General features: G+C 73.5%; 79 protein-coding genes, 1 pseudogene and 3 riboswitches (1 of these 83 cut by a window edge). Of the genes and pseudogenes, 36 read left to right on the top strand and 44 right to left on the bottom strand.

Going from position 1 to position 83,584, the window contains the following annotated elements:
• Positions 1-122: 122 nt before the first annotated feature.
• From ACZ7RU_RS02885 to ACZ7RU_RS02875, 3 genes are all read right to left on the bottom strand, one after another.
• Positions 123-512, bottom strand: coding sequence for a DUF3040 domain-containing protein (locus ACZ7RU_RS02885; RefSeq protein WP_074000911.1), 390 nt, complete (start codon positions 510-512; stop codon positions 123-125).
• Positions 513-980: 468 nt separating this feature from the next.
• Entirely contained in the window at positions 981-1,733 is a 753-nt protein-coding gene (locus ACZ7RU_RS02880) for a methyltransferase domain-containing protein (RefSeq protein ID WP_470339167.1), read from the bottom strand.
• A 112-nt stretch (positions 1,734-1,845) separates the two neighbouring features.
• Positions 1,846-2,415, bottom strand: a complete 570-nt coding sequence (locus tag ACZ7RU_RS02875) for an SAV_6107 family HEPN domain-containing protein (RefSeq protein ID WP_470339309.1) — start codon at positions 2,413-2,415, stop codon at positions 1,846-1,848.
• 620 nt (positions 2,416-3,035) lie between these two features.
• On the opposite strand from ACZ7RU_RS02875, the gene ACZ7RU_RS02870 reads away from it, so the two are divergent.
• Positions 3,036-3,638 (top strand): DUF4126 domain-containing protein, encoded by a 603-nt coding sequence (locus ACZ7RU_RS02870; protein ID WP_470339166.1) that lies wholly within the window; start codon positions 3,036-3,038, stop codon positions 3,636-3,638.
• 22 nt (positions 3,639-3,660) lie between these two features.
• On the top strand, positions 3,661-5,178 hold the full coding sequence (locus ACZ7RU_RS02865) for a phytoene desaturase family protein (protein WP_470339165.1): 1,518 nt from the start codon (positions 3,661-3,663) through the stop codon (positions 5,176-5,178).
• A gap of 7 nt (positions 5,179-5,185) precedes the next feature.
• Here ACZ7RU_RS02865 and ACZ7RU_RS02860 read toward each other — a convergent pair whose 3' ends face one another.
• Both ACZ7RU_RS02860 and metF read right to left on the bottom strand, forming a co-directional pair.
• Positions 5,186-6,055 (bottom strand): hypothetical protein, encoded by an 870-nt coding sequence (locus ACZ7RU_RS02860; RefSeq protein ID WP_470339164.1) that lies wholly within the window; start codon positions 6,053-6,055, stop codon positions 5,186-5,188.
• 202 nt (positions 6,056-6,257) lie between these two features.
• Positions 6,258-7,172, bottom strand: a complete 915-nt coding sequence (gene metF / locus ACZ7RU_RS02855; RefSeq protein ID WP_470339163.1) for a methylenetetrahydrofolate reductase [NAD(P)H] — start codon at positions 7,170-7,172, stop codon at positions 6,258-6,260.
• Between the two features lie 196 nt (positions 7,173-7,368).
• Here metF and ACZ7RU_RS02850 point away from each other — a divergent pair, with 196 nt between their 5' ends.
• Positions 7,369-8,484: a polyprenyl synthetase family protein gene (locus ACZ7RU_RS02850; protein ID WP_470339162.1), complete on the top strand. Its 1,116-nt coding sequence runs from the start codon at positions 7,369-7,371 to the stop codon at positions 8,482-8,484.
• Between the two features lie 42 nt (positions 8,485-8,526).
• On the opposite strand, the gene thiE is transcribed toward ACZ7RU_RS02850, so the two are convergent.
• From thiE to ACZ7RU_RS02835, 3 genes are read right to left on the bottom strand one after another with little or no spacing between them, the layout of a single operon-like run.
• On the bottom strand, positions 8,527-9,180 hold the full coding sequence (gene thiE / locus ACZ7RU_RS02845) for a thiamine phosphate synthase (protein ID WP_470339161.1): 654 nt from the start codon (positions 9,178-9,180) through the stop codon (positions 8,527-8,529).
• Positions 9,180-9,545 carry an Rv2175c family DNA-binding protein gene (locus ACZ7RU_RS02840; RefSeq protein WP_470339160.1) on the bottom strand — a complete coding sequence of 122 codons (366 nt, stop codon included), beginning with the start codon at positions 9,543-9,545 and terminating at the stop codon, positions 9,180-9,182. The genes thiE and ACZ7RU_RS02840 overlap by 1 nt, the downstream gene beginning before the upstream one ends.
• 42 nt (positions 9,546-9,587) lie before the next feature.
• Positions 9,588-10,796, bottom strand: coding sequence for an NAD(P)/FAD-dependent oxidoreductase (locus ACZ7RU_RS02835; protein WP_470339159.1), 1,209 nt, complete (start codon positions 10,794-10,796; stop codon positions 9,588-9,590).
• A gap of 94 nt (positions 10,797-10,890) precedes the next feature.
• A riboswitch (TPP riboswitch) is annotated at positions 10,891-11,003 on the top strand.
• On the opposite strand from ACZ7RU_RS02835, the gene thiO reads away from it, so the two are divergent.
• From thiO to pknB, 4 genes are all read left to right on the top strand, one after another.
• Positions 10,998-12,182: a glycine oxidase ThiO gene (gene thiO / locus ACZ7RU_RS02830; RefSeq protein ID WP_470339158.1), complete on the top strand. Its 1,185-nt coding sequence runs from the start codon at positions 10,998-11,000 to the stop codon at positions 12,180-12,182. (Overlaps the previous riboswitch by 6 nt.)
• Complete coding sequence (thiS, locus tag ACZ7RU_RS02825) at positions 12,179-12,418, top strand: sulfur carrier protein ThiS (RefSeq protein WP_470339157.1); 240 nt, start codon at positions 12,179-12,181, stop codon at positions 12,416-12,418. The genes thiO and thiS overlap by 4 nt, the downstream gene beginning before the upstream one ends.
• A 3-nt stretch (positions 12,419-12,421) precedes the next feature.
• A complete protein-coding gene (locus ACZ7RU_RS02820; protein ID WP_470339156.1) occupies positions 12,422-13,219 on the top strand; it encodes a thiazole synthase in 798 nt (265 codons plus the stop codon).
• 96 nt (positions 13,220-13,315) lie between these two features.
• The gene (gene pknB / locus ACZ7RU_RS02815; RefSeq protein WP_470339308.1) at positions 13,316-15,094 is read left to right on the top strand and encodes a Stk1 family PASTA domain-containing Ser/Thr kinase; all 1,779 of its coding nucleotides are present in this window, start codon (positions 13,316-13,318) and stop codon (positions 15,092-15,094) included.
• Positions 15,095-15,117: 23 nt separating this feature from the next.
• On the opposite strand, the gene ACZ7RU_RS02810 is transcribed toward pknB, so the two are convergent.
• Complete coding sequence (locus tag ACZ7RU_RS02810; protein ID WP_470339155.1) at positions 15,118-15,747, bottom strand: molybdopterin-dependent oxidoreductase; 630 nt, start codon at positions 15,745-15,747, stop codon at positions 15,118-15,120.
• 265 nt (positions 15,748-16,012) lie between these two features.
• Between ACZ7RU_RS02810 and bfr the strand changes: the two genes are divergently transcribed.
• Positions 16,013-16,492, top strand: coding sequence for a bacterioferritin (gene bfr, locus ACZ7RU_RS02805; protein WP_063347260.1), 480 nt, complete (start codon positions 16,013-16,015; stop codon positions 16,490-16,492).
• Between the two features lie 41 nt (positions 16,493-16,533).
• Here the strand turns inward: bfr and ACZ7RU_RS02800 are convergent, their stop codons facing one another.
• Both ACZ7RU_RS02800 and ACZ7RU_RS02795 read right to left on the bottom strand, forming a co-directional pair.
• Positions 16,534-16,815, bottom strand: coding sequence for a (2Fe-2S)-binding protein (locus tag ACZ7RU_RS02800; RefSeq protein ID WP_470339154.1), 282 nt, complete (start codon positions 16,813-16,815; stop codon positions 16,534-16,536).
• Positions 16,816-16,978: 163 nt separating this feature from the next.
• Positions 16,979-18,328 (bottom strand): class II 3-deoxy-7-phosphoheptulonate synthase, encoded by a 1,350-nt coding sequence (locus ACZ7RU_RS02795; RefSeq protein ID WP_470339153.1) that lies wholly within the window; start codon positions 18,326-18,328, stop codon positions 16,979-16,981.
• Positions 18,329-18,631: 303 nt separating this feature from the next.
• On the opposite strand from ACZ7RU_RS02795, the gene ACZ7RU_RS02790 reads away from it, so the two are divergent.
• Positions 18,632-20,569, top strand: coding sequence for a chorismate-binding protein (locus ACZ7RU_RS02790; protein ID WP_470339152.1), 1,938 nt, complete (start codon positions 18,632-18,634; stop codon positions 20,567-20,569).
• Between the two features lie 94 nt (positions 20,570-20,663).
• Here ACZ7RU_RS02790 and ACZ7RU_RS02785 read toward each other — a convergent pair whose 3' ends face one another.
• Genes ACZ7RU_RS02785 through ACZ7RU_RS02775 form a run of 3 tightly spaced genes read right to left on the bottom strand, consistent with a single transcriptional unit; the run spans position 20,664 to position 23,447 of the window.
• Positions 20,664-21,359: a response regulator gene (locus ACZ7RU_RS02785; RefSeq protein WP_470339151.1), complete on the bottom strand. Its 696-nt coding sequence runs from the start codon at positions 21,357-21,359 to the stop codon at positions 20,664-20,666.
• Positions 21,356-22,582 (bottom strand): MacS family sensor histidine kinase, encoded by a 1,227-nt coding sequence (gene macS / locus ACZ7RU_RS02780; protein WP_470339150.1) that lies wholly within the window; start codon positions 22,580-22,582, stop codon positions 21,356-21,358. Before macS ends, ACZ7RU_RS02785 begins: the two co-directional genes overlap by 4 nt.
• 49 nt (positions 22,583-22,631) lie before the next feature.
• The gene (locus ACZ7RU_RS02775; RefSeq protein WP_470339149.1) at positions 22,632-23,447 is read right to left on the bottom strand and encodes a lysophospholipid acyltransferase family protein; all 816 of its coding nucleotides are present in this window, start codon (positions 23,445-23,447) and stop codon (positions 22,632-22,634) included.
• Between the two features lie 200 nt (positions 23,448-23,647).
• Here ACZ7RU_RS02775 and ACZ7RU_RS02770 point away from each other — a divergent pair, with 200 nt between their 5' ends.
• A complete protein-coding gene (locus tag ACZ7RU_RS02770; RefSeq protein ID WP_470339148.1) occupies positions 23,648-24,442 on the top strand; it encodes an alpha/beta hydrolase in 795 nt (264 codons plus the stop codon).
• Positions 24,443-24,452: 10 nt separating this feature from the next.
• The gene (locus ACZ7RU_RS02765) at positions 24,453-25,223 is read left to right on the top strand and encodes a hypothetical protein (protein ID WP_470339147.1); all 771 of its coding nucleotides are present in this window, start codon (positions 24,453-24,455) and stop codon (positions 25,221-25,223) included.
• Between the two features lie 15 nt (positions 25,224-25,238).
• On the opposite strand, the gene ACZ7RU_RS02760 is transcribed toward ACZ7RU_RS02765, so the two are convergent.
• From ACZ7RU_RS02760 to ACZ7RU_RS02740, 5 genes are all read right to left on the bottom strand, one after another.
• Positions 25,239-26,021 (bottom strand): endonuclease/exonuclease/phosphatase family protein, encoded by a 783-nt coding sequence (locus ACZ7RU_RS02760; RefSeq protein WP_470339146.1) that lies wholly within the window; start codon positions 26,019-26,021, stop codon positions 25,239-25,241.
• 134 nt (positions 26,022-26,155) lie between these two features.
• Complete coding sequence (locus ACZ7RU_RS02755; protein WP_470339145.1) at positions 26,156-27,100, bottom strand: ROK family glucokinase; 945 nt, start codon at positions 27,098-27,100, stop codon at positions 26,156-26,158.
• 192 nt (positions 27,101-27,292) lie between these two features.
• A complete protein-coding gene (locus tag ACZ7RU_RS02750; RefSeq protein ID WP_470339144.1) occupies positions 27,293-27,685 on the bottom strand; it encodes a DUF5304 family protein in 393 nt (130 codons plus the stop codon).
• A 126-nt stretch (positions 27,686-27,811) separates the two neighbouring features.
• Positions 27,812-28,984 (bottom strand): ArsA family ATPase, encoded by a 1,173-nt coding sequence (locus ACZ7RU_RS02745; protein WP_470339143.1) that lies wholly within the window; start codon positions 28,982-28,984, stop codon positions 27,812-27,814.
• A gap of 40 nt (positions 28,985-29,024) precedes the next feature.
• A complete protein-coding gene (locus ACZ7RU_RS02740; protein WP_355265109.1) occupies positions 29,025-29,459 on the bottom strand; it encodes an SRPBCC family protein in 435 nt (144 codons plus the stop codon).
• 680 nt (positions 29,460-30,139) lie between these two features.
• Between ACZ7RU_RS02740 and ACZ7RU_RS02735 the strand changes: the two genes are divergently transcribed.
• Positions 30,140-31,933 (top strand): AMP-dependent synthetase/ligase, encoded by a 1,794-nt coding sequence (locus ACZ7RU_RS02735; RefSeq protein WP_470339142.1) that lies wholly within the window; start codon positions 30,140-30,142, stop codon positions 31,931-31,933.
• 58 nt (positions 31,934-31,991) lie between these two features.
• Here ACZ7RU_RS02735 and ACZ7RU_RS02730 read toward each other — a convergent pair whose 3' ends face one another.
• Positions 31,992-33,128: a glycosyltransferase family 4 protein gene (locus ACZ7RU_RS02730; protein ID WP_470339141.1), complete on the bottom strand. Its 1,137-nt coding sequence runs from the start codon at positions 33,126-33,128 to the stop codon at positions 31,992-31,994.
• Between the two features lie 216 nt (positions 33,129-33,344).
• On the opposite strand from ACZ7RU_RS02730, the gene ACZ7RU_RS02725 reads away from it, so the two are divergent.
• On the top strand, positions 33,345-34,715 hold the full coding sequence (locus ACZ7RU_RS02725) for a glycosyltransferase 87 family protein (protein WP_470339140.1): 1,371 nt from the start codon (positions 33,345-33,347) through the stop codon (positions 34,713-34,715).
• Positions 34,716-34,803: 88 nt separating this feature from the next.
• Here the strand turns inward: ACZ7RU_RS02725 and ACZ7RU_RS02720 are convergent, their stop codons facing one another.
• The 6 genes from ACZ7RU_RS02720 to ACZ7RU_RS02695 all read right to left on the bottom strand — a co-directional run bounded on the left by ACZ7RU_RS02720 (position 34,804) and on the right by ACZ7RU_RS02695 (position 41,992).
• Positions 34,804-35,835, bottom strand: a complete 1,032-nt coding sequence (locus ACZ7RU_RS02720; protein ID WP_470339139.1) for a hypothetical protein — start codon at positions 35,833-35,835, stop codon at positions 34,804-34,806.
• A 179-nt stretch (positions 35,836-36,014) separates the two neighbouring features.
• Entirely contained in the window at positions 36,015-37,061 is a 1,047-nt protein-coding gene (locus ACZ7RU_RS02715) for a C40 family peptidase (protein ID WP_470339138.1), read from the bottom strand.
• A gap of 228 nt (positions 37,062-37,289) precedes the next feature.
• Positions 37,290-38,423, bottom strand: a complete 1,134-nt coding sequence (locus ACZ7RU_RS02710) for a C40 family peptidase (protein WP_470339137.1) — start codon at positions 38,421-38,423, stop codon at positions 37,290-37,292.
• Positions 38,424-38,433: 10 nt separating this feature from the next.
• Positions 38,434-38,583, bottom strand: a riboswitch (cyclic di-AMP (ydaO/yuaA leader).
• Between the two features lie 337 nt (positions 38,584-38,920).
• The gene (locus tag ACZ7RU_RS02705) at positions 38,921-39,958 is read right to left on the bottom strand and encodes a C40 family peptidase (RefSeq protein WP_470339136.1); all 1,038 of its coding nucleotides are present in this window, start codon (positions 39,956-39,958) and stop codon (positions 38,921-38,923) included.
• A gap of 199 nt (positions 39,959-40,157) precedes the next feature.
• Positions 40,158-41,510, bottom strand: a complete 1,353-nt coding sequence (locus tag ACZ7RU_RS02700) for an NYN domain-containing protein (protein WP_470339307.1) — start codon at positions 41,508-41,510, stop codon at positions 40,158-40,160.
• 218 nt (positions 41,511-41,728) lie between these two features.
• Positions 41,729-41,992 (bottom strand): hypothetical protein, encoded by a 264-nt coding sequence (locus ACZ7RU_RS02695; RefSeq protein ID WP_470339135.1) that lies wholly within the window; start codon positions 41,990-41,992, stop codon positions 41,729-41,731.
• Positions 41,993-42,193: 201 nt separating this feature from the next.
• Here ACZ7RU_RS02695 and ACZ7RU_RS02690 point away from each other — a divergent pair, with 201 nt between their 5' ends.
• Positions 42,194-43,024: a rhomboid family intramembrane serine protease gene (locus tag ACZ7RU_RS02690; RefSeq protein WP_470339134.1), complete on the top strand. Its 831-nt coding sequence runs from the start codon at positions 42,194-42,196 to the stop codon at positions 43,022-43,024.
• Positions 43,021-43,302 carry an Lrp/AsnC family transcriptional regulator gene (locus tag ACZ7RU_RS02685; protein ID WP_049651832.1) on the top strand — a complete coding sequence of 94 codons (282 nt, stop codon included), beginning with the start codon at positions 43,021-43,023 and terminating at the stop codon, positions 43,300-43,302. The genes ACZ7RU_RS02690 and ACZ7RU_RS02685 overlap by 4 nt, the downstream gene beginning before the upstream one ends.
• Before the next feature lie 3 nt (positions 43,303-43,305).
• On the opposite strand, the gene ACZ7RU_RS02680 is transcribed toward ACZ7RU_RS02685, so the two are convergent.
• From ACZ7RU_RS02680 to ACZ7RU_RS02670, 3 genes are all read right to left on the bottom strand, one after another.
• On the bottom strand, positions 43,306-44,670 hold the full coding sequence (locus ACZ7RU_RS02680) for an aminotransferase class V-fold PLP-dependent enzyme (protein ID WP_470339133.1): 1,365 nt from the start codon (positions 44,668-44,670) through the stop codon (positions 43,306-43,308).
• A 51-nt stretch (positions 44,671-44,721) separates the two neighbouring features.
• Positions 44,722-44,840: riboswitch (SAM riboswitch) on the bottom strand.
• A gap of 109 nt (positions 44,841-44,949) precedes the next feature.
• Positions 44,950-46,026: an anthranilate phosphoribosyltransferase gene (gene trpD, locus ACZ7RU_RS02675; RefSeq protein ID WP_470339132.1), complete on the bottom strand. Its 1,077-nt coding sequence runs from the start codon at positions 46,024-46,026 to the stop codon at positions 44,950-44,952.
• Positions 46,027-46,143: 117 nt separating this feature from the next.
• Entirely contained in the window at positions 46,144-46,569 is a 426-nt protein-coding gene (locus ACZ7RU_RS02670) for a response regulator (protein WP_387748842.1), read from the bottom strand.
• 397 nt (positions 46,570-46,966) lie between these two features.
• Here ACZ7RU_RS02670 and ctaE point away from each other — a divergent pair, with 397 nt between their 5' ends.
• From ctaE to ACZ7RU_RS02645, 5 genes are all read left to right on the top strand, one after another.
• On the top strand, positions 46,967-47,587 hold the full coding sequence (gene ctaE, locus ACZ7RU_RS02665; protein WP_049651835.1) for an aa3-type cytochrome oxidase subunit III: 621 nt from the start codon (positions 46,967-46,969) through the stop codon (positions 47,585-47,587).
• 187 nt (positions 47,588-47,774) lie between these two features.
• Positions 47,775-48,584, top strand: coding sequence for a cytochrome bc1 complex diheme cytochrome c subunit (gene qcrC / locus ACZ7RU_RS02660; protein WP_470339131.1), 810 nt, complete (start codon positions 47,775-47,777; stop codon positions 48,582-48,584).
• An 8-nt stretch (positions 48,585-48,592) separates the two neighbouring features.
• Positions 48,593-49,645 carry a cytochrome bc1 complex Rieske iron-sulfur subunit gene (qcrA, locus tag ACZ7RU_RS02655; protein WP_470339130.1) on the top strand — a complete coding sequence of 351 codons (1,053 nt, stop codon included), beginning with the start codon at positions 48,593-48,595 and terminating at the stop codon, positions 49,643-49,645.
• Positions 49,642-51,306 carry a cytochrome bc1 complex cytochrome b subunit gene (qcrB, locus tag ACZ7RU_RS02650; RefSeq protein WP_470339129.1) on the top strand — a complete coding sequence of 555 codons (1,665 nt, stop codon included), beginning with the start codon at positions 49,642-49,644 and terminating at the stop codon, positions 51,304-51,306. Before qcrA ends, qcrB begins: the two co-directional genes overlap by 4 nt.
• Before the next feature lie 118 nt (positions 51,307-51,424).
• Positions 51,425-51,796 (top strand): GntR family transcriptional regulator, encoded by a 372-nt coding sequence (locus tag ACZ7RU_RS02645; protein ID WP_355256625.1) that lies wholly within the window; start codon positions 51,425-51,427, stop codon positions 51,794-51,796.
• Between the two features lie 31 nt (positions 51,797-51,827).
• On the opposite strand, the gene ACZ7RU_RS02640 is transcribed toward ACZ7RU_RS02645, so the two are convergent.
• The 4 genes from ACZ7RU_RS02640 to ctaC form a co-directional block, all read right to left on the bottom strand.
• The gene (locus ACZ7RU_RS02640) at positions 51,828-53,084 is read right to left on the bottom strand and encodes a L,D-transpeptidase (protein ID WP_470339128.1); all 1,257 of its coding nucleotides are present in this window, start codon (positions 53,082-53,084) and stop codon (positions 51,828-51,830) included.
• A gap of 190 nt (positions 53,085-53,274) precedes the next feature.
• Positions 53,275-53,691: a cytochrome c oxidase subunit 4 gene (locus ACZ7RU_RS02635; protein WP_470339127.1), complete on the bottom strand. Its 417-nt coding sequence runs from the start codon at positions 53,689-53,691 to the stop codon at positions 53,275-53,277.
• The gene (ctaD, locus tag ACZ7RU_RS02630; RefSeq protein WP_470339126.1) at positions 53,691-55,466 is read right to left on the bottom strand and encodes an aa3-type cytochrome oxidase subunit I; all 1,776 of its coding nucleotides are present in this window, start codon (positions 55,464-55,466) and stop codon (positions 53,691-53,693) included. Before ctaD ends, ACZ7RU_RS02635 begins: the two co-directional genes overlap by 1 nt.
• Positions 55,463-56,317 (bottom strand): aa3-type cytochrome oxidase subunit II, encoded by an 855-nt coding sequence (gene ctaC / locus ACZ7RU_RS02625; protein WP_470339125.1) that lies wholly within the window; start codon positions 56,315-56,317, stop codon positions 55,463-55,465. Before ctaC ends, ctaD begins: the two co-directional genes overlap by 4 nt.
• A gap of 369 nt (positions 56,318-56,686) precedes the next feature.
• On the opposite strand from ctaC, the gene ACZ7RU_RS02620 reads away from it, so the two are divergent.
• On the top strand, positions 56,687-58,240 hold the full coding sequence (locus ACZ7RU_RS02620; RefSeq protein ID WP_470339124.1) for an aminotransferase class V-fold PLP-dependent enzyme: 1,554 nt from the start codon (positions 56,687-56,689) through the stop codon (positions 58,238-58,240).
• Here ACZ7RU_RS02620 and ACZ7RU_RS02615 read toward each other — a convergent pair.
• On the bottom strand, positions 58,233-59,210 hold the full coding sequence (locus ACZ7RU_RS02615; protein WP_470339123.1) for a carbohydrate kinase family protein: 978 nt from the start codon (positions 59,208-59,210) through the stop codon (positions 58,233-58,235). The genes ACZ7RU_RS02620 and ACZ7RU_RS02615 overlap by 8 nt on opposite strands.
• 274 nt (positions 59,211-59,484) lie before the next feature.
• Here ACZ7RU_RS02615 and ACZ7RU_RS02610 point away from each other — a divergent pair, with 274 nt between their 5' ends.
• Both ACZ7RU_RS02610 and ACZ7RU_RS02605 read left to right on the top strand, forming a co-directional pair.
• Positions 59,485-59,691, top strand: coding sequence for a hypothetical protein (locus ACZ7RU_RS02610; protein WP_470339122.1), 207 nt, complete (start codon positions 59,485-59,487; stop codon positions 59,689-59,691).
• Positions 59,692-59,824: 133 nt separating this feature from the next.
• Positions 59,825-60,511: a hypothetical protein gene (locus ACZ7RU_RS02605; RefSeq protein ID WP_470339121.1), complete on the top strand. Its 687-nt coding sequence runs from the start codon at positions 59,825-59,827 to the stop codon at positions 60,509-60,511.
• A 69-nt stretch (positions 60,512-60,580) separates the two neighbouring features.
• Here the strand turns inward: ACZ7RU_RS02605 and erpA are convergent, their stop codons facing one another.
• Positions 60,581-60,934, bottom strand: a complete 354-nt coding sequence (erpA, locus tag ACZ7RU_RS02600) for an iron-sulfur cluster insertion protein ErpA (protein WP_049651846.1) — start codon at positions 60,932-60,934, stop codon at positions 60,581-60,583.
• A gap of 242 nt (positions 60,935-61,176) precedes the next feature.
• Between erpA and ACZ7RU_RS02595 the strand changes: the two genes are divergently transcribed.
• Positions 61,177-62,040 (top strand): GNAT family N-acetyltransferase, encoded by an 864-nt coding sequence (locus ACZ7RU_RS02595; RefSeq protein ID WP_470339120.1) that lies wholly within the window; start codon positions 61,177-61,179, stop codon positions 62,038-62,040.
• A gap of 68 nt (positions 62,041-62,108) precedes the next feature.
• On the opposite strand, the gene ACZ7RU_RS02590 is transcribed toward ACZ7RU_RS02595, so the two are convergent.
• From ACZ7RU_RS02590 to ACZ7RU_RS02580, 3 genes are all read right to left on the bottom strand, one after another.
• Positions 62,109-63,476: a pyridoxal phosphate-dependent decarboxylase family protein gene (locus ACZ7RU_RS02590; protein ID WP_470339119.1), complete on the bottom strand. Its 1,368-nt coding sequence runs from the start codon at positions 63,474-63,476 to the stop codon at positions 62,109-62,111.
• Positions 63,477-63,662: 186 nt separating this feature from the next.
• Positions 63,663-64,127 (bottom strand): Lrp/AsnC family transcriptional regulator, encoded by a 465-nt coding sequence (locus ACZ7RU_RS02585; protein WP_049651848.1) that lies wholly within the window; start codon positions 64,125-64,127, stop codon positions 63,663-63,665.
• Positions 64,128-64,285: 158 nt separating this feature from the next.
• The gene (locus ACZ7RU_RS02580; protein ID WP_470339118.1) at positions 64,286-65,209 is read right to left on the bottom strand and encodes an NADP-dependent oxidoreductase; all 924 of its coding nucleotides are present in this window, start codon (positions 65,207-65,209) and stop codon (positions 64,286-64,288) included.
• 221 nt (positions 65,210-65,430) lie between these two features.
• On the opposite strand from ACZ7RU_RS02580, the gene nadA reads away from it, so the two are divergent.
• Complete coding sequence (gene nadA / locus ACZ7RU_RS02575) at positions 65,431-66,615, top strand: quinolinate synthase NadA (RefSeq protein ID WP_360353792.1); 1,185 nt, start codon at positions 65,431-65,433, stop codon at positions 66,613-66,615.
• Between the two features lie 155 nt (positions 66,616-66,770).
• Here nadA and pspAA read toward each other — a convergent pair whose 3' ends face one another.
• Positions 66,771-67,064, bottom strand: coding sequence for a PspA-associated protein PspAA (gene pspAA / locus ACZ7RU_RS02570; protein WP_470339117.1), 294 nt, complete (start codon positions 67,062-67,064; stop codon positions 66,771-66,773).
• A 37-nt stretch (positions 67,065-67,101) separates the two neighbouring features.
• A complete protein-coding gene (locus ACZ7RU_RS02565; protein WP_470339116.1) occupies positions 67,102-67,908 on the bottom strand; it encodes a PspA/IM30 family protein in 807 nt (268 codons plus the stop codon).
• 301 nt (positions 67,909-68,209) lie between these two features.
• On the opposite strand from ACZ7RU_RS02565, the gene ACZ7RU_RS02560 reads away from it, so the two are divergent.
• Both ACZ7RU_RS02560 and ACZ7RU_RS02555 read left to right on the top strand, forming a co-directional pair.
• Entirely contained in the window at positions 68,210-68,809 is a 600-nt protein-coding gene (locus tag ACZ7RU_RS02560) for a DUF3043 domain-containing protein (protein ID WP_470339115.1), read from the top strand.
• 179 nt (positions 68,810-68,988) lie between these two features.
• Positions 68,989-69,729, top strand: a complete 741-nt coding sequence (locus ACZ7RU_RS02555; protein ID WP_470339306.1) for a methyltransferase domain-containing protein — start codon at positions 68,989-68,991, stop codon at positions 69,727-69,729.
• An 11-nt stretch (positions 69,730-69,740) separates the two neighbouring features.
• Here the strand turns inward: ACZ7RU_RS02555 and ACZ7RU_RS02550 are convergent, their stop codons facing one another.
• Positions 69,741-69,941 (bottom strand): hypothetical protein, encoded by a 201-nt coding sequence (locus tag ACZ7RU_RS02550; protein ID WP_402405412.1) that lies wholly within the window; start codon positions 69,939-69,941, stop codon positions 69,741-69,743.
• A 119-nt stretch (positions 69,942-70,060) separates the two neighbouring features.
• On the opposite strand from ACZ7RU_RS02550, the pseudogene cobU reads away from it, so the two are divergent.
• The 7 genes and pseudogenes from cobU to ACZ7RU_RS02515 all read left to right on the top strand — a co-directional run.
• A pseudogene (gene cobU / locus ACZ7RU_RS02545) lies at positions 70,061-70,621 on the top strand (bifunctional adenosylcobinamide kinase/adenosylcobinamide-phosphate guanylyltransferase); the annotation flags it as partial.
• 28 nt (positions 70,622-70,649) lie between these two features.
• On the top strand, positions 70,650-71,774 hold the full coding sequence (locus ACZ7RU_RS02540) for a nicotinate-nucleotide--dimethylbenzimidazole phosphoribosyltransferase (protein ID WP_470339114.1): 1,125 nt from the start codon (positions 70,650-70,652) through the stop codon (positions 71,772-71,774).
• Positions 71,775-71,849: 75 nt separating this feature from the next.
• Positions 71,850-72,641, top strand: coding sequence for an adenosylcobinamide-GDP ribazoletransferase (locus ACZ7RU_RS02535; RefSeq protein WP_470339113.1), 792 nt, complete (start codon positions 71,850-71,852; stop codon positions 72,639-72,641).
• Positions 72,642-72,898: 257 nt separating this feature from the next.
• Positions 72,899-74,401 carry a leucyl aminopeptidase gene (locus ACZ7RU_RS02530; protein ID WP_470339112.1) on the top strand — a complete coding sequence of 501 codons (1,503 nt, stop codon included), beginning with the start codon at positions 72,899-72,901 and terminating at the stop codon, positions 74,399-74,401.
• Between the two features lie 425 nt (positions 74,402-74,826).
• Entirely contained in the window at positions 74,827-76,233 is a 1,407-nt protein-coding gene (gene lpdA, locus ACZ7RU_RS02525) for a dihydrolipoyl dehydrogenase (protein WP_470339111.1), read from the top strand.
• An 81-nt stretch (positions 76,234-76,314) separates the two neighbouring features.
• Complete coding sequence (gene sucB, locus ACZ7RU_RS02520) at positions 76,315-78,198, top strand: 2-oxoglutarate dehydrogenase, E2 component, dihydrolipoamide succinyltransferase (RefSeq protein ID WP_470339110.1); 1,884 nt, start codon at positions 76,315-76,317, stop codon at positions 78,196-78,198.
• 158 nt (positions 78,199-78,356) lie between these two features.
• Entirely contained in the window at positions 78,357-78,872 is a 516-nt protein-coding gene (locus ACZ7RU_RS02515) for a DUF4240 domain-containing protein (protein WP_470339109.1), read from the top strand.
• A 37-nt stretch (positions 78,873-78,909) separates the two neighbouring features.
• On the opposite strand, the gene ACZ7RU_RS02510 is transcribed toward ACZ7RU_RS02515, so the two are convergent.
• Both ACZ7RU_RS02510 and ACZ7RU_RS02505 read right to left on the bottom strand, forming a co-directional pair.
• The gene (locus ACZ7RU_RS02510; RefSeq protein ID WP_470339108.1) at positions 78,910-80,010 is read right to left on the bottom strand and encodes a DUF2510 domain-containing protein; all 1,101 of its coding nucleotides are present in this window, start codon (positions 80,008-80,010) and stop codon (positions 78,910-78,912) included.
• Positions 80,011-80,116: 106 nt separating this feature from the next.
• Positions 80,117-80,614, bottom strand: coding sequence for a GNAT family N-acetyltransferase (locus tag ACZ7RU_RS02505; RefSeq protein WP_470339107.1), 498 nt, complete (start codon positions 80,612-80,614; stop codon positions 80,117-80,119).
• A gap of 85 nt (positions 80,615-80,699) precedes the next feature.
• Here ACZ7RU_RS02505 and ACZ7RU_RS02500 point away from each other — a divergent pair, with 85 nt between their 5' ends.
• Together ACZ7RU_RS02500 and ACZ7RU_RS02495 are read left to right on the top strand one after the other, a co-directional pair.
• Positions 80,700-81,605 carry a TIGR01777 family oxidoreductase gene (locus ACZ7RU_RS02500; RefSeq protein WP_470339106.1) on the top strand — a complete coding sequence of 302 codons (906 nt, stop codon included), beginning with the start codon at positions 80,700-80,702 and terminating at the stop codon, positions 81,603-81,605.
• 466 nt (positions 81,606-82,071) lie between these two features.
• The gene (locus ACZ7RU_RS02495; protein ID WP_470339105.1) at positions 82,072-83,403 is read left to right on the top strand and encodes an FAD-dependent oxidoreductase; all 1,332 of its coding nucleotides are present in this window, start codon (positions 82,072-82,074) and stop codon (positions 83,401-83,403) included.
• 128 nt (positions 83,404-83,531) lie between these two features.
• Here ACZ7RU_RS02495 and ACZ7RU_RS02490 read toward each other — a convergent pair whose 3' ends face one another.
• A protein-coding gene (locus ACZ7RU_RS02490) for a regulator (protein ID WP_470339104.1) crosses the window boundary here: on the bottom strand, positions 83,532-83,584 show its end. Its footprint extends 1,816 nt past the window's final position; the window shows 53 of its 1,869 coding nt (coding positions 1,817-1,869); its start codon lies off the right edge, out of view — the gene reads right to left on this strand; its stop codon occupies positions 83,532-83,534.

Here is an 83,584-nt window from a genome sequence, read left to right as displayed (position 1 = left end):
TGGCGGTCAAGGCCCTACGTGTCCACAATCTTCCCCCCTCGCCTTCCCCACCGCCCCACGCCCCAGGCACCTGCCCCCTTTTAACCACCAACCCCGGCTCCGTACGTAGGTGGCCGAGCGGCTCAGAAGCCCCCGGTCTGCTCGTCCCTGCGGCGCTGCCAGCGCTGCTCGACGCGGTCCATCATCCCGGCCTTGCGGCGCGGGGCGGCGGCCGGGCGGGCCCCGGCGCCCTGGCCCGCGGGCCCGCGGCGCCAGCCGGTCACGGCGAACACCGCGCAGCCGAGCATCACCAGGAAGCCCACGACGCTGACCCAGATCTGGTCCGGCACGACCATGCCGCCCATCAGCAGGCCGATGCCCACCACGAAGCCGGCGACGGCCAGGTAGACCCGCCGACGGGTGTAGGTGCGCAGCCCGGTCCCCTCAAGCGCAGACGCGAATTTGGGATCTTCGGCATACAGCGCTCGCTCCATCTGGTCGAGCAGTCGCTGCTCGTGCTCCGAGAGCGGCACGGAGTCCTCCTACTCGTCGGTCGCGGTCGCGACCGGTCCGCCCACCCCGGTCGGGGAGGCAAGTCCAATCAGCCGTGGGGCACACGGTCGGACGCCCGTGCGGGGGACCCGGCCCGTGTCGTCCATATGCCCCACGCGTCCGGCTGTCATGCTTTCCGGCTTTACCCAGATCATACGGTCCGTGGGCCCGATACGGGGTGGTCTGCGCCGCGTGGGACAGGCCACTTCGAGCGGGGACGGCCGCATCGGTGTCAACGCGCCACGCCCCGGACAAGTGCCCGGCCGGATGGAATGGTCCTGGACCTGGGCAGGTTCCCGGCCGGGCGGCGCGGCCCGGCCGGGAACCGACCGGCGCGCGGCCCGGGCCCGGAGGGGCTGCGGGGCGCGAACGGCCGCCGTCCGGTGTGCGGGGAATCCGCACGACGGCGGAAGGGTTCGTGAAGGGGCGCGCGGGTCGGGAGGGGCGCCTCAGGCCAGGGTGGCCAGCAGGTGCAGCTGGGTCGCCACGGCGTGGAAGGCGGGCTGCGCGGCGGCGGCCTCCTCCAGCTTCAGCAGCGCCTCCAGCGCGCCCGGCTCGGTGTCCACCAGCACGCCGGGGACGAGGTCGGAGAAGACCCGCACGCCGTGCACCGACTCCACCCGCAGGCCCGCGGCCTCGGCCAGCCGGCCCAGCTCCTCGCCGGTGAAGCGGCGCGGCATCGGGTCCTGCTCGCCCCAGCGGCCGTCGGCGGCGGAGAGCACGGTGCGGGCCTCGGTGAAGTGGCCGGCCAGCGCGCGGGCCAGCACGGCGCCGTTGCGGTTGGCCGCCAGCAGGCTGACCACGCCGCCCTGGCGCAGGGTGCCGGCCAGGTTGCCGAGCGCCTCGGCCGGGTCGTCCACGACCTCCAGCACGCCGTGGCAGAGCACCGCGTCCACGCTGCCGGCCGCGACCAGCTCGGGCAGGGTCTGGGCGTCGCCCTGGACGGCCCGCACCAGGTCCGTCACCCCGGCCTCGGCGGCCCGGCGCTCCAGGGCGAACAGGGCGTCCGGGCTCGGGTCGACCACGGTGACGCGGTGGCCGAGCCTGGCGACCGGCACCGCGAAGTTCCCGGTGCCGCCGCCGGTGTCGACCACGTCGAGCACCGGCCGGTCCAGCTCGGCCGACCGCTTCTCCAGGGCCGCCCGCACCACCTCCCACACCACGGCGGTACGCAGGGCACTGCGGGGACGCGTCGGGTACAAGGTGGGGCTCCTTGGCACGTGCAGTTCGATCAGGATGCCTCCACCTTAGAGCCTGTCTCCCGGATCCCTGCCGGGCCACGGGCCCCGGACCGGCCCGGCGTCAAGCCCGCTCTCACCCGGCGGCGGCCTCCCTCCCGCCCGCCGGCTCGTCGCCGTCCAGCGGCAGCCGGGGCGGGGGCTGCTCGGCGTGCAGGCCGAGCAGCCGCTCGACCAGGCGCAGGAAGAGCGCGGAGTTGCGGATCAGGTCGTCGGCGTCGCGGGCCGAGGCGGCGCCCCTGATCCCGGCCTCGGCGGCGGCCCGGCGGCGGGCGCCGGCCCCGTAGTACAGCGCCCACTCGGAGAGCTCCGGGGCCACCTCGGGCAGCACCTCCCAGGCGCTGCGGATGGCCTTGCGCCGGCGCGGGCTCTTCTCCGGGCGGCCGCGCACCGCCAGGACGGCGGCCACCGTGCGCAGCGCGGCCAGGTGGGCGGTGGCGTAGCGCTCCAGCGGGTCCTCCAGGGCGCGGGCCCGGGCGAGGGTGCGGTGGGCGTCGGCGAGCAGGTCGAGAGCGGCCGGCGGCGCGCCGACCCGGCGCAGCACCGGGTGGACGTCCGATCCGGCAGGGCGTCCGACGGACGGACCCGGCAGGTGCGGCAGGGCGGCGGAGCGGAGGCGGGCGGTGACGGGCTCAGGATGGCTGATGGTCATGGTCTCCCCCTTCCGAGGCAGCGCGCGGACCGGGCGGTCCGTGCCCTTCCATCGTGAGCGGTACCACTGACAATCCGTCGGGCAATTCCGGCCAGGCCGTCCGCGGCTCCGGGAAGGAGCCGGAAACGGCGTAGCGGCGGCGGCGCGGAACTCCCCCGGTTCCGCGCCGCCGCCGTGCCGTCGCTCCGCCGCTCCCCCCACGGTCGGCGGTGGCGAACTCCCCCGTGGCCGGTCCCCCCGGTCCGCTCCGCCGCCCCGTGCCGGCGGTGCGGGGACCGTGACCAGCCCCGTGGCGGTCCGTCCGCCGCCTCCCCCGTCGTTCGCGGCCGGGGGACGGACGGATCCGCCGCCCGGGTGGGCCCGGCGCCCGACGCGCCGCCCTCCCGGGTGCCACCACTCTCCCGTCTCCGCAGGTCGACGGCCATCCGCTGAGGTACTCAACCCCGGATCTGAGTATCCGTACTCAGTCCGCGCCGCCAGGCCCTGTCTTCGCCCGCCGCCGGAACCGGGACGTGCGTCCTCGGCGTCCCGGGTGCCGGTACGGTACGGCGGAGCCGGGCGGAACCGGCCCCGCCGGAGGACGAGGGGGACGCCATGACGAGGAGGGGGACGCGATGACGGTCCTGCCGCTGATCTTCACCAGCGGACTGGCCAGCGGCATCAACGCCTACGCGGTGGTGCTGCTGCTCGGCCTGCTGGGCAGGTTCGCCGACGCGGAGTCGGTGCCGCAGGCGCTGGAGCGCACGGACGTGCTGGTCGTGGCCGGCGTGCTGTTCGCGCTGGAGGCGGTGGCCGACAAGATCCCGTACGTGGACAGCGTCTGGGACGTGGTGCACACGGTGATCCGGCCGGTCGCCGGTGCCACCGTCGGCGTGCTGATCGCGGACAACGACCCCGGCTCGCTCGGCGAGGTCGCGGCCGGCGCGATGGGCGGCGCCTCGGCGCTGGTCAGCCACCTGGTGAAGGCCTCGCTGCGGATGGCCGTCAACACCTCCCCCGAGCCGGCCAGCAACATCGTGGTCAGCATGGCGGAGGACCTCTCGGTGGCCGGCCTGGTCACCCTGGCGATCTTCCACCCCTGGCTGGCCGCCACGGTCTCCGCCGTCGTCCTGGCCGTCGGACTGCTCCTGGTCTGGCTGGCGGTCAGCAGGATCCGCGCCTTCCGGGCCCGCCGCCGCGAACGCCGGGCCGCCCGGGCGGCGACGGGGAGCGCATGAGCCTGGTCTTAGGATCGGGGCCATGGCAGAGATCGTCGTCATCGGCGCAGGAATGAGCGGGCTCGCGGCGGCCTCCCGGCTGGCGACCCTCGGTCACCGGGTGACGGTCTGCGAGGCGAGCGGCACCTACGGGGGCATGGTCGGGCGGTACGAGCGCGACGGCTTCGCCTTCGACACCGGGCCCGGCCTGCTCGCCCTCCCGGCGGTCTACCGCGACCTCGCGCTGAAGACCGGCAAGGAGCCGCTGGAACAGCTGGTCGAGCTGGCCCCGGTCGACCCGGAGAGCCGGCACCTGTTCCCCGACGGCACCGCCGTCACCCTGCCGAACGCCTCCCGCGGCGGCGTCAGCCAGGCGCTGGACGCCGCCTTCGGGGCCGGCTCCGGCGCCCGCTGGAGCGCGGTGATGAACCACGGCCGGACGGTCTGGGAGGCCACCCGCCGCCCGCTGCTGGAGGAGCCGCTGCCGGCCGACCGCGGCGTGCCGTCCCCCGCCGACCGGGCGCTGCTGGGCACCGACCCGTATCCCGTCCCGGCGCGCACCGGCCTGGCCCGGCTGCGCCGCGCGCGGCCGTGGTCCCTGGAGGACGTGGCCGCGCGCGAGCTCGACGGCCACCCCGGTCTGACCGCCCTGCTGTTCGAGCCGGCCGTGCGGTACGGCTTCACCCCGGCCGAGGCACCCGCCGGGGCCACCGTGCTGCCGTACATGGAGCAGTCCTTCGGCGTCTGGTACGTCCGGGGCGGGCTGCGGGCCCTCGCGGACGCGGTGTTCCGGCGGTGCGGACTGCGCGGGGTGGAGTTCCGCTTCGACACCCCGGTCACCCGGGTGGTCGTCGAGGGCGGCCGGGCGTGCGGGGTCGAGACCGCGGACGGCCGGATCGACGCGGACCTGGTGGTCTCCGCGATGGACACCAACGCCCTCCACCGCCACGGCCTCGCCGAGTGGCCGGGGCTGCCGGTCGACCACTGGGAGCCGCAGGAGGTGCCCGGCCGGTTCAGCGTGCTGCTCGCCCTGCGCGGGGCCCGGCCGGAGGGCACCGCGCACCGCACGGTGGTGCACGCGGCGGATCCGGCCGACGAGGCGAACGCGCTGACCCTCGCGGTGCCGCCCTGCGAGCGCCCCACCGTCCAGGTGCTGCGCCCGGACGACCCGGCGCTGCGCCCCGACGACGCCCACGAGGGCGTGGTGCTGACCGCGACCGTCCCGGCCCAGGGCGACGTCGACTGGACCGCCCCGGGCGTCGCCGACCGCTACGCCGACCGGCTGCTCGCCCACGTGGACGCGGCCGGCCTGGGCCTGCGCGAGCGGGTGCTGTGGCGGGTCGTGCGCACCCCGGAGGACACCCGCCGGGAGACCGGCGCCCTCGGCGGCGCCGTCGCCCGCCCGGTCCTGGCCGGCTCGTCGGGCCAGTGGCTGAAGGCCGCCAACGAGTCCCCCGTCCCCGGCCTCTACCTGGTCGGCGGCAACGCCCATCCCGGCGGCGGACTCGCCCGGGTCGGCATGTCGGCCTGCATCACCGCCGGACTGATCGGCCCGGCGTGACGGTCGGTCAGCCCTGGTGCCAGGTGTTCTGCTGCTGGTAGCCGTTCTGGTCGTACACCGGCTGCTGCGGGATGCCCTGGGTGTGCTGGTCGGGCTGGGGCTGCCACTGCTGCTGGGGCTGGGCGTTCGGGTCCCAGGCCTGCTCGTGCGGCTGGTGCTGCTGGTGCTGGGGCTGCTGGTAGGCCGCGTACTGGTCCTGCTGCTGGTAGCCGCCGTACGGGTCCTGCTGGTGCTGGGGGTAGCCGCCGTAGGCCTGCTGCTGGTCGTAGGCGTAGGCGGGCTGCTGCTGGGTCTGCCACTGCTGCTGGTCGTAGCCGGCCTGGTAGGCGGCGGCGTACGGGTCCTGGGGCTGCTGCTGGAGCTGCGGCTGCTGCTGCTCGTAGTACGCGGGGGCGTAGACGCCGTCCTGGGCGAGCTCCTGCATCTCGAAGGCGGCGGTCTGCTCGACCTCGGGCACCTCGTCGGGCACCACCGGCGCGGCGGCCGGGGTCTCCTCGACGGGGCTGACCTCGCCGACCCGCTCGTGGGCGACGGCGGCGGCCGCCACCGCGGCGGTGCCGCCGGTGAGGGCGCCGAGCAGCGGCACCTTGGCGAGCGGGCCGGGCAGGCTGCCGTCGCGCTTCCGCAGCGACCAGCCGGTCCGGTAGCCGCGCTTGACCGAGAGGGTGACGAAGGCCTGGCCGACCGCGAACAGCGCGGCGCCCGCCCCGATCACAACGACGGAGCCGAGGCCCATCCCGGCGGCCACCCCGAGGAAGCCGGCCAGGGCCAGGATCCGCCAGTGCAGCGGCGCCCGGTTCTGCAGCAGCACCTCCGCGACCAGCCAGAGCGCCACCACCGCCAACGCGGCGTACAGCAGCAGGTATCCGATGCCCATCCGCCCGCTACCTCCAGTCGCGTACCCGCGCGTGTGCGCCGCGCGTGTGCGGCGACTGTACCGGTTCAACGGCCCGGGTACCGCATCGCGTTCCCACCGCCTCCGGGCACCGGCCGCACACGACCGAGCCCGCCGCCGTCGGTACGGTGACGGGCTCGTGAACGCCTGCCGGAGAACGTCTGGAGACGGCCCGGAAGCGGGCCTAGCGCTGGTGCAGCCCCAGGTTCTGGTAGATCTCCAGCGTCGCCGTCGAGTGGTTCAGCGTGATGAAGTGCAGACCGGGCGCGCCCTCGGCGAGGAGGCGCTCGGCCATCGCCGTGGCGTGCTCCATGCCGACGGCCCGCAGCGCCGCCGGGTCGTCGATGGCCGCCCGCAGGCGGGCCTCCAGGTCGACGGGGAAGGCCGAGCCGCTGAGCTGCGGGAACCGCTCCAGCTGCTTGGCGTTGGTGACCGGCATGATCTCCGGGATGATCGGCGTCTCGCAGCCGGCGGCCGTCACCCGGTCGCGCAGCCGCAGGTAGTCGTCCACCTCGAAGAACATCTGGGTGATCGCGTAGTCGGCCCCGGAGCGGATCTTCGCCACGAAGTGCCGGATGTCCTCGTCCCAGTCGGTCGAGCGCGGGTGCATGTTCGGCGAGGCCGCGACGCCGACGCAGAAGTCGCCGATGCCCTTGATCAGCTCCACCAGCTCGTACGCGTAGGTGACGCCCTCGGGGTGCTTGACCCACTCGCCCAGCGGGTCGCCGGGCGGGTCGCCGCGGACCGCGAGGACGTTCCGCACGCCCTGGTCGGCGTACTGGCCGATGATGTTGCGCAGCTCGGCGATCGAGTGGTCCACCGCGGTGAGGTGGGCGACCGGGGTCAGGGTGGTCTCGGTGGCGATCCGGCCGACCATGTTGACGGTGCGCTCGCGCGAGGAGCCGCCGGCGCCGTACGTCATGCAGACGAAGTTGGGGTCGAGCGGTTCGAGCCGCCGGATGGCGTCCCAGAGCCTCTGCTCGCCGACCTCGGTGCGCGGCGGCATGAACTCGAAGGAGAAGGAGCGCTTACCGGCCGCCAGGAGTTCGCGCACCGTCAGTGCGCGATCCGTTCTCGTGGAAGCGATTCCTAGTGCCATGCTGGCAGGCTATCGGGCGTTCGAAGGGGCCGGACAGCCGGATTCCATCTATTGAGACAACTGATGGACAATATTCCGCTTCCGTCCGGAACCACTGCGCGGCGCCTCCTCCGCGCCCCGGCGAGGCCGCTCGCACAGCCGTTCCCGGCCGCCCCGCTACGCTTGCTGCACCCCAGAGAACCAGCGGAGCCCCATCGTGACCTCGTCCAGCACCCGGCCGGCCAACCCCATCGACGTGGAGGACGTCCGTACCCGCGTCAACGCGGCGCTCGCCGCGTTCATGGACGGCCAGTCCGTGCTGCTCGCCAAGATCTCGCCCCGGCTGGTCCCCGCCGCCGACGCGCTGCGCGACTTCCTGCTGGACGGCGGCAAGCGGCTGCGCCCGGCCTTCTGCTACTGGGGCTGGCGCGGCGCCGGCGGCCCGGCCGGGGGCGCCACCGGCGAGGCGGTCGCCAACGCGGCCGCCGCGCTGGAACTGCTCCAGGCGAGCGCCCTGGTGCACGACGACCTGATGGACCGCAGCGACACCCGCCGCGGCCTGCCCTCGGTGCACCGCCGCTTCGAGGCGCTGCACCGCGACAACGGCTGGCGCGGCGACCGCGAGCAGTACGGCACCTCGGCCGCGGTGCTGCTCGGCGACCTGCTGCTGATCTGGTGCGACGAGCTGTTCCTGCGCTCCGGCCTGACGCCCGCCGCCGTCCTGTCCGCCAAGCCGGCGTTCGACCTGATGCGCACCGAGGTCATGCTCGGCCAGTACCTGGACGTGCTGGAGCCGGTGGCCGGCGACTCGACGGACGAGGGCGCGCTGGACCGGGCCCGGACCGTACTGCACTACAAGTCCGCAAAGTACACCATCGAGCGGCCGCTCCAGATCGGGGCGCTGCTGGCCGGCGCCGGCCCGGAGCTGGTCGAGGCGCTCGGGGCGTTCGGGCTGCCGCTCGGCGAGGCCTTCCAACTGCGCGACGACCTGCTGGGCGTCTTCGGGGACCCGGCCGTCACCGGCAAGCCCGCCGGGGACGACCTGCGCGAGGGCAAGCGCACCCTGCTGGTCGCGCACGCGATGCGGGGCCTGCCGGCCGCCGACGCCCGGCACCTGGACGGGCGGCTCGGCGCGCCGGACCTGGCCGCCCCGGAGGTCGCCGAGCTGCGCGAGCTGGTCGCCCGCAGCGGCGCGCCGGAGCTGGTGGAGCGCCGGATCGAGGAGCTGATGCGGCAGTCGCTGGCCGCGCTGGAGGCCGCGCCGCTCGCCGACGAGCGGGCCCGTACGGTGCTGCTGGCACTGGCCGAGGCCGCCACCGTCCGCAAGTACTGACGGACGGCGACGGCCTCGGAGGGGGCCTGCGGACCGGGGCGGTCAGAGCGCGGCGCGCACCCGGCGGGACAGCTCGGCGGCGGCCGCCCGCGGGTCCGCCGCGGCCGTGATGGCCCGCACCACGACGATCCGGCGGGCACCGGCCGCCAGCACCTCGTCCAGGTTGCCGAGGTCGATCCCGCCGATCGCGAACCACGGCCGGTCGGTGGCCTGCTTCGCCGCGTACGAGACCAGGCCGAGGCCCGGGGCCGGGCGGCCCGGCTTGGTCGGGGTCGGCCAGACCGGGCCGGTGCAGAAGTAGTCCACGCCGGGCTCGGCGACCGCCGCGTCCACCTCGGACTCGGCGTGGCAGGAACGGCCGATCAGCACGTCCTCGCCGAGGATCGCCCGGGCGGCCGCCACCGGCAGGTCGTCCTGGCCGAGGTGCAGCACGTCCGGCCGGGCCGCGTGGGCGACGTCGGCGCGGTCGTTGACGGCCAGCAGCCTGCCGTGCCGGCGGCAGGCGTCGGCGAAGACCTCCAGGGCCTCCAGCTCCTGCCGGGCCTCCAGGCCCTTGTCGCGCAGCTGGACGATGTCCACCCCGCCCGCCAGCGCCGCGTCCAGGAACTCGGCGAGGTCGCCCTGCTCCCGACGGGCGTCGGTGCACAGGTACAGCCGGGCGTCGGCGAGCCGCCGGCGCCGCGTGTCCGCCGCCATCAGATCAGCATCGCCTGGGCGCGGCGCTTCACCTCGGTGCCACGGTTCTCCCGCAGCGCCTGGATCGGGCTGCCGGGCAGCGACGGGTCCTCGGTGAAGAGCCACTCCAGGATCTCCACGTCGTTGTACCCGCAGTCCCGCAGCACGGTCAGGGTGCCGGACAGGTGCTTGACCAGGCCCGCTCCCTCGATGAACGCCGCCGGGACCTGAAGGGACCTGTTCGGCCCGCGCCGGACGGCGATCAGGCCGCCGTTCTTGACCAGGTCACGCACCTCGGTGACCCGGACCCCCCACTGCTCCGAGATGTCGGGCAGGTACATCCAGTCGGTGACCAGGGCTTCAATCTTGCTTTCGATCTCACTCACGCCACCAGATTGCCACCTCCACAGCCCGCCGCGCACCAGGCACTACTCCGCGACGGCCGACTTCAGGGGCACCGCCGGGTCCGCCGCGCGGGCCGGATCGAGCGCGGTTCCGCGCTCGATCAGCCTGCGCCCCTGGGTGAGGTCACGCGGCCGGTCCACGGTCAGCAGCGCGCTCGGCACCCCGTCGCGCAGCCAGAGCACCGACCAGTCGGCGTCCTGCGGGCCGCCGCGCCGGACCAGCTCGTCGCCCTCGGCGTGCCGGCCGGCGTACTGGACCATCCGCCCGAACTGCTCGGACCAGAAGTACGGCACCGGGTCGTAGGCCGGCGCGTCCGCGCCCAGCACGGCGGCGGCCACCGCCTCGCCGGACCGCAGGGCGTGGTCCCAGTGCTGGACGGCCAGCCGGGCCCCGGCCCGGGCCGAGGGGTAGCTGACGCAGTCGCCCGCCGCGAAGACGCCGGGCACCGAGGTGCGCAGCCGCCCGTCCACCACGACGGCGCCGGTCGGGTCCAGCTCGACTGCGGAGCCGGCCAGCCAGCCGGTCGCCGGGCGGGCCCCGATGCCGACCACCACCTCGTCGGCGGGCAGGTGCGAGCCGTCCGCCAGCACCACCGCGCCGGGCTCGACGGCGGCCACGCCGACCCCGCAGCGCAGGTCGACCCCGGCCTCGGCGTACCAGGCGGCCATCGCCGAACCGATCTCCGTCGGCAGCGCGCCGGGCAGCGGCGCCGGACCGGCCTCGACCACCGTCACCGCGCAGCCCGCCGCGCGGGCCGCGGTGGCCACCTCGGCGCCGATCCAGCCCGCGCCGACCAGCACCAGCCGCAGCCCGGGGCGCAGCAGCGCGCGCAGCGCCAGGGCGTCGTCCAGGGTGTGCAGCAGGTGCGCCCGCTCGGCGCCGGGCAGGGCCCGCGGGACGGCGCCGGTGGCGATCACCAGCGAGCCGTACGGGAGGTCGCCGCCGTCGGTGTGCAGCACACCGGGGGTCAGGCCGGTGGCGCGGCGGCCGGTGAGCAGCTCGATGTCGAGCTGCCCGTAGTCGATGTCCAGGGCGGTGGAGTCGGTCTTGCCGAGCAGCACGTCCTTGGAGAGCGGCGGCCGGTCGTACGGCGCGTGCGGCTCCTCGCCGACCAGCACGATCCGCCCCCGCCGGCCGCCCTGCCGCAGCTTGAGGGCGCACTGCGCCCCGGCCAGCCCGGCTCCGACGACGACCACCTGATCCGTTCCGCTCAGCTCTGCCACGCCCGTCACTGTACTCAGCCGCCGGCCGGCGGCCGCGGGCTGTCCCGCCCCCGTCCACCCCGTGTACGCGCCTTCGGCCGGGCCGACCCCCGGCGTTAAGGTGGGAGCACCACACGGGAGCCCGGCGTACCGGGCTGAGAGGCGGGCTGGCACGGCCCGCGACCGTCCGAACCTGATCCGGGTCATACCGGCGAAGGGAGAAGAGCAGCCTTGTCACGCTTGCCACCGGGCGCCCACGCCGACGTGCTGGTGATCGGCGGGGGGATCATCGGCCTCGCCGTCGCCTGGCGCGCCGCCCAGCGCGGCCTGCGGAACGTGACCGTGGTCGACCCGTCCCCCGGCGGCGGTGCGGCCCGGGTCGCGGCCGGGATGCTCGCCCCGGTCACCGAGCTGCAGTACGGCGAGGAGCCGCTGCTGCGCCTCGGGATGGCCTCGAACGAGCGGTACGCGGCCTTCGCCGCCGAGCTCACCGAGGCGAGCGGCGGCCAGGACACCGGTTACCGCCGGTGCGGCATGCTCGCCGTCGCGCTGGACTCCGACGACCGCGAGGAACTGCGCGAACTGCACGCCTTCCACCAGCGGCTCGGCCTGGACTCGGCCTGGCTGACCGGCCGGGAGGCCCGCCGGCTGGAGCCGATGCTCGCCCCCGGCGTGCGCGGCGGCCTGCACGTGGCCGAGGACCACCAGGTGGACGGACGCCGACTGCTCCGGGCCCTGGTCCTCGCCTGCGAGCGCGCCGGTGTCCTGGTCCACCGGGCCGAGGCGGTCGAGCTGCTGGTCGCTGACGGCCGGGCGACCGGCGCCCGCCTGAGCACCCGGGAGACCGTGACCGCCGACCGGATCGTGCTCGCCGCCGGCCCGCACAGCCACCGGCTGCCCGGCCTGCCCGAGGGTGCGCTGCCCGCGATCCGCCCGGTGAAGGGGCAGGTGCTGCGGCTGCACGTCCCGGACGCCTACCGCCCGTTCCTGTCCCGCAACGTCCGCGCCGTCGTCCGCGGCCGGCACCTCTACCTGGTGCCCCGGGAGAACGGCGAGCTGGTGGTCGGCGCGACCACCGAGGAGCAGGGCTACGACACCACCGTCACCGCCGGCGGGGTGTACGAACTCCTCCGCGACGCCCACGAGTTGGTCCCGGGCATCACCGAACTCCCGCTGCTGGAGACCTCGGCCGGGCTGCGTCCCGGCTCGCCGGACAACGCCCCGCTGCTGGGCCCGACCTCGCTGCCCGGGCTGGTCGCCGCCACCGGCCACTACCGCAACGGCGTGCTGCTCACCCCGGTGACCGCCGACCTGGTCTCCGAGTACCTGGCCACCGGCGAAGTCCCCGAGCTCGCAAGGCCGTTCACTCCCCTTCGCTTCTCCCCCGACCGCTCCACGACGAAGGCCCCCGCATGACCGAGACCACCCGGCACGAGACCGCCCGGAACGAGATCGCCCTGACCGTCAACGGCGAGCCCCGCCGGGTGCCCGCCACAACCACCCTCGCCGAGGTGGTGGCCGCCGTCAGCGCCGCCAACACCGGTGTCGCCGCCGCGCTCAACGAGGCCGTGGTGCCCCGCGGTTCGTGGCCGGGGACGGCGCTGAACACCGGCGACCGGATCGAGATCCTCACCGCCGTCCAGGGAGGCTGAACCATGGCCGACGACCTTCTGACCATCGCCGGGACGACCTTCTCCTCCCGGCTGATCATGGGCACCGGCGGCGCCCCCAGCCTGGAGGTCCTGGAGCGCGCGCTGCTCGCCTCCGGCACCGAGCTGACCACCGTCGCGATGCGCCGGGTCGACGCCTCCACCCAGGGCTCCGTCCTGGACGTGCTGACCCGCAACGGCATCCGGGTGCTGCCCAACACGGCCGGCTGCTTCACCGCCGGCGAGGCCGTGCTGACCGCCCGGCTGGCCCGCGAGGCGCTCGGCACCGACTGGGTCAAGCTGGAGGTGATCGCCGACGAGCGCACCCTGCTGCCCGACCCGATCGAGCTGCTGGACGCCGCCGAGACCCTGGTCGACGACGGCTTCACCGTCCTGCCGTACACCAACGACGACCCCGTGCTGGCCCGAAAGTTGGAGGACGTCGGCTGCGCGGCCGTCATGCCGCTGGGCTCGCCGATCGGTTCGGGCCTGGGCATCCGCAACCCGCACAACTTCCAGCTGATCGTGGAGGGCGCGGGCGTCCCGGTGATCCTGGACGCGGGCGCCGGCACCGCCTCCGACGTGGCGCTGGCGATGGAGCTGGGCTGCGCCGCGGTGATGCTCGCCTCCGCGGTGACCCGGGCTCAGGACCCGGTGCTGATGGCCGAGGCGATGCGGCACGCCGCCGACGCGGGCCGGCTCGCCCACCGGGCCGGCCGGATCCCGCGCCGCTTCCACGCCGAGGCCTCCTCCGCGATGGCCGGCCGGGCCGACCTGGACACCCGCGAGCACCCCGCGTTCTGACGCGTCCCGCGTGTCACAAGCCGGGCACAGCCGGGCCCGGCGGCGGTGTCCTCCGGGTCCGGCCGTCCCCGGCGGCACTAGACTCGCCGGGTGGACATGGCACTGCACGACCCCCTGATCGGTACCCTGCTCGACAACCGGTACCGGGTCGAGCAGCGCATCGCGACCGGCGGGATGTCCACCGTCTACAAGGGCACCGACACCCGGCTGGACCGGGTCGTCGCACTCAAGGTGATGCACCCCTCGCTGGCCGGCGACGAGGGCTTCACCGCCCGCTTCATCCGCGAGGCCAAGGCCGTCGCCAAGCTCACCCACTCCAACGTGGTCAACGTCTTCGACCAGGGCGCGGACGGCGGCCACGTCTTCCTCGCCATGGAGTACGTGCCCGGCCGCACCCTGCGCGACCTGCTGCGCGACCGCGGCGCGCTGTCCGTGCGGGCCGCGCTGGACGTGCTGGAGCCGGTGCTGGCCGCCCTCGGCGCCGCCCACCGGGCCGGCCTGGTCCACCGCGACGTCAAGCCCGAGAACGTGCTGATCACCGAGGACGGCCTGGTCAAGGTCGCCGACTTCGGCCTGGTCCGGGTGCTCGGCACCGCCGACGGCGCGCCCACCTCGACCACCACCGCCACCGGCGGCACGGTCATGGGCACCGTCTCCTACCTGGCCCCCGAGCAGATCCTCCCGGACGCCCCCACCGACCAGCGGGTGGACGTCTACGCGGCCGGCATCCTGCTGTACGAGATGCTCACCGGCCGCCGCCCGCACACCGGCGACAACCCCGTCCAGGTCATGTACAAGCACCTGCACGAGGACGTCCCGGCCCCCTCCCTGGTCGCCCCCGCCGTCGGCCCCGAACTGGACGCGATAGTCGCCGGCGCCTGCGCCCGGTCCGCCGCCGCCCGCCCGTACGACGCGGTCGAGCTGCTCGCCGCGGTCCAGCGGGTCCGCCGCACCCTCGCCCCGGCCGAGCTGGACGCCGAGCCGCCGGCCTCCACCCGGCCCAGCCCGCGCTACCCCACCAGCGAGCCGACCTCGGTGATCCAGCCGCTGCCGCGGCCCGCCGACGCCCCGCCCGCCGAGCGCACCAGCGTGCTGGACATGCCGCCGGAGCTGATGGACGAACTGCTCGCCGAGCCCCGCCCGTACGACGAGCCGACCCCGGTGCAGCAGCGCCGGCCGGGCCTGCTGCGCCGCCTCCCGCGCCGGACGCTGATCTGGACGGCGGCGCTGGCCGCCCTCGTGCTGGCGATCGGCGGCGCCACGTACGGGATCTCCGAGGGGCTGTACGGCTCGGTGCCGGGCGTGCTCGGCAAGGACCGGGCCGAGGCGCAGCGGGTCCTGGACAAGTCGGGCCTGCACGGGAGGTTCGTCGAGGTGTTCAGCGAGTCCGTCCCGTCCGGGCAGGTGATCTCGACCGACCCCGGGGTGGGCGCGCGCACCCGCAAGAGCGACAGCGTCACGGTCACCGTCTCCAAGGGCCCCAAGCGGATCGCGGTGCCGGACCTCGTCGGCAAGAGCTCCGCCGACGCCGCCGCCGCCCTGAGCGGCGCCCAGCTGACCAGGGGCGGCGTGACCGAGACCTACGACGACACCGTGCCCGAGGGCTCGGTGATCAGCAGCTCGCCGGCCGCCGGGCAGCTGCTCCAGGAGAACTCCGCGGTCGCGCTGGTGGTCAGCAAGGGCATGGTGCCGGTCCCGAACGTCACCGGGATGAGCAGGGACGAGGCGCAGAAGGCGCTCCAGGCGGCGGGCTTCACCATGCAGACCAGCGGCTGGGACGTGTTCGGCGCGGTCACCTCGTCCGGCCAGAGTCCGGCGGCGGGCGAGCGGCGCCCGCAGCGCAGCACGGTGACGGTCAAGTTCTCGCTGTTCTAGCGGCTCCTACGGCCGGTGCGGGGTCAGCGCAGCGGCCCGTCGCCGGGCTCCTCCTGGTAGGAGTACCGCTGCTCGCGCCAGGGGTCGGCGAGGTTGTGGTAGCCGCGCTCCTCCCAGAAGCCGCGCCGGTCGGCCCGCATGTACTCCACCGCGCGGACCCACTTGGGGCCCTTCCAGGCGTACAGCCGCGGCACCACCAGCCGGACCGGGAAGCCGTGCTCGGCGGTCAGCGCCTCGCCGTTGCGGTGGGTGGCGAGCAGGGTGCGGGGGTCGGCGAAGTCGGCCAGCCGCAGGTTGGCGCTGTAGCCGTACTCGGCCCAGACCATGACGTGGGTGACGCCGGGCGCGGGGGGCACCAGGTCGAGCACGGCGGCGGCCGACACGCCCGTCCACTCGTTGCCGAGGACCGAGAACTTGGTCACGCAGTGCAGGTCCCCGACGACGGTGGTGCGCGGCAGGGCGTTGAAGGCCTCGAAGTCCCAGCTGTGCTTCTCGGCCGAGGCGGTGGCGCCGAACACCTGGAGGTCCCAGGTCAGCAGCTTGAAGCGGGGCACCGGTCCGTAGTGCAGGGCGGGCCAGCCGCGTTGCGCGCGCTGGCCCGGGGGGAGTCTCGGGTCAGGCGGCGGAGGCGGTTCGTGTTTCGACTGACCCATGGATCCATGGTGACAGACAGCGGACATCCTTCGGCGCGCGCCCCTTTGCACGGCTTCGCGCCCCCGCCCGTACGGACCAGTGGTCGACCGCCCACCAGCACCTTTCGCCATGAATCGGATATTCCGACACATGTCCTAGTGAGTGTGAACTTACTGGAATTTCCTCCCGAAGCGGTGCCAGGATGCCCAGCACAGGACCCAGCACAGGATCACGCAGGACACACGCAGGACTCACGGCAGCAGCACGAGCGCAGGAGGCACCACCATGCAGGGCGATCCCGAGGTCATCGAGTTCCTCAACGAGCAGCTCACCGCCGAGCTGACCGCGATCAACCAGTACTTCCTGCACGCCAAGATGCAGGAGAACTTCGGCTGGACGAAGCTCGCCAAGTACACCCGGCACGAGTCCTTCGACGAGATGAAGCACGCCGAGACGCTCACCGACCGGATCCTGTTCCTGGACGGACTGCCCAACTACCAGCGGCTGTTCCACGTCCGGATCGGCCAGACGGTCAAGGAGATGTTCGAGGCGGACCGCCAGATCGAGGTCGAGGCGATCGACCGGCTCAAGCGCGGGATCGTGGTGATGCGGGCCAAGAACGACGTCACCTCGGCGAACATCTTCGAGGACATCCTGGCCGACGAGGAGCATCACATCGACTACCTCGACACCCAGCTGGAGCTGCTGGAGAAGCTCGGCGAGGCGCTCTACCTCGCCCAGGTCATCGAGCAGCCGGAGTCCTGAGGCCGTACGCCCGGGGCGCTCAGCGGCCGCTCAGGAGCCGCTCAGGCAGCTCGCAGCGGGAACACCGGGGCGGCCTCCCGCGCCTCCCGGGCCGGCTCCGCCGGGGCCTCCGGGTCCGCGAGGCCGAGCTTCGCGGCCAGCCGGGCGGTCGGGCAGGGGCGGGCGCCGTGCTCGCCGAGCAGCGCCTGGATGCGGCGCACGCAGGAACCGCAGTCGGTGCCGGCCCGGCAGCCCTTCGCGATCTGGCGCGGGGTGTTGGCACCGCCGTCGATCGCCTTCTTCACCTGGTCCTCGGTGACCGCATGGCACATGCACACGTACATCGCGGTCTCTCCCGGGGGTGAAGCGGAGTGGATCTTGACTAAGGTCAGCCTTAGTTCGCTGAGGCTTACCTTACCTGGCGAAACGGGTACGAAAAAGCCCCTCCGGGCTCGGGAATCCCGAATCCGGAGGGGCCTTCGTCACATCGGACGGGGCACCGCGGGCCTACTGGCCGCGGTACATCTCCGCCACCAGGAACGCCAGGTCCAGCGACTGGCTGCGGTTGAGGCGCGGGTCGCAGGCCGTCTCGTAGCGCTGGTGCAGGTCGTCCACCATGACCTCGTCGCCGCCGCCGACGCACTCGGTGACGTCGTCGCCGGTCAGCTCCACGTGGATGCCGCCCGGGTGGGTGCCGAGCGCGCGGTGCACCTCGAAGAAGCCCTTGACCTCGTCCAGGACGTCGTCGAAGCGGCGGGTCTTGTGCCCGCTGGAGGCCTCGAAGGTGTTGCCGTGCATCGGGTCGCAGATCCACACCGGCTTGGCGCCGGAGGCGGTGACCTTCTCCACCAGGCCGGGCAGGTGGTCGCGGATCTTGCCCGCGCCCATCCGGGTGATGAAGGTCAGGCGGCCGGGCTCGCGCTCCGGGTCCAGCTTCTCGATCAGGGCGAGCGCCTCGTCCACCGAGGTGGTCGGGCCGAGCTTGACGCCGATCGGGTTGCGGATCTTCGAGGCGAACTCGATGTGGGCGTGGTCCAGCTGCCGGGTGCGCTCGCCGATCCACACCATGTGGCCGGAGACGTCGTACAGCTCGCCGGTGCGCGAGTCCACGCGGGTCAGCGCGGTCTCGTAGTCGAGGATCAGCGCCTCGTGCGAGGAGAAGAACTCGACCGCCTTGAACTCCTCCGGCACCACGCCGCAGGCGCTCATGAAGGCCAGGGCGTTGTCGATCTCCCGGGCGAGCTGCTCGTAGCGCTGGCCGGCCGGCGAGTTGCGGACGAAGTCCTGGTTCCAGGCGTGCACCTGGCGCAGGTCCGCGTAACCACCGGTGGTGAACGCGCGCACCAGGTTGAGCGTCGCTGCGGACGCGTTGTACATCCGCTTCAGGCGCTCCGGGTCCGGAATGCGGGACTCGGGGGTGAACTCGAAGCCGTTCACCGAGTCGCCGCGGTAGACCGGCAGGGTCACGCCGTCGCGGGTCTCGGTCGACTTGGAGCGCGGCTTGGAGTACTGGCCGGCGATGCGGCCGACCTTCACCACCGGCACGGAGGCCGCGTACGTCAGCACGGCGGCCATCTGGAGCAGCGTCTTCAGCTTGTTGCGGATCTGCTCCGCCGAGACGCCGTCGAAGGCCTCGGCACAGTCACCGCCCTGAAGGAGGAAGGCCTCCCCGCGCGCCACGGCTCCGAGCCGGGCGCGCAGCTGGTCGCACTCGCCGGCGAAGACGAGCGGCGGATAGGAGGCGAGCTCGGCAAGGGTCTTGCGCAGAGCCTCTTGGTCCGGCCATTCAGGCTGCTGCGCCGCGGGCAGGGACTCCCAGGAATGGGCAGCCCTCGATGTCTCAGTCGTAGCGGTCACACCGCCAAGGCTACGGGGTGACAGGAGTGACTCGTGACGATTGCCCGAGGGATGAGACGCATCTCGGACAAAGACGTGATCGCCCTCACCCCTCCCGGCGCATCCGCTACGCTCCAACCATGCACGCGCCCCACACCCACTCCTGGTGGTGGACCTCCCCCAAGGGTGGCCCACAGATGGCGCGTTCCTAGACGAACACGACGGCCGCCCCTCGGGGCGGCCGTCGGCGTCTGAGCAGACGGCCCTCCGGGAGCGGACCTCGCACCGCCTCTCAGCAGTCCATCCGGAAGGAAGCCGTTTCCCGTGACCACCGCCGTCGACCTGCTCACCCGTCTCACCGGCCCGGACGCCCCCGCGTTCGCCCTGCTGCACCGCCGCACGCCCCGGCTCAGCCCGGACACCGTCGAGGTGCTGCTGGGCACCGTCGACAGCTACGAGCACCTCGCCGACCTGCCCGTGCGCAGCGGCGCACCGGCCGACGGCGGGCCGGTGCACGACCTGCTCGCGCTCGTCCCGTACCGCCAGATCCGCGAGCGCGGCTTCGAGGCGCACGACGACGGAACCCCCTTGCAGGCCCTCTCGGTGGCCGAGCAGCACGTGCTTCCGTTGGCCGAATTCACCTACGCCCTGCCGAAGTTGCCGGTCTCACTTGCCGGTGGCGGGTTCGACGTGGACGACGACGCGTACGCCGCGATCGTCCGCCGGGTGATCCGCGACGAGATCGGCAACGGGGAGGGCGCCAACTTCGTGATCCGGCGCGACTTCCACGCGACGCTGGACGACTTCTCCCCCCAGCTCGCGCTGACGCTCTTCCGGCGGCTGCTGGAGCAGGAGCGCGGCGCCTACTGGACCTTCCTGGTGCACACCGGCGACCGGGTGCTGGTCGGCGCCTCCCCCGAGGTGCACGTCCGGCAGAGCGGCGGCACCGTCGTGATGAACCCGATCTCCGGCACCTACCGCTACCCGACCGGCGGCTCCGACCTCGACTCGCTGCTCCAGTTCCTGCACGACCCCAAGGAGTTGGAGGAGCTCACCATGGTCGTGGACGAGGAGCTCAAGATGATGTGCACGGTCGGCGACCTCGGCGGCCAGGTGCTCGGGCCCCGGCTCAAGGAGATGGCCCACCTCGCCCACACCGAGTACGAGCTGCGCGGGCGCACCTCGATGGACGTCCGCGAGGTGCTCCGCGAGACGATGTTCGCGGCGACCGTCACCGGCAGCCCGGTCGAGAACGCCACCCGGGTGATCAGGCGCTACGAGCCCTCCGGGCGCGGCTACTACTCCGGCGCGCTCGCCCTGATCGGCCGCTCCGCCAGCGGCGGGCAGCTGCTGGACTCGCCGATCTGCATCCGCACCGCCGACATCGACCCGGCCACCGGCCGGCTGGTCGTCCGGGTCGGCGCCACCCTGGTGCGCCACTCCGTCCCGGAGTCCGAGGTCGCCGAGACCCACGCCAAGGCCGCCGGGGTGCTCACCGCGATCGGCGCCCGGCCCGCGCCCGCCCGGCTGCCCCACCCGGGCGGGCCCCGGCTCGCCGACGACCACCGGGTGCAGGCCGCCCTGGACGCCCGCCGGGCCGACCTCGCGCCGTTCTGGCTGCGGATGCAGCAGCCGGCCGAGATCACCGAGGCCGAGCCGACCCTGGTCGTGGACGGCGAGGACACCTTCACCTCGATGCTCTCCCACCTGCTCGGCTCGCTCGGCCACCGGGTGACGGTGGCCCGCTACGACGAGCCGGGGCTGCGCGAGCGGGTCGCGGCGCACCGGGGCGCGCTGGTGCTCGGCCCCGGCCCGGGCGACCCGGCGCTCGTGGACGACCCCAAGATGGCGGTGCTGCGGCCGATCGTCGCGGACGCGCTGGCCGCCGTCCGCACCGGCGCCCGCACCTCGCCGCTGCTCGCGGTCTGCCTGAGCCACCAGCTGCTGGCCGCCGAACTCGGGCTCGCGCTGGGCCGCAAGGCCGTCCCGTACCAGGGGGCGCAGGAGCGCATCGACCTGTTCGGCGGCAAGCACACGGTCGGCTTCTACAACACCTTCACCGCGCGCTGCTCGGAGGAGGACGCGGCGCGGCTCGCCCTCGAGGGCGTCGAGGTCTCCCGGGACGCCGTCACCGGCGACGTGCACGCGCTGCGCGGGCACGGCTTCGCGGGGCTCCAGTTCCACCCGGAGTCGGTGCTCACCCGCGACGGCGTGGGCATCGTGGCGGGCCTGCTGCGCGAGGCGACGGCCGCGCTGCGCTGAGCCGGCGGCGCGGCCCCGGGCGGATGTGCCCCGCCCGGGGCCGCGCGTCGGGCCGTGCCGCGGGGCCGGGCCTGGAGCCGGGGCCGGGCGCCGCTCAGAACCCGTCGTCCAGGCCCTGCTCGATCGCGTACCGGACCAGCTCCACCCGGTTGTGCAGCTGGAGCTTCCCGAGCGTGTTCTGCACGTGGTTCTGCACCGTCCGGTGCGACAGCACCAGCCGGTCGGCGATCTGCCGGTACGACAGCCCCTTGGCCACCAGCCGCAGCACCTCGGTCTCCCGGGCGGTCAGCTGCGGGGCGGCCGGCGCCGAGGCCGCGGCCGGTTCGGCGGCCAGCCGGCGGAACTCGCCGAGCACCAGGCCGGCCAAGCCCGGGGTGAACACCGCGTCGCCGACGGCCGTACGGCGCACCGCGTCCAGCAGTTCCTCCCGCCCGGCCGACTTCAGCAGGTAGCCGGTCGCACCGGACTTCACCGCCTCCAGCACGTCCTGGTGCTCGCCACTGGCCGACAGCACCAGCACCCGCACCGCCGGGTCGTGCGCGACCACCTGGCGGCACACCTCGGCGCCGGACAGGCCGGGCAGGTTGAGGTCCAGCACGACCACCTGCGGCGTGCAGGCGCGGGCCCGGCGGACGGCCTCCTCGCCGTCGCCCGCGGTGGCGACCACGTCCAGCCCGGCCTCCGCGAGGTCGCGCGAGACGGCGTCCCGCCACATCGGGTGGTCGTCCACCACCATCACCCGCACCGGCCGGTCGGCGGTCGGCTGATCGGTCGTCAACTGGTCGGTCATGGCGTGGCCTTCCTCGGAACGCGCAGTTCTACCTCGACGCCCTCCCCGGGCGCCGAGTACAGCTCGGCCGTGCCGCCGAGGTCCAGCAGCCGGCCGCGGATCGACTGGGAGACGCCGAGCCGGCCGGCCTGCTCCGCCTCGCCGAGCCGGCCCGGGGCGAAGCCGGGGCCGTCGTCGCGGATGCTGACCGTGACGGCCTCCGGCTCGTCCTCCACCAGGATCCAGGCCCGGGCCCGCTCCCCCGCGTGCTTGCGCACGTTGTCCACGGCGGCGCCGACCGCCGCCGCGAGCTCGCCCGCCGCCGGGCCGGGCAGCAGCACCGGGGTGCCGGGGGCGGAGAACGTGATCCGCTCGTCCGCGTACGGGCGCAACAGCGCGGTGAGGTCGCGCGGGGCGTCCGGGTCCGGCGGCTCGGCGGCGTCGGACCGCGACGCGCGCTGGGCCGGCAGCGGACCGCCCGTCATCAGGGTGCGCAGCGCGCGCTCCTGTTCACCGGCCAGCCGGCCGAGCTCGGCGAAGACCGCGCCGGAGCCCGTCCCCTCGCTCAGCTCCGCGCCGCGCCGCTGGACCAGGGCGAGCACCTGGAGCACGCCGTCGTGGATGTCCCGGGAGAGCCGCTCGCGCTCCCGGGTGGCCGCCTCCACCTGGAGCGCCCGGGTGAGGGTGGCCTCGCTGGCCCGGGCCAGCTCGATCACGTAGCCGACCGCGCAGCCGGCCACCATCAGCAGCACGATGTTGTGGATGTTGTCCCCGGTCGGCCCGCCGTGGCCGAGGATGTTGGCGACGCCGATCACCGAGCCCGAGGCCGCCGCCGGGCGCCAGCCGCCCTTCGCGGCGAAGCCGAGGACCGTGCCGGCCGCCCAGATGGTCGGCAGGGTGGGCGCGCCGTGGCTGATCCGGGCCGGGGAGTCGGTCAGCCCGCTCATCACGATGCCGGTGACGGCGAGGGTGAGGTCGGTGCCCAGGACGTACCAGGTGCAGCGCCGCGGGTCGGCGAAGGCCCGGGTGCTGGCCAGGGTCCACAGGGTCAGCGCGCCGAGGAAGATCCAGCCGGCCACCGGGTGCAGGAAGTGCAGGTACGAGTTGAAGTACCGCAGCAGGGCGTAGCACAGGGCCAGCACCCGGAAGTAGGAGATCGCCCGCCACAGCGGGAGCTCGACGGACATGCCGCCGGCCGCCACCGTGCCGCCGACCGCGCCGGCTCTGCCGCCGTCGTCCGTCATCCGCCCCTCCCCTGGGCCCGTCCGGTCGGCCAGGCGGCCGCGCGGACGACTACTCCGGCTTCTCCGAGGTGCCCGGCTCGGCGGACTTCGCGGCCTCGGCCGCGGCCTTCTCCGCCTCGGCGGCCTCCGCCTTCTCCGCCTTGGCCGCGGCCCGGCGCTCGGCGTCGGCCTTCTTCTTGTCGTCGGCGATCTGCCGCTTGGCGGCGGTCGCGTAGATGTCCACGTACTCCTGGCCGGAGAGCCGCATGATCTCGTACATCACCTCGTCCGTCACCGAACGGAGGATGAAGCGGTCGTTCTCCATGCCGTGGTAGCGGGAGAAGTCCAGCGGGCGGCCGATCCGGATGCCGGGGCGGATGCCGAAGTTGGGGACGACCTGGCCGGGCGGCTGCACCTTCTCGGTGTCGATCATCGCGACCGGGATCACCGGGGCGCCGGTGGCCAGCGCGACGCGGGCCAGGCCGCCGACCTTGCCGCGGTACAGCTTGCCGTCGGGCGAACGGGTGCCCTCCGGGTAGACGCCGAACAGCTCGCCGCGGTCCAGCACCGCGATGGCGCTGCGGATCGCGGCCTCACCGGCGCCGCGCACGCCCGACCGGTCCACCGGCAGCTGGCCGACGCCCTTGAAGAACGCCGCGGTCAGCCGGCCCTTGAGGCCCGGGGTGTTGAAGTACTCGGCCTTCGCGATGAAGGTGACCCGGCGCCTGATCAGCGCGGGGAAGAAGAACGAGTCCGAGAAGGACAGGTGGTTGCTCGCGATGATCGCGGCACCCTCGGCGGGGATGTTCTCCTCGCCTTCGATCCACGGCCGGAAGAAGAGCCGAAGCAGTGGCGCGACGATCATCTTCATCAGTCGGTAGAACAACCCGGGCCTCCTGTTATGCGGACCGGTCGATCCTAATGCCCCGCGGCCGTCCGCCGCGCCCGGCCCCGCCGGAGGGGCCGGGCCGAGCACGCTCGAAGGGGGTGTACGACCCGGCGCGGAGCGTGGGACGATGCGGTTTCGCAGCACCTCCCCACCAGCGTCCCCTCCCCCAGCGCCACCCGCCCGCGAAGGAGTCCGCCATGCCGTTGCTGCCCGGTGCCGAGCCCTACCACCACCGCGGCGGACCGGTGGGGGTGCTGCTCTGCCACGGCTTCACCGGGTCGCCGCAGTCGCTGCGGCCGTGGGCCGACGAGCTGGCGGCGGCCGGCTTCACCGTCTCGCTGCCGCTGCTGCCCGGGCACGGCACCCGCTGGCAGGACATGCAGCTCACCCGCTGGGAGGACTGGTACGCCGAGGTCGAGCGCGAGCTGCTGGCGCTCGCCGAGGAGTGCGAGCAGGTCTTCGTCTGCGCGCTGTCGATGGGCGGCGCGCTGGCGCTGCGGCTCGCGGCCCTGCACGGGCCGACGGTCTCCGGCCTGGTGCTGGTCAACCCGTCGGTGCGCTCGGACACCCCCGCGAGTGTGCTGCTGCCGGTGCTGCGCCACCTGGTCCCCAGCCGTCCCGGGGTCGCCAACGACATCGCCCGGGCCGGCGCGGCCGAGGTCGGCTACGACCGCACCCCGCTGCACGCCGCCTGGTCGCTGACCCGGCTGTGGCGGGAGGTCCAGCGGCTGCTGCCGGAGGTGACCCAGCCGGTGCTGCTCTTCCACAGCCCGCAGGACCACGTCGTCTCGCCGGCCAACTCGGAACTGGTGCTGGCCCGGATATCCTCGACGGACGTGACCGAGCGGCTGTGCCAGCGCAGTTTCCACGTCGCCACGCTGGACCACGACGCGGCGGAAATATTCGGGGCCAGCCAGGACTTCATCCGACGGCTGGCTCCCGCGAACGCGGCGGGCGTCACCCGGGTCGAATCCGACGATCACCATGGCTGAAGGGCCGGAAGTGCACGAGAGCAGCACGGCGGGCGGCGGGGACGAGGCTCCCCGCGAGGACGGCGCGACCAGGGACGGCGGGACGAGCGCCGCCGTCCCGGGCGGTACGCCGACGGACCGAGGCGGCCCGGACGGCGCCGCGACGCCCCCGCCAGTCAAGGACACCGCCGAGGACACCGCCCGCTCCGCCGGGAACGCCGGGGACGCCGCCGGGCCGCAGGCCCCCGCCGAGCGCCGTCCGCGCCGCGCCCCCGAGCGCAGCCAGGCCGAACAGGACGAGATCTTCGCCGCCCTGGTGGCCCAGTTCGACGACCCGGTCGACCTCAACAACCCGAACTGGCCGGAGGTCGAGAACCTCCGGGCGCAGAACGAGCTCAAGGGCGGCCACAAGGAGGCCGGCACCGGCGCCCGCGACGACCAGGACGACCTCTCCGACCTCGCCCCGCGGCCCCGCCCCCGCTCCGGCCGTCCGGTGATGCCGGCCGGCGGCGCGGGCCCGCGCGACTTCGAGCTGGCCGAGGAGACCGACGAGGGCCACTTCGTCCCGCCGGAGCCGCCGCCGCTGCCCGCCGCCGACGTGACCGCCAAGTTCGCCTGGCTGGCGGTGCTCGGCGGCCCGGCCCTGCTGCTGGTCGACGCGGTGGTCTGGCGGGAGATCTCCGGCTGGCCCGCCTGGGTGGGGATCACCGCCTTCCTCGGCGGCTTCGTCACCCTGGTCGCGCGGATGAAGGACCGCGACGAGGACGAGCCGGAGGACCCGGACCACGGCGCGGTCGTCTAACCGACGGCCGGGCGGCTAGACGACCGGCAGTTCGAGGACGGCGAGCACCGGCAGGTGGTCGGTGGCGGCCCGCAGGTCGGCCTCCGTGACGCCGGGCAGCCCGTGCGGCACCCCGCAGCCGAGGACGGTGATCCCGGGCGTGGCGAAGACCGCGTCGATCCGCTGGTAGGGGCGCTCCGGTACGGAGGTGAACTCGCCTCCCCAGGGCGCGGTCGGGTACCCGTCCTGGAGCCGGGAGGCCAGCAGCCGCCAACCCGGCCCGTCCGGGTGCTCGTTGAAGTCCCCCGCCACGACGCCGAGTTCGGCGATCCCCAGCTGGTCGAGCAGCAGCTCGAACTGCCCGTACCGCTCCTCCGGGTCCAGGCTGAGGTGGCAGCTGGTGACGGTGAACGGCGCTGTGCCGGGCAGCCGCAGCAGCGCGCCGGCGAAGCCCCGGGCGTGCAGGCCGCGGGTCTTGGGCAGCAGCCGGTCGTGCACCTCCAGCAGTTCCACCGCGCCGGGCCGGCCGAGCAGCAGCGGCCCGGCGGCGGTGCGGCCGCCGCCGGCCAGCACGACCGTCCCGGTGCTCCTGGCCAGCCAGGCGGCCTGCCCCTCGGGCCGCCAGTAGCGCGGGGACTCCTGGACGCAGACCAGGTCCGGCTCGCAGGCCCGGATCACCCGGGCCAGCGCCCGCCGGTCGTCGCGCAGCGAGCGGATGTTGTAGCTGAGCAGGCGCAGCCGGCCCGGGCCGGGCGGCGGCAGCGGTTCGGGGGCCGCGGCGGTCCCGGTCGCGGCGGCGGTCGTGGTCGCGGCGCTCATGGTCCTCCCCTGGGCGGTCACCTGATCGATCCGACCGTACGCGGCCGGGCCGGGACGTGCGACGGCGGCGGTGCGTCCGGGATCGGTCGGGGCCCGGTCGCACCGCCGCCGGCGGGCTCTGAGGGGTGGGGCGGTTACGGGACGCGGGCGAGGTCCGCCGCGCCGACGATGCCGGCGGCGGAGCCCATCGAGGCCAGCACGACCTCGGCGCGCGGGCGGTGCACCCCGCCGGTCAGGTAGTGCTCGAAGGCCTTGGTGACCGGGTCGAGCAGCAGCCGGCCGGAGTCGGAGACGCCGCCGCCGAGCACGAAGACGCCCGGGTCGAACAGCGCGGCGAGGTCGGCCATGCCGCGGCCCAGCCAGTCGGCCAGCTCGGCGTAGCACTCCAGGGCGAGCGGGTCGCCCTCCTCGGCGGCCTGGGTGATGTGGATGCCGCGGATGGTCTCGGCCACGCCGTCGTTGAGCTCCAGCATCCGGCGGCCGCGCTGCGGGTCGGCGGCGGCCTTCTCCCGGCCGTAGCGGCGCAGCGCTCGCCCGGAGCCGTACTGCTCCCAGCAGCCCTTGCCGCCGCAGCCGCAGGTCAGGCCGTCGGGGACCATGTTGAGGTGGCCGATCTCGCCGGCCACGCCGAAGCGGCCGCGGTGCAGCCGACCGTCCAGGACGATGCCGCCGCCGATGCCGGTGCCGACGGTGATCAGCACCATGTCCTGGTGCTCGGCGGCCGCGCCGAAGCGGAACTCGGCCCAGGCCGCGCAGTTGGCGTCGTTCTCGACGACGGTGGACAGGCCGGTGAGCTCCTCGACCCGCCCGCGCAGCGGCTCGTTCTCCCAGTCGATGTTGGGGGCGAAGATCACCGTGGAGCGGTTGCTGTCGACGAAGCCGGGGGCGCCGACGCCCACCGCCGTGACGCCGGGGTGCTGCTCCTTGAGCTCGCGCACGGCCTGCGCGATGGCGTCGACCGCCCACTGCGGGTCGGCCGGGGTGGGCACCCTGGACCGGGCCAGGATCTCGCCCGCCTCGTCGACCACACCTGCCGCGATCTTGGTCCCGCCGACATCGACGCCGATGGTCAGAGCCATGTGTCCCTCAGCTATTCACTCGTTCCGCTGGACGGAAACGCTACCGCCCAACCCGGCCCCCGTACACAGCCTCGCATACATTATCCGAAGACAATCCTGGGGCAGGCGGGCCGGGATGCTTCAAAAGTCTTATCTAATATCCTTCTTCGTGACGTACGAGAGCAGCGCGATCACCCTCCGAAAGTCACGGTTTCACTGCTTGGCGGACGGCCCGTCAGTCTCGTCGAGGTCGATCTTCTCGGTCGGCGCGCTCTGCCCGGCGGTCCAGCGGCTCTCGTGCCCGGCCACGGCGGCGCGGTAGGCGGCCAGCAGTTCGGTACCCGCGGCGGCGAGCCCGGTACCGGCGGCGGCGAGATGGGAGTAGACCTCGGGCTGCTGGGTGCGCAGCCGGTCGGCCAGCCCGGACAGGGTGATCAGGGTGGTGGCGCTCGCCTCCTGGGCCTTCTCGCCGAGCGCACCGGCGAACCGGCGGACCTCGTCCACCAGCGGGCCCAGCTCCGGTCCGAACGGGTTCCCCTGGCCGCCCGGCTCGCCGCCCTGCCGGGCGCCGGGCTCGGTGCGGTCGCGGTCGTCGGTGCTGGTCATCGCGGGCGCCTCCTCAGCCGTGGCCGCACCCCGCGGCCCTCCGGCCCGACGCTACCCGACCGGCCGGGCCGCCCGGAAAGGCGCCGAATCCGCACCGAGCCCCGCCCGACCGGCGTCGAGCCCCCGTCAGCCCCGCGGCCAGAGCGCCGGGTCGGGCGCGAACCGCACCGAGAGCACCCCGTCGTGCAGTCCGGCCCCGGCCACCGTGCAGCGGCGCAGCGCGGACGGCAGGGTGAGCACCCGGCGGTGGGTGCCGAGCCCGACCACCAGCTCGTCGCCCCGGCGGACTAGGTCCAGCTCGGAGCGGTCGGCACCGGGCAGGTCGAGGTGCCAGACCAGCAGGCCCTCGTCGGCGAGCCGGTCCTCGACCGGCCAGGGCTCGGGGGCCAGCCGCTCGGGCCCCTCCCCGTCCCCGTAGAGCCGGTCGGCGACGGCCTCCAGGGTGGCCTCGGCCAGGCCGGTGACCAGCACCGGGGCGTCGGTCTCGGCGGCGAGCCCGGTCAGCTCCTCCTGCCGGCGGCGGGCCAGCGCGGCCAGCCAGGGGTCGGGCGAGGAGACGGCCTCCTCGGGCAGCGCGCCGTGCACCACCACGGCGTCCGGCCGGTGCCCGTGCAGCGCCAGCCCGGCGCGGATCCGGCGCAGCTCCCGGTACGGGTGGCCGTCGGCCGGCACCACCAGCCGGACGCTGGTGCCGGGGGCGGTGACGGCGGCACGGGACTCGGCGAGCGCGGCGGCGGCCTTGGTGCGCCCCTCGTACAGCCAGTCGGAGGGCATCGGGACGCCGGCCAGTCCGGCCAGCAGCGGGCGCAGCGCCCGGGCGGCCTGCCGCTGCTCGGGGACGAGCCGGTCCAGGTAGCGGGCGAGCTGCTCGGGCAGGGCGAGGGTGGCGATCAGCTCGGCGGGCGGCGGGGCGAGCACGACCAGGACGTCGTGGTCGGCGGCGGGCAGGGCGCGCAGCAGGGCGAGCCGGGCGATGCCGGGGAGGGCGGTGAGCTCCTCGGCGTCGAGCTGTTCGGCGCCGAGCAGGTCGAGGGCGGGCTTGAGCCGGCCGGTGAGCTCGCCGACGGCGTAGCGGAAGGCCGCCTGCTCGTCGATCCGGGAGACGGTCAGGCCTGGTGCGTACCGGAGCGGTTCGGGCTCCAGCCGGGTGCCGAGGGCGGAGTCCAGGGCACGGTGCGGGTCGTCGGCCGCCAGCAGCCAGGTGCGGTGGCCCCGCCGGGCGGCGTGCAGGGCGGTGGCGGCGGCCACCACGGGTGCGCCCGCGTCGCCGCTGACCAGGATGGTGCGTGTCGCCGTCATGCCGTCCGGCCCCCGTTCGGTCGTCTCAGCCTTCGACGTGTCAGCCTTCGACGCGCTTCTTCAGACCGGCCAGGGCGCGGTCGATGATGACCTTCTCGGCCTTGCGCTTGATCATGCCGAGCATCGGGATCTTGACGTCCACGGCGAGCTGGTAGGTCACCTCGGTGCGGCCGCCGGCCAGCGGGGCGAGGGCGTAGGAACCGTCCAGCGAGCGGAGCATCTGGCTGCGGACGAGGGTCCAGGAGACCTCGCGGTCGCCGTCCCAGGTGTAGGCGAGGACGTGCTCGTCGCGGATCGCGCCGGCGTCGAGCAGCAGCCGGACCTCGGCCGCGCGGCCGTCCGCGCCGGTCTCCAGGACCTCGATCTCCTTCACCTCGCCGGTCCAGGCCGGGTAGGCGGCGAAGTCGGCGATCACGGCCATGACCGTGGCCGGGGTCGCGTCGATGGTGATGCTCGACCTGGTGTGCTCCGCCATGGAATGGCCCTCCGCCTCGTCCCTCTGCCTGCCGGTCCGGCCGGGGCGCGCTCGGCCCGGTCCGCCCGGAGCAGGCTATCGCGCCCGGCGACCGGCGATCGGCTCTGGGCCGCGCCGGAGGGCGGCGTGATGCACACCCGCCCCGAGCCGAAGGGGTGCGCCGGTGCCGAAAGGGAGAAGCGAGGGAGCGAGGAACGAGCGAGGGAGCGCCGACCGTCGGCACCGGGTCAGAGCGCCCCGGAGGCAAGCGGGCGAGCCCCCGCCCCGAGCCGAAGGGGCGCGCCGGTGCCGAAAGGGAGAAGCGAGGGAGCGAGGGAGCGCCGACCGTCGGCACCGGGTCAGAGCGCCCCGGAGGCGAGCGGGCGAGCCCCCGCCCCGAGCCGAAGGGGTGCGCCGGTGCCGAAAGGGAGAAGCGAGGGAGCGAGGAACGAGCGAGGGAGCGCCGACCGTCGGCACCGGGTCAGAGCGCCCCGGAGGCGAGCGGGCGAGTCACAGCCGGGGGAGGTTACCGACCGGTCGCTCTCCGCTGCCGTAGGGTGCCATTCGAACGACCCGGTCACGGCCAGGTCGGACCCGGCCGGGTGTGACACTTCGAACACCGGAGCCGACCCCCCTGGTCGAAGCTGCCTACCGGGCAGTAACGTCCTGCCGTCCCGCAGCGTCGCGAACGAGGAGCAGTCTTGCTCGACTTCAGCCTTCCGGCCCTCTATCAGGTACCGAGCGGCGGCAACCTCGCCGACCCGGTGCACCGGAACGCCGAGGAGCACCCGGACGTCGCCGTGCTCAGCCGGAAGGTGGACGGCCAGTGGCAGGAGCTGACCTCGGTCCAGTTCCTGGCCGAGGTGCACGCCGCCGCCAAGGGCCTGATCGCCGCGGGCATCGAGCCGGGCGACCGGGTGGGCATCATGTCCCGCACCCGGTACGAGTGGACGCTGCTGGACTTCGCGATCTGGACGGCCGGCGCGATCACCGTGCCGGTGTACGAGACCTCCTCCGCCGAGCAGGTCGAGTGGATCCTCGGCGACTCGGGCGCGGTCGCCGTGATCACCGAGACCGACCAGCACGTCGGGGTGCTCGGCGAGGTCCGCGACCGCCTGCCGGAGCTGAAGCACACCTGGCAGATCGAGGGCGGGGCGCTCGCCGCGCTGGCCGCGGCCGGCCAGGACGTCCCGGACGCCACGGTCCACGAGCGCCGCCGGATCGCCGGCCCGGACTCGGTCGCCACCATCGTCTACACCTCGGGCACCACCGGCCGCCCGAAGGGCTGCCAGCTGACGCACGGCAACTTCCTGGCCGAGTGCGGCAACGTCGTCGAGCGCCTCGCCCCGCTGTTCCGCACCGGCGAGAGCTCGGTCCTGCTCTTCCTGCCGCTGGCCCACGTGCTGGCCCGGATCGCCGAGATCGCCCCGGCGATGGCCCCGATCAAGCTCGGCCACGTCTCCGACATCCGGGACGTCACCGCCGAGCTGGCCGCCTTCAAGCCGACCCTGATCCTGGGCGTGCCCAGAGTGTTCGAGAAGGTCTACAACACCGCCCGCGCCAAGGCCCAGGCCGACGGCAAGGGCAAGATCTTCGACAAGGCCGCCGACACCGCGATCGCCTACAGCCGGGCGCTGGACGCCGGCGGCGCCGGCCTGGTCCTGCGGCTCAAGCACGCGGTCTTCGACAAGCTGGTCTACAGCAAGCTGCGCGCCGCCCTCGGCGGCCGGGCCACCCACGCCATCTCCGGCGGCGCCCCGCTCGGCGAGCGCCTGGGCCACTTCTACCGGGGCATCGGCTTCACCGTCCTGGAGGGCTACGGCCTGACGGAGACCTGCGCGGCCACCGCCTTCAACCCGTGGGACAACCCGAAGATCGGTACGGTCGGCCAGCCGGTGCCCGGCGCCTCCGTCCGGATCGCCGAGGACGGCGAGGTCTTCTTCAAGGGCCCGCACGTCTTCACCGGCTACTGGAACAACCCGCAGGCCACCGCCGACACCCTCAAGGACGGCTGGATCGCCACCGGCGACCTCGGCTCGCTGGACTCCGACGGCTACCTGACCATCACCGGCCGCAAGAAGGAGATCATCGTCACCGCCGGCGGCAAGAACGTCGCCCCGGCCGTGATCGAGGACCGGATCCGGTCCCACGCCCTGGTCGGCGAGGTCATGGTGGTCGGCGACCGCAAGCCCTTCATCGCCTGCCTGCTCACCGTGGACCCGGACTTCTTCCCGAAGTGGAAGGAGCTCAACGGCAAGCCCGCCGACGCCACCGTCGCCGAGCTCGCCGCCGACCCGGACCTGCTGGCCGCCCTCCAGGCCGCGGTGGACGACGGCAACGCGGCCGTCTCGCACGCCGAGGCGGTCAAGAAGTTCCGGCTGCTGGACACCGAGTTCTCCGAGGAGAGCGGCCACCTGACGCCCTCGCTGAAGCTCAAGCGCAACGTCGTGCTGAAGGACTTCGCGGCCGACATCGAGGCGCTCTACAGGAAGTAGCCGCCGCAGGCGCCGGACGGGCCCCGCCTCTCCAGGAAGGAGGCGGGGCCCGTCCGCGTCACCCGGCCAGCAGCGAGGTCAGCCGCCCGGCCAGCAGGTCCCAGCGCCAGGAGCGCTCCACCCAGCGCCGCCCGGCCTCGCCCATCCGCCGCCGCAGCTCCTCGTCGCGCAGCAGCCGGACGATCCGCTCGGCCGCCGCCGAGGCCGAGCCGCCGGGCACCACGTACCCGGTCTCGCCCTCCAGCACGGCGTCCGGCGCGCCGCCGGAGTCCCCCGCGACCACCGGCAGGCCGGTCGCCGAGGCCTCCAGGTAGACGATCCCCAGGCCCTCGACGTCCAGGCCCCCGCGCCGGGTGCGGCACGGCATCGCGAAGACGTCCCCGGCCCCGTAGTGGGCGGGCAGCTCCTCCCAGGGCACCGAGCCGGTGAACCGCACCGAGTCCCGTACGCCCGTGGCGTCCGCGAGCTTCTCCAGGTCCGCCCGGTACGGGCCGCCGCCGACGATCAGCAGCACCGCGTCGGGCACGTCCACGAGGATCTGCGGCATCGCCTCGATCAGGGTGTCCTGGCCCTTGCGCGGCACCAGCCGGGAGACGCAGACCACCACCGGCCGGTCCGCCAGCCCGAGCCGGCGGCGCACCTCGGCGCCCCCGGAGCCCGGGTGGAAGGTCGTCTCGTCCACCCCCGGCGGCAGCTGGACCATCCGGGCCGCGGCCTGCGGGCCGACCGCGGCGGCGATCCGGGAGCGGGTGTACTCGCCCAGGTAGGTCAGCACGTCGGTACCCGCGCCGATCCGGCGCAACAGCTGCCGGGAGACCGGCAGCTGGGCCCAGGCGGCCTCGTGCCCGTGGGTCATGCCGAGCAGCCGCCCGGCCCCCGCCCGGCGCAGCGTGGGCGCCATCAGCCCGAGCGGGGCGGCGGCGCCGAACCAGACCGAGTCGCACTTCTCCGCCCGCAGGATCTCGGCGGCCCGCCGGGTGACCCGGGGTGTGGGAACCATCACCTTCGTCCGGTCCCGGATCACCGGGAACGGCTGCTCGGCGTCGAAGCGCGCAACCTCGCCGCCGTCCCGCCAGGTGGAGGCGTAGACCACCACGCTGCCAGCGGGCTGACGGACGGCCATGTTGTGTACGAACGCCTGGATGCCACCGGGGCGGGGCGGGAAGTCGTTGGTGACGATCAAGGTTCTGTGCATCAGGCCACGGCTCGCTCGGTCGGGGGGTGCGCGGTGTACCGCTGGGTGATCCGTACGATAGGTCAACACCATGACCCGCCGGGAACGGAAGCGCGCACGGCAACCGTTTCACCCCCGGGTCAGTCCTAGTACCTAGGCCGTCGTCCAGGACGCGGCCCGGGCGTCCGTCGGTACGACGCCTCCGGTGGGGACGTCCGAGACGAACGAGGGAGCGCAGTGGAATTGGCCCCGGCCACCGAGCCCGGTTCTTCGCGCGGCCGCCTCGGCCGCCCGCTCGGGGCGCTCGCCGCGCTCGGCGCCACCTGGCTGGCCACCCGCGCCCTGCTGGTGCTGCTGGCCACGGGCGTGCTGAAGGCGCCCGGCGGCGACGTGACGGCGGACGTGTGGATGATCTACCACGCCTGGTACGGCGTGCTCCAGACCGGCACCTTCCCGTTCGACGACGTGACCTGGCAGTACCCGCCGGGCGCCGCCCTGGTGATCCTGCTGCCGGGCCTGCTGCCCTGGTCGTACCTGGTCTCGTTCTGGGTGATCTGCGGGATCGCCGACGCCGCCGCGGCCGCGCTGCTGGTGCGCACCGGCCTGCGCCGGGGCCGGGCGCTGACCGGCGCCTGGATGTGGGTGGTGGGCGTCCCGCTGCTCGGCCCGATGATCTACAACCGCTTCGACGTCATCGTCACCGCGGTCGCCCTGGCCGGCCTGCTGGCGCTGATCCGCCGTCCGGCGGTCGGCGGGCTGCTGCTGGGCCTGGGCGGCATCGTCAAGATCTGGCCGCTGCTCGGCCTGATCGGCACCCCCTCCGGCCGCCGCACCCGCCGCTCCTGGACGCTGGCCGGGGCCACCGCCGTCTCGATCGGCTTCCTGCTGGCGGCCGGGATGAACGGCGCCTTCGACTTCCTGGCCTTCCAGAAGGACCGCGGCATCGAGGTCGAGTCGCTCGGCGCGCTGCCGCTGCACTTCGCCCGGCTCGCCGGCGGCTGGGACGGCAAGGTCACCATGAACTACGGCTCCCCCGAGATGCTCGGGCCGTGGGTCGGCGTGATCAGCAAGGTGATGATGGCCGGCACCCTGCTGGGCTTCGCCTGGCTGCTGCTGTGGCGCTACACCTCCAAGCGGCGCAGCGCGGCCACCATGTACGACGCGGCGCTGTGCGCGCTGCTGATCTTCGTGGTGACCAGCCGGGTGATCAGCCCGCAGTACCTGGTCTGGCTGGTCGGCGTCGCGGCGGTCTGCCTGACCGTGCGCAACAGCAGCCAGCGGCCGGTGGCGGTGCTGATCCTGCTCGCCTGCCCGCTCACCCTGGTCGAGTTCCCGACCGTGTTCACCCAGGTCCTGGCCAGCGACCCGGTGGCGGTCACGGTGCTGGCCGCACGCAACCTGCTGCTGCTGGCCGCGGCCCTGCTCTCCTGCGTGCGGCTCTGGCGCTCCACCCGCGGCGAGGCGCCGCTGCCGCCGACCGTGGTGCTGGACCGCGAGCCCGCCGCGCTGCCGGCCGCCGGCTACCCGGTGCGCCCGGGGATCGCCTACGAGCAGGACCTGCTGGACGGCATCGACCGGCCGGGCGCCCCGGCCCGGCAAGGGCGCTGACCAGGCCCTCAGCTGATCAGCCGATCAGCCCGTCAGCCGTTCGGGCATTCCGCTGTTCGGTCCGTCAGCCGATCGGCCAGTCAGCTGATCAGTCCCTGAGCGCCGCGACCCGCTCCAGCCAGAGCCGGGTGAACTCCGCCAGGCCGACGCCCAGCTCGCGGCGCATCAGCCGGTCGGTCCGGCGCTCCCGGTCCTCGCCCTGCCCGTCGGCCGCGCCGACCGCCCGGTAGAAGGCGACCAGCCGCTGCGGCCCGTGGGTGCGGCCGATCAGCTCGCAGGCCAGCCAGGACTGCTCGTAGGCCTGGGCGATGCCGGCGGCCCCGGCGGCGAAGTCCCGGTCGGCGGGCAGCGCGGCGGGGAGCCGCCCGGCGGCGACGTCCCGGGCCAGCTCGGGGGCTATCTGCTGCGGGCTGCGGCCTGAGTCCCGGTAGGCGGTCCAGTCGGCGACGCCCTCGGAGAGCCACAGCGGGGTCCAGGCCCGGGTGTCGGCCCTGGTCGCGACATGGGTGGCCTCGTGGGTGACCACCACCTGGCGGCCGAAGTCGCTGAGCCGCCCGTACGCCTCCGGGTTGACCAGCACCCGGTCCGCCGGGGTGTGCCAGGGCGCCCCGGGGGCGGCCACGGTGACCGCCGCCATGCCCGTCCAGCCGTCCGGGTCACCCTCCAGCAGCCGGGCGAACTGCTCCCCGGTGGCGGGCCGCTCCAGCAGCAGCCGGCCCGGCCAGGCGCCGCCCCAGAGCTCGGTGACGGCGGGCACCGCCCGGTCCCCCACCGCGACCAGCTCGGCCGGGTCGGGGCCGGCGGCCGGCCCGAGCACCAGGCAGTGCGCGCCCGGCGCGGACCGGACCGGCCCGAAGTCCCACGGCGCGGGCGGCCCGCCCGCGCCCTCCTCGTGCTCGACCCGCCAGCCGTCCCCGGCCCGGACCAGCTCGATCCGGCGCGGGTACACCACCGGGTACTCGTCGTACCCGGCGACCCGCACCGCCAGGTCGGCGGCGGCGGTCAGCCGCCCCGGCCCGCCGGAGGCGGCGAGCACCAGGTTGCGGTACCCCGCCTCGGCCACCGGCAGCCCGGCCCACGGCGGCGCCGAGCGGGCCCGCTCCGCCAGCGCGGCGGCCACCTCGGCGTGCCGGTCCGCCGACCGCGCCGCGGGCGCCGCCGGGGCGGCCGGCGGCAGCGACAGCTGGGCCAGCCCGCCGGCCGCGAGCAGCAGCGCGCCCCGCCGGGACAGCGCCCGGCGGGGGCGGGAGCCGGGGCGGGGTATCTCCGTGGGGCCGGCGGGGCCGGACGGCGGGGCGCTCAGAGCCGGACCACCCCGGAGACGGGCATGGCGGTGACGCTCTCGTAGCGGACCTTGGCGCCCGGGCGGGGGGCGTGCACGATCACGCCGCCGCCGGCGTACATGCCGACGTGGTGCATGTCCCGGTAGAAGATCACCAGGTCTCCCGGTCGCGCTTCGGACAGGCTGATCCGCTGCCCGGCGTACGCCTGGGCCTGCGAGGTGCGCGGCAGGGTCACTCCGGCCTGCCGCCAGCTGTAGTACATCAGACCGGAGCAGTCGAACGCGTGCGGCCCGGTGGCCCCGTAGACGTACGGGGAGCCGATCATCCGCACCGCGGCGGCCAGCGCGGCGGCCCCGCGCTCGGAGGCGGGCGGGGCGGTGCCGAGGTCCAGCCGGTCGGTGCCCCGGGTGGCGCGCTGCTCGGCGTCCCGGGCGTCCTGGGCCGTCAGCCGGGCCCGCTCGGCGGCGCCCAGGCCGTTCAGCAGCTTCTGCGCCTTGGCCAGCCGCTGCTGGATCTCCAGCTTGCTCTCGGCGAGCGAGCGGCGGGTCCGGTCCAGCTCGGCGAGCTTGTCGGCCGCCTCGGTGCGGCGCTGGTCGAGCCGGCGCTGCCGGGTGACCAGCTCGTGCAGGGCCTCCTGCTGGCGTGCGGCGGCCTGGCCCTGGGTGCGGGCGCGGGCCAGGTAGTCCTCCGGGTCGGGCGAGAGGATCAGCTGAGCCGTCTGGGTCATCCCGCCGCCGCGGTACTCGGCCCCGGCCACCGTCGCCAGGTCGCCGCGCAGTTCGTTGAGCCGGTCCTGGGCGAGGGCGATCTCGCCCTGGATGACCGTGGTCTCGCCCTGGAGCCGCCGCTGGGCCTCCTGCGCCGCGTTGAACCTCTCGGACGCCTGCTCGGCCTCGTCGTACAGCTGCTCCACCTGGGTCTTGACGTCCTGACGGTCGGCCGGGTCCGGGCTGCCGGGGGCGGCCTGGGCGCGACCCCCGGCGGCGACGCCCAGCGCGGTGGCGGCGGCCGTGGTCAGCACCAGCGCCCGGGCGAGCAGTTGGGAACGACGGTGCACGGGCATGGCGGCAGCGACTCCAATCCTGCGGCGCGGGCTCCCACCGCCGCACCGGGACGGGCGGCCGTCGAGCGGGAGTCCGGTGGCAGACGTTAGCGAGTCCGGGCAAGCGAGTCCAAACCCCTCCCAACCCGAATATTCGACCCCTAATCGGACATCAGGTCGACCCGCCGGAAAAGCCGCAGGCCCGGCCTTCCCTGGGGAAGACCGGGCCTGGAAGCGGCAGAGCGGGGATCAGACCCGCACGATGCCGGTCAGCGGCATGTTGGTGACCGCCTCGTAGCGCACCGACGCACCCGGCTTGGGAGCGTGCAGCACCTGGCCGTTGCCGGCGTAGATGCCGACGTGATGGGCGTCGGTGTAGAAGATCAGCAGGTCGCCGGGCTGGGCCTGGGAGAGGTCCGTGCCGATCCGGGCGCCGGCCGAGGCCTGCGCCTGCGAGGTGCGCGGCAGCGACACGTCCGCCTGGTTGAACGCCCAGACCATCAGGCCGGAGCAGTCGAAGGAACTCGGGCCGGTGGCACCCCAGACGTACGGGCTGCCGACCTTGGACGCGGCGGCCGCGAGGGCCGCGGCACCGCGCGAGCTGCCCGGGGCCACCTTCACCGGAGCGGTGGTGGTCGGGGCGGTGGACGACGGAGCGGAGAGGTTGCCGCGGGTGTTGTCGCGCGAGGCGCGGTCGGCCTGCGCCTGCGCCTGGGCGGCCGCGTCGGCCTTGGCCTTGGCTTCGGCCGCGGCCTTCTCCTCGGCCTGGCGCAGTGCCTGGCGCTCCTGCTCGGTCAGGGTGTTGAGCAGGTCCTGGGCGGCCTTCAGCTTGCCCTGGACCTCCTCCTTGGAGGTCTTCAGCTGCTGGGTCGTCGACTCCAGCTCGGCGAGCTTGCCCTGGGCCTCGTTGCGGTCCTGGTCGAGCTTGCGCTGCTGCTCCTGGAGCTCCTTCAGCTGACCCTTCTGGGTGGCACCGGCCTGGTTCAGCGCGTCGGCCTGGCTGAGGAAGCTGTCCGGGCTGGAGGAGAACATCAGCTGGACGGTCGGGGATATCCCCCCGTTGCGGTACTGCTCGCCGGCGATCTCGGCCAGACCGCCCTGGAGCTCGGTGACCTGGGCCTGCTGACGGGCCACCTGGTCCTGGAGGCCGGAGACCTGCTTCTCCAGCTCCTGCTGCTTGGCCTGGGCGGCGTTGTAGTTCTCGGTCGCGACCTCGGCCTGCTCGTTGAGCTGGTCGACCTGCTCCTTGACCTGTTCCTTGGTCGGCTGCGGGTCGGCGTGGGCGCCGGACTGCGCGGAGAGGGCGACCGCTGCGGCGGCGACGCCGGTCAGGATCGAGACCCGGGCGCGGCCGGCGGGCTTGGGACGACGATGGGACGCCACGAAGGCGGACTCCTTCTTCCTACGTCCGCCTACCGGGTGAGCTGACGGGTTCGGGCCGGAAGCATGCCCTACGACGCCTCACGGCCGTTCGGCCGACCTGGCGCCGATTCACCCCGGAGGAACGTGGTTCCCCGGCTCCGCTCCGCAGCGCCCCCAGTCACTGGGCTCCCCTGTCGGGCAGTCGCTTCGACCTGCCCCGCTGCCTTGCGAACTCGGCGGTAACCACCGCCGCCACCCTGGCTGGGCGATCGACAGTGCGGTGGTTCGGAGCATGACCCTAGTAACTGAACCGTGATCCGTTCAAATCCTTGTCAGAAAAAAGACGGAAGATTACCCAAGTTCCTTTGTGAAGATGACCGATGGTGACCAATGGTGCACACAAGGCTGATCGGTTCTCAGCATGCGGTCGCAAAAGGGCGGAAAGCCGAACGCCACCCCCGCAACGGAGGTGGCGCTTTTCACAGGACCCGAACAGGCGTCCCGGGCGTGTCGGACCGTCAGACCCGGCGGATGGTGTTGATCGGCATCGCGTCGGCCTTCATCACCTTCACCACGTCACCGGTGTGCGGCGCGTGGACCACCATGCCGTTCCCGATGTACATCCCGACGTGGTACATGCTCGGGCCGTAGATCACCAGGTCGCCCGGCTGGGCCTGGTCCAGCGACGGCACCCGGGTGCCGTAGTGGCCCTGCTCCTGCGAGGTGCGCGGCAGCGAGACGCCGGCCTGCCCGTACGCCCAGACCATCAGGCCCGAGCAGTCGAAGGTGGTCGATCCGGTGGCGCCCCACACGTACGGCGAGCCCTGCTTGCTCATCGCCTTGGCCACCGCCGCCCCCGCGTAGCCGCTGGCCGGCGGCAGGCTGCCGAGGTCCACCCGCGCGCTGCCGCGCGAGGCGCGGTCGTCCTGCGCCTGCTGGGCCCGCAGCGCGGCGCGGTCGGCGGCGCTCAGCGAGTTCAGCAGGTCCTGGGCGGCCTTCAGCTTGGTGTTGACGTCCGCCTTGGCCTGGTTCAGGTCCTTGGTGGTGCTGTCCAGCGAGGCGAGCACGGCGGCCGCCTCGGCCTTCTGCTGGTCCAGCCGGCGCTGCTGGTCCAGCAGCCCCTTGAGCGCCTCGGCCTGGCTGGTGCTGGCCTGCTGGACGGTCGAGGCCTTCTCCAGGTAGCCGGACGGGTCGGAGGAGAGCATCAGCTGGACGGACGGGTCGATGCCGCCGGCGCGGTACTGCTCGCCCGCCACCTCGGCGAGGCCGCCCTGGAGCTGGGTCATCTGCTCCTGGCCGCGGGCCACCTGGTCCTGCAGCTGGTCGGCCTGCTTGCGCAGCTGGTCCGCCCGCTCCTTGGCGCCGTTGTACTTCTCCGCCGCCTGCTCCTGCTCCTCCTGGAGCTGGTCGATCTGCGCCTTGACGTCCGTCTTGTCCGGCTGCGGCGCGGCGTGCGCGGCCACCTGGGCGGAGAGTGCGACCGCGGTCGCAGCGGCGGCGGTGAGCACGGAGATCCGTGCGCGGCTCGGCTGCTTGGGACGGCGGTGGGAGGCCAAGGGACCGGCTCCTTCTTTCTACGGGCTCACCTGATGGGATGAGATTCCGGAAAATAGGTTTGACGCCAGACCCTAGTGAAGATCTAACCGTTTTGCTACTCCCCCGAAGGCGTGAACCCCGGTCCCCACGCTGACTTCACGGGACCCGCACACCGCTCCGGACGAACCGCTGACCAGCCGTCATGCTAGCCGACCCAGGTCAGGGCCGGGCCAGCCGGTTCAGCAGCAGCACCGACGCCACCGGGCGCGCGCCCGCCTTCCGCACGCCCTCCGCGACCTCCCGGTCGGTGGACACCACCACCACCGGGCGGCCCTGCGGCTCGGCCCGCACCAGACGGCGGATCAGCTCGTCGGCCGTCTCCCCGGTCCGGCTGAACCGCACCCGGACCCCGCGCGGCGGCGCCATGATCACCGGGACGTCCAGGTCCTGCCCGTCGAACACACAGGTGACCTCCGCCTGGGTGCGCTGGGCCAGCATCGCCAACCCGCCCAGCAGCCGGATCCGCTGCTGCTCCAGCGGCAGTGCCGGATAGCCGGTCTTCGTCACGTTGTAACCGTCCACCACCAGGTGCACCTGGGGGATCGCCAGCAGCTGGTCCAGCAGCGCCGGATCGTCCTCGGCCAGTCCGCGCCGGGCCACGTCGTGCGGCGAGGCCGCCCCCGGCACCACCGCCTCCACCAGGTCCGCCGGGCGGATCTGGGAGACCGGCAGCGCCAGCTCCCGCTGGAGCCCCTGGGCCGACTGCAGCAGGGTGTCCAGCAGCAGCCGCAGCCGCATGTCCTCGACGCTGCGCCCCTCGCGGGCCGACCGGCGGCCCTGCTCGGCCGCGTTCTCCAGCTCGGAGACCCGGTGCCGCAGCCGGCGCGCCTCGCTCTCGGCCGCACCGCGCTCGGCCGCGGCCTGCGCCCGTACGGCCTCCAGCTCGCCGGCCACCCGACGGGTCTCGGCCTGCGCCCGGCGGGTGTCGCTCTCCAGCGACCGCACCTTCTTGCGCAGCGACTCGGCCTCCTTTCGGACGCCGTCGGACTCGGCGCGCTGCCGGTCCAGGTCCGCCCGCGCGGCGGCCCGCACCTCGGCCAGCTCGGCCTGCAGCTTCTCCACCAGCCGGGCCGCCTCCGCGGCCGCGTCCTCGGCACCGGCCCGCTCGGCCTCCTTGCCGGCCTCGGCCACCAGCCGGCTCCAGCCCGCCGAACGCACCAGGTAGGCGGCGGCCGCGACGTCCATCGGATCGGCGGCGCTCGGGACGCTGCCCGACTCCAGCGCCTTCACCAGATCCGGCTGCCCCAGTCGCAGCCGCTCCGCTATCCGCAGCCGGAAGGCCGGCTCCGCCTCCAGCGCCGCCGCCAGCGCGGTGGCCGCGTACTTGGCCCGCCGTGCCGGGGTGAACTTGACGTACTGGCGCAGGCTCTGCGGGAGTTCGGCCGCCGGCAGCCCGCCGAGCGCGTCCGAGGCGAGCCCGACCACCCGTCGGCGCACGCCCTCGGGCAACGGCCGGTCGAGCTTCTCGACGGCGTTTTCCACCACGGCCTCGGAGGAGTCGTTCGCCGCCACGGCCGCCACGGCCGGGGCCTCGGCCGCAGCGGGCGGAAGCCCCTGGGCTTCCCCGGGCTCCTTCGCTGCGTCCACCACGTCCTCGGCTCCGATCCTGGTCCAGCGGGGCACGGCCGCGGCCGCCCCCTGTCGTCACGCGCCCCCGTGCGTCTTGTTCTGTATTGTCCCGTGCGGCGCGGGCGGGTGCGCCGCGCACCCGCCCGCCGCGGCGACGGGGATCAGCCCTGCTCGGTGGGGGCCTGCGCCCCCTCGGCGCCCGGACGGGCCACCAGCTCCACCTGGTCCACCGCGTTGCACCAGCGGCAGCGCACCGACTCGACGGTCTCGCTCAGCACCTCGGTCTCCTCGACCTTGGACTCGCCGGCCAGGTCGAAGTGCAGGAACTCGGTCACCCGCGCGGTGCGGGTCACGTCGAAGCGGGTGAGGTTGCCGCACAGGGTGCAGCGCCAGCGCGTCTCGGCGCTCAGGGCGGGGACGGTCATCGGGGGTCCTCTCGGGTGGTCCCTGCGTGGGCCAGGCGCTCCCCCCGGAGCCCCGGCATCGGCGGCGGGAGGCGGGAATGCCCGCCCCAAGCCTATTGCCTGGGGCAACCACCGCGACCACCGGTCGCCCGAACACCCGGGCTGGTCCACCTGCCGTAAACCAACGTGTCACCTGCGGCGCCCGGAGGGATGCTTGGCCGCATGGCGTTCGCGGTCCCGGACCACACCGCGGCCCGGGGCGGCCGCCCGGCGGCGACCGTCCCGGCGGTCAGCTACGCCCTGATCGCGCTCAACACCCTGGTCTTCCTGCTCGGACCGGCCGCGGGCCTCAACCCGCTGTACGGCACCGGCCAGGCCCGGGTCTGCGCCGAGCAGCGGTACGAGCAGCGCTGGGGCGCCGTTCCGGCCGAGGTGCTGGCCGGACGGCCGCTGACCGCCGAACAGCTGGCCGAGGCCCCCGACCCGGTCCCCGGCTGCCCGGCCGCCCCGACCCCGGGAAAGCACCCGGCCCTGTCCGTCCTCACCGGCCTCTTCCTGCACGCCGGCTGGCTGCACCTGCTGGGGAACCTGCTCTTCCTCCAGGTCTTCGGCCCCACCGTGGAACGGCGGCTGGGCCGGGCCCGGTACGCCGTCTTCTACCTGGCCGCCGGCAGCCTGACCACGTACGGCTTCGCGCTAGCCGAGGCGCACTCACCGAACTCCACCCGGGTGCTCATCGGCGCCTCCGGGGCGATCGCCGCCGCCCTCGGCGCCTATCTGCGCCTGCACCCCCGGGCCCGGGTGACCACCCTCGTCCCGCTGCTGTTCTTCCTGCCGCTGCGCTTCCCGGCCTGGCTGGTGCTCGGCCTCTGGTTCGCCCTCCAGTGGTGGTCGGTGCACTCGGCCGGGCCCGGGGTGGCGTACCTGGTCCACGTAATCGGCTTCTCGGCCGGGTTCCTCTACGCCTGCACCGTGGTCCGCCGCCACCCCCCGCGACGACCCGGCGGACGCCCGATACGCTGGCGGCACCTCACAAAGGAGCCCGAACTGTGATCACCGCCATCGTCCTGATCAAGACCAGTGTCGACCGCATCCCGGAGATCGCCGAGTCCATCGCCGCCATCGACGGCGTGAGCGAGGTCTACTCGGTGACCGGGGGCTACAACCTGGTGGCGATGGTGCGGGTGCGCCGGCACGACGACCTGGCCGAGGTCATCCCGGGCCGGCTGAACAAGGTCCCGGGCGTGGCCCACACCGAGACCCAGATCGCCTTCCGCACCTACTCCCAGCACGACCTGGAAGCCGCGTTCGCCCTCGGCCTGGACGAGTAGCCCTCAGCCCTCGCGCTGAGTGTCCGCGACGCAGCGGCCGCCCTCATTGCGGTAGTTCCAGGCCGCGCCGTCCGTCACCAGCTCCCGGACGGCGGTGAGGAAGCGGTCGACGTGCTCGTCCGGCGTCCCGGCGCCGAAGCTCACCCGGATCGCGTTCAGGCTGCGCTCGCCCGGCAGCGAGGGATCGGGCGCCCCGCACTCGGACACGGCCACGTCCTCGTCCCCGAGCAGCGTGCGCACCAGCGGGTGGGCGCAGAACAGGCCGTCGCGCACCCCGATGCCGTACTCGGCGGACAACGCGGCCGAGAAGTGCGAGCTGTTCCAGCCCCGGACGACGAAGGACAGCACGCCGACCCGCGCCGAGCCCTCCCCGAACAGGTTGAGCACCTTCACCTGCGGGATCCCGGCCAGACCGGCGGTCAGGCGGGCGATCAGCCGCTGCTCGCGGGCCTCCAGCGCGTCGAAGCCGGCCTCGGTCAGCGCCCGGCAGGCCGAGGCGATCGCGTAGGCGCCGATGACGTTCGGCGAGCCGGCCTCGTGCCGGGCCGGGCCGGTGTGCCACTGCACGGCCACCGAGCCGTCCGCCTCCCGGGCCACCGTCCGGGTCGCCCCGCCGCCGGCCAGGTACGGCTCGGCCGCGTCCAGCCAGTCCGCCCGGCCGGCCAGCACCCCGGCGCCGAACGGCGCGTAGATCTTGTGGCCGGAGAAGGCGACCCAGTCGACGTCCAGCTCGCGCACCGAGACCCGGTGGTGCGGCGCCAGCTGGGCGGCGTCCAGCACCACCCGGGCGCCGTGCCGGTGCGCGGTCTCCGTCAGCTCGGCGACCGGCCACAGCTCGCCGGTGACGTTGGAGGCGCCGGTGACGCAGAGCAGCTTGGGGCCCTCGGGCGCCTCGGCGAGCGCGGCGTCCAGCGCGGCCACCGCCTCGGCCCGCGAGCGCGGCGCCCGCAGGTAGCTGACGTCCAGTCCGGCGTGTGCCCAGGGCAGCAGCGAGGCGTGGTGCTCGGTCTCGAAGGCGAACACCCGGGTGCCGGCCGGAACGGCGGCGGCCAGCAGGTTGAGCGAGTCGGTGGTGGCCCGGGTGAAGACCACCTGGTCGCCCTCGCGCAGGTCGAGGAACTCGCCGACGGTGCGGCGGCTCTGCTCGAACAGGTCGGTGGACAGCTGGGAGAGGTACCCGGCCCCGCGGTGGACGCTGCCGTAGTACGGCGCGTAGGCGGCGACGTCGTCCCACACCCGCTGGAGCGCCGGCGAGCTGGCCGCGTAGTCGAGCGCCGCGTAGCCGACCTTCTCACCGCTGGCGAGCGGGACCTGGACGTCGGCGCCGAGAACCGGGAGCGGGGTGCTGATTTCGGTGGCGAGGGACATGGGGATGCACTCCTTCGGGGGTAAGGGACCCCCGGAGTGCCAGTCGCCGGGTGTCCGCGCTTGTCGCACGGACGATCTGCCGTGGCGACCCGGTCCTCACCCAGGGCACCCCGCCACGGACGGAGGGTTGCCGGACAGCGAGCTGGGGCTTGGCGCTGTCACTCATGACCTGGCGAAGACTCTAGGCCGCGTCCAGCGGGCGGTCAAACGGGCATCCAGCATCCGGACAGCACCGGAGCCCGGGCCGGCGTACCCGGCCCGGGCTCCCCAACTACCGCCTCAGATCCGGCTGGTGGCCTCCGACCAGCGCCGCAGCAGGTCCTGCGCGGCGCCCGAGTCGATCGCCTTCGCGGCCCGCTCCATGCCGGCCGCCAGCTGCTCGCCGAGCGGCGCGTCGCCGAGGTCCAGCGCGACCAGCGCGGCCGCCGTGTTCAGCAGGACCGCGTCCCGCACCGGCCCGTGCTCGCCCGCCAGCAGCCGCCGCGCGACCTCGGCGTTGTACGAGGCGTCCGCCCCGCGCAGCGCCTCGATGCCGACCAGCTCGATGCCGACGTCCCGCGGGTCGAAGGTGGTCTCGGTGACCACCCCGTCGCGCACCAGCCACACCCGCGAGGTGGTGGTGATGGTCAGTTCGTCCAGCCCGTCGTCGCCGCGGAAGACCAGCGCCGTCGCGCCCCGCCGGGCCAGCACCCCGGCGATCAGCCCGGCCAGCCGGGTGTCGAAGCAGCCGATGGCGTGCGCGGTGACCTTGGCCGGGTTGGTCAGCGGGCCGAGGATGTTGAAGGCGGTCGGCACCCCGAGGTCGCGCCGCGCGGTAGCGGCGTGCCGCATCGAGGGGTGGAACTTCGCCGCGAAGCAGAAGGTGAGCCCGACCTCCTCGGCCACCTCGGCGACCCGCTGGGAGGAGAGGTCCAGCGCCACGCCGAGCTTCTCCAGCACGTCCGAGGAGCCGCTGGTGGAGGAGGCCGACCGGTTGCCGTGCTTGACCACCTTGGCGCCGGCGGCGGCCGCGACGATCGCCGACATGGTGGAGATGTTGACGGTCTTCGCCCGGTCCCCGCCGGTGCCCACGATGTCCACCGCCGGGCCGGGGATCTCCAGCGGCTCGGCGTGCTCGTACATCGCGTCGACCAGGCCGGCGATCTCCTCGACCGACTCGCCCTTGGCCCGCAGCGCGACCATGAACCCGGCCACCTGGACGGGGGACGCCTCGCCGCTCATGATCCGGTCCATCGCCCACGCGGTGGACGAGCGGTCGAGGTCCTCCCCCTGCAACAGCGCCGACAGGACGTCCGGCCAGGTGCGGACCACCTGCGCGGGGTCGCTACCGCCGTTCGCAGGGTTCACGTTCACCATGGCTGACTCCAGCTGTTGTCGGTTCCCCGCTCCGGGGGGACGTCCGTACGGATGGAGTCAGCCTATCGAGCGAAGCGGTCGCTTCTACCCCCGTCTTTTCCAGTTGCCGGGCGGATTTCAGCGGACGGCCGGAGTCCGCTTCGCCACCCTGGCCCGCAGCAGGACGGCGGCCGCCTCGGCCAGCGCCACCGGGTCCACCGGGTGGGAGATGGCGGCGTCCGCCCGGCTCCAGGCGGCGAGCCAGGAGTCCTGCGGCCGGCCGATCAGCACCAGCACCGGCGGGCAGCCGTAGATCTCGTCCTTGAGCTGGCGCCCGAGGCCCAGCCCGCCGGCCGGGACGGCCTCGCCGTCCAGCACGCAGAGGTCCACGCCCCCCTTCTCCAGCGCCTTGAGCACCGCGGGGGTGGTCGCGCACTCCAGGTAGGACAGTTCCGGAAGATCCTCGGCGGGCCGGCGGCCGAGCGCCGTCAGCACCTGCTCACGGGTGTTGCGGTCGTCGCTGTAGACGAGGACGGTGAGCGTCTCATCGGTCGTGTACGCCATGGACCCTGCTCCCTCAAGTGTGATCCGGACCACGTTCGCCTGATCCGGATGCTACTCCGGATCACCCGCCGCCGAGCCCCCCTCGCGCACGTTCCTCGTCGAGCCGCCGCGCCAGGGGCTCACCCACCCGGAGGACGGCCCGTCACCCGACCCCGCCCGGTCCACCCGTACGGCCGACCCGGGCGCCCCCTCCACTACCTCCCACGGCTGCTCCGACCGTGCAGCGACGCGCCGGGCAACGGGGTCGCGGGCTCCTCCGAGGAACCATCAGAAAAGGGACACGCCGCTGCTCAGCCCCCGTCCGGACACCCCGTCGCCCCCCAAGCGGGCATACCGCACGCACCGGACACTCCGAGGGACACCCCCCGACGTGAAGACGGAATAAGGGACCGACATAATGTCCGTCGTGGCGACAGCAACAGCAGTAGAAACCGGGCACGCGCACGGATCGGTCAACCGGCCGAACATGGTCAGCGTCGGAACGATCGTCTGGCTCAGTTCCGAGTTGATGTTCTTCGCGGCCCTCTTCGCGATGTACTTCACGCTCCGCTCCGTCAAGGGGCCGGAGTTCTGGACCGAGAAGGCCCACGCCCTCAACGTGCCCTTCTCCTCGGTCAACACCACGATCCTGGTGCTCTCCTCGCTCACCTGCCAGCTCGGCGTGTTCGCTGCCGAGCGCGGTGACGTGAAGAAGCTCCGGGCGTGGTTCATCCTCACGTTTGCCATGGGCGCGGTCTTCATCGGCGGCCAGGTCTTCGAGTACACCGAGCTGGTCAAGAAGGACGGCCTCTCGCTGTCCTCCGACCCGTACGGCACGGTGTTCTACCTGACCACCGGCTTCCACGGGCTGCACGTGACGGGTGGTCTGATCGCCTTCCTGCTGGTCCTGGGACGGACGTACGCAGCCAAGCGCTTCACGCACGAGCAGGCCACCGCCGCGATCGTCGTGTCGTACTACTGGCACTTCGTCGACGTCGTGTGGATCGGCCTGTTCGCGACCATCTACCTGATCAAGTAACCAGCTGATCAGGTCGCTGGCCACCGGCTGCGGCCCCCGCCCTCACCGGCGACGGGCCGCTTCTGCCGGTGCCGACGCTCCCACCGACCGACCGCGCGCGCAGCCCTAGACAGGCAGCCTCGTGCCGGCCAGACCGGCCGCCGGGTGCACCCACCAGTCGACCAGATCCTGACACCGGGGTTATTCCGTGAAAAAGCTCTCCGCACGACGGCGCCACCCATTGGCGGCGCTGGTCGTCCTACTTCTCGCCCTGGCGGCAACCGGGGGGCTGTACGCCGCGTTCGCGCCCGCCGACAAGGCGCAGGCCGACGTCGCCGCGCAGTCGCTCGCGATCGATGAGGGCAAGAAGCTCTTCGCCGTGGGCTGCTCCTCCTGCCACGGCCTGAACGGCCAGGGCAGCAGTGACGGTCCGAGCCTGGTCGGCGTCGGCTCCGCCGCTGTCGACTTCCAGGTCGGCACCGGCCGCATGCCCGCCCAGCAGCCCGGCGCCCAGGTCCCGCGCAAGAAGAACATCTACACGCAGGCCGAGATCGACCAGCTCGCCGCCTTCGTCGCCTCCCTCGGCCCCGGTCCGGTGACCCCGAAGGAGGAGCAGTTCACCTCGACCAACCCCGAGGACATCTCCAAGGGCGGCGAGCTGTTCCGCACCAACTGCGCCCAGTGCCACAACTTCGCCGGCCAGGGCGGTGCCCTGACCAAGGGCAAGTACGCCCCGTCGCTGGAGGGTGTGGACGCCAAGCACATCTACGAGGCCATGCAGACCGGCCCGCAGAACATGCCGTCGTTCCCGGACACCACCATGCCCGAGGAGCAGAAGAAGCAGATCGTGGCCTTCGTCCGCCACACCACCAACGATGAGCCCAACCCCGGCGGTCTCACCCTGGGCAGCCTCGGTCCGGTGACCGAGGGTCTGTTCGGCTGGATCTTCGGCCTCGGCACGCTCATCGCGGTCGCGATCTGGGTCGCCGCCCACACCACCAAGGCCAAGAAGTCATGAGCCACGACATGTCAGAAGAGAAGCTCCCGGAGCCGCACGGCTCCGCCGGCGAGGTGGCCGACCACGGCAGCCCGTTCGCCGACCCGGGCCTGCCGGCCCACGAGCCCCGGCGCACCGACATCGACGAGCGGGCCGCCCAGCGCGCCGAGCGCCAGGTCTCGCTGATGTTCGTGATCTCGATGCTCGCCACCGTCGGCTTCATCGCCTCGTACGTGGCCATCGACCCGGACAAGATCGTCTACATCTTCCCGCTCGGTCACGTCAGCGCGCTGAACTTCGCGCTCGGCCTGACCCTGGGCGTCGCGCTGTTCATGATCGGCGCGGGCGCGGTCCACTGGGCCCGCACCCTGATGTCGGACGTCGAGATCCCGGCCGAGCGTCACCCGATCGAGGCCTCCGAGGAGGTCCGCGCCGACGTCATCGAGCAGTTCAAGACCGGTGCCGCCGAGTCCGGCTTCGGTCGCCGCAAGATGATCCGCAACACCCTGATCGGCTCCATGGCGCTGGTCCCGCTCTCCGGCGTGGTCCTGCTCCGTGACCTCGGCCCGCTTCCCGAGAAGAAGCTCAAGGAGACCGGCTGGAAGGAGGCGACCGAGGCCAAGCCGCTGCCGCTGGTCAACATGAACACCATGCAGCCGATGAAGCCCGAGGACATCGTCGTCGGCTCGCTCACGTTCGCCATGCCGGAGGGCCTGTCCACGCACGACGAGGACTTCCAGCAGCGGATCGCCAAGGACGCCCTGATGCTGGTCCGCATCGCGCCCGAGGACATCAAGGACGAGAAGTCCAAGGAGCTGGGCTTCGAGGGCATCCTGGCCTACTCCAAGATCTGCACCCACGTCGGCTGCCCGATCAGCCTGTACGAGCAGCAGACCCACCACGCGCTCTGCCCCTGCCACCAGTCGACCTTCGACCTGGCGGACGGCGCCCGCGTCATCTTCGGCCCGGCCGGCCACCCGCTGCCGCAGCTGAAGATCACCACTGACGAGAAGGGCAACCTGGTCGCCACCGGCGACTTCGCGGAGCCCGTCGGCCCGAGCTACTGGGAGCGTGCTCGATGAGTAGCGCGAGCAGCACCACGACCGGTGCCGCCAAGCCCTCCAGCACGCGCGCCAAGCCTGCCAACAAGTGGGAGGCCGCGGCTGACTGGACTGACGGCCGGCTGGGGATCTACTCCCTCGCCAAGGCCAACCTGCGGAAGATCTTCCCGGACCACTGGTCCTTCATGCTGGGCGAGATCTGCCTCTACACGTTCATCATCATCATCCTGACCGGTGTCTACCTGACGCTGTTCTTCAAGCCCTCGATGGCCGAGGTCGTCTACGACGGCTCGTACGTGCCGCTCAAGGGCATCCCGATGTCCGAGGCCTACGCCTCGACGGTGGACATCAGCTTCGAGATCCGCGGCGGTCTGCTGATCCGCCAGATCCACCACTGGGCCGCCCTGGTCTTCGTGGCGGCGATGTTCGTGCACATGATGCGCGTCTTCTTCACCGGCGCGTTCCGCAAGCCGCGCGAGATCAACTGGGTCTTCGGCTTCCTGCTGCTGGTCCTCGGCATGTTCGACGGCTTCTTCGGCTACTCGCTGCCCGACGACCTGCTCTCCGGCACCGGCATCCGGTTCATGGAGGGCGCCGTCCTGGCGACGCCGCTGGTCGGCACGTACATCCAGATGTTCCTGTTCGGCGGCGAGTTCCCCGGCACCGAGATCGTGCCGCGGTTCTTCACCATCCACGTGCTGCTGATCCCCGGCATCATGCTCGGCCTGCTGGTCGCGCACCTGATCCTGGTCTTCTACCACAAGCACACCCAGTGGGCGGGCCCGGGCAAGACCGAGAAGAACGTCGTCGGCATGCCGCTGATGCCGGTCTACATGGCCAAGGCCGGTGGCTTCTTCTTCCTGGTCTTCGGCCTGATCGCGGTCGTCTCGGCGATCGCCACGATCAACCCGATCTGGGCGTACGGCCCGTACCGTCCGGACCAGGTCTCCACCGACGCCCAGCCCGACTGGTACATGGGCTTCTCCGAAGGCCTGATCCGCATCATGCCGGGCTGGGAGATCAGCGTCTGGGGCGGCCACACCCTCAACCTGGGTGTGATCATCCCGCTGATGGTCGTCTTCCCGCTGGTGCTGGTCTCGATCGCCGCCTACCCCTTCATCGAGGGCTGGATCACCGGCGACAAGCGCGAGCACCACATCCTGGACCGTCCGCGCAACGCCCCGGTCCGCACCGCGCTGGGTGCCGCCTGGATCAGCCTCTACCTGATCCTGCTCGCGGCCGGTGGCAACGACCTGTTCGCCACCCACCTGCACCTGTCGATCAACTCGGTGACGTACTTCGTCCGCGTCGGCATGTTCGTCGTCCCGGTCCTCACCTTCATCGTCACCAAGCGCTGGTGCCTCGGCCTCCAGCGCCGTGACAAGGAGAAGGTGCTGCACGGGCGCGAGACGGGCGTCATCAAGCGCCTGCCGCACGGCGAGTTCGTCGAGGTGCACGCCCAGCTGCCGCAGCCGGACCTGTACAAGCTCACCGCGCACGAGCAGATCCAGCCGGTCGAGCTGCCGGCCCAGACGGACGAGAACGGCGTGGCCCGCAAGGCCGGCGTCCTCACCCGCACCCGGGCCAAGCTGTCCCGCGGCTTCTACGGCGAGGGCGGCCAGATCCCCAAGCCGACCGCCGAGGAGCACCACGAGATCACCAGCGGCCACGGCCACCACTGATCCCGTAGGCGCCACCGCGTCACCCGAGGGCCGCTGACCAGAGTTCTTCTGGTCAGCGGCCCTCGGCCTTTCCCGTACGTGCCAGCCCCGTACCCGACCGCGCCACCAGGAGGCCACCGTGCAGCTCTCCGTCGACCCCGCCTCGGCCACTCCCCCGTACGAGCAGATCCGCGCCCAGATCGCCGAGCGGGCCCGCTCCGGCGAGCTGCCGACCGGGCTGCGGCTGCCCACCGTCCGGGCCCTGGCCGAGGAGCTGGGGCTGGCCGCCGGCACCGTCGCCCGGGCCTACCGCGAGCTGGAGGCGGACGGCGTGGTGGAGACCCACGGCCGGCGCGGCACCCTGATCGCCGCCACCGGGGACGCCGCCCACCGGCTGGCCGCCGAGGCCGCCGCCGAGTACGCCGCCCGGGCCAGCCGCCTGGGCGTCTCCCGCGCGGACGCCCTGGCCGCCGTGGACACAGCGCTGCGGCTGGCCTACCCCCAGGGCTGACGGGGCGCCGGAGAAGGCCTCCCGGAGCCGATCAGAGCTCGGGACGGATCATCCCCGCAGCGGGGGCCTGGGAGGGCGGTGCGGTGGTGCTGACGGGCTGTCCCGAGGCGCTGTGCTTCACCCAGTCCGTCCAGTCGATGTTCCAGTCCCCGAAGCCGTTGCCGAAGGGCTCCATCTCGGCGCCACGGCTGTTCACCACCGTCACCAGGTCCCCCACCCGGGTGTGCTGGTAGAACCACTCGGCGTTCGCGGTGCTCATGCCGGTACAGCCGTGGCTGACGTTCTCGACACCCTGCGAGCCGACCGACCAGGGCGCCGCGTGGACGTACTCGCCGCTCCAGGTCACCCGGGTGGCCCACAGCACGTCGAGGTCGTACGCCTCCGTGCTGCCCGCGGCTATCCCGATGGTCTCGCCGTTCATCCGGACCGCCCGCTCCTGGCCGAGCACCACCTTGACGCCGTTGCGGGTGTCGAAGCCGGGCTTGCCGGTGGTGACCGGGATGGTCCGCAGCACCTCGCCGTCGCGCTTCAGGGTGAGCTCGTGGGCGGCCGCGTCGATCACCGACTCCACCCGCTCGCCGATCCGCAGCTTCAGCGAGCTGCGGTCGCCGCCGTAGAGGCCGTCCGCTATCCGGCTGCCGGTGCCGTCGAAGGCCAGCGAGACGATCGTGCCGGCCGGCCAGTACTCCTGCGGGCGGAAGTGCAGGTTCTTGTCGTCCACCCAGTACCAGGCGCCGGTGACGGCGGGCTGGGAGCCGACGGTCAGGACGCGCTCGACCTCCTGGCGGGCCTGCGGGTCCTTCACCGCCTCGGAGAGCTGCACGGTGAGCGGCTGGCCCACCCCGTAGACGCCGCTGCCGGAGGAGTCCGGGCCGAGCTTGGCGGTGAGCAGGCGCTGGGCGGCGAGGGTGCTGAAGCTCGCGGTGGTGTCGCCGCGGCCGCCCTTGCCGTCGTCGGCGGAGATCCGCACGGTGTACGCGGTGGCGGCCTTCAGCCGGCCGGTGGTCTGCCAGCTGCCCTGGTCCTCGGCGAGCTTCCCGGCGACCACCCGGCCGTCCGGGCCGACCACGGTGACGTCGGTGAGCCGGCTGCCCTCGACGGCGGTCACGGTGACCGGCTGGGAGGGGTCGGCCTTGCCGTCCGCCGAGAGGCGGACCAGCGGGGCCGCGTCGATCCGGTGCGGTCCGACGGGCTCGTCCTCCCGGGCCGTGCAGGCCGCCAGCGGGGCCAGGACTGCGAGGGCCAGCGAGATGCCGCCGAGAGTTGCGATTCCACGCCTGTCGGCCATGACCGCCTCCGAGGGGTCGCACGATTGATCAGATCGTAGGAACGTCCCTTGGTGAAGCGACATCCGGGGGACTTCCGGTTCACCCGCCGGAGTGAAGTCGTCATCCCGGGGACGCAGCGGGAGGCCTGGAACGCAGCAGGGCCGGTCCTCCCGTGCGGGAGGACCGGCCCTGGTGCCGGAAGCGGGAACCCTACTGGTTCTGGTTCTCGCCCCGGTAGAACTCGAAGACCCATCCGAAGATGCCGATCATGATGATCGGGGCGGCCCAGAACATCAGCCACCAGCCGAAGATCACGCCCAGGAAGGCGAGCGCGCCACCGAGCGCCAGCGAGAGCGGCTGCCAGCTGTGCGGGGCGAAGAAGCCCAGCTCGCCGGAGTCGTCCGCGACCTCGGCCTCGGGGTTGTCACCCGCGCCGCTGTCCACCCGGCGGGCGGTGAAGGCGAGGTAGTACCCGATGAACGCGCAGAGGCCGAAGGCCAGGAACAGCGCGGTGGTACCGGCGGCCTCGATGCCGAGGTCCGAGTGGTTGGTCCACAGACCGTAGGTCAGGGCCATCGCCAGCACGAAGACCGCCAGGCCCAGGAAGATCTTTCCCTGTTCCTTCATCAGGCGTCGCCCTTCTTCTTGCCCTTGCCCAGCTGCGGGGCGTCGTACTTCGCCGGGGTCACACCGGCGAGGTGCTTGGCCGGCTCACCGTGGTTCTCCAGGTAGTCCAGCGCGGCGACCTCCGGGTGGTGGAGGTCGAAGGCCGGGGATTCGGAGCGGATCCGCGGAAGGGTGAGGAAGTTGTGCCGCGGCGGCGGGCAGGAGGTCGCCCACTCCAGCGAGCGGCCGAAGCCCCACGGGTCGTCCACGGCGACCTTCTCGCCGTACTTGGCGGTCTTCCAGACGTTGTAGAGGAACGGCAGGATCGACAGGCCGAGCACGAAGGAGCCGATGGTCGAGACGGTGTTCAGGGTGGTGAAGCCGTCCGAGTTCAGGTAGTCGGCGTAGCGGCGGGGCATGCCCTCCGCACCGAGCCAGTGCTGCACCAGGAAGGTGGTGTGGAAGCCGAAGAACAGCGTCCAGAAGGTGATCTTGCCGAGGCGCTCGTCCAGCATCTTGCCGGTCATCTTCGGCCACCAGAAGTGGAAGCCGGCGAACATCGCGAAGACGACGGTGCCGAAGACCACGTAGTGGAAGTGGGCGACGACGAAGTACGAGTCCGAGACGTGGAAGTCGATCGGCGGGGAGGCCAGCAGGACACCGGTCAGACCGCCGAAGAGGAAGGTGACCAGGAAGCCGACCGTCCAGAGCATCGGGGTCTCGAAGCTCAGCGAGCCCTTCCACATGGTGCCGACCCAGTTGAAGAACTTCACACCGGTCGGGACCGCGATCAGGAAGGTCATGAAGGAGAAGAACGGCAGCAGCACCTGCCCGGTGACGTACATGTGGTGCGCCCACACCGTCACGGACAGACCGGCGATCGCGATGGTGGCCGCGATCAGGCCGGAGTAGCCGAACATCGGCTTGCGGCTGAAGACCGGGATGATCTCCGACACGATGCCGAAGAACGGCAGCGCGATGATGTACACCTCGGGGTGGCCGAAGAACCAGAACAGGTGCTGCCAGAGCATCGCCCCGCCGTTGGCCGGGTCGAAGACGTGGGCACCGAACTTGCGGTCCGCCTCCAGGGCGAACAGCGCGGCGGCCAGCACCGGGAAGGCCAGCAGGACCAGCACCGAGGTCAGCAGGACGTTCCAGACGAAGATCGACATCCGGAACATCGTCATGCCGGGCGCGCGCATGCAGATGATCGTGGTGATGAAGTTGACCGCACCGAGGATCGTGCCGAAGCCGGAGAAGGCCAGACCCATGATCCACATGTCGCCGCCGATGCCGGGCGAGTGCACCGCGTCCGACAGCGGGGAGTAGGCGAACCAGCCGAAGTTGGCGGCGCCGTTCGGGGTCAGGAAGCCCGCGACCGCGATGGTCGAGCCGAAGAGGTACAGCCAGTACGCGAACATGTTCAGACGCGGGAACGCCACGTCCGGGGCGCCGATCTGGAGCGGCATGATCCAGTTCGCGAAGCCGGCGAAGAGCGGCGTCGCGAACATCAGCAGCATGATCGTGCCGTGCATCGTGAACGCCTGGTTGAACTGCTCGTTCGACAGGATCTGGGTCCCGGGACGAGCCAGCTCGGCGCGCATGACCAGGGCGAGGATGCCACCGATCAGGAAGAAGGCGAACGACGTGGCCAGGTACAGCGTGCCGATCGTCTTGTGGTCGGTGGTGGTCAGCCACTTGATGATGGTCGAACCCGGCTTCCGGGTCCGCTGCGCCCCGACCGTGACGGCCTCGGCGCCCCCGCCGGCCGCGGCGGGCTCGTTGAGGATTGTCACTTCTCTTCACTTCCCATGGTGATCAGGCCGGAGGGCACCGCACCGTTCTGGCCCTTGGCGCGAAGCTCGGCCAGGTGCTTGTCGTAGTCGGCGCGGTCGACGACCTTGACGTTGAACAGCATGCGCGAGTGGTCGACGCCGCAGAGCTCGGCGCACTTGCCCATGTACTCGCCCTTGACGGTCGGCGTGACCTCGAACTTGTTCACCACGCCCGGCACGACGTCCATCTTCATCATGAAGTTGACGGGCCAGAAGTCGTGGATGACGTCACGCGAGGTGAGACGGAACTGAACCGTCTCGTTGACCGGCAGCCAGAGCGTCGGGGCGTCCTTGGGCGTACCGACCTCGTACGCGGCGTCCTTGTTGGCCGGGTCGGGGGTCTCGGTGTTCTCGTAGTTGAACGCCCAGCTCCACTGGAAACCGACCACGTTGACGTAGTGCTGCGGCTTCTCGGAGGTGGCGATCAGCTTCGACTCGTCGCGGGCGACGAAGTAGAAGAGCACCGAGACGATGATGATGGGGACCGCGGTGTAGAGCGCCTCGATGGGCACGTTGTACCGGGTCTGCGGGGGGATCTCCACACCGGTGCGCTTGCGGCGGTGGAAGACCACGCTCCAGATGATCAGACCCCACATCAGTACGCCGACCACCAGCGCCGCGATCCAGGACCCCTGCCACATCTGGAGGACCATCGGCCCTTCCTTGGTGACGGGGCTCGGGAGGCCAAGCCTGGGGAGGTCGTTGGCCGAGCAGCCGGTGGCGGTCGCGATGACGAGGCCCAGTGCCAGCGCCTGAGGCAGCTTCCGCCGCATCGTGCGCCGCGGCGAGCGGTCGGAGCCGTTGGGACTCACGTAGCGCCTTCCCGAAGTCTCGCCCGCCTTCGCGTCGCCCCGGGGAGGAGTGTGAGCCTCCCCGGCGACCCGTCCACGGGCACGGTTTGAATGCTTATGCGGGCCAAACCCTACTCCAGCCTTATGCGCTCCTGACGGGCAGCCCCCGGTAACGCGCCGCCCGCTAGCCCGATCAGGCCCGGTGGGGGCTGCGTCGCAGGTCATCGTAGGCATTCGAGGTCCGTACGCCCGATCGGGGGATGACCTCGGACGACGCCCGTGACGACCCGTCGGACGCGGACGAAGCGGACATTCGGGGTGATCGACTGACGGTGGGTGAGCCGCGCGGACGGACCGGGCCGCGGACCGGGGGTGTCGTTAAATGTGAACGTGTACTTCGACGCGGCCTCGACCGCCCCTCTGCACCCCGTCGCGCGGCAGGCGCTGACCGCCGCCCTGGACGAGGGCTGGGCCGATCCGGCCCGGCTGTACCGCTCCGGTCGGCAGGCCCGGATGCTGCTGGACGCCGCCCGCGAAACGGTGGCCGCGGTGCTGGGCGCCCGGGCGGACGAGATCGCCTTCACGGCGAGCGGCACCCAGGCCGTCCAGCTCGGCCTGCTGGGCGCCCTGACCGGGAACCGGCGGCGCGGCGGCCACTTCGTGCACTCCGCGGTGGAGCACTCCAGCGTGCTGCACGTCGCCGAGCGCCACCAGGGTGCCGGGGGCGAGGTGTCGGTGGCGCCGGTGGACCGGGGCGGCCGGGTCGACCCGGCGGCCTTCGGCGCGCTGCTGCGCCCGGACACCGCGCTGGCCGCGGTGCAGAGCGCCAACCACGAGGTCGGGACGGTGCAGCCGCTCGGCGAGGTCGCCGAGCTGTGCGCCGGGGCCGGCGTCCCGCTGGTGGTCGACGCGGCGCAGAGCGCCGGCCGGATGGACGTCCCGGCGGGCTGGTCGCTGCTGACCGCGAGCGCCCACAAGTGGGGCGGGCCGCCCGGGGTCGGGGTGCTGGCGGTGCGCAAGGGCGTCCGGTACGCCTCGCCGCTGCCGGCCGACGAGCGCGAGGGCGGCCGGGTGCCCGGCTACGTCAACGTCCCGGCGATCGTGGCCGCGGCCGCCTCGCTGCGTGCGGTACGGGCCGAGGCCGAGCAGGAGAACGCCCGGCTGCACGCGCTGGTGGAGCGGATCCGCACCCGGGTGCCGCGGCTGGTGCCCGAGGTCGAGGTGGTCGGCGACCCGGTGCGGCGGCTGCCGCACATCGTCACCTTCTCCTGTCTGTACGTGGACGGGGAGGTGCTGCTGACCGAGCTGGACCGGGCGGGCTTCGCGGTCTCCTCCGGCTCCTCCTGCACCTCGTCCACGCTGACGCCCAGCCACGTGCTGGCGGCGATGGGGGTGCTCACCGAGGGGAACGTCCGGGTCTCGCTGCCGTACGGGACGGCCGAGGCCGACGTGGAGCGCTTCCTCACGGTGCTGCCCGGCCTGGTGGCCGGCGTCCGGGCGCCGCTCGGGCTGGACCTGCCGGCGCCGACGGTGGCGGGGGCGGAGGCGGGGCCGGAGGAGGAGGCGGCGGAGGTGGCGCTCCCGCCCCGAGCCGAAGGGCGCGCCGGTGCCGAGAGCGAAGAGCGACAAGCGACCGACGAAGGAGGGAGTGCCGGAGCGAGGAGCGTCGGCACCGGGTCCGAGCGCCCGGAGGCGGGCGGGCGGGTGACAGTGATCGACGCGCTGGGCAAGCGGTGCCCGCTGCCGGTGATCGAGCTGGCGAAGCGGATCGGCGAGGTGCCGCCGGGCGGCACGGTCGCCGTGCTGGCGGACGACGAGGCGGCCCGGCTGGACATCCCGGCCTGGTGCGAGATGCGCGGGCAGGAGTACGCGGGCGAGGCCCCGGCCGCCGAGTACGGCGGCGACCGGGGCTCGGCCTACCTCGTCGTCCGGCGGACTACTTGACCAGGTGCGCGCTGATCTCGGCGGCCGCCTCGGCGCCGTAGGCCGCCTCGAAGCGCTTCAGGAAGGCGGCCGGGCGCAGCTCGTACTCCTGGGTGCCGACGGTCTCGATCACCAGGGTGGCGAGCATGCAGCCGAGCTGGGCGGAGCGCTCCAGGTCGAGGTCCCAGGACAGACCGGCCAGGAAGCCGGCGCGGAAGGCGTCGCCGACGCCGGTCGGGTCGACCTTGGCCTCCTCCTTGGCGCAGCCGACCAGGATCGGCTCCTCGCCCTTGCGCTCGATCCGGACGCCCTTGCTGCCCAGGGTGGTGATCCGGGTGCCGACGCGGGTGAGCAGCTCCTCGGCGCCCCAGCCGGTCTTGCTCTCGATCAGCGCGGCCTCGTACTCGTTGGTGAAGAGGTACGCGGCGCCGTCGACGATCTCGCGGATGTCGTCGCCCTCCAGGCGGGCCAGCTGCTGGGAGGGGTCGGCGGCGAAGGCGTAGCCGCGGGTGCGGCACTCCTGGGTGTGGCGGACCATGCCCTGCGGGTCGTCGGCGCCGATCAGGACGAGGTCCAGGCCGCCGACGCGGTCGGCGATCGGCTTCAGCTCGATGTTGCGGGCCTCGGCCATGGCACCCGTGTAGAACGAGGCGATCTGGTTGTGGTCCTCGTCCGTGGTGCACATGAAGCGCGCGGTGTGCCGGGTCTCGGAGATGTGGACGGACTCGCAGTCCACGTTGTTGCGCTCCAGCCAGCTGCGGTACTCGGCGAAGTCCGCGCCGGCGGCGCCGACCAGGACCGGGCGCAGCCCCAGCACACCCATACCGAAGGCGATGTTCGGCGCGACGCCGCCGCGGCGGATGTCCAGGGTGTCGACCAGGAAGGACAGCGACACGGTGTGCAGCTGCTCGGCGACGAGCTGGTCGGCGAACCGGCCGGGGAACGTCATCAGGTGGTCGGTGGCGATCGAGCCGGCGACGGCGATACGCACGGAAGGTCTCCTCAGGATGGCAGCGGGGCCAACGGGCAGGCGGGGATGAACCCACCCACGGTACCCGGCGCCGGGGAGCGCCCAGGCAGGAGTGCCGCAAGTTGCCGCCCGCACGGCCATGGTGACACCCGTCGCCCTCGAATGTGTACTACCTCCCGGTAGCACTGGTGGGCGGCCGGACCCCTGCCTAGGGTCGGCCCTGGAGGGCCCGTTCCTGCGGGCCCGTCGTCGACCGTGGCAGCGTGGCCACGGCCCTGGATCGGAGCGATGCCCGATGATGACCGACCACTGTGCCCTGCCCGCTCTGCGGAGCGAGGACGGCGAGACGCTCGACGCCCTGGTGGACTCCTCCCGGCGGCTGCGCCGGTTCTGGCCGCAGGTCGCGGCCGGCCCGGAGCCCCTCGCCCCCGCGCCGGCCGGGGTCAGGGTCCCCTCCGGAGCGCTGCGGGTGGTGGCCGGGATGGCCGAGTACGGTCTCTGAGCCCGCGCCGTACGGATCGGGCCCGTACGGAACCGGATCGGGCCGGTACGGAACCGGATCCGACCGGAGCACGTCACATCCGCGCGGAGCGGCCGAGGCGGCGGCACCGCTGAGTCCTCGGGAGGATGTGCAGATGGATCTGGAGACGATGCCCCGGCGCGGTCGGCGGGCGGTGGCCCTGGCGGGTCTGGCGCTGGCGGCGGTGATGACGGTGGCCGGCTGCGACGGGGGCGGCAAGCCCGCCTCGGACTCGGCGGCGGGCGGCGCGGCCTCCGCGTCGGCCTCGGCGAGTGCCTCCCCGCAGGCCCCGGCCGGCTCCGCGAGCCCGTCCTCGGCGGCGACGGGGAGTTCCTCCGGCGCCGCGCAGCCGGCCCAGCCGCCGACCGGCTTCACGCCCACCCCGGCCTCGCCCGCGCCCGGGCAGCCGGCTCCCGCCACTCCCCCGGGCAACGGGATCGCGGTGGGCGAGCCGAACCCGAACGGTTCGGACGCGCCCGCCCGTCCGCCGGTCGCCTACCGGGTGGACGGCACCACCAAGCTGACCGTCTACTTCTTCGGCGGGGTCTGCACCCAGTACGCGCTGAAGGCGGACGAGTCCCAGCCGGGCCGGGTGGACGTGCTGGTCGTGCCGGGCCCGCCCACCGTCCCGCCGGGGCAGGTGTGCAACGCGCTGGCCAAGCGGCAGTCGGTCTCGGCCGACCTGCGCTCGCCGCTGGCCGGGCGGACCGTGGTCGACAAGTCCAGCGGCCAGGAGCTGCCGCTGGAGGGCGACCCGCACATGGGGCCGGACCCGGTCACTCCGGACGTCGCCGGACGGTAGGCGCCCCGGAGGGCGGACAACGGAAAGGCGGCCCCGGGGTGATCCCCGGGGCCGCCTTCCGCAGCGGGCTCAGCTGAACGAGTCGCCGCAGGCGCAGGAGCCGGTGGCGTTCGGGTTGTCGATGGTGAAGCCCTGCTTCTCGATGGTGTCGACGAAGTCGACGGTGGCGCCACCGAGGTACGGGGCGCTCATGCGGTCGGTGACGACCTTGACCCCGTCGAAGTCCTTGATCACGTCGCCGTCGAGCGAGCGCTCGTCGAAGAACAGCTGGTAACGCAGGCCGGAGCAGCCGCCGGGCTGGACGGCGACGCGCAGCGCGAGGTCCTCGCGGCCTTCCTGCTCCAGCAGGGCCTTGACCTTGGCCGCGGCGGCATCGGTAAGGAGGATGCCACTCTCGACGGTGGTCTCGTCCTGGACGGTCATCTGCTTTCTCCCGGTCTTGACGACGGTCTGCCGCCAGTGCCAACCAACGGCCGTCCGGTTTCATTTCCCGGGCGGCGATGGATTTCTGGGGCGTGTCGCGGTGGTTGTCCGTGGGCCGGGTGTGCACCCGGGTCCCCTACCCTCCCCATGCTCGCACACCGCCGGAGGACGGGTCACCGCCCGAGCCGTGGATCCGGGCGAAGCGGCCCCGCGGCGGGCCGCCGGGCGCCAGGATGGTCCTCATGATCCTTCGCCCGGTCAGGGACACCGCCGCGGACGCGGAGGCCGTCCAGGAGCTCGCCGACGCGGCGTTAGCCGACGTCTCCGCGCCGGCCGGGGCGGCGCCGGAGCCGGCGCCGCTGCGGCTGGCCCGGACCAGGCACCTGGCGCGCACCGACCCCGGGGGCTGCTGGCTCGCGGAGAGCGCCGGCGAGCCGGTCGGGGCGGTGCTGTCGATCCGCCGGGAAGGGCTGTGGGCGCCCTCGCTGTACGCCGTCCGGCCGTCCGCGCAGGGCAAGGGCGTCGGGCGGCTGCTGCTGGAGCGGGCGGCGGCGTACTCGCGGGGCTGCCTGCGCGGGATGGTCTGCGCCGCGGACTCCCCGGCGGCGGCCCGCCGCTACCGGCTGGCCGGGTTCACCCTGCACCCGGCGATGCGGCTGGCCGGACGGGTGGACCGGGACGGGCTGCTCGACCCCGGGGACATCCCGGTGCACCCCGGCAACGCGACCCATCTGCACCTGCTGGACTCGGTGGACCGGCGGCTGCGCGGGTCCGCCCACGGGCCGGACCACGAGCTGATGCTCGGCCACTTCGAGGAACTGCTGATCGCCGACGCGCTGGCCGGCAGCGGCTACTGCTACCGGGACGGCGGGGTGGTGCGGCTGCTCGCGGCCACCAGCAAGCGGATCGCCGCCCGGCTGCTGCGCGAGGCCCTGGCCCGGGTGCCGGACGGGGTCGAGGCGCGGGTGGAGCACCTGACCGCGGAGCAGGAGTGGGCGCTGGACGTCGGGCTGGAGGTCGGGCTGACGCCCCGGGCCGGCGGCTTCGTCGGGGTGCGCGGGATGCGGCCGCCGACGCCGTACCTGCCGAGCGGGGCGTTTCTGTAGGGCGGTGGACACGCGTACGGCCCCCGCCGGGGTGCCGGTGGGGGCCGTACGTCCGGAGCTCAGTTGGCTCAGGCCATGGTGTCCAGGATCTCCCGGACCATCTCCATGGTGGTGCCCGGGTGCAGGAAGGCGAAGCGGGCGACCGTCTCGCCGTCCCAGCCGGTGGGGGTGACGAAGCCGATCTGGTCCGCGAGCAGCTGCTGCGACCAGCGGTAGTAGTCGTCGTTGGTCCAGCCCTTGCGCTTGAAGCAGACCGCCGAGAGCTGCGGGTCGAACAGCAGCTCCAGGTGCTCGGTCTCGCGGATCAGCTGGGCGGTCTCCCGGGCCAGGGTGAGGCCGGCCTCGATGGCGTCGGTGTAGGCCTGGACGCCGTGCACGGCCAGCGAGAACCAGAGCGGCAGGCCGCGGGCGCGCCGGGTCAGGTGGTAGGCGTAGTCGGTGGGGTTCCACTCGTCGCCCTCGGTGTGCAGGACGTCCAGGTAGGAGGCGTCCTGGGTGTGCACGGCGCGGGCGAGCTGCGGGTTGCGGTAGATCAGCGCGGCGCAGTCGAAGGGGGCGAACAGCCACTTGTGCGGGTCGACCACGAAGGAGTCGGCGTGCTCGATGCCCTCGTAGCGCTCCCGCACCGAGGGGGCGAACAGGCCCGCGCCGCCGTAGGCGCCGTCGACGTGGAACCAGAGGTCGCGCTCGCGGGCGACCTCGGCCAGGCCCTTGAGGTCGTCGACGATGCCCTCGTTGGTGGTGCCGGCGGTGCCGACGACGGCGATCACCGTCTCCGGGTTCGGGTCGGCGGCCAGGGCGGCGCGCAGCGCCTCGCCGGTGAACCGCCGGTCGACGGTCGGGACCTTGAAGGCCTCGACGCCGATGATGTTGAAGGTGTTCTTGACCGAGGAGTGCACCTGGTCGGCGACCGCGATCCGCAGCCGTGCCTCCGGACCGACGCCCAGCCGGCGGCGGGCGGTGTCGCGGGCGACGACGAGGGCGGAGAGGTTGCCCGCCGAGCCGCCGGAGACGAAGGTGCCGCCGGCCGACTGGGGCAGGCCCGCACGGTCGGCGATCAGGCGCAGCACCTGGTTCTCGGCGGCGATCGCGCCGGCCGCCTCCAGCCAGGAGATGCCCTGCAGGGAGGCGCAGGAGACGACCATGTCGAACAGCAGCGCGGCCTTGGTCGGGGCACACGGGATGAAGGACAGGTAGCGCGGGCTGTCGGCGGAGATGACCGCCCGGGACAGCTCGTGGTCGTACAGCTTGAGGACGTCGGCCGGGTTGTTGCCGTCCTGGTTCAGCAGGCCGGCCAGCTGGGCGCGCAGGTGCTCGCCGTCACCGGGGTGGTCGAGCGGGACGGGGTCGTACTGCAGCCGCTCCCGCATGTAGTCGAAAACCAGGTCGACCAGTTCGTTGTCGGGCCGGTGCATGCGGTCGGGTGCTGCGGACACGGCTGTCCCTCTCGGCGTGGGGTGTCGGGGGGCGCCCGGTCGGCGGGACGCTTCACCGCGACGGCCGGACGTGATCAGCGTAAGCAGCGCGGGTACCTCACCGCGCGTCGGAACGCGGCTGGTCAGGCAGGTTTCGAGCGTCTTCCGGCCGGTCCGCGCAGGATTCCTGCGTCCCCGCGGTGCCGGTCAGCCGATGAGCTGGGAGAGCACCACCGAGGAGCGGCTGCGCTGCACTCCGGGCTCGCGCCGGATGCGCTCGATGACGGCCTCCAGGTGGCGCATGTCGGCGGCCCGCAGGTGGACCAGGGCGTCCGGGTCGCCGGTGACCGTCCAGGCGGCGACCACCTCGGGGAACTGCCGCAGGCTGGCGAGGATCTCCTCGGGGGCGGTGCGCTCGCGGCAGTAGACCTCGACGAAGGCCTCGGTCTGCCAGCCCAGCACGGACGGGTCGAGCACCACGGTGAAGCCCCGGACCACGCCGCGCGCCCGCAGCCGGTCGATCCGGCGGCGCACGGCGGTGGCGGAGAGGTTCACCTGTAGGCCGATCTCGGCGTACGAGGCGCGGCCGTCGCTGCCGAGCCGGGCGAGCAGGAGCCGGTCGGTCTCGTCCAGGTCGGCCCCGACCACCTCGTGCGCTCGGCTGCTGGTCATGGGTGCGGGGCTCCACGGGTCGTACGAGGGTTCGGCGAGCGCTCCGGCGGCGACTGTGATGCCACTGCCACTGCCTGCCACTGCCGAAACGGTTCTTCACCATTCTGTCGGATGACCTGGACGAGTTCACCGCCGGTGGACGACCGGGCGGGCGGCCGTCACGGGACGAGCAGCACGATCTTCCCCCGGGTGCGGCCCTCGGCGCTGAGCGCCTGGGCGGAGGCGGCCTGGGCCAGCGGGAAGGTGGAGGCGACGGTGACGGTCAGCCGGCCGTCGTCGGCGAGCCGGGCCAGCTCGGCGAGGTCGTCGGCGTCCGGGCGGACCCAGACGTACCGGCCGCCGAGCGCCTTGACCCCGAAGTCGGTGGTCGAGGCGATCCGGGCCGGGTCCGCCACCAGGCCGGCCGAGAGCTGGACGGCGCCGTGGCCGACCAGGTCGAGCGCCGCGTCCACCCCGTCGGGGGCGAGCGCGCGGACCCGGTCGGCCAGGCCCTCGCCGTAGACCACCGGCTCGGCGCCGAGGCCGCGCAGGAAGTCGTGGTTGCGCTCGGCCGCGGTGCCGATCACCCGGGCCCCGGCGGCCCGGGCCAGCTGCACCGCCAGGTGGCCGACCCCGCCCGCGGCGGCGTGCACCAGGACGGTCTCCCCCTCGGCGAGGCGCAGCGCCCTCAGGCCCTGCAACGCGGTGAGCCCGGCCAGCGGCAGGCCGCCGGCCTGCGCCCAGTCCAGCGCGGCCGGCTTGGGGGCCAGGGTGCGGACCGGGGCGGAGACCAGCTCGGCGTAGGTACCGTGCTCGACCGCGTCCTTGCGGACGTAGCCGTACACCTCGTCGCCCGGGGCGAACTCGGTGACCCCGCCGCCGACCGCGCGGACCACGCCGGCCAGGTCCCAGCCCATGACCAGCGGGAAGTGCGCGTCGAGGATGCCGTCCAGGGCGCCGTCCCGGATCTTCCAGTCCACCGGGTTCACCCCGGCCGCCCGGACCTCGACCAGGACGGAGTCGGGCCCGACCTTGGGGTCCGGCAGGTCGGTGTACTCGACCACCTCGGGGCCGCCGTAGCGGTTGATCGCGATTGCCTTCATGGGTCCAGCCATACCCGGGGGCCCGGACATATCGATTCGGCCACGCCCGTACTCCCCCGAACCGGGCATCCGGCTCCGCCAGGGGTCCGTTCTGTCGAGCGGTTCTCGTCACATCGACAGGATGGCCATCGTCACTCTGACGCTAACCGGTTATCATAGATAGCGTCAGTTAGACGAAAAGGCTTCACCGCTTGATCGGCCGCACAGAAGGGCACCCGCCCGTGACCACCACCATCACCGAGACCCACGGCGTCGACCCCACCCCGACGCCGCTCGCTCTGCTGCTGCTCGGCCGCGAGGCCGACCCGAACAGCGAGCGCGGGGTCGAATGCCCCGGTGACCTCCCGCCGGCCTCCGACCCGAACCTCGTCGAGCGCGCGCGCGCGGCCAAGGCCGCGCTCGGCGACCGCGTCTTCATCCTCGGCCACCACTACCAGCGCGACGAGGTGATCGAGTTCGCCGACGTCACCGGCGACTCCTTCAAGCTCGCCCGCGACGCGGCGGCCCGCCCCGAGGCCGAGTACATCGTCTTCTGCGGCGTGCACTTCATGGCCGAGTCCGCGGACATCCTCACCGGCGACCGGCAGCAGGTCGTCCTGCCGGACCTCGCGGCCGGCTGCTCGATGGCCGACATGGCCACCGCCGAGCAGGTCGCCGAGTGCTGGGACGTCCTGACGGACGCCGGCATAGCCGACGTGACCGTCCCGGTCTCGTACATGAACTCCTCCGCCGACATCAAGGCCTTCACCGGCCGGCACGGCGGCCTCATCTGCACCTCCTCCAACGCCAAGCGCGCCCTGGAGTGGGCCTTCGAGCAGGGCCAGAAGGTGCTCTTCCTGCCCGACCAGCACCTCGGCCGCAACACCGCGGTACGGGACATGGGCTTCTCACTGGACGACTGCGTCGTCTACAACCCGCACCGGCCGAACGGCGGCCTGACCGCGGAGCAGCTGCGGGACGCGAAGATGATCCTCTGGCGCGGCCACTGCTCGGTGCACGGCCGGTTCAGCCTGGACTCGGTGAACGACGTCCGCGAGCGGATCCCCGGCGTGACCGTCCTGGTCCACCCCGAGTGCAAGCACGAGGTCGTCGCGGCCGCCGACATGGTGGGCTCGACCGAGTACATCATCAAGGCGCTGGACGCCGCCGAGCCCGGCTCCAAGTGGGCCATCGGCACCGAGCTGAACCTGGTCCGCCGCCTGGCCAAGGCGCACCCGGACAAGGAGATCGTCTTCCTGGACCGCGCGGTCTGCTTCTGCTCGACCATGAACCGGATCGACCTGCCGCACCTGGTCTGGGCTCTGGAGTCGCTGGTCGAGGGCCGGGTGCCGAACGTGATCACCGTCGACCCGGAGACCGAGAAGTACGCCAAGGCGGCGCTGGACCGGATGCTCGCCCTGCCGTAACCCGCGGGCGGGCGAGTCCCGCCCCGAGCGCCCCGGAGGCGAGCGGGCGAGTCCCGCCCCGAGCGCCCCGGAGGCGAGCGGGCGAGTAACAGCGAAGGGCGGGCCCCCTCCGGTGGGAGGGGGCCCGCCCTTTCGTCTGGCAGCAGCCGCAGTCGCTACTCGGGGAAGCCCGGGATGACGCCCTCGCCGTCGGCCATCAGCAGCTCGCGGACGTCGTCGATCGTCGCGTCCTCGCTCGGCAGGATCAGCTCCGACGGCTCCAGCGAGTCCAGCGGCACCGGAGCACCCGAACCCTTCACGGCCGCCAGCAGCTTGCCGTAGGCCAGCCGGAAGCGCTCCTCGTCGCCCGACTCCACCGCGGTGACGAGGTCGGCGTCGAGCGTGTTCAGCTCGCTCAGGTGGTCTTCGCCCACCTCGTACTGCCCCTCGCCCATGACCCTGATGATCATGCCGTGCGTCTCCCTGGTTCGTGGGGTCGAGCTCAGATCACTTGTTGTAGTTGATGCGCGGGGTGTCCTGCTGCGGCTGCGGCTGGACGTCCTGCGCCTTGCCCTGCTCGATCGCGGCGGGGCCGGCGGAGGAGGGACCGGACAGCTCGGCCTTCATCCGGGCCAGCTCCAGCTCGACGTCGGAACCGCCGGCCACGCGCTCCAGCTCGGCCTCGATGTCGTCCTTGCGGCCGAGACCGCTGGCGTCGTCGAGCGCGCCGGAGGCGAGCAGCTCGTCGATGGCACCGGCCCGGGCCTGCATCTGGGCGGTCTTGTCCTCGGCCCGCTGGATCGCCAGGCCGACGTCGCCCATCTCCTCCGAGATCCCGGAGAAGGACTCGGCGATGCGGGTCTGCGCCTGCGCGGCCGTGTACGTCGCCTTGATGGTCTCCTTCTTGGTGCGGAAGGCGTCCACCTTGGCCTGGAGCCGCTGGGAGGCGAGCGTGAGCTTCTCCTCCTCGGCCTGGAGCTGCTGGTACTGCGTCTCCAGGTCGGTGATCTGCGACTGCATGTTGGCCTTGCGCGTCAGCGCCTCGCGCGCGAGGTCCTCGCGGCCCAGCGACAGCGCCTTGCGGCCCTGGTCCTCGTACTTGGCCGACTGCTGCTGGAGCTGGGTCAGCTGGAGCTCGAGCCGCTTGCGCGAGGTCGCGACGTCCGCGACACCACGGCGTACCTTCTGCAGCAGTTCGAGCTGCTTCTGGTACGAGTAGTCGAGCGTCTCACGCGGATCCTCCGCCCGGTCCAAGGCTTTGTTCGCCTTGGAGCGGAAGATCAGCCCCATACGCTTCATGATTCCGTCGCTCATGGGCCTCGGGTGCCCCCTTCTCCGGCCTGCGGTCTCTATCTCGTTACCAGACACGACGAGTGTATGTGCAGCGAGCCCGTCGCCGCAGTGCACCTGCCTGCAACAAGACTGCTACAGCGACCAGTGGCGTTTCCTCCTCCCCCGGGTGGATCCGCCTCTCATACCCCCCATCGTCCATCCGAGTGATCCCCTACGGGAAGGCCCCGGGAAACCCGGCTCGGACGGCGACCTCGGGGTATCGATATGCGTTTGGGTCCGAGGGCACCCGTGGAAGCCGCGTCGCACCCCGTACGCTGGGGGTGTGTTCCGACGCCGTTCAGATGATGCCGCCGCCTCCGCCACCGTGCTGGAGAAGCAGGACGAGACGACCCAGGCCCGCGACCCGCAGGGCAAGAAGGGCCGCCCCACCCCCAAGCGCAGTGAGGCCGAGGCCAACCGGCGTACCCGGGTGACCGTGCCCAAGGACCGCAAGGAGGCCGCCCGCCAGGGGCGTGAGCGCATGCGCGTCGAGCGCGAGAAGCAGCGCCAGGCCCTGATGAACGGCGACGAGCGCCACCTGCCGGCCCGGGACAAGGGCCCGGTGCGCAAGTTCGCCCGCGACTACGTGGACTCCCGCTGGTCGCTCGCCGAGTTCTTCCTGCCGGCCGCCGTGGTCATCCTGGTGCTCAGCATCGTCAAGGTGCCGGCGCTCCAGCTGCTCTCCACCCTGCTGTTCCTGCTGTTCTTCGTGGTGGTGATCCTGGACTTCGTCCGCCTCGGCCTCGGTCTGCGCAAGCAGCTGGCCGAGCGCTTCGCCGGGCAGAACACCCGCGGCGCCGTCGCGTACGGCATCATGCGCACCCTCCAGATGCGCCGGCTGCGCCTGCCCAAGCCGCAGGTGCGGCGCGGGGAGAAGCCCTGACCGCCGAACCGGTCGACTCCGGCTGGGCCCCGCCTTCCTGGGAGGGGCCCGGCCTCTACGCACTTCCCGGCCAGGGGGGCGCGCTTCCGGGGCAGGGCGCCGGCGGCCACGACCGGCTCGCCCAGGAGCGCCGGCTGCCCTCGCGCAGCGGGTCCTTCGCGGGCGGCACCGGCGCGTGGCTGGACCGGCACGGCGGGCTGCGCGACTTCGTCCGCCAGGAGCTCGTCGCCCGCCAGCTCGCCGAACAGCTGGCCGGCCGCAGCGCGCAGCGCGTCCTCGACATCGGCTGCGGCCAGGGCACCCAGGCCCTGCGGCTGGCCCGGGCCGGCCACTACGTCACCGGGATCGACTCGGACGCGGTCGCGCTCGGCGTCGCCCAGGGGGCGCTCGCCGGGGAGCCGCCGGAGGTCCGCGGCCGGATGCAGCTGCTCAGCGGCGACGGCCACCAGTGCGGGCGCTGGTTCGGGCCGCGCAGCTTCGACGTGGTGCTCTGCCACGGCGTGCTGATGTACCTGCCGGACCCGGACCCGATGATCGCCTCGCTGGCCCGGCTGCTGGCGCCCGGCGGGCTGCTCTCGCTGCTGGTCCGCAACCGCGACGCACTCGCCCTGCGGCCGGCCGCCGCCGGGGACTGGCGGGCCGCCCTGCACGCCTTCGAGAGCGACCGGTACTACAACCGGCTCGGCCTGGCCGCGCGGGCCGACCGGATCGGCGACCTCACCGTCACCCTCTCCGAGGTGTCGGTGCCGCTGCGGCGCTGGTACGGCGTGCGGGTCTTCACCGACAACGCCCCGGACGACGCGGCGCCGCCGGTGGACGGGCGGCAGCTGGCCCAGCTCCTGGAAGCCGAGGACCGGGCCGGCCGCACCGACCCGTACCGGCAGGTCGCCGCGCTGCTGCACGTGATCGGGGCGAAGTAGCCGCCCGGGGCTCAGCCCTCGTGCAGGCTCATCGCGTACACCTTGGTGCCGTCCTCCAGCAGGACCGCGGTGTCCACGCCCTCCTCGGCGAGCTGCTTCCAGGTCTCCCCGATCCAGGTCTCGGCGTCCCCCTGGCCGGCGAACTCCTCCTGGCCGCCGCCGGGCGTCACCGCGCTGCCGTCCGCCTTCTCGTACCGCCACGTCCAGACCATGCCCGGCTCCTCCCACTGACGCTGCCTGTGTGCTGCGCACCATAGCTTGCCCGGCCCGATCTTCCGTATGCCTGTCGGGCAGGATGGGCGGCATGGCGACCCCACCCGAGCCCACCCGTCCCCCGCTGCCCCGCACGCTGCTGCTCGGCGGCGCCCGCTCCGGCAAGTCCACCCGCGCCGAGCAGCTGCTCGCCGACCACCCGGACGTCCTCTACGTGGCCACCGGCGGCACCCGGGACGGCGACGCCGAGTGGGCCCAGCGGGTCGCGCTGCACCGGGAGCGCCGGCCGGCCGGCTGGCGCACCGCCGAGACCTGCGACCTGGAGGCCGTGCTGGCCGACGCCGCCGACCCGGCGCCGGTGCTGGTCGACTGCCTCGCCCTGTGGCTGACCGCCGTGATGGACGAGTGCGGCGCCTGGGACGACGAGGCCTGGGCGAACGGCGGCGAGACCGCCGTTCAGCACCGCTGCGAGGCGCTGGCGCGGGCCTGGGCGGCCACCGGGCGGACGGCCGTCGCGGTGAGCAACGAGGTCGGCATGGGCGTCGTCCCGGCCACCGCCGCGGGCCGCCGTTTCCGCGACACCCTGGGCCGGCTCAACATGGCCGTGGCGGACGCCTCGGAGCGGGTCCTGCTCGTCGTGGCGGGGCAGGTGCTGACCGTCAAGCCGGCCTCAAACTGAACACCTTCGGCGTGTAGCCTTCCGGACGATGGACACGACCGTGGATCTCGATACGTTCTCCTCGCTCGTCGAGCGCCCAGACGAGAGCGCCCGGCGGGCCGCCGAGGAGCGCTGGCAGGCGGCCGACCGGCCGCGCGGCGGGCTCGGCCGGCTGGAGGAGCTGGGCAGCTGGCTGGCCTCCGTGCAGGGGCGCTCGCCGGTACGGCCCGTCTCCGCTCCCAAGGTGCTGCTGTTCGCCGCCGACCACGGCGTGGCGGCGCTCGGAGTCTCCCGGATGCCCGCCGACGGCGGCACCGCGGCCCGGGTGCGGGCCGTGCTCGACGGCAGCGCGCCGGTGTCCCGGCTGGCCGCGCGCTACGGCGCCCGGGTCCGGGTCGTCGACGTCGCGGTGGACGCCGATCCCGCCGACTTCCCGGACGAGGTGGTCGCCCACCGCGTCCGGCGCGGCTCCGGGCGGATCGACGTCGAGGACGCGCTCACCGCGCAGGAGACCGTCCGGGCGTTCCGGGCCGGCATGGCCGTCGCCGACGAGGAGGCCGACGCCGGCACCGACCTGGTGCTGCTCGGCGACCTCGGGGTCGGCGCCACCACGGTGGCCGGCGTCCTGGTCGGAGCGCTCTGCGGGACCGACGCGGCGGCGGTGACCGGGCGCGGCTCCGGGATCGACGACCGGGTGTGGATGGTCAAGTGCGCCACCATCAGGGACTCGCTGCGGCGGGCCCGACCGGTGCTCGGCGACCAGCTGGCGCTGCTCGGCGCCACCGGCGGGGCCGACTTCGCGGCGATCACCGGCTTCCTGCTCCAGGCGGCCGTCCGGCGGCTGCCGGTGGTGCTGGACGGCGTGGTCTCGGCGGCCTGCGCGCTGGTCGCGCAGCGGATCGCCTTCCGGGCGCCGGAGTGGTGGCGGGCCGGGCAGTCCAGCGGCGAGCCGGCCCAGGCGAAGGCGTACGACCGGCTGACCCTGACGCCGTTGCAGGACCAGGGCATCACCATGGGCGAGGGCCTCGGCGCGCTGCTGGCGCTGCCGCTGCTCCAGGCCGCCGGGGACGTGCTCGCGGACGAGGCGCCGAAGCCGTTCGCACCGGTGGCGCCGGGCGCGCCGAAGGAGCAGCCGAAGCTGCCCTCGGCGGCGGACCTGCTGCGGAAGCTCTAGGCCCCCCGGCCGACTGCACGACGACCCGAGGACGCCCCTGACCAGGGGCGTCCTCGCTGTGAGAGGAACGCGTCCATGGCGAGCGGCGGCGACCGGGCCACCTGGGCCGACGGCCTGCGGTTCGGGTTCGGGACCCTGTCCGTGCTGCGGGTGCGGGTGGAGCGCTGGGACCGGGCGGCGGCTGCCCGGGCGATGGTGACGGCCCCGGTGGTCGGGCTGGTGCTGGGGGCCCTGGCGGCCGCCGCCGGTGCGCTGGTGGCCTGGCGGGCGGGCGGACCGCTCGGCGCGGTGGCCGCGGTGGCGGTGCTCGCCGGGCTGACCCGGGGGCTGCACCTCGACGGCCTGGCGGACGTCGCCGACGGCCTGGGCAGCGGGAAGCCGGCCGAGGACGCGCTGCGCGTCATGAAGCAGTCCGACATCGGTCCGTTCGGTGTACTGACCCTGGTGCTGGTCCTGCTCGCCCAGGTGGCCGCGCTGGCCGGGCAGTTCGGCCACTCCCCGCTGCGCGGGGCGCTCGCGGTGCTCGCCTCGGCGACGGCCGCCCGGTGCGCGCTCGGCTGGGGCTGCCTGCGGTCGGTGCCGGCCGCCCGGCCGGGCGGGCTGGGGGCGATGGTGGCGAGCACCGTCCCGCCCGCCGGGGCCGCCGCCGGAACGGCCGCCGCGGCGCTCGCCCTGGCCGCGACCGGACTGTTCGACGGATGGTCAGTTCTCCGTCTCCCCCTGGCGGTTGTGCTCGGCGTCGGCTGCGCCCGGCTGCTGCTCGGACGGTGCGTGCGCAGGTTCGGCGGGATCACCGGGGACGTGCTCGGCGCGATGGCCGAAACCGCCGCGACCGCCGCGCTGTTCGCCCTGGCGTTGCTCGGCTGACACCGGGCGGCGCGTGATCCCAGCATGCGGACTACCATGCGTGGAGCACCGCAGCCCTGCACCGTGGCAGGTCCTGCCCGCCCGGCGCGTACCGAGGAGCCGGGGCCTCTGGTGTGCGCGGCCGCTACCGGCGGACGCGCGCGCCAGGGGCCCCGGACCCGGGGGCCCGCCGGCGGGCAGCCTGCGACGGCGGGCTGCGCCGGTTCGGCAGCCTCGCCGTGGCCGGCCGTCTACCGCGAAAGAACAGGACGCATTACGTGACTGCATTGTCTGTGAGCACCTCCTCCGCCGCCTCGCTGCGTGCGGACGCCCTGGTGGTCGGTGTCGCGAAGGGCCCGAAGGGCATCGTGCTGGCCCCCGGCGCCGAGGCCGTCAACGAGGCGTTCGAGGGCAAGCTGGCCGAGGTCCTCGCCACCCTGGGCGCGAGCGGCGCCGAGGGCGAGGCCGTCAAGGTCCCCTCCCCCGCCGGACTGAAGGCCGCGCTCGTGCTCGCGGTCGGCCTGGGCGAGGCCGCCGAGGACGGCTACGGACTGGAGGCGCTGCGCCGCGCCGCCGGTGTCGCCGGCCGCACCCTGGCCGGCGCCAAGAAGGCCGCGCTGGCCCTGCCCGCCGAGTCGGCGGAGGACATCGAGGCGGTCGCGCTGGGCGGCCTGCTCGGCTCGTACGCCTTCGGCGCGTACAAGGCCGACGGCAACGGCAAGGAGCCGGTCGGCGAGCTGGTCGTGCTGACCGCCCGCAAGGGCAGCAAGGACGCCAAGGCCGCCGTGGAGCGCGCCGCCGCGATCGGCGAGGAGATGAACCGGGCCCGCGACCTGGTCAACACCGCGCCGAACGACCTGAACCCGAAGAGCTTCGCCGCGATCGCCCAGGCGGCCGGCAAGGAGCACGGCCTCAAGGTCGAGGTGCTGGACGAGAAGGCGCTGACCAAGGGCGGCTTCGGCGGCCTGCTGGGCGTCGGCGGCGGCTCGGCCAACCCGCCCCGCCTGGTGAAGGTGGCCTACACCCACCCGAAGGCCAAGGCCACCCTGGCCTTCGTCGGCAAGGGCATCACCTACGACTCGGGCGGCATCTCGCTGAAGCCGGCCGGCCACAACGAGACCATGAAGTGCGACATGGCCGGCGCCGCCGCCGTGTTCGCCGCCGTGGTGGCCGCCAAGCGCCTGGGCCTGGTCGTCAACGTGACCGCCTGGCTGGCGCTGGCCGAGAACATGCCGTCCGGCTCCGCCACCCGCCCGGGCGACGTGCTGAGGATGTACGGCGGCAAGACCGTCGAGGTCCTGAACACGGACGCCGAGGGCCGCCTGGTGCTGGCCGACGCGATCGTGCGGGCCGGCGAGGAGAACCCGGACGTCATCATCGACGTGGCCACCCTGACCGGCGCCATGGTGCTGGCCCTGGGCAACCGCACCTTCGGCGTGATGGCCAACGACGACGAGCTGCGCGACGAGCTGCACGCGCTGGCCGGCGAGGCGGGCGAGCAGTCCTGGCCGATGCCGCTGCCGGCCGACCTGCGCAAGGGCTTCACCGAGTCGACCATCGCCGACCTGGCCAACATGGGCGAGCGGATGGGCGGCGGCCTGGTGGCCGGCCTGTTCCTGAAGGAGTTCGTGGCCGAGGGCACCGACTGGGCGCACCTGGACATCGCCGGTCCGGCGTTCCACGAGGGCGCGCCGTTCGGCTACACCCCGAAGGGCGGCACCGCGAGCGCGGTGCGCACCCTGGTCCGCTTCGCCGAGCAGAAGGCGAACGCCAAGGCCTGATCCAGGCATGCCCGACCAGGGCGTCCGCCGGTCCGGACGCCCTGGTCGGCGACCCGCTGCGACGGGGCCCGGCGCGTGTGCGCCGGGCCCCGTCGGCGTTCCCGGCCGGGTTACCGGCGAGTAGGCCCGGAGGCCGCGGCGCACTCCTGTTCGCTGCGGGCGAAACTTTGTTCCACAGTGCGGAAGAAGCCGCTGCGGACAGCGCGGAACACGCCCGTCCGGCGGCTGTCAACACCGCGCTGAGCTGCGATGATGCCCTTCCGTCGGGGGTGTTCGCGCCCCGGTGACCAGTTCGTGGGACACCCCTGGGGCGGACCCGGACATCAGCCACCGTGAACAAGTGCGAAGATGTATTTCCGGCACGACTGGGCGCCCCACAAAGGCTTCCGACCCACCGGACCGCGACCGGCCCGGCGACCCACCCCATGCATGGAGGACGTGACGTGGCGAACGACGCCAGCACCGTTTTCGACGTAGTCATTCTCGGAGGCGGAAGCGGCGGTTACGCCGCGGCGCTCCGCGCCGCTCAGCTGGGCCTGAGCGTCGCCCTGGTCGAGAAGGGTGAGCTGGGCGGCACCTGCCTGCACCGCGGCTGCATCCCGACCAAGGCACTGCTGCACGCCGCGGAGATCGCGGACGAGACGAAGGAGGCCGCCGAGTTCGGCGTCCTGGCCACCTTCCAGGGCATCGACATCAACGGCGTCCACAAGTACAAGGACGACGTCATCGCCGGCCTGTACAAGGGCCTCCAGGGCCTGGTGGCGTCCCGCAAGGTCACCTTCATCCAGGGCGAGGGCAAGCTCTCCTCGCAGACCTCGGTGGACGTGAACGGCCAGCGCGTCGAAGGCCGCCACATCGTCCTGGCCACCGGTTCCGTGCCGCGCTCGATCCCGGGCCTGGAGATCGACGGCAACCGCGTGATCTCCTCGGACCACGCCCTCAAGCTCGACCGCATCCCGAAGTCGGCCGTCATCCTCGGCGGCGGCGTGATCGGCGTCGAGTTCGCCTCGGTCTGGAAGTCCTTCGGCGTCGAGGTCACCATCGTCGAGGCGCTGCCGCACCTCGTCCCGCTGGAGGACGAGAACTCCTCCAAGCTGCTGGAGCGCGCGTTCCGCAAGCGCGGCATCAAGTTCGAGCTGAAGGCCCGCTTCTCGGGCGTCGAGTACACCGAGACCGGTGTCCGCGTCTCCACCGAGAACGGCAAGCAGATCGACGCCGACCTGCTGCTCGTCGCCATCGGCCGCGGCCCGGTCTCGGCCGGCCTCGGCTACGAGGAGAACGGCGTCGCGATGGACCGCGGCTACGTCCTGGTCGACGAGTACATGCGCACCAACGTGCCCACCATCTCCGCCGTCGGCGACCTTGCCCCGACCCTGCAGCTGGCCCACGTCGGCTTCGCCGAGGGCATCCTGGTCGCCGAGCGCCTGGCCGGCCTCAAGCCGGTGCCGATCGACTACGACGGCGTCCCGCGCGTGACCTACTCCAACCCCGAGGTGGCCTCCGTCGGCATCTCCGAGGCCAAGGCCGTCGAGCTGTACGGCAAGGAGAAGGTCGTCACCCTGAAGTACAACCTGGCCGGCAACGGCAAGAGCAAGATCCTGAAGACCGCCGGCGAGATCAAGCTCGTCCAGGTCAAGGACGGCGCCGTGGTCGGCGTCCACATGGTCGGCGCCCGCATGGGCGAGCAGGTCGGCGAAGCCCAGCTGATCTACAACTGGGAGGCCCTGCCGGCCGAGGTCGCGCAGCTCATCCACGCGCACCCGACCCAGTCCGAGGCCCTGGGCGAGGCGCACCTGGCGCTGGCCGGCAAGCCGCTGCACGCGCACGACTGATTTCGCCCCACCCCCCTTTCCCGGTACTTCCCGTACGCAAGTACTTCCCGTACGCAAGACTTGATAGGAGTCGCTGAAACCATGGCGGTCTCAGTAACACTGCCCGCGCTGGGCGAGAGCGTTTCCGAGGGCACCGTCACCCGCTGGCTGAAGGCCGAGGGTGAGCGTGTCGAGGTCGACGAGCCGCTGCTGGAGGTGTCGACCGACAAGGTCGACACCGAGATCCCGGCCCCGGCTTCCGGCATCCTCTCCTCGATCAAGGTCGGCGAGGACGAGACCGTCGAGGTCGGCGCCGAGCTGGCGATCATCGACGACGGCTCGGGTGCCCCGGCCGCTGCCCCGGCCCCCGCCGCCGAGGCCGCGCCCGCCGCCGCCCCGGCTCCGGCCGCCCCGGTCGCCGAGGCCCCGGCCGCTGCTCCGGCTGCCGCCCCGGCCCCCGCCGCCGCTCCGGCCGCTCCGGCCGCCGACGCCACCCCGGTGGTGCTGCCCGCGCTGGGCGAGAGCGTCTCCGAGGGCACCGTCACCCGCTGGCTGAAGGCCGAGGGCGACACCGTCGAGGTCGACGAGCCGCTGCTCGAGGTCTCCACGGACAAGGTCGACACCGAGATCCCGTCGCCGGTCGCCGGCACGCTGGTGAAGATCCTGGTCGGCGAGGACGAGACCGCCGAGGTCGGCGCCCAGCTCGCGCTGATCGGCGCGGCCGGTGCCGTCGCGCCGGCCCCGGCTGCCGCTCCGGCCCCGGCGCCCGCTGCCCCGGCCGCTCCGGCTCCGGCGCCCGCTGCTCCGGCTGCCCCGGCGCCGGCCCCGGCCGCTCCGGTTGCCGCCGCCCCGGCCCCGGCCGCCCCGGCTGCCCCGGCGCCGGCCCCGGCCGCTGCCCCGGCTCCGGCTCCGGCTCCGGCCGCTCCGGTTGCCGCCGCCCCGGCCCCGGCCGCCCCGGCTGCCCCGGCGCCGGCCCCGGCCGCTGCCCCGGCTCCGGCTCCGGCTCCGGCCGCTCCGGCCCCGGTTGCCCCGGCCGCGCCGGCTGCCCCGGTGGCCGACAACGGCGACGCCTACGTCACCCCGCTGGTACGCAAGCTCGCCGCCGAGCACGGCGTCGCGCTGTCCTCCGTCGCCGGCACCGGCGTCGGCGGCCGCATCCGCAAGCAGGACGTCATCGCCGCCGCGGAGGCCGCCAAGGCCGCTCCGGCCCCGGTCGCCGCTGCCGCCCCGGCCGCCGCGCCGAAGGCCGCCGCCGCGCCGTCCGCCCTGCGCGGCCAGACCGTCAAGATGACCCGCATGCGCAAGGTCATCGGCGACAACATGCTGAAGGCCCTGCACGAGCAGGCCCAGCTGACCAGCGTGGTCGAGGTGGACGTCACCAAGATCATGTCGCTGCGCGCCAAGGCCAAGGAGGGCTTCCAGGCCCGCGAGGGCGTCAAGCTCTCCCCGATGCCGTTCTTCGTCAAGGCCGCCGCCCAGGCGCTGAAGGTCCACGCGGTCGTCAACGCGCGGATCAACGAGGCCGAGGGCACGGTCACCTACTTCGACACCGAGAACATCGGCATCGCGGTGGACTCCGAGAAGGGTCTGATGACCCCGGTCATCAAGGGTGCGGGCGACCTCAACATCGCCGGCATCTCGAAGAAGACCGCCGAGCTGGCCACCAAGGTCCGCGACAGCAAGATCACCCCGGACGAGCTGTCCGGCGCCACCTTCACCATCAGCAACACCGGCTCGCGCGGTGCGCTGTTCGACACCGTGATCGTGCCGCCGAACCAGGTCGCCATCCTGGGCATCGGCGCCACCGTCAAGCGCCCGGTGGTCATCGAGGCCGACGGCGGCACCGCCATCGGCATCCGCGACATGGTCTACCTGTCGCTCTCCTACGACCACCGCCTGGTGGACGGCGCCGACGCCGCCCGCTACCTGGTCTCGGTCAAGGAGATCCTGGAGGCCGGCGAGTTCGAGGTCGAGCTCGGCCTCTGACCTCACCAGGTCCCCGCGGAACCCCGCGTACGGAACCCCGCGTCGTCCCCGGACGGCGCGGGGTTCCGCCGTTCCCGGCCCCTGACCGCGCCGAGTCGTGGACGCGCGCCGAGTCGCGGCATGCGCTGACGCGGCCGAACGGGGATGCTGGAGCGGTGATGGACGAGACGGACTTCTGGCAGATCATCGACGAAACCCGGGACGCCGCCGACGGCGACCCCGACGAGCAGGCTGACGTACTGGTGGAACGACTCCTCCAGCTGACCCCGGACGACGTGATCGACTTCGCCCGGCTGTTCCAGGCACGGTTCCACCGCGCCTACCGGCAAGACCTGTGGGGCGCGGCCTATCTGCTGCTCGACGGCGCCTCCGACGACACCTTCGACTACTTCCGGTTCTGGCTGATCGGCCAGGGCCGGGAGGTCTTCGAGGGCGGGCTGGCCGAGCCTGACGACCTGGCGGACCTGCTGCCCGAGTTCGACGAGGAGGAGGACGGCGAGGCCGAGGACCTCGGCTACGCCGCCGACGAGGCGTACGAGCAACTGACCGGGCTGCCGCTGCCCGAGGTGGGCGGGCGGCAGCCGGAGCGGCCGTCCGGGCCGGCGCTGGACTTCGACGACCCGGACGTCATGGCGAAGCGCTTCCCCAAGCTCTGGGAGCGGTACGGGGACTAGGCGTTCTGACCGGCCGCCCGGCCGCGCCCCGGCCGCGTCAGGTGCTGCTGCCGGAGGAGCTGTCCTGCTTGATGCCCTTGAGGATCTGGTCCAGCACGGAGAACTCCGGCGCGGCCGGGCTGTCGTCCACCCCGCCCTCCATGACCACGTAGCCGCCGCCCTTGGCCGGGAGGGCGGCCAGCAGCACGTACCCCTGGGTGCCGTCGGTGGTGCGGATGTGCCAGCGGGTGGCGTAGCCGAGCACGCCGGCCACGCTGACGTACCCGGAGCCGGCGTCGGTGTGCGAGCTGACGCCGGAGAAGATCTGCCCGGTGTAGACCGGCATCTGGGCGTCGGCCGCCGCCTTGGGCGTGCTGCCCTGGATGGTGTCCTTCTCGACCGAGAACTGGCCGCGGATGCAGGTGCTGCCGTCCGGGCAGGTGTAGCGGCCGGTGCCGAGGTAGACCGACGAGTGCGGCGGGTTGGTGGACACCTCCCAGCCGTCGAAGACCGGCACGGTGATCCCGTGCTGCGCGTCGGGGACGGTGCTCTTGACCACCGGCAGCGGCTTGGGTGCCGCGGGGCTGCTGGTGGGCGCCGTCGGGCTGGGGCGGGGCGTGGGGCTGCCGCTCCCGGTCACGGTGACCGTGGGGTTCGGGGTCGGGTCCGCCTTCGGGTCGCCGCCGCCACCGCTGAACGCGATCCCGGCGATGGTCCCGCCCACCGCCAGTACGGCGACCGCGATGCCGATGATCAGGCCGGTCTTCGGCTTGGCCGGCGGGGCCGGCGGCGGGTAGCCCGGGCCCGGGTAGCCGTAGCCCGGGCCCGGGGGCGGGTAGCCGCCCTGGGCCTGGCCCTGGTAGGCGTCCTGGCCGGGGTAACCGTCCTGACCGGGGTAGCCGTAGGCGGGTGCCGGGGAGGCGTTCTGGCCCGGGTAGCCGTAGGCCGGGGCGGCCGGGCCGCCGGGGTGGCCGTAGCCGGGCCGCTGGTCGGACGACGTCCAGGTCTGGGTGGCGGCGTCGGCGAGCCCGCCCGCGACGCCTCCCTGGAGCGGCCGGACCTCGCTGGTCCAGGCGCTGCCGTCCCACCAGCGCTCGTGACCGGGGGTGCCGTCCGCACCCGGGACCGGGTACCACCCGGGAGGCGTCGAGTTGCTCACGGGCGTACGGTACCCGGCGCGGCGGCGGTCCAGACAGGCCGGGACTGTCACGACTCTGCACCGTCCGTCGGGTGGCGAACCACCTCTTCCGGTGCGCCCGGTGGGCTCAGTCGGTCAGGCGGCGGGCCATCCAGATGTCGTCCACGTACCGGCCGTCGATCAGGAACTCCTCGGCCAGCGAGCCCTCGACGGCGAAGCCGCAGCTCTCGTAGAGCCGACGGGCCGGGGCGTTCCAGCCGAGCACCCGCAGGCTCATCTTGCGGGCGCCCTCGGCCCGGGCCGCCTCGCAGGCCGCCTCGACCAGCCGGCGGCCGATGCCGCGGCCGCGCACGGTGCCGTCGACGGCCAGGCCCTGGATCTGCCGTACGTGCCGGTTGCTCGCCAGCGGGGTGGCCGGGATCTGACGGATGTAGCCGACGATCCGGCCGTCCAGCACGGCCAGCTGGAACTGCTCGGGGGCGTGCCGCTCGTCGAACAGCGGGTCCTCGACGGCCGGTCGCGGGGAGACGTCGGAGAGGACGGACCAGGCCGCGTGGTTGAGGACGGCGAGTTCGCGCTCGTCCTCGCTCCGCGCCGTACGGATGATCAGATCGTCGTCAGGCATGCGCGTCATGCTAACGGCGGGCACGCGCAGGTGACGGGCGGTCGGGATCGCCGCGGAGGCAGGCGGGAGCTGCGAGGATGGGCGCATGCGCATCGCTGTCACGGGTTCCACGGGATTGATCGGTTCGGCGCTCGTCCGCTCCCTGTTGGCGGACGGCCATGAGGTGGTCCGGCTGGTCCGGCACCGCTCCAAGACCGGCCCACGGCCGGACGGCAGCACCGCGATCGGCTGGAACCCGCTGCTCGGCGAGGTCGAGCGGGACGGGCTGGTCGGGGTCCAGGCCGTGGTGCACCTGGCCGGCGCCGGGATCGGCGACCGCCGCTGGACGGACTCCTACAAGCGGGAGATCCGGGAGAGCCGGGTGTACGGCACCGAGACGCTGGCCGTCGCCCTGGCCGCGCTCAAGGAGCCGCCGCAGGTCTTCGTGAGCGCCTCCGCGGTCGGCTGGTACGGGCAGACCGGCGACCGGGTGATCGACGAGGACTCCCCCGCGGGCGACGACTTCCTGGCCGAGGTCTGCCGGGAGTGGGAGGACGCCGCCCGGCCGGCCGAGCGGGCCGGGATCCGGGTCGTCCACCCCCGCACCGGGATGGTGCTCTCCTCGGCCGGCGGGGCGGGCGGGCGGCTGTTCCCGCTGTTCAAGCTGGGCCTCGGCGGGCGGCTCGGCAGCGGGCGGCAGTACTGGAGCTTCATCTCGCTGCACGACGAGGTGGCCGCGCTGCGGTACCTGATCGACCACGACGACCTCTCCGGCGTCTTCAACCTCACCGCGCCCGACCCGGCGACCAACGCCGAGCTGACCGCGGCGCTCGGACGGGCGCTGGGGCGGCCGACTCCGTTCCCGGTACCGGAGGCGGTGCTCAAGCTGGTGCTGGGCGAGCTGGCGATCGAGGTGGTCGGCAGCCACCGGGTGGTGCCGCGGCGGCTGCTGGACGCGGGCTTCCGCTTCACCCACCCGGACGTGTACTCGGCGGTGCTCGCGGCGATGTGACGGGCACGCGGGGCGGGCACGCGGGCAGGGGGCCGGTGCGGTAGCGCTGCGAGGCCGGTGCGGTGCCGGTGGGCGTGCGGGGTTGATGCGCGCGCCGGGCGGCTGGATGTGCACACGGGTCGCGCGGAGCCGTGCGTACTCCGACTACGACATCCGCGCTGGCCAGAGGCATATGCCGGACAGGGGCCGAGGGGGCCCGAGGAGGGGGCGCACGGGAGCACATGGCGGGCGCGTCGCACGCCCCCGGTGACCGTACGCGCCCATCGGCCCCCGAACCCGGCCGCACGGCGCACTGTCCGTGACCGCGCCCCCGCCCGATGCCGCACGACCCTCCCCGGCGCTTGGATCCGGCCCGATGCGCTTGTCTGACGTTCACACTGACGGGGCATCACCCTCGTCGGACCGTGTCCCGGCACCCCGCTGCCTGCGTCGGCCGGAGCCCCGGGACCAGGGAGGGAGCACGCCAGTGCCCACGTACGACTTCACCCGCCGCGCCCGTCGGCCGTCCGACCCGGACGTCGTCGTGGTCGGCGCCGGACTCGCGGGCCTGGCCGCCGCCCGCGCGCTCACCGGCCACGGCCTCGCCGTTCAGGTCCTGGAGGCCACCGGTCGGATCGGCGGCCGGATGGCCACCCGCGAGCAGGACGGATTCCGGCTCGACGACGGCAGTCACCTGCTGAACACCGCCTTCCCCGAGCTGCACCGCACGCTCGACCTGGACCGGCTCGACCTGCGCCCGCTCGCGCCCGGCGTGCTGGTGCACAGCGCCGGCCGCCGCTACCGCGCCGGGGACCCCCAGCTCACCGTCGCCCGGCAGGCCGCCGCCCGGGCCCCGCTCGGCAGCCCGCTCGACAAGGCCCGGCTGGGCGGCTGGCTCGGCCGCCTCGCCACCACCCCGGTCGGCCGGCTCCAGGCCCGGCCGGAGACCACCGCGGCCCGCGCGCTGGCCGGCCACGGCCTCTCCCAGCGCACCGTGGACGGCTTCCTGCGCCCGCTGCTCAGCGCGCTGCTCGCCGACCCGGCCCTCGGCACCAGCAGCCGGGTCGCCGACCTGGTGCTGCGCTCCTACGCGCGCGGGCGGCTCTGTCTGCCCGCCGACGGGATCGCGGCGGTACCGGCCCAGCTGGCCGCCGCCCTGCCCGTCGGCACCGTCCGCACCGGGGTCCAGGTCACCGCGATCGCCGCGGACGGCGTGGAGACCCTCGCCCACGGGCGGATCGGCGCCCAGGCCGTCGTCGTCGCCACCGACGCCCGCTCCGCCGCCGAACTGCTGCCCGGGCTACGGCTGCCCGACTTCCACCCCGTCACGACCTTCTTCCACGCGGCCGACGCCGCCCCGCTGGGCGAGGCCGTGCTGCTGCTCGACGGCGACCGGCCGAACGGGCACCCGCCGCTGGTCTCGCACTCGCTGGTGCTCAGCGAGCTGCACCCGTCCTACGCCCCGGCCGGCCAGGCACTGATCGCCACCACCGTGCTCGGGCGGCGCGCCTTCGACCTGGGCGGCCCGGCCGGGCTGGAACCGGCCGTCCGGGCCCGGCTGGCCGAGCTGTACGGCGGCTCGACCTCGGGCTGGCAGTTCCTCGGCGTGCGGCACCTCCCGGACGCGCTGCCCGCGATGCCCCCGCCGCACAACCCCCGCCGCCCGGTGCGGCTGCTGGCCGGGCTGTACGTCGCCGGGGACCACCGGGACACCAGCACCGTGCAGGGCGCGCTGGTCTCCGGGCGGCGGGCGGCCCAGGCGGTGCTGGGCGACCTCGGCGTCCCGGCCGACGCCCGGGAGGCGGAGGCGGCGGCCTGACGGGCGCGAGGCGGCGGCCTGAGGCGCCGATCCGCGCGGTGCCCGCCGGAACGGGCGGGCGCCGCGCGGCCGGCCCCGTGCACTCCGCCGGTCAGGCCGCCGCCCGCCCGCCGGGCCGCCGCCCCCGGTCAGATCACCCCCGCCTGGCGGGCCGTCTCCTCGAAGGCGCGGGCCACCGGAC

It is taken from the genome of Kitasatospora sp. NPDC114501 (genome assembly GCF_055633695.1).
Note: the sequence above shows the minus strand (reverse complement) of the source record. Positions and strands in the feature narration are given on the sequence as shown.

Bases quoted from the DNA above. Each gene is read 5' to 3' on its own strand.
- bfr (WP_063347260.1), top strand. From the start codon at position 16,013: ATGCAGGGCGATCCCGAGGTCATCGAGTTCCTCAACGAGCAGCTCACC.
- ACZ7RU_RS02770 (WP_470339148.1), top strand. From the start codon at position 23,648: ATGCCGTTGCTGCCCGGTGCCGAGCCCTACCACCACCGCGGCGGACCG.
- ACZ7RU_RS02785 (WP_470339151.1), bottom strand. From the start codon at position 21,359: ATGACCGACCAGTTGACGACCGATCAGCCGACCGCCGACCGGCCGGTG.
- ACZ7RU_RS02860 (WP_470339164.1), bottom strand. From the start codon at position 6,055: ATGGGCATCGGATACCTGCTGCTGTACGCCGCGTTGGCGGTGGTGGCG.
- ACZ7RU_RS02500 (WP_470339106.1), top strand. From the start codon at position 80,700: ATGCGCATCGCTGTCACGGGTTCCACGGGATTGATCGGTTCGGCGCTC.
- ACZ7RU_RS02800 (WP_470339154.1), bottom strand. From the start codon at position 16,815: ATGTACGTGTGCATGTGCCATGCGGTCACCGAGGACCAGGTGAAGAAG.
- ACZ7RU_RS02740 (WP_355265109.1), bottom strand. From the start codon at position 29,459: ATGGCGGAGCACACCAGGTCGAGCATCACCATCGACGCGACCCCGGCC.
- ACZ7RU_RS02755 (WP_470339145.1), bottom strand. From the start codon at position 27,100: ATGGCTCTGACCATCGGCGTCGATGTCGGCGGGACCAAGATCGCGGCA.
- ACZ7RU_RS02515 (WP_470339109.1), top strand. From the start codon at position 78,357: ATGGACGAGACGGACTTCTGGCAGATCATCGACGAAACCCGGGACGCC.
- ACZ7RU_RS02535 (WP_470339113.1), top strand. From the start codon at position 71,850: ATGGCGAGCGGCGGCGACCGGGCCACCTGGGCCGACGGCCTGCGGTTC.
- lpdA (WP_470339111.1), top strand. From the start codon at position 74,827: ATGCATGGAGGACGTGACGTGGCGAACGACGCCAGCACCGTTTTCGAC.
- ACZ7RU_RS02505 (WP_470339107.1), bottom strand. From the start codon at position 80,614: ATGCCTGACGACGATCTGATCATCCGTACGGCGCGGAGCGAGGACGAG.
- erpA (WP_049651846.1), bottom strand. From the start codon at position 60,934: ATGACCGTCCAGGACGAGACCACCGTCGAGAGTGGCATCCTCCTTACC.
- ACZ7RU_RS02640 (WP_470339128.1), bottom strand. From the start codon at position 53,084: ATGGCCGACAGGCGTGGAATCGCAACTCTCGGCGGCATCTCGCTGGCC.
- ACZ7RU_RS02810 (WP_470339155.1), bottom strand. From the start codon at position 15,747: ATGGGTCAGTCGAAACACGAACCGCCTCCGCCGCCTGACCCGAGACTC.
- ACZ7RU_RS02635 (WP_470339127.1), bottom strand. From the start codon at position 53,691: ATGAAGGAACAGGGAAAGATCTTCCTGGGCCTGGCGGTCTTCGTGCTG.
- ACZ7RU_RS02595 (WP_470339120.1), top strand. From the start codon at position 61,177: ATGATCCTTCGCCCGGTCAGGGACACCGCCGCGGACGCGGAGGCCGTC.
- ACZ7RU_RS02540 (WP_470339114.1), top strand. From the start codon at position 70,650: ATGGACACGACCGTGGATCTCGATACGTTCTCCTCGCTCGTCGAGCGC.
- thiS (WP_470339157.1), top strand. From the start codon at position 12,179: ATGACCGAGACCACCCGGCACGAGACCGCCCGGAACGAGATCGCCCTG.
- ACZ7RU_RS02715 (WP_470339138.1), bottom strand. From the start codon at position 37,061: ATGCCCGTGCACCGTCGTTCCCAACTGCTCGCCCGGGCGCTGGTGCTG.
- ACZ7RU_RS02690 (WP_470339134.1), top strand. From the start codon at position 42,194: ATGGCGTTCGCGGTCCCGGACCACACCGCGGCCCGGGGCGGCCGCCCG.
- ctaE (WP_049651835.1), top strand. From the start codon at position 46,967: ATGTCCGTCGTGGCGACAGCAACAGCAGTAGAAACCGGGCACGCGCAC.
- ACZ7RU_RS02605 (WP_470339121.1), top strand. From the start codon at position 59,825: ATGGATCTGGAGACGATGCCCCGGCGCGGTCGGCGGGCGGTGGCCCTG.
- ACZ7RU_RS02730 (WP_470339141.1), bottom strand. From the start codon at position 33,128: ATGCACAGAACCTTGATCGTCACCAACGACTTCCCGCCCCGCCCCGGT.
- qcrB (WP_470339129.1), top strand. From the start codon at position 49,642: ATGAGTAGCGCGAGCAGCACCACGACCGGTGCCGCCAAGCCCTCCAGC.
- thiE (WP_470339161.1), bottom strand. From the start codon at position 9,180: ATGGCGGCGGACACGCGGCGCCGGCGGCTCGCCGACGCCCGGCTGTAC.
- ACZ7RU_RS02580 (WP_470339118.1), bottom strand. From the start codon at position 65,209: ATGAAGGCAATCGCGATCAACCGCTACGGCGGCCCCGAGGTGGTCGAG.
- ACZ7RU_RS02820 (WP_470339156.1), top strand. From the start codon at position 12,422: ATGGCCGACGACCTTCTGACCATCGCCGGGACGACCTTCTCCTCCCGG.
- ACZ7RU_RS02550 (WP_402405412.1), bottom strand. From the start codon at position 69,941: ATGGTCTGGACGTGGCGGTACGAGAAGGCGGACGGCAGCGCGGTGACG.
- sucB (WP_470339110.1), top strand. From the start codon at position 76,315: ATGGCGGTCTCAGTAACACTGCCCGCGCTGGGCGAGAGCGTTTCCGAG.
- macS (WP_470339150.1), bottom strand. From the start codon at position 22,582: ATGACGGACGACGGCGGCAGAGCCGGCGCGGTCGGCGGCACGGTGGCG.
- metF (WP_470339163.1), bottom strand. From the start codon at position 7,172: ATGGCACTAGGAATCGCTTCCACGAGAACGGATCGCGCACTGACGGTG.
- qcrA (WP_470339130.1), top strand. From the start codon at position 48,593: ATGTCAGAAGAGAAGCTCCCGGAGCCGCACGGCTCCGCCGGCGAGGTG.
- ACZ7RU_RS02745 (WP_470339143.1), bottom strand. From the start codon at position 28,984: ATGACGGCGACACGCACCATCCTGGTCAGCGGCGACGCGGGCGCACCC.
- ACZ7RU_RS02585 (WP_049651848.1), bottom strand. From the start codon at position 64,127: ATGACCAGCAGCCGAGCGCACGAGGTGGTCGGGGCCGACCTGGACGAG.
- pspAA (WP_470339117.1), bottom strand. From the start codon at position 67,064: ATGATCATCAGGGTCATGGGCGAGGGGCAGTACGAGGTGGGCGAAGAC.
- ACZ7RU_RS02670 (WP_387748842.1), bottom strand. From the start codon at position 46,569: ATGGCGTACACGACCGATGAGACGCTCACCGTCCTCGTCTACAGCGAC.
- ACZ7RU_RS02870 (WP_470339166.1), top strand. From the start codon at position 3,036: ATGACGGTCCTGCCGCTGATCTTCACCAGCGGACTGGCCAGCGGCATC.
- ACZ7RU_RS02610 (WP_470339122.1), top strand. From the start codon at position 59,485: ATGATGACCGACCACTGTGCCCTGCCCGCTCTGCGGAGCGAGGACGGC.
- ACZ7RU_RS02695 (WP_470339135.1), bottom strand. From the start codon at position 41,992: ATGACCGTCCCCGCCCTGAGCGCCGAGACGCGCTGGCGCTGCACCCTG.
- pknB (WP_470339308.1), top strand. From the start codon at position 13,316: ATGGCACTGCACGACCCCCTGATCGGTACCCTGCTCGACAACCGGTAC.
- ACZ7RU_RS02680 (WP_470339133.1), bottom strand. From the start codon at position 44,670: ATGTCCCTCGCCACCGAAATCAGCACCCCGCTCCCGGTTCTCGGCGCC.
- ACZ7RU_RS02760 (WP_470339146.1), bottom strand. From the start codon at position 26,021: ATGAGCGCCGCGACCACGACCGCCGCCGCGACCGGGACCGCCGCGGCC.
- ACZ7RU_RS02865 (WP_470339165.1), top strand. From the start codon at position 3,661: ATGGCAGAGATCGTCGTCATCGGCGCAGGAATGAGCGGGCTCGCGGCG.
- ACZ7RU_RS02750 (WP_470339144.1), bottom strand. From the start codon at position 27,685: ATGACCAGCACCGACGACCGCGACCGCACCGAGCCCGGCGCCCGGCAG.
- ACZ7RU_RS02565 (WP_470339116.1), bottom strand. From the start codon at position 67,908: ATGAGCGACGGAATCATGAAGCGTATGGGGCTGATCTTCCGCTCCAAG.
- trpD (WP_470339132.1), bottom strand. From the start codon at position 46,026: ATGGTGAACGTGAACCCTGCGAACGGCGGTAGCGACCCCGCGCAGGTG.